The sequence below is a fragment of the Kitasatospora sp. RG8 genome (assembly GCF_017813315.1).
Lineage (GTDB): Bacteria > Actinomycetota > Actinomycetes > Streptomycetales > Streptomycetaceae > Kitasatospora.
Map to the genome: position 1 here is coordinate 1 of NZ_JAGIYX010000031.1, position 114,135 is coordinate 114,135.

General features: G+C 74.5%; 98 protein-coding genes and 1 rRNA gene (1 of these 99 only partly in view). 50 read left to right on the forward strand and 49 right to left on the reverse strand.

Features of this window, described 5'->3' with window-relative positions; all coding sequences use genetic code 11:
• Positions 1-102, forward strand: a 5S ribosomal RNA gene (gene rrf, locus J5Y04_RS33340); the annotation flags it as partial.
• 108 nt (positions 103-210) lie between these two features.
• Complete coding sequence (locus J5Y04_RS33345) at positions 211-927, forward strand: hypothetical protein (RefSeq protein ID WP_209416149.1); 717 nt, start codon at positions 211-213, stop codon at positions 925-927.
• Positions 928-943: 16 nt separating this feature from the next.
• Here J5Y04_RS33345 and J5Y04_RS33350 read toward each other — a convergent pair whose 3' ends face one another.
• The 3 genes from J5Y04_RS33350 to J5Y04_RS33360 form a co-directional block, all read right to left on the reverse strand.
• Positions 944-2,119: a PD40 domain-containing protein gene (locus J5Y04_RS33350; protein WP_209416150.1), complete on the reverse strand. Its 1,176-nt coding sequence runs from the start codon at positions 2,117-2,119 to the stop codon at positions 944-946.
• 301 nt (positions 2,120-2,420) lie between these two features.
• Positions 2,421-3,191, reverse strand: a complete 771-nt coding sequence (locus J5Y04_RS33355; protein WP_209416151.1) for a 1-acyl-sn-glycerol-3-phosphate acyltransferase — start codon at positions 3,189-3,191, stop codon at positions 2,421-2,423.
• Between the two features lie 278 nt (positions 3,192-3,469).
• Positions 3,470-3,895 carry a DUF4395 domain-containing protein gene (locus J5Y04_RS33360; RefSeq protein ID WP_209416152.1) on the reverse strand — a complete coding sequence of 142 codons (426 nt, stop codon included), beginning with the start codon at positions 3,893-3,895 and terminating at the stop codon, positions 3,470-3,472.
• A gap of 212 nt (positions 3,896-4,107) precedes the next feature.
• On the opposite strand from J5Y04_RS33360, the gene J5Y04_RS33365 reads away from it, so the two are divergent.
• From J5Y04_RS33365 to J5Y04_RS33395, 7 genes are all read left to right on the forward strand, one after another.
• The gene (locus J5Y04_RS33365; RefSeq protein ID WP_209416153.1) at positions 4,108-4,521 is read left to right on the forward strand and encodes a thioredoxin family protein; all 414 of its coding nucleotides are present in this window, start codon (positions 4,108-4,110) and stop codon (positions 4,519-4,521) included.
• Between the two features lie 460 nt (positions 4,522-4,981).
• Positions 4,982-5,767: an electron transfer flavoprotein subunit beta/FixA family protein gene (locus J5Y04_RS33370; RefSeq protein WP_209414610.1), complete on the forward strand. Its 786-nt coding sequence runs from the start codon at positions 4,982-4,984 to the stop codon at positions 5,765-5,767.
• 45 nt (positions 5,768-5,812) lie between these two features.
• On the forward strand, positions 5,813-6,775 hold the full coding sequence (locus tag J5Y04_RS33375; RefSeq protein ID WP_209416154.1) for an electron transfer flavoprotein subunit alpha/FixB family protein: 963 nt from the start codon (positions 5,813-5,815) through the stop codon (positions 6,773-6,775).
• 196 nt (positions 6,776-6,971) lie between these two features.
• Positions 6,972-8,393 carry an acyl-CoA synthetase gene (locus J5Y04_RS33380; protein ID WP_209416155.1) on the forward strand — a complete coding sequence of 474 codons (1,422 nt, stop codon included), beginning with the start codon at positions 6,972-6,974 and terminating at the stop codon, positions 8,391-8,393.
• Between the two features lie 264 nt (positions 8,394-8,657).
• Entirely contained in the window at positions 8,658-9,545 is an 888-nt protein-coding gene (locus tag J5Y04_RS33385; RefSeq protein WP_209416156.1) for a C40 family peptidase, read from the forward strand.
• A gap of 463 nt (positions 9,546-10,008) precedes the next feature.
• Entirely contained in the window at positions 10,009-11,076 is a 1,068-nt protein-coding gene (locus J5Y04_RS33390) for an NUDIX hydrolase (RefSeq protein WP_209416157.1), read from the forward strand.
• A gap of 152 nt (positions 11,077-11,228) precedes the next feature.
• A complete protein-coding gene (locus tag J5Y04_RS33395; RefSeq protein ID WP_209416158.1) occupies positions 11,229-12,056 on the forward strand; it encodes a DUF4184 family protein in 828 nt (275 codons plus the stop codon).
• A 52-nt stretch (positions 12,057-12,108) separates the two neighbouring features.
• Here J5Y04_RS33395 and J5Y04_RS33400 read toward each other — a convergent pair whose 3' ends face one another.
• Positions 12,109-13,476: a dipeptidase gene (locus J5Y04_RS33400; protein ID WP_209416159.1), complete on the reverse strand. Its 1,368-nt coding sequence runs from the start codon at positions 13,474-13,476 to the stop codon at positions 12,109-12,111.
• 170 nt (positions 13,477-13,646) lie between these two features.
• Between J5Y04_RS33400 and J5Y04_RS33405 the strand changes: the two genes are divergently transcribed.
• Entirely contained in the window at positions 13,647-14,924 is a 1,278-nt protein-coding gene (locus J5Y04_RS33405; protein WP_209416160.1) for a geranylgeranyl reductase family protein, read from the forward strand.
• Positions 14,925-15,081: 157 nt separating this feature from the next.
• Here J5Y04_RS33405 and J5Y04_RS33410 read toward each other — a convergent pair whose 3' ends face one another.
• Together J5Y04_RS33410 and J5Y04_RS43745 are read right to left on the reverse strand one after the other, a co-directional pair.
• Positions 15,082-17,400, reverse strand: a complete 2,319-nt coding sequence (locus tag J5Y04_RS33410; protein WP_209416161.1) for a glycosyl hydrolase family 18 protein — start codon at positions 17,398-17,400, stop codon at positions 15,082-15,084.
• Positions 17,401-17,751: 351 nt separating this feature from the next.
• Positions 17,752-18,744, reverse strand: a complete 993-nt coding sequence (locus tag J5Y04_RS43745) for a helix-turn-helix transcriptional regulator (RefSeq protein WP_209416162.1) — start codon at positions 18,742-18,744, stop codon at positions 17,752-17,754.
• Between the two features lie 84 nt (positions 18,745-18,828).
• Here J5Y04_RS43745 and J5Y04_RS33420 point away from each other — a divergent pair, with 84 nt between their 5' ends.
• Positions 18,829-20,229, forward strand: a complete 1,401-nt coding sequence (locus tag J5Y04_RS33420; protein ID WP_209416163.1) for an MFS transporter — start codon at positions 18,829-18,831, stop codon at positions 20,227-20,229.
• Here the strand turns inward: J5Y04_RS33420 and J5Y04_RS33425 are convergent.
• Together J5Y04_RS33425 and J5Y04_RS33430 are read right to left on the reverse strand one after the other, a co-directional pair.
• The gene (locus J5Y04_RS33425; RefSeq protein WP_209416164.1) at positions 20,226-20,642 is read right to left on the reverse strand and encodes a RidA family protein; all 417 of its coding nucleotides are present in this window, start codon (positions 20,640-20,642) and stop codon (positions 20,226-20,228) included. The genes J5Y04_RS33420 and J5Y04_RS33425 overlap by 4 nt on opposite strands.
• A 60-nt stretch (positions 20,643-20,702) precedes the next feature.
• Entirely contained in the window at positions 20,703-21,500 is a 798-nt protein-coding gene (locus J5Y04_RS33430; protein WP_209416165.1) for an ATP-grasp domain-containing protein, read from the reverse strand.
• A gap of 190 nt (positions 21,501-21,690) precedes the next feature.
• On the opposite strand from J5Y04_RS33430, the gene J5Y04_RS33435 reads away from it, so the two are divergent.
• Positions 21,691-22,464 (forward strand): enoyl-CoA hydratase family protein, encoded by a 774-nt coding sequence (locus J5Y04_RS33435; RefSeq protein WP_209416166.1) that lies wholly within the window; start codon positions 21,691-21,693, stop codon positions 22,462-22,464.
• Between the two features lie 18 nt (positions 22,465-22,482).
• Here J5Y04_RS33435 and J5Y04_RS33440 read toward each other — a convergent pair whose 3' ends face one another.
• Entirely contained in the window at positions 22,483-23,292 is an 810-nt protein-coding gene (locus J5Y04_RS33440; RefSeq protein ID WP_209416167.1) for a maleylpyruvate isomerase family mycothiol-dependent enzyme, read from the reverse strand.
• A gap of 120 nt (positions 23,293-23,412) precedes the next feature.
• Here J5Y04_RS33440 and J5Y04_RS33445 point away from each other — a divergent pair, with 120 nt between their 5' ends.
• Positions 23,413-24,171 (forward strand): DapH/DapD/GlmU-related protein, encoded by a 759-nt coding sequence (locus J5Y04_RS33445; protein WP_209416168.1) that lies wholly within the window; start codon positions 23,413-23,415, stop codon positions 24,169-24,171.
• 98 nt (positions 24,172-24,269) lie between these two features.
• Here J5Y04_RS33445 and J5Y04_RS43750 read toward each other — a convergent pair whose 3' ends face one another.
• Positions 24,270-25,547 (reverse strand): CdaR family transcriptional regulator, encoded by a 1,278-nt coding sequence (locus J5Y04_RS43750; RefSeq protein ID WP_209416169.1) that lies wholly within the window; start codon positions 25,545-25,547, stop codon positions 24,270-24,272.
• A gap of 114 nt (positions 25,548-25,661) precedes the next feature.
• On the opposite strand from J5Y04_RS43750, the gene J5Y04_RS33455 reads away from it, so the two are divergent.
• Positions 25,662-26,654, forward strand: a complete 993-nt coding sequence (locus tag J5Y04_RS33455; RefSeq protein ID WP_245205949.1) for a triacylglycerol lipase — start codon at positions 25,662-25,664, stop codon at positions 26,652-26,654.
• Between the two features lie 156 nt (positions 26,655-26,810).
• Here J5Y04_RS33455 and J5Y04_RS33460 read toward each other — a convergent pair whose 3' ends face one another.
• On the reverse strand, positions 26,811-27,389 hold the full coding sequence (locus tag J5Y04_RS33460; RefSeq protein ID WP_209416170.1) for a HutD family protein: 579 nt from the start codon (positions 27,387-27,389) through the stop codon (positions 26,811-26,813).
• A 183-nt stretch (positions 27,390-27,572) separates the two neighbouring features.
• Between J5Y04_RS33460 and J5Y04_RS33465 the strand changes: the two genes are divergently transcribed.
• The gene (locus J5Y04_RS33465) at positions 27,573-28,796 is read left to right on the forward strand and encodes an RNA-guided endonuclease TnpB family protein (RefSeq protein WP_209416171.1); all 1,224 of its coding nucleotides are present in this window, start codon (positions 27,573-27,575) and stop codon (positions 28,794-28,796) included.
• 67 nt (positions 28,797-28,863) lie between these two features.
• Here J5Y04_RS33465 and J5Y04_RS33470 read toward each other — a convergent pair whose 3' ends face one another.
• Positions 28,864-29,613 (reverse strand): barstar family protein, encoded by a 750-nt coding sequence (locus tag J5Y04_RS33470; RefSeq protein ID WP_209416172.1) that lies wholly within the window; start codon positions 29,611-29,613, stop codon positions 28,864-28,866.
• Positions 29,614-29,689: 76 nt separating this feature from the next.
• Entirely contained in the window at positions 29,690-31,009 is a 1,320-nt protein-coding gene (locus J5Y04_RS33475) for an MFS transporter (RefSeq protein WP_307853427.1), read from the reverse strand.
• Between the two features lie 131 nt (positions 31,010-31,140).
• On the opposite strand from J5Y04_RS33475, the gene J5Y04_RS33480 reads away from it, so the two are divergent.
• The gene (locus J5Y04_RS33480) at positions 31,141-32,322 is read left to right on the forward strand and encodes an ROK family protein (protein ID WP_245205966.1); all 1,182 of its coding nucleotides are present in this window, start codon (positions 31,141-31,143) and stop codon (positions 32,320-32,322) included.
• Between the two features lie 183 nt (positions 32,323-32,505).
• The gene (locus tag J5Y04_RS33485; protein WP_209416174.1) at positions 32,506-33,639 is read left to right on the forward strand and encodes a PLP-dependent cysteine synthase family protein; all 1,134 of its coding nucleotides are present in this window, start codon (positions 32,506-32,508) and stop codon (positions 33,637-33,639) included.
• A 17-nt stretch (positions 33,640-33,656) separates the two neighbouring features.
• On the opposite strand, the gene J5Y04_RS33490 is transcribed toward J5Y04_RS33485, so the two are convergent.
• From J5Y04_RS33490 to J5Y04_RS33525, 8 genes are all read right to left on the reverse strand, one after another.
• On the reverse strand, positions 33,657-34,022 hold the full coding sequence (locus J5Y04_RS33490) for a DUF6191 domain-containing protein (protein WP_209416175.1): 366 nt from the start codon (positions 34,020-34,022) through the stop codon (positions 33,657-33,659).
• A gap of 90 nt (positions 34,023-34,112) precedes the next feature.
• Positions 34,113-36,548: a right-handed parallel beta-helix repeat-containing protein gene (locus tag J5Y04_RS33495; protein ID WP_209416176.1), complete on the reverse strand. Its 2,436-nt coding sequence runs from the start codon at positions 36,546-36,548 to the stop codon at positions 34,113-34,115.
• Between the two features lie 228 nt (positions 36,549-36,776).
• Positions 36,777-37,655: an MOSC domain-containing protein gene (locus J5Y04_RS33500; protein ID WP_209416177.1), complete on the reverse strand. Its 879-nt coding sequence runs from the start codon at positions 37,653-37,655 to the stop codon at positions 36,777-36,779.
• A 222-nt stretch (positions 37,656-37,877) separates the two neighbouring features.
• Positions 37,878-38,708: a DUF6643 family protein gene (locus J5Y04_RS44060; RefSeq protein ID WP_374106166.1), complete on the reverse strand. Its 831-nt coding sequence runs from the start codon at positions 38,706-38,708 to the stop codon at positions 37,878-37,880.
• Positions 38,709-39,078: 370 nt separating this feature from the next.
• Positions 39,079-39,534, reverse strand: coding sequence for a large conductance mechanosensitive channel protein MscL (gene mscL / locus J5Y04_RS33510; protein ID WP_209416178.1), 456 nt, complete (start codon positions 39,532-39,534; stop codon positions 39,079-39,081).
• 129 nt (positions 39,535-39,663) lie between these two features.
• Positions 39,664-40,221, reverse strand: a complete 558-nt coding sequence (locus tag J5Y04_RS33515) for a DegT/DnrJ/EryC1/StrS family aminotransferase (protein WP_307853437.1) — start codon at positions 40,219-40,221, stop codon at positions 39,664-39,666.
• Positions 40,125-41,930: a polysaccharide biosynthesis tyrosine autokinase gene (locus J5Y04_RS43755; protein WP_209416181.1), complete on the reverse strand. Its 1,806-nt coding sequence runs from the start codon at positions 41,928-41,930 to the stop codon at positions 40,125-40,127. Before J5Y04_RS43755 ends, J5Y04_RS33515 begins: the two co-directional genes overlap by 97 nt.
• A 429-nt stretch (positions 41,931-42,359) precedes the next feature.
• Positions 42,360-43,478: a glycosyltransferase family 4 protein gene (locus J5Y04_RS33525; protein ID WP_307853428.1), complete on the reverse strand. Its 1,119-nt coding sequence runs from the start codon at positions 43,476-43,478 to the stop codon at positions 42,360-42,362.
• 322 nt (positions 43,479-43,800) lie between these two features.
• On the opposite strand from J5Y04_RS33525, the gene J5Y04_RS33530 reads away from it, so the two are divergent.
• The 3 genes from J5Y04_RS33530 (at position 43,801) to J5Y04_RS33540 (ending at position 47,015) form a co-directional block, all read left to right on the forward strand.
• Entirely contained in the window at positions 43,801-44,922 is a 1,122-nt protein-coding gene (locus tag J5Y04_RS33530) for a glycosyltransferase family 4 protein (RefSeq protein ID WP_209416183.1), read from the forward strand.
• A 154-nt stretch (positions 44,923-45,076) separates the two neighbouring features.
• The gene (locus J5Y04_RS33535) at positions 45,077-45,994 is read left to right on the forward strand and encodes a slipin family protein (RefSeq protein WP_209416185.1); all 918 of its coding nucleotides are present in this window, start codon (positions 45,077-45,079) and stop codon (positions 45,992-45,994) included.
• 337 nt (positions 45,995-46,331) lie between these two features.
• A complete protein-coding gene (locus J5Y04_RS33540; RefSeq protein ID WP_209416187.1) occupies positions 46,332-47,015 on the forward strand; it encodes a thiol:disulfide interchange protein DsbA/DsbL in 684 nt (227 codons plus the stop codon).
• A gap of 470 nt (positions 47,016-47,485) precedes the next feature.
• On the opposite strand, the gene J5Y04_RS42385 is transcribed toward J5Y04_RS33540, so the two are convergent.
• The gene (locus tag J5Y04_RS42385) at positions 47,486-47,647 is read right to left on the reverse strand and encodes a hypothetical protein (protein ID WP_245205951.1); all 162 of its coding nucleotides are present in this window, start codon (positions 47,645-47,647) and stop codon (positions 47,486-47,488) included.
• Positions 47,648-47,757: 110 nt separating this feature from the next.
• Here J5Y04_RS42385 and J5Y04_RS33550 point away from each other — a divergent pair, with 110 nt between their 5' ends.
• The 3 genes from J5Y04_RS33550 to J5Y04_RS33560 are packed head-to-tail and all read left to right on the forward strand — an operon-like array spanning position 47,758 to position 50,711.
• Positions 47,758-48,582 carry a hypothetical protein gene (locus tag J5Y04_RS33550; RefSeq protein WP_209416189.1) on the forward strand — a complete coding sequence of 275 codons (825 nt, stop codon included), beginning with the start codon at positions 47,758-47,760 and terminating at the stop codon, positions 48,580-48,582.
• Positions 48,583-48,585: 3 nt separating this feature from the next.
• Positions 48,586-49,785, forward strand: coding sequence for a glycosyltransferase family 4 protein (locus J5Y04_RS33555; RefSeq protein WP_209416190.1), 1,200 nt, complete (start codon positions 48,586-48,588; stop codon positions 49,783-49,785).
• Between the two features lie 50 nt (positions 49,786-49,835).
• Positions 49,836-50,711: an alpha/beta fold hydrolase gene (locus J5Y04_RS33560; protein ID WP_245205952.1), complete on the forward strand. Its 876-nt coding sequence runs from the start codon at positions 49,836-49,838 to the stop codon at positions 50,709-50,711.
• A gap of 121 nt (positions 50,712-50,832) precedes the next feature.
• On the opposite strand, the gene J5Y04_RS33565 is transcribed toward J5Y04_RS33560, so the two are convergent.
• Positions 50,833-51,579 carry a cyclopropane-fatty-acyl-phospholipid synthase family protein gene (locus tag J5Y04_RS33565; protein WP_209416193.1) on the reverse strand — a complete coding sequence of 249 codons (747 nt, stop codon included), beginning with the start codon at positions 51,577-51,579 and terminating at the stop codon, positions 50,833-50,835.
• 24 nt (positions 51,580-51,603) lie between these two features.
• Positions 51,604-52,782 (reverse strand): glycosyltransferase, encoded by a 1,179-nt coding sequence (locus J5Y04_RS33570; RefSeq protein WP_209416194.1) that lies wholly within the window; start codon positions 52,780-52,782, stop codon positions 51,604-51,606.
• Between the two features lie 18 nt (positions 52,783-52,800).
• On the opposite strand from J5Y04_RS33570, the gene J5Y04_RS33575 reads away from it, so the two are divergent.
• Entirely contained in the window at positions 52,801-53,577 is a 777-nt protein-coding gene (locus tag J5Y04_RS33575; RefSeq protein ID WP_209416203.1) for a glutamate racemase, read from the forward strand.
• Positions 53,578-53,966: 389 nt separating this feature from the next.
• Here the strand turns inward: J5Y04_RS33575 and J5Y04_RS33580 are convergent, their stop codons facing one another.
• Positions 53,967-54,989: a polysaccharide deacetylase family protein gene (locus J5Y04_RS33580; protein ID WP_307853429.1), complete on the reverse strand. Its 1,023-nt coding sequence runs from the start codon at positions 54,987-54,989 to the stop codon at positions 53,967-53,969.
• A 390-nt stretch (positions 54,990-55,379) separates the two neighbouring features.
• Between J5Y04_RS33580 and J5Y04_RS33585 the strand changes: the two genes are divergently transcribed.
• From J5Y04_RS33585 to J5Y04_RS33615, 7 genes are all read left to right on the forward strand, one after another.
• Positions 55,380-55,652: a hypothetical protein gene (locus tag J5Y04_RS33585; RefSeq protein WP_148641533.1), complete on the forward strand. Its 273-nt coding sequence runs from the start codon at positions 55,380-55,382 to the stop codon at positions 55,650-55,652.
• A 411-nt stretch (positions 55,653-56,063) separates the two neighbouring features.
• Complete coding sequence (locus J5Y04_RS33590; RefSeq protein WP_209416210.1) at positions 56,064-56,918, forward strand: polysaccharide deacetylase family protein; 855 nt, start codon at positions 56,064-56,066, stop codon at positions 56,916-56,918.
• Entirely contained in the window at positions 56,911-58,302 is a 1,392-nt protein-coding gene (locus J5Y04_RS33595; RefSeq protein WP_307853430.1) for a glycosyltransferase, read from the forward strand. The genes J5Y04_RS33590 and J5Y04_RS33595 overlap by 8 nt, the downstream gene beginning before the upstream one ends.
• Positions 58,303-58,409: 107 nt before the next feature.
• Entirely contained in the window at positions 58,410-59,177 is a 768-nt protein-coding gene (locus tag J5Y04_RS33600) for a sugar transferase (RefSeq protein WP_374106167.1), read from the forward strand.
• A gap of 38 nt (positions 59,178-59,215) precedes the next feature.
• Positions 59,216-59,944: a NeuD/PglB/VioB family sugar acetyltransferase gene (locus J5Y04_RS33605; RefSeq protein ID WP_209416215.1), complete on the forward strand. Its 729-nt coding sequence runs from the start codon at positions 59,216-59,218 to the stop codon at positions 59,942-59,944.
• A gap of 131 nt (positions 59,945-60,075) precedes the next feature.
• Positions 60,076-60,564: an NUDIX domain-containing protein gene (locus tag J5Y04_RS33610; protein WP_148641530.1), complete on the forward strand. Its 489-nt coding sequence runs from the start codon at positions 60,076-60,078 to the stop codon at positions 60,562-60,564.
• On the forward strand, positions 60,561-61,730 hold the full coding sequence (locus tag J5Y04_RS33615; RefSeq protein WP_307853431.1) for a GDSL-type esterase/lipase family protein: 1,170 nt from the start codon (positions 60,561-60,563) through the stop codon (positions 61,728-61,730). Before J5Y04_RS33610 ends, J5Y04_RS33615 begins: the two co-directional genes overlap by 4 nt.
• A gap of 78 nt (positions 61,731-61,808) precedes the next feature.
• Here J5Y04_RS33615 and J5Y04_RS33620 read toward each other — a convergent pair whose 3' ends face one another.
• Together J5Y04_RS33620 and J5Y04_RS33625 are read right to left on the reverse strand one after the other, a co-directional pair.
• Positions 61,809-62,738 (reverse strand): NAD-dependent epimerase/dehydratase family protein, encoded by a 930-nt coding sequence (locus tag J5Y04_RS33620; protein ID WP_209416223.1) that lies wholly within the window; start codon positions 62,736-62,738, stop codon positions 61,809-61,811.
• Between the two features lie 126 nt (positions 62,739-62,864).
• A complete protein-coding gene (locus tag J5Y04_RS33625) occupies positions 62,865-63,404 on the reverse strand; it encodes a PTS-dependent dihydroxyacetone kinase phosphotransferase subunit DhaM (protein WP_209416225.1) in 540 nt (179 codons plus the stop codon).
• Positions 63,405-63,841: 437 nt separating this feature from the next.
• Between J5Y04_RS33625 and J5Y04_RS33630 the strand changes: the two genes are divergently transcribed.
• The 3 genes from J5Y04_RS33630 (at position 63,842) to J5Y04_RS33640 (ending at position 67,288) form a co-directional block, all read left to right on the forward strand.
• On the forward strand, positions 63,842-64,081 hold the full coding sequence (locus tag J5Y04_RS33630; RefSeq protein ID WP_148642235.1) for a DUF397 domain-containing protein: 240 nt from the start codon (positions 63,842-63,844) through the stop codon (positions 64,079-64,081).
• Positions 64,082-64,988: 907 nt separating this feature from the next.
• The gene (locus J5Y04_RS33635; protein ID WP_148641527.1) at positions 64,989-65,483 is read left to right on the forward strand and encodes a hypothetical protein; all 495 of its coding nucleotides are present in this window, start codon (positions 64,989-64,991) and stop codon (positions 65,481-65,483) included.
• Between the two features lie 515 nt (positions 65,484-65,998).
• Positions 65,999-67,288, forward strand: a complete 1,290-nt coding sequence (locus tag J5Y04_RS33640) for an acyl-CoA dehydrogenase family protein (RefSeq protein ID WP_209416227.1) — start codon at positions 65,999-66,001, stop codon at positions 67,286-67,288.
• 114 nt (positions 67,289-67,402) lie between these two features.
• Here J5Y04_RS33640 and J5Y04_RS33645 read toward each other — a convergent pair whose 3' ends face one another.
• Positions 67,403-68,617 carry an aminoglycoside phosphotransferase family protein gene (locus J5Y04_RS33645; RefSeq protein WP_245205953.1) on the reverse strand — a complete coding sequence of 405 codons (1,215 nt, stop codon included), beginning with the start codon at positions 68,615-68,617 and terminating at the stop codon, positions 67,403-67,405.
• 473 nt (positions 68,618-69,090) lie between these two features.
• Between J5Y04_RS33645 and J5Y04_RS33650 the strand changes: the two genes are divergently transcribed.
• Positions 69,091-70,575 (forward strand): hypothetical protein, encoded by a 1,485-nt coding sequence (locus tag J5Y04_RS33650; protein ID WP_209416229.1) that lies wholly within the window; start codon positions 69,091-69,093, stop codon positions 70,573-70,575.
• 196 nt (positions 70,576-70,771) lie between these two features.
• Here the strand turns inward: J5Y04_RS33650 and J5Y04_RS33655 are convergent, their stop codons facing one another.
• Positions 70,772-71,317: a hypothetical protein gene (locus J5Y04_RS33655; protein WP_209416231.1), complete on the reverse strand. Its 546-nt coding sequence runs from the start codon at positions 71,315-71,317 to the stop codon at positions 70,772-70,774.
• A gap of 292 nt (positions 71,318-71,609) precedes the next feature.
• On the opposite strand from J5Y04_RS33655, the gene J5Y04_RS33660 reads away from it, so the two are divergent.
• Positions 71,610-73,124 (forward strand): HEAT repeat domain-containing protein, encoded by a 1,515-nt coding sequence (locus J5Y04_RS33660; protein WP_209416233.1) that lies wholly within the window; start codon positions 71,610-71,612, stop codon positions 73,122-73,124.
• A gap of 402 nt (positions 73,125-73,526) precedes the next feature.
• On the opposite strand, the gene J5Y04_RS33665 is transcribed toward J5Y04_RS33660, so the two are convergent.
• From J5Y04_RS33665 to J5Y04_RS42390, 3 genes are all read right to left on the reverse strand, one after another.
• Positions 73,527-74,369, reverse strand: a complete 843-nt coding sequence (locus tag J5Y04_RS33665) for an undecaprenyl-diphosphate phosphatase (RefSeq protein WP_374106168.1) — start codon at positions 74,367-74,369, stop codon at positions 73,527-73,529.
• A 305-nt stretch (positions 74,370-74,674) separates the two neighbouring features.
• Entirely contained in the window at positions 74,675-75,370 is a 696-nt protein-coding gene (locus J5Y04_RS33670; protein WP_209416239.1) for a bifunctional 2-polyprenyl-6-hydroxyphenol methylase/3-demethylubiquinol 3-O-methyltransferase UbiG, read from the reverse strand.
• Positions 75,360-75,683, reverse strand: coding sequence for a hypothetical protein (locus J5Y04_RS42390; protein WP_245205989.1), 324 nt, complete (start codon positions 75,681-75,683; stop codon positions 75,360-75,362). The genes J5Y04_RS33670 and J5Y04_RS42390 overlap by 11 nt, the downstream gene beginning before the upstream one ends.
• A 15-nt stretch (positions 75,684-75,698) precedes the next feature.
• Between J5Y04_RS42390 and J5Y04_RS33675 the strand changes: the two genes are divergently transcribed.
• Complete coding sequence (locus J5Y04_RS33675) at positions 75,699-76,151, forward strand: DUF4396 domain-containing protein (RefSeq protein ID WP_307853433.1); 453 nt, start codon at positions 75,699-75,701, stop codon at positions 76,149-76,151.
• A gap of 143 nt (positions 76,152-76,294) precedes the next feature.
• Here J5Y04_RS33675 and J5Y04_RS33680 read toward each other — a convergent pair whose 3' ends face one another.
• Positions 76,295-76,831, reverse strand: a complete 537-nt coding sequence (locus J5Y04_RS33680) for a PadR family transcriptional regulator (protein WP_209416249.1) — start codon at positions 76,829-76,831, stop codon at positions 76,295-76,297.
• A gap of 220 nt (positions 76,832-77,051) precedes the next feature.
• Here J5Y04_RS33680 and J5Y04_RS33685 point away from each other — a divergent pair, with 220 nt between their 5' ends.
• From J5Y04_RS33685 to J5Y04_RS33695, 3 genes are all read left to right on the forward strand, one after another.
• On the forward strand, positions 77,052-77,831 hold the full coding sequence (locus J5Y04_RS33685; protein ID WP_209416250.1) for an alpha/beta fold hydrolase: 780 nt from the start codon (positions 77,052-77,054) through the stop codon (positions 77,829-77,831).
• Positions 77,832-77,990: 159 nt separating this feature from the next.
• Positions 77,991-78,770 (forward strand): alpha/beta fold hydrolase, encoded by a 780-nt coding sequence (locus J5Y04_RS33690; RefSeq protein WP_209416251.1) that lies wholly within the window; start codon positions 77,991-77,993, stop codon positions 78,768-78,770.
• Positions 78,771-78,994: 224 nt separating this feature from the next.
• Complete coding sequence (locus J5Y04_RS33695) at positions 78,995-79,978, forward strand: aminoglycoside phosphotransferase family protein (protein ID WP_209416253.1); 984 nt, start codon at positions 78,995-78,997, stop codon at positions 79,976-79,978.
• Positions 79,979-80,058: 80 nt separating this feature from the next.
• Here the strand turns inward: J5Y04_RS33695 and J5Y04_RS33700 are convergent, their stop codons facing one another.
• From J5Y04_RS33700 to J5Y04_RS33720, 5 genes are all read right to left on the reverse strand, one after another.
• Positions 80,059-80,958 (reverse strand): biotin-dependent carboxyltransferase family protein, encoded by a 900-nt coding sequence (locus J5Y04_RS33700; protein ID WP_209416255.1) that lies wholly within the window; start codon positions 80,956-80,958, stop codon positions 80,059-80,061.
• Positions 80,951-81,583 carry a 5-oxoprolinase subunit PxpB gene (pxpB, locus tag J5Y04_RS33705; RefSeq protein ID WP_307853434.1) on the reverse strand — a complete coding sequence of 211 codons (633 nt, stop codon included), beginning with the start codon at positions 81,581-81,583 and terminating at the stop codon, positions 80,951-80,953. Before pxpB ends, J5Y04_RS33700 begins: the two co-directional genes overlap by 8 nt.
• A gap of 152 nt (positions 81,584-81,735) precedes the next feature.
• Positions 81,736-82,512 (reverse strand): LamB/YcsF family protein, encoded by a 777-nt coding sequence (locus J5Y04_RS33710; protein ID WP_241002414.1) that lies wholly within the window; start codon positions 82,510-82,512, stop codon positions 81,736-81,738.
• 125 nt (positions 82,513-82,637) lie between these two features.
• Complete coding sequence (locus J5Y04_RS33715) at positions 82,638-83,195, reverse strand: hypothetical protein (protein WP_209416257.1); 558 nt, start codon at positions 83,193-83,195, stop codon at positions 82,638-82,640.
• A gap of 267 nt (positions 83,196-83,462) precedes the next feature.
• On the reverse strand, positions 83,463-84,500 hold the full coding sequence (locus J5Y04_RS33720) for an IPT/TIG domain-containing protein (protein ID WP_209416260.1): 1,038 nt from the start codon (positions 84,498-84,500) through the stop codon (positions 83,463-83,465).
• 153 nt (positions 84,501-84,653) lie between these two features.
• Between J5Y04_RS33720 and J5Y04_RS33725 the strand changes: the two genes are divergently transcribed.
• From J5Y04_RS33725 to J5Y04_RS33740, 4 genes are all read left to right on the forward strand, one after another.
• Positions 84,654-86,189, forward strand: a complete 1,536-nt coding sequence (locus J5Y04_RS33725; protein WP_209416350.1) for a hypothetical protein — start codon at positions 84,654-84,656, stop codon at positions 86,187-86,189.
• A 190-nt stretch (positions 86,190-86,379) separates the two neighbouring features.
• Complete coding sequence (locus tag J5Y04_RS33730; protein ID WP_148641516.1) at positions 86,380-87,255, forward strand: hypothetical protein; 876 nt, start codon at positions 86,380-86,382, stop codon at positions 87,253-87,255.
• 83 nt (positions 87,256-87,338) lie between these two features.
• Entirely contained in the window at positions 87,339-91,898 is a 4,560-nt protein-coding gene (locus J5Y04_RS33735; protein ID WP_209416263.1) for a hypothetical protein, read from the forward strand.
• Positions 91,899-91,945: 47 nt separating this feature from the next.
• Positions 91,946-92,710 carry a phosphodiesterase gene (locus tag J5Y04_RS33740; RefSeq protein WP_209416266.1) on the forward strand — a complete coding sequence of 255 codons (765 nt, stop codon included), beginning with the start codon at positions 91,946-91,948 and terminating at the stop codon, positions 92,708-92,710.
• Positions 92,711-92,788: 78 nt separating this feature from the next.
• On the opposite strand, the gene J5Y04_RS33745 is transcribed toward J5Y04_RS33740, so the two are convergent.
• Positions 92,789-93,190: a hypothetical protein gene (locus tag J5Y04_RS33745; RefSeq protein ID WP_209416269.1), complete on the reverse strand. Its 402-nt coding sequence runs from the start codon at positions 93,188-93,190 to the stop codon at positions 92,789-92,791.
• Between the two features lie 121 nt (positions 93,191-93,311).
• Positions 93,312-94,052 carry a FadR/GntR family transcriptional regulator gene (locus tag J5Y04_RS33750; protein WP_209416273.1) on the reverse strand — a complete coding sequence of 247 codons (741 nt, stop codon included), beginning with the start codon at positions 94,050-94,052 and terminating at the stop codon, positions 93,312-93,314.
• A 266-nt stretch (positions 94,053-94,318) separates the two neighbouring features.
• Between J5Y04_RS33750 and J5Y04_RS33755 the strand changes: the two genes are divergently transcribed.
• Together J5Y04_RS33755 and J5Y04_RS33760 are read left to right on the forward strand one after the other, a co-directional pair.
• Positions 94,319-94,885, forward strand: coding sequence for a gluconokinase (locus J5Y04_RS33755; protein WP_209416275.1), 567 nt, complete (start codon positions 94,319-94,321; stop codon positions 94,883-94,885).
• The gene (locus J5Y04_RS33760; RefSeq protein ID WP_209416278.1) at positions 94,885-96,276 is read left to right on the forward strand and encodes a gluconate:H+ symporter; all 1,392 of its coding nucleotides are present in this window, start codon (positions 94,885-94,887) and stop codon (positions 96,274-96,276) included. Before J5Y04_RS33755 ends, J5Y04_RS33760 begins: the two co-directional genes overlap by 1 nt.
• 136 nt (positions 96,277-96,412) lie before the next feature.
• Here J5Y04_RS33760 and J5Y04_RS33765 read toward each other — a convergent pair whose 3' ends face one another.
• Positions 96,413-97,033 (reverse strand): TetR/AcrR family transcriptional regulator, encoded by a 621-nt coding sequence (locus tag J5Y04_RS33765; protein ID WP_209416282.1) that lies wholly within the window; start codon positions 97,031-97,033, stop codon positions 96,413-96,415.
• 66 nt (positions 97,034-97,099) lie between these two features.
• Between J5Y04_RS33765 and J5Y04_RS33770 the strand changes: the two genes are divergently transcribed.
• Positions 97,100-98,320 carry an amidohydrolase family protein gene (locus J5Y04_RS33770; RefSeq protein WP_209416285.1) on the forward strand — a complete coding sequence of 407 codons (1,221 nt, stop codon included), beginning with the start codon at positions 97,100-97,102 and terminating at the stop codon, positions 98,318-98,320.
• 202 nt (positions 98,321-98,522) lie between these two features.
• Here the strand turns inward: J5Y04_RS33770 and J5Y04_RS33775 are convergent, their stop codons facing one another.
• From J5Y04_RS33775 to mmuM, 7 genes are all read right to left on the reverse strand, one after another.
• Positions 98,523-98,975 (reverse strand): hypothetical protein, encoded by a 453-nt coding sequence (locus J5Y04_RS33775; RefSeq protein ID WP_209416288.1) that lies wholly within the window; start codon positions 98,973-98,975, stop codon positions 98,523-98,525.
• On the reverse strand, positions 98,975-102,982 hold the full coding sequence (locus J5Y04_RS44065) for a DNRLRE domain-containing protein (RefSeq protein WP_209416291.1): 4,008 nt from the start codon (positions 102,980-102,982) through the stop codon (positions 98,975-98,977). Before J5Y04_RS44065 ends, J5Y04_RS33775 begins: the two co-directional genes overlap by 1 nt.
• Positions 102,983-103,269: 287 nt before the next feature.
• On the reverse strand, positions 103,270-104,865 hold the full coding sequence (locus tag J5Y04_RS33785) for a glycerol-3-phosphate dehydrogenase/oxidase (RefSeq protein WP_209416293.1): 1,596 nt from the start codon (positions 104,863-104,865) through the stop codon (positions 103,270-103,272).
• A 152-nt stretch (positions 104,866-105,017) separates the two neighbouring features.
• Positions 105,018-106,544, reverse strand: coding sequence for a glycerol kinase GlpK (gene glpK, locus J5Y04_RS33790; RefSeq protein ID WP_209416302.1), 1,527 nt, complete (start codon positions 106,542-106,544; stop codon positions 105,018-105,020).
• A 106-nt stretch (positions 106,545-106,650) separates the two neighbouring features.
• Complete coding sequence (locus J5Y04_RS33795; RefSeq protein WP_209416305.1) at positions 106,651-107,388, reverse strand: MIP/aquaporin family protein; 738 nt, start codon at positions 107,386-107,388, stop codon at positions 106,651-106,653.
• A 303-nt stretch (positions 107,389-107,691) separates the two neighbouring features.
• A complete protein-coding gene (locus J5Y04_RS33800) occupies positions 107,692-108,456 on the reverse strand; it encodes an IclR family transcriptional regulator (protein WP_209416308.1) in 765 nt (254 codons plus the stop codon).
• Between the two features lie 163 nt (positions 108,457-108,619).
• On the reverse strand, positions 108,620-109,558 hold the full coding sequence (gene mmuM, locus J5Y04_RS33805; protein ID WP_209416311.1) for a homocysteine S-methyltransferase: 939 nt from the start codon (positions 109,556-109,558) through the stop codon (positions 108,620-108,622).
• A 170-nt stretch (positions 109,559-109,728) separates the two neighbouring features.
• Between mmuM and J5Y04_RS33810 the strand changes: the two genes are divergently transcribed.
• The 3 genes from J5Y04_RS33810 (at position 109,729) to J5Y04_RS33820 (ending at position 113,658) form a co-directional block, all read left to right on the forward strand.
• A complete protein-coding gene (locus tag J5Y04_RS33810; protein ID WP_209416313.1) occupies positions 109,729-110,805 on the forward strand; it encodes an NUDIX domain-containing protein in 1,077 nt (358 codons plus the stop codon).
• A gap of 133 nt (positions 110,806-110,938) precedes the next feature.
• Positions 110,939-111,487 carry an NUDIX domain-containing protein gene (locus J5Y04_RS33815; RefSeq protein ID WP_209416316.1) on the forward strand — a complete coding sequence of 183 codons (549 nt, stop codon included), beginning with the start codon at positions 110,939-110,941 and terminating at the stop codon, positions 111,485-111,487.
• A gap of 152 nt (positions 111,488-111,639) precedes the next feature.
• A complete protein-coding gene (locus J5Y04_RS33820; protein WP_209416318.1) occupies positions 111,640-113,658 on the forward strand; it encodes an acetoacetate--CoA ligase in 2,019 nt (672 codons plus the stop codon).
• Between the two features lie 97 nt (positions 113,659-113,755).
• On the opposite strand, the gene ptsP is transcribed toward J5Y04_RS33820, so the two are convergent.
• Positions 113,756-114,135, reverse strand: partial view of a phosphoenolpyruvate--protein phosphotransferase gene (gene ptsP / locus J5Y04_RS33825; RefSeq protein ID WP_209416321.1) — the final stretch only. 1,291 nt of this gene lie beyond the right edge of the window; 380 of the gene's 1,671 nt are visible here — the last part of the coding sequence; its start codon lies off the right edge, out of view — the gene reads right to left on this strand; its stop codon occupies positions 113,756-113,758.

The window sequence follows — 114,135 nt, forward strand, 5'->3', positions numbered from 1 at the left end:
GTGAGGGAAACGCCCGGTTACATTCCGAACCCGGAAGCTAAGCCTCACAGCGCCGATGGTACTGCAGGGGGGACCCTGTGGGAGAGTAGGACGCCGCCGAACAATCATTCACAGAGAACCCCCACCCGGATCCCGGGTGGGGGTTCTCTGCGTTTCCCGGAGTTCTGCATTCCACGGACTTCGAGCGGGGATCGGCTCTAGCCTGGCGCCGTGACGACTCGAAACCGAACCACCCGTACCGGTGCGGCCGCGCTCGTGGCTGCCGGCCTCGTGTTCCTCGCCGCCTGCGGAAGCGACGGCACCGGTAGCGGTGGAAACAGCGCCGACGGCAAGGCGGGCCACGTCGGCTGGTACCGCACGGTCGGCGACCTCTGCGCGACGGTGGGTGACCCCGGCCTGCCGGGGCAGCTGAGGAGCTCCATACCGGTGACGACCGACGGGATCGCGGGCGACCCGTCCAAGACGATCAGCTGCGGCTACACGGGCGGCCCGGCGACGGAGGACTGGCGGGTGAGCATCGACGTGACCGTCTTCGAGGCGGCCCGCGGCTGCCACTGGCTGGAGGTCGAGGCGGAGATCGCCAAGGCCCCGCTGGGCGGGCCCAAGCCGACCGAGACGCGGAAGTTCGAGAAGACCGATGGCAGGGGCCTCGGCCAGGAGGGCTATGAGGTGGCGGTCCGGCACCCGCTCACCGACACCATCCCGGGGCCGGTCGACCAACTGTCGTTCAAGTCGGGTGTCTGCGACGGGAACGTGCGTCTGACGGTCGACGTCGACTACGGCGCGGGCGCGGGGATGTCCGCGGACTACCCGGGCGCGCTCGACAAGGCGGAGGAGGCGTCGCGGAAGAAGGCCGCCGAACTGCTCAAGCGGACGCGGGAGAAGCTCTACGAGCACGCGATGAGCCCGCAGCCGACGGCCTCGTGACCGGCCGGCGCCCCGGCTAGGGGGCCACGGCCGTGCCCCAGGCGGGCCGGGTTTCCCAGCGGTCGGGAGTGCTGGTGACCGGCGTGGCGTTCGAGCCGTCGTTCTTCATCGTGTACAGCTCGGCGGTGCCGTTGAGCGGGGCCTGGGCGTAGGCGATCGAGGCGCCGTCGGGGGAGTAGCTGGCGACCCCGTAGAAGACGTCGGACGGCCCGGGGGTGAGGGCGCCGATGGCCGTGCCGTCGGGGTGGACGGTGTAGATGCCGCCGCCGGGGGTGTTCTCGGGGCCTGCCGGGTAGGTGGTGAAGATGATCTGGCTGCCGTCGGGGGACCAGTTGGCCCGGTCGCCGGCGCGCAGCTCCCAGGGCGTGAGCCGGCGCAGCCCGGTGCCGTCGGCGTTGACGAGGTAGAGGGCGCGGCCGTTGGCGGGCTGGCCGGTGGCGCTGGTCTGGTACGAGAAGACGAGCTGCTTGCCGTCCGGTGACCAGGAGGGGTTGGTGACGAGGCCGGAGTACGGCTTGTCGTTGGTGAGGAAGGTCAGCCGCTGGACGTTGGTGCCGTCGGGGCTCATGACGTAGACGTCGCTGTACTGGATCTGGCCGGCGGTCGGGTCGGTGGCTCCCCAGGCGCGGCTGAAGGCGATCTGCCGGCCGTCGGGGGAGAAGGCCGGGGTGATCTCCTGCTCGTTGGTGCAGTCGGGGGCGCCGGTTTCGCAGAGCGGGCCGACCTGGCGGGCGTCGGCACCGTCCGCGCCGATCGTCCAGATCCGGCCGGCGGACTCGTCGTCCGTGCGGTCGAAGGCGAGCGTGGCGCCGTCCGGGGACCAGTCGGGGTGGTCGTCGCGGGTCCGGGCGGGCGGCTGGGTGAGCTGGTGCTCGCCGGTGCCGTCGGGGGCGACGGTGAAGACGGCGCTGGTCGTGCGGGTGGCGTCGAGGAAGACCCGGCCGGCGATCTGGCCGTTGTGCCGCGTGCTGGCCGCGGCGACGACGGCTCCTGCGGTCGGGGCGGAGAGGCCGGCGGCGGGCTCGGGCGTGGGGGTCGCGGACGGGGTCTCGGCCCGGATCTCGCTGAGCGGGATCTCACCCGGCTCGGCGCCGCAGCCGGTGAGCATGGCGCCGGCGAGCAGAAGACCCGCACCTGCGCGGGCGCGGGTGCGGGTCTTGGGGGTGATTGGCAGCTGCCGTGTGCCGGTCATCGGCGTGTCATCTCCGTCTCTACTGCGGGACAGGGCCCCGAGGGAGCTGTCACTGTGGCAGATCGGGAGTGCGGGAGGGCGGGCGACACGCTACGCTCCGGCATCAGCCGGTCGCACGGAGTATGAAGAGCGGACCGTCCGGTTGACCGATCGGATACGGACAGGTCGGTCGACACGTCGGGGAGCATGGTCCCCGGGCCGAGCCGGGCCGAGCCGGGCCGGGCGGGCCTGGGGCGCGGTCCTGGCTCGGGGCGCGGTCCTGGCTCGGGCTCTGGTCCTGGCCATCGCCCCCGGGCCGGCGTCAGCCCCGGTTCGCGCGGCGTTCGGCCCGGGCGGTGGCCTCCGCCTCGTCCTCGGCCTCGGCGACCTCCAGGGTCGGCGCGGTGCCGCCGAGCTGGGCGGGCAGCCACCAGGTGTCGTCCGGGCCGCTCGGCTTGCCGGGGTACTCGCGCTGGGCGGTGTCGAGCATCTCGCTCATCGCGGCGCGCAGCCGGCGGGTGACCATGACGGGCTTGTCGCCCGGCTCCAGCACGATCGGCTTGCCGATCATGATGGTGACGGGGACGTGCCGCTTGGTGAGGGTCTTGGGGCGGCCCTTGGTCCAGAGCTGCTGGGTGCCCCAGAGGACGACCGGCAGCAGCGGGGCGCCGGAGTCGGAGGCCATCCGGGCGGCGCCGGTCTTGAACTTCTTCAGCATGAACGAGCGGCTGATGGTCGCCTCGGGGAAGACCCCGACGACCTCGCCCGCGCGCAGTGCCCGCACGGCGGCCTCGTAGGCGGGCTGGCCGTCGGTGCGGTCGACCGGGATGTGCTTCATGCCGCGCATCAGCGGGCCGGAGACGCCGTGCCGGAAGACGTCGTCCTTGGCCATGAAGCGGGTCTTGCGCTTGCCCCCGCGGTAGGCGCCGAGGCCGGCGAAGAGGAAGTCCAGGTAGCTGATGTGATTGCTCACCAGGACCGCTCCGCCCTTGGCGGGGATGTTCTCGGCGCCGACGATCTTGATGCGCACGTCGAGCGCGCGGAAGACGGTCAGTGCGGCGCCGATCACCGGCGGGTACACGAACTCAGCCACGGTCAGTCCTGACTTCCCACGGGCCCTGGCGGCCCGGTACGGCGGTACCCGGGCCGCGCGGTGGGGGCCGACCGGAGGCGCGGCACGCCGCGGCGGCCACGGGTGATACACGGAGATGATCCCCCGAACGAGTGCCCGCTGTCACCTGAACCGGGGTGTCGGGCGGGATCGGGGGGTGTGATCTCCGTGATGGGTCGGACGGGAACCTTCCCGCGGTGCCGGGCCACGGGGGGTGCGGGGCGGGGATCCTCCGGTCGGCGGCGGGGCCCGCGGCGGGCTCAGGCGGCGGTGCCCAGCCGTCCCCGGGCCCGGCGTACCAGCGGGTAGACCTCGCAGCCGAGGCAGTAGCCGAAGACGGCGTTGAGGAAGGCCGCGGCGAGTGCGAAGCCGGTGGCGAGCAGGCCGAGCCAGGCCACGCCGGTGAGGAAGCCGAGCGTGCCGACGGCGGCGAAGGCCAGGCCGACCCCCTGGGCGAAGCGCGGCGGGCGCTCGTCCTCGGTCTCGGTGGGCGGCGTCAGCCGGGGGCGGACCAGGGTCCGGTACAGCCGGCCGTACGGGGAGCGGTGCAGGCCGCCGACGGCGCCGAGGGCGAAGACGACGGCCTGGAGGGCGAGCAGCAGACCGCTGCCGGTGAGCAGGACGGTGATCAGGACGAGCGTGGTGATCGCGGCGGCGAAGCGCGGGCCGCGGGGGTCGATCTGCACGGGGACTCCGGAGGTGGGCGCGTGGCTGAGGTGACGGCGGGGCGCGTCAGCGACAGCGCGAGGCCGTGGCCCGGCACAGGTCGACCACGCGGCGGGTGGTCAGCAGAGGCTGTGCGGGGCGGTCGGAGTCCACCCGGCGATCGTACGGGTGCCCGGCCCCGGCGGTCGACCTCCCTGCGGGAGCCGGAGGGCGTCGGCGCAGACTGGGGGGGATGACCGGGTTGGTGGTGTGCGTTGTCGTGCTCGCGGTGGCGAGCGCGTTCGGGCTGCTGCGGGCCAAGCGCGACGGGAGGCTGCGGGTGCGCACGAAGGACGGGGCGGTGCGGTTGTCGGAGGCGGAGCTGGGCGGGCCGCTGGGCGAGCGGGCCACGCTGGTGCAGTTCTCGTCCGCCTTCTGCCAGCCCTGCCGGGCCACCCGCAGGGTGCTCGGCGAGGTTGCGGGCATGGTCGACGGGGTCGCGCACGTCGAGCTGGACGCGGAGGCGCAGCTGGAGCTGGTCCGGCGGCTGGAGATCCTGCGGACGCCGACGGTGCTGGTGCTGGACGCGGGCGGCAGGGTGGTGCGCCGGGCGGCGGGGCTGCCGCGGAAGGCGGACGTGATCGCGGCGCTGGGGGAGGCGGTCTGACGTCGGCCGTCGCGCGTCGGCCGGCGGCGCCGGACGGGCGCGCTTCCGCGGGTTCCGGCCCGGGTTCCGGCCCGGGTTCGGCCCTGCCGGCGGCCCGGGCGGGGGGCCGGGCCGCCGCTGACCCGCCGTTCCGGGGTGCTTCTCCGCGCCCGTGTGCCGCCCCGTCGGGTGGTACCGGGGGCGGGCTGGGGCAGGATGGGCGCTGACGGCAAGTGCAGGCCGTCCCGCCGTCCCTCCGGATCCGGGTCTCCCGGGCCGTTGCGGGTGCCGTGCGGGGCGTCCGGCCGGGGCCTGGCGGCGTAAGCTACTGGCCAGTAGTGACCACTGAGCTACTGGCGAGTATGCTGCCAGGAAGTTCCGGACCGGCACGGGAACACGCTGCCCGGAGCGGGTGCGCTCCGTGTTCGCGCCCGCTTGCACAGCCGCAGCCGCCGGACGAGACCAGTACAGGAGACAGGCCGTGAGCTTGAGGATCGTTGTCTGTGTGAAGTACGTGCCGGACGCGACGGGTGACCGTCGTTTCGCGGACGACCACACCACCGACCGGGAGGGCGTGGACGGCCTTCTGTCGGAGCTGGACGAGTACGGCGTGGAGCAGGCGCTGCGGATCGCGGAGGCGAACGGCGACGCCGAGGTCACGGTGCTGACGGTCGGGCCGGACGACGCGAAGGACGCGCTGCGCAAGGCGCTGTCGATGGGCGCGGACAAGGCCGTGCACGTGAACGACGACGACATCCACGGCTCGGACGTGATCGGGACGTCGGCGGTGCTGGCGAAGGCGCTGGAGAAGACCGGGTTCGACCTGGTGATCGGTGGCATGGCGTCGACGGACGGCACGATGGGTGTGCTGCCGGCGCTGCTGGCGGAGCGCCTGGGCGTGCCGCAGGTGACGCTGCTGTCCGAGGTGTCGGTCGAGGGCGGCGTGGTGAAGGGCCGCCGGGACGGTGACGCGGCGACGGAGCTGGTGGAGGCCCCGCTGCCGGCGGTGGTGTCGGTGACCGACCAGTCGGGCGAGGCCCGCTACCCCTCGTTCAAGGGGATCATGGCGGCGAAGAAGAAGCCGGTCGAGTCGCTGGACCTGGACGACCTGGGCATCGAGGCCGACGAGGTCGGTCTGGGCGGGTCGTGGACGGCGGTCGAGTCGGTGGCGGCGCGTCCGGCGCGGACCGCGGGCACGGTCGTCAAGGACGAGGGCGAGGGCGGCAGGCAGCTCGCCGCCTTCCTCGCCGACCAGAAGTTCATCTAATCCCACGCGTTCGCGTTTCCAACGATCGATCAGGAGCAACGAATCATGGCTGAGATCCTGGTTCTCGTGGACCACGCCGACGGTGTGGTCCGCAAGCCGGCCCTGGAACTGCTGACCCTGGCCCGCCGGATCGGCGAGCCGTCGGCCGTCGTCCTCGGTGCCGGTGCGGCCGCCGCCGACATCGCCGCCAAGGCCGGCGAGTTCGGCGCGGCGAAGGTGTACGTCGCCGACGGCGCCGAGTTCGCCGACCAGCTGGTCGTCCCCAAGGTGGACGCGCTGGCGCAGATCGCCACGGCCGCCGGGGCCGGTGCCGTCCTGGTCACCTCCTCCGGCGAGGGCAAGGAGGTCGCCGCCCGCGTCGCGCTGCGGATCGGCTCCGGCATCATCACCGACGCCGTCGACCTGGAGGCCGGCGCGGACGGCCCGGTCGCCACCCAGTCGGTGTTCGCCGCGTCCTTCCAGGTGAAGTCCAAGGTGTCGCACGGCGCCCCGGTCATCACCGTCAAGCCGAACGCCGTCGCCCCCGAGGCCGCCCCGGCCGCCGGCGCGGTCGAGAACGTCACCGTCGCGTTCACCGGCAACGCCGCCAAGGTCGTCTCGCGCACCCCGCGCGTCTCCACCGGCCGCCCCGAGCTGACCGAGGCCGCCATCGTGGTCTCCGGCGGCCGCGGCGTCGGTGCCGCCGAGGGCTTCGGCGTGGTCGAGGAGCTCGCGGACGCGCTCGGCGCGGCCGTCGGTGCCTCGCGCGCCGCCGTCGACGCCGGCTGGTACCCGCACAGCAACCAGGTCGGCCAGACCGGCAAGCAGGTCTCCCCGCAGCTCTACATCGCGGCGGGCATCTCCGGCGCCATCCAGCACCGGGCCGGCATGCAGACCTCGAAGACCATCGTGGCCGTCAACAAGGACGCCGAGGCCCCGATCTTCGAGCTGGCCGACTACGGCGTCGTGGGCGACCTCTTCGAGGTGCTGCCGCAGCTCACCGGCGAGGTGAAGGCCCGCAAGGGCTGATCCGCCGCGCACGTCGAAGCCGCAGGGCGCGCCCCGGGACCTCCCGGGCGCGCCCTGCGGCCTTTCCGGGGCCCGCCGTCCGGCCCGTAGAGTCGGCCCCACGACCGGTAGGGACAGGACCGGCGGTGACACGCCGGCGAGGGTTCGGCCGGCGGTGGCACGGCCGTACACCGCGAGCAAGGGCGAGGGCAGAGGCATGACACTCCTGACGGCACTTCAGGGCGACTTCGGCGATTCCGGCGACGCGCTGCGGATCGACGGCCACACGCTCTCCCGCGAGCAGCTGCTCGGCGCGGCGGCCGCGGTGGCCGACCGGGTGGCCGGCGCCCCCGCCCTGGCGGTGCTGGCCCGGCCCACCGCCGAGACCGTCGCCGCGGTCGTCGGCGGCCTGATGGCCGGCGTGCCCGTGGTGCCGCTGCCGCCCGACTCCGGTCCCAAGGAGCGCGCGCACATCCTCCGGGACTCGGGCGCGGCCCTGCTCGCCCACGCGGCCGCCGACGCGGCGCCGCAGGACGCCGGGGTGGCCGGGCTGCCGGTCGATCTGACGGAGCGTTCCGCCACCACCCACGCCGAGCCCGACCCGGACGCCACCGCGTTCGTGCTCTACACCTCGGGCACCACCGGCGCGCCCAAGGGGGCGATGATCCGCCGTTCGGCCGTCGCCGCCGACCTGGACGCGCTCGCCGGGGCCTGGGCGTGGACCGCCGACGACACCCTGGTCCACGGCCTGCCGCTCTTCCACGTGCACGGCCTGGTGCTCGGCGTGCTCGGCGCCCTGCGCACCGGCAGCCGGCTGGTGCACACCGGACGGCCCACCCCGGCGGGGTACGCGGCCGCCGGCGGCAGCCTGTACTTCGGCGTGCCGACCGTCTGGTCCCGGCTGGCCGCCGACCCGGAGGCCGCCGGGCAGCTGGCCTCCGCCCGCCTGCTGGTCTCCGGCAGCGCCCCGCTGCCGGTGCCGGTGTTCGAGCGGCTGGCCGCCCTGACCGGCCACGCCCCGATCGAGCGGTACGGCATGACGGAGTCGCTGATCACCGTCTCCACCAGGGCGGACGGCGAGCGCCGTCCCGGCAGCGTCGGCCTGCCCGTGACCGGGGTGCGGACCCGGCTGGTCGGCGAGGACGGCGGGCCCGTCCCGTCCGACGGCGAGAGCGTCGGGGAACTCCAGGTCGCCGGGCCGACCCTGTTCACCGGCTACCTCGACCGGCCCGACGCCAACGCCGAGTCCTGGACGGCGGACGGCTGGTTCCGCACCGGGGACGTCGCGGTGATCGGCGAGGACGGCTTCCACCGGATCGTCGGCCGCGCCTCCGTCGACCTGATCAAGAGCGGCGGCTACCGGATCGGTGCCGGTGAGGTGGAGGCGGCCCTGCGCGACCACCCCGCGGTCGCCGATGCGGCCGTGGTGGGCGCGCCCGACGAGGACCTCGGCCAGGCGGTCGTCGCCTACGTCATCGCGGACGGCGCCGTGACGGGGGAACAGCTGACGGCCTTCGTGGCGGAACGGCTCTCGGTGCACAAGCGGCCCCGCAAGGTGGTGCTGGTGCCCGAACTTCCCAGGAACGCCATGGGAAAGGTGCTCAAGAAGCAGCTGCTGGCGGAGTCGGCACACGGGTGACGGAAAGTCATCCGGGCGGTCGCCCGGGCGGCAGCCCGGTGACGGGCGCTCACCTGATCGACCGTCTGGTCGCTCACCAACCGTGAACCCTTCCTTTGGCGCACTCCACTGCGCGCCGTGAGCGGACGCGTGCCTACCGTGACTGGCAGGCAGAACCGAATCGCTGGACCACATGCCGCGGCTTCCGGTCGCAGGACCGGAAGTCGCGGCAGGTCGGCCGGAGGACGGTTCCGCAGTTCCCGCTCAGCAAAGGAAGACAGCAGGATGACGACCGTCAACACCGGCGCACCGGGTGCCGCCGACGACGAGACCGGGCAGCACACCACCACCTCCGACGGACGGACCCGTGCCGCCCGTCCCTCCCGGGCGGCGCGGGTCCGTCGGGGGATAGCGATGGTGGCCGTGATCGCGGCCGGATCGGGCGTGATCGGCCTCGGCACCAGCGTGGGCAGCGCGGCCGCCGAGCCCGCGCCGGCCCACGCCGGCTGGGACGGCTCGCGCTACTGGTTCAAGAACAGCCAGGGCCAGTGGCGCTGGACCTCGCACTACGACATTTACAAGGCCCGGACCGGGGGATCCTCGACCTCGGCGGCCAAGTCGTCGTCCTCGTCCTCCGGCGGGATCAAGCAGGGGTGGGACGGCTCGCGCTACTGGTTCAGGAACAGCAAGGGCGAGTGGCGCTGGACCTCGCACTACGACATCTACCTGGACCGGACCGGCGGGTCCTCCTCGGGCTCGTCCGGCTCCTCGTCCGGGGCGTCCGCCGACTCCGCGGAGCCCGCGGAGGACGGGGACGTCGAGACCGCCGTGCAGTTCGCGCTGGCCCAGCTCGGCAAGCCGTTCGTCACGGCCGGCAACGGGCCGAACGGATACGACTGCTCCGGCCTGGTCCAGCAGGCCTTCCGGCGCGGCGGGATCGACCTGCCGCGGGTGGCCAACGACCAGTACGCGGCGACCACTCCGGTCCGTGCCGGCCAGCTGCGCCGTGGCGACCTGCTCTTCTGGTCGCCCGACGGTACGGCCCGGGGCATCCAGCACGTGGCGATCTACCTGGGCAACAACCAGTACGTGGAGGCCGCCCGGCCGGGTACCACCATCCGCATCTCCAGCATGAGCAGCGGCTACTACCCCGCCTTCATGGGCCGGCCCTGAGTCCCAGGGGCACGGGTGCAACGACGCCCGGGCCGTCCGGGAGACACACCGTCTCCCGGACGGCCCGGGCGTCGGGCGTGCGGGGTGTGCGGGGGCGTCCGGCGCGTCGGGGTTCGCGGGGCGTGCGGCCGCACGAGAAGTCGGGCGGGCCGACCTCCTGTGCGGAGGGGTCGGGTACGGAGGGGGCGCGTGGGGCGTGGAGGGGGCGCGTACGGAGTGGACAGACAGGGCGATCGAGGGCGTGCGCACCGGCGGTCGCGCGGGCGTGCGGCGGGTAGGGTAGGCCGCCTGGCCTGGGCACATGCCCCTGTCACGGGGCGGGTCACGCTTCGCTGGGAGGGCCCGGTCCGGAGGCATGGGGACCGGCGCGGCAGGGGTACCACCTCGGGTGGCGCTGGTTCGACTGACGGGGGCGCCGCCCGGTGCGAACGGCACCGGGGGAAGTCGAGGGGCAGGGGACGTTGTGATCGTCTGGGTCAATGGCACGTTCGGCGCGGGCAAGACGAGTGCCTGCCGTGAGTTGGTGGAGCTGCTGCCCGGCAGCATGCTCTTCGACCCGGAGCTGATCGGGTTCGGGCTACGCGGGATGCTCCCGGCCGACCGGCTGGCGACGGTGTCGGACTTCCAGGACCTGCCGGCCTGGCGCCGGCTCGTCCCCGAGACGGCGGCCGCGCTGCTCGGCGAGGTGCCGGGCCCGCTGGTCGTCCCGATGACGCTGCTCCGGGAGGACTACCGGGACGAGATCTTCGGTGCGCTCGCCTCGAACGGGATCACCGTGCACCACCTCGTGCTGGATCCTGAAGAAACGATCCTGCGTGCGCGCATCGCCCAACGCGAGGAGGTCCCCGACGACCCCGAACGCAGCGCGCGGATCCGGCAGTGGTGCCTGGAACACGTGCCCCGCTACCTGGCCGCCCGCCGCTGGCTCGGCCGCGACGCCAGACTGGTCGACAACAGCACCCTGACCCCGCGCGAGACCGCCGCCCGGCTCGCCCGGCTCGTCCGGGACGGCTCCGCCCGCTGCCCGATCGTCCAGACCCCCGACACGAGCGGCGACACCGTGGCCTCCGCCGTCCTGTTCTTCGACGAGCAGGACCGGGTGCTGCTCGTCGACCCGGTCTACAAGCCGGACTGGGAGTTCCCCGGAGGCGTCGTCGAGTGCGGGGAGGCCCCCACCGACGCCGCCCTGCGGGAGACCGCGGAGGAACTGGGGCTGCGCCTCGACCCGGCCGCGCTGCGCCTGCTCGCGGTCGACTGGGAGCCGCGCACCGGCCCGCGCCGCGGCGGCCTGCGGCTGGTCTACGACGGCGGCCTGCTGGACGCCGCCGCCCGCCAGCGCCTGCTGCTCCCGCAGGAGGAGCTGCGGGGCTGGCGCTTCGTCAGCCTGGAGGAGGCGGCCGGCCTGCTGCCGCCGGGCCGCTACCGCCGGCTCGCCGCCGCGTTGGACGCCCGCCGCAGCGGCGAGCTGCGGTACCTGGAGGCCGGCCGGCGGGCGGCGCTCGGCCTGGCCCGGGCGGCCGACGCGGCGTAGCGGACGGGGCAAGGCAGCGGACCGGGCGGGGACGCCCGCGGGGTGCGGCGGCCGGGCCGTCCGCGCCGGCAGTAGGAGCCCGGCCCCGGGCCGACCCGTCGGCGTCGGCCCGGGCCGGGGCGGCGGCCGGCCGGGGACGGCAGGATGGGGGCATGCCGTTCACACTCAGCCATCCGGCCGCCGTCCTGCCCCTGCTACGTGCGGCGGGGGCGCGCGGGCCGCTGGTCGCCTCCGCGCTCGTCGCCGGGTCGATGGCGCCCGACGTGCCGTTCTTCGCCGAGTCGCTGCTGCCGGGGGCTTACGGTCTGGGCGGGCCGACCCACAGTTGGTGGGGGGTGGCGACGGTGGACGTGGCGATCGCGGGCGTCCTGGTGGCCGGGTGGCACACGCTGCTGCGCGGGCCCCTGGTGGGGCTGCTGCCCGACCGCCTGGCACCCGCGGCCGAGGCGCTGACCGCCCGGCGGCGTGGAACGGCGGCGGCGCGCGGGGCGGTGGACGCGGCCTGGTTCGCGGGTTCGGCGGCGCTCGGCGCGGCCACCCACGTCGGCTGGGACGCCTTCACCCACGGGGGCCGTCTGGGCGTCACCCTGCTGCCGGTGCTGGACCGCACGGTCGCCGGGCTCCCGCTGTACACCGTGCTGCAGTACGGCAGCTCGGCGCTGGCGCTGGCCGCACTGGCCGGGTACCTGGTGAAGGCGGTCCGGGCGGTGGAGCCGGTCCGGCCGGCGGTGGCGTTGCCGGCCGGGGTGCGGCGGGCCGCCGTCGCGGTGCTGGGCGCGGCGACGGCGGCCGGGGTGGTGCACCGGCTGACGCCGCTGCGGCGGAACCTGATCCCCGAGTTCTGCTTCGGGGCGGGCGCCGGCCTCGCGGTCGGCGCCGTCGGGTACGCGCTGCTGCACGCGGCGGTGGCACGCCCGGGGAGGCGCGGCGGCACCCGCCCGGGGGGCCGGGAGCGGCCGGCCGAGCGGGTGCCGGTGTGACGGGGGCGCGTGACGGGGCGGCGGGTCCGCGACCGGCGGCCGCCCGGCGGCCTCAGGCCTTGCGCAGCTCGGCGTAGCGGCGCAGGAAGAGCGCCTCGGTCAGCGCCATCCGCTCCAGCTCCAGCGGGTCGACGCTCTCGTTGACCGCGTGGATCTGGGTGGTCGGCTCCTCGACGCCGATCAGCACGATCTCGGCCTCCGGGTAGAGCGTGCGCAGCGTGTTGCAGAGCGGGATCGAGCCGCCCTCGCCGGAGGCCACCATCGGGGTGCCGAAGGCCTCCGCCATCGCCTCGCCCATCGCCTCGTAGGCCGGGCCGGAGGTGTCCGCGCTGAACGGCGCGCCGTTGCCGTGCCGCTCGATCCGGAGCTGCGCGCCGAACGGCACCTGGGCCTCCAGGTGGGCGACCAGCGCGTCCTGGGCGGCGGCGGTGTCGGTGCCCGGCGGCACCCGCAGGCTGACCAGGGCCTTGGCCGAGGCCTGGACGGAGGAGGTCGCGCCGATCACCGGCGGGGCGTCGATGCCGAGGACGGTGACCGCCGGGCGGGCCCAGAGCCGGTCGGCGACGGTGCCGGTGCCGGTCAGCGTGACGCCGTCCAGCACCTTGGCGTCGGCCCGGAACTGCTCGTCGGCGTACTGAACCCCGGACCAGGTCTGGTCACTGGTCAGCCCGGCCACCGCGACGTCGCCGTGCTCGTCGTGCAGCGAGGCCAGCACCTTCACCAGGGCCTGGAGGGCGTCCGGGGCGGCGCCGCCGAAGGCACCGGAGTGCAGGTTGCCGGCCAGCGTGGTGATCGCCACCTCGACCACCGTCATGCCGCGCAGCGAGGCGGTGACGGTGGGCAGGCCGGCCGCGAAGTTGCCGGTGTCGCCGATCACGATGGCGTCGGCGGCCAGCAGCTCGGGGTGCGCCTCCGCGTACCGCTCCAGGCCGCCGGTGCCCTGCTCCTCCGAGCCCTCGACGATGATCTTCAGCCCGACCGGGTAGGCGTCCCCGTGGACCTGGCGCAGCGCCCGAAGGGCCGTCAGGTGCATGAGGATGTTGCCCTTGCAGTCGGCTGCGCCGCGCCCGTACCAGCGGCCGTCGCGCTCGGTCAGCTCGAAGGCGGGGCTCAGCCAGCCGGACTCGTCCAGCGGGGGCTGGACGTCGTAGTGGGAGTAGAGCAGCACGGTGGGCGCGCCGGCCGGGCCGGGCAGTTCGGCGTAGACCGACTGGGTGCCGTCGGGGGTGTCCAGCAGCTGCACGTTCGTCAGGCCCTCGGCGGCGAAGGCGTCGGCGACCCAGCGGGCGGCCTTCTCGCACTCCTCGACCGGGAACTGGCGCGGGTCGGCGACCGACGGGAAGGCGACCAGTTCGGCGAGGTCGGTGCGGGCACGGTCCATCAGGGACCGGACGGCGTCGGCCAGGGGCTGCTGTGGCATGCGGGTGCTCCGGGAGGGCTGGTCCGTCCGGGGGGTGCTCCGGGCGGATGGTTGCTGACGGGGGTACCGCCGATCATAGGCGGAGTCGAACGGGCGCCCGCGGGGTTCGTGCGGACGTTCGGGGTGCCGCAGCGGACGATGGCTCACCCGGCCGCATAGGATTGCTCGACGTGACTGACTCCGGAAGCTCCGATCCCCGTAGCCCGCTCGACGCCGCGGCGTCCGGACAGCCGTCCGAGCCGCAGCCTGACCGGGCGGCGCCCGGACCCGACGGCCTCGACGGCGTCTGGGACGTCGTCGTGGTCGGCGCCGGACCGGCCGGGGCCTCGGCCGCGCACGCCGCCGCTTCGCAGGGCCGCCGCGTCCTGCTGCTCGACAAGGCCGAGCACCCCCGCTACAAGACCTGCGGCGGCGGCATCATCGGCCCGTCCCGGGACAGCCTGCCGCCGGACTTCCGGCTGCCGTTGCAGGACCGGGTGCACGCCGTCACGTTCGCGTACGGCGGCCGGTTCACCCGGACGCGGCGGTCGAAGCGGATGCTGTTCGGGCTGGTCAACCGGGACGAGTTCGACCTGCGCCTGGTGCAGGCGGCCAAGCAGGCGGGCGCGGTGCTGGTCACCGGAGTGACCGTCACCGGCGTGGAGCAGCGCGGCGGCGAGCACCGGACGGCCGTCGTCACCGCCTCCGACGGGCGCAGCTTCGAGGCACGCGCGGTGGTGGGCGCCGACGGCAGCGCCAGCCGGATCGGGCGGCACGTCGGCGTGTCCTTCGACCAGATCGACCTCGGCCTGGAGGCGGAGATCCCCGTCCCGGCCTCGGTCGCGGCCGACTGGGTCGGCCGGATCCACCTGGACTGGGGCCCGCTGCCCGGCAGTTACGGCTGGGTCTTCCCGAAGACCGAGTCCGGCAGCCTCACCGTCGGGGTGATCTCGGCCCGCGGCGACGGCGAGCGGACCAAGCAGTACCTGGCCGACTACATCCGCCGCCTCGGCCTGGCGGGCTTCCCGCCGAGCGTGGAGTCGGGGCACCTGACCCGTTGCCGGGCCGAGGACTCGCCGCTCTCCCGGGGCCGCGTGCTGGTGGCCGGCGACGCGGCCGGCCTGCTGGAGCCGTGGACCCGCGAGGGCATCTCCTACGCGCTGCGCTCGGGCCGGCTGGCCGGCGAGTGGGCGGTGAAGGTGGCCGAGGCGGGCAACGCGGCCGGGGTGCGGCGCGAGGCGCTGAACTACGCGTTCGCGATCAAGGCCGGGCTGGGCGTGGAGATGCGGGCCGGCAAGCTGATGCTGACCGCCTTCGAGCGCCGGCCGTACCTGTTCCACGCGGCGGTCTGCCTGGTCGCCCCGGCCTGGCGGGCGTTCGCCCGGACGACCCAGGGGCACACCACCTTCGCCCAGGTGCTGCGGCAGTACCGGGCGGCGCGGAAGCTGACGTCGCTGGCCTCGCGGTAACGGTAGCGGTGGCGGTGGTGCACGGGGGGGCTCCCGGGGCGGCTGGTACCCGCCCCGGGAGCCCCTGTCCGTCCGGGCCGGCCCGGTGCTCGCCCGGGCTCGGCGGTCACGTGAGTGCGGTGCTCACGTGAGTCCGGCGGTCACGTGAGTCCGGCGGTCACTTGAGTCCGGTGTCGAGGGCCGTGATGAGGGTGCCGCCCGGGGTGTCGCCGGTCATCTCCCAGATCATCGCGCCGAGCAGGTTCCTCGACTTCAGGTAGGCCGTCTTCCGGCTGATCGACCAGGCGTCGTCGAAGGTCCACCACTGCCCGCCCGCGCCGGTGTAGCCGTACGTGGAGACGGACTGCTGGTCGTGGTAGACGGTGAGGTTGGGGAAGGTGGTGATGAGGTTGTTGTACCCGCGGGTTCCGGCCTCCTCGGCGAACTGGCCCGGGGCCGCGCCGGTCGAGCTCTGCCACTCGCCCGCCGCGCCGCCGTCCGCCACGCCCTGCCAGCCGCGCCCGTAGAACGGGAAGCCGATGGTCAGCTTGCGCGGGTTGACCCCGGCGTCGAGGTAGGTCCGGACGGCCGCGTCCACGCTGAACTGGACGTTGTACGGGTCCTGGGTGTCGGCGTAGAGGTTGGCCTGGTGACCGGTCCGGTCGGGCTCCCACGAGTTGTCGCTGCCGGCGCCGTGGAAGTCGTAGCCCTGGACGTTGGCGATGTCCAGGTAGTCGAAGATCTTCGAGAGGTCCCAGCCCTGGCCGACCTTGGCCGGGTCGGCCGGGGTGAAGGCGGTCAGCAGCTTGTGCGGGCCGCCCAGGGCGTCCAGCTGCTTGCGGAACTCGGCCAGCAGCAGGGTCAGGTTCCCCTTGTCGTTGGCGCTGTAGTGGTTGCCGGCGTGGCCGTCGCCGGAACCGGGCCACTCCCAGTCGAGGTCGATGCCGTCGAAGATGCCGGCCGCCACGCCGTCGCCGCCGGCGCCGTTGTAGAGCGGCAGGTTGCCCTTGATCCAGACGTCGAGGCAGGACCTGACGAACTTCTGGCGGGAGGCGTCGGTGGCGGCCGCGTCGGAGAAGTACTTGGAGTACGTCCAGCCGCCGAGCGACACGACCACCTTCAGGTTCGGGTACTTGACCTTGAGCTTCTTCAACTGGTTGAAGTTGCCGCGCAGTTTGCCCCAGCCGTCGTCGGCGACGCCGTCCACCGACTGGGCGGCGCTCATCGGGCGGGCGTAGTCGGCGTCGGCGTCGCCCGCGCCCGTCCCCTGGTCCGGGTCCTGCGGGTTGGCGGTGGTGCCCTTGGTCACGCCGGCCAGGCAGGTCAGGTTGACCGGATCGATGTTCTCGAAGGCGTAGTTGATGACGTCGAGCTTGGCCGCGCTGCCCGAGGTGTCGAGGTTCTTCACGAAGTACTGGCGGCCGTAGATGCCCCACTGGGTGAAGTAGCCGACCCGGGCGTACTTGCCGGCCCCGACCAGGTCGCCGGTGGTGACGGCGAGCGGGGCGGAGGCGGGCGAGGCGTTGTCGGCGCCGTCGCGGGCCCTGACGGTGAAGGTGTAACCGGTCGAGGGGGAGAGGCCGTCGACGGTCGCGGTCAGGGTGGAGCCGGTGACGGACCGCACCAGGGTGGTGCCCTGGTAGACGTCGTACGCGGCCACCCGCTGGTTGTCGGTGGCGGCGTTCCAGGCGAGCGTGACGTCCGTGGACGTGACCGCCGTGGCCCGGAGGTCGGTGGGGGCGGTGGGCGGCACCGGGTCGGTGGCCGGGTCGAAGGTCGAGGCCGTGACCGGCGCGCTCGGCGGGCCGGCATTGCCCCGGGTGTCCTTGGCACGGACTGCCAGGGTGTACGAGGTGGCCGGGGTGAGGCCGGTGACCACGGTGTCGGTGCCGGCGCTGGTGCCCACCACGGCGCCGCCGTTCAGCACCTCGTAGGAGGCCACCGGGAAGTCCCCGCCGGTGGCGGCCGGCCACTTCAGCGCGAGGCTGTGCGCGGTCGACCCGGTGACCGTCGGGGTGCCGGGCGCGGACGGCAGGACGTCCGAACTCCCGTCGCACTTGTCGCCGTTGATCCGGCAGCCGGCCGGTGTGCCGATCGGGCCGTTGGCCACGAACCAGAAGCTGTACGGCTCGGTGGTGCCGTGGGCGGGGACGCCCGCGTTGTAGAACGCGTTGGTGACGGTGACGTGGCGGCCGTTGACGGTGGCGGCGCCGTTGTAGCTGCTCTGGATCGTCACGCCGGCCGGCAGGTCGAACTCCAGCGTCCAGCCGGAGACCGCGGCGGCGTTGTCGTTGTGGACGATGTAGGTGCCCTTCCACCACGAGCCGTTGTCGGCGGTGGTGAAGGCGGCGGTGAGCTTTCCGGCCGCGTTCGCCGGGGCGGCCAGCGCGGTGAGCGCGGCCAGCGGGAGGAGCAGGGCGCAGAGCAGCGTCAGCAGTCTGCTGCGCGCTCGCGGGCGGCGGGCCCGGGGGCCGGCGGCCCTGGATCGGTCGGACATGGTTCTCCCTGTGACTGTGGGGTTGGACAGGGTGGCGCAGAACCGTACGAGTGGTGCCCGGCCCGCGGTGCGCCGGCCGGTGGTGACGACGTCCGGCCGGTGGTGCGTGGCCGACCGGTGCCCGCGCCGTGGGGGGACGGGGCATGGGAACTGTAGGAGGACTGGACCAATGCGTCAACAGGTCTGTACCACTTGGGAGTTGAGGGTGTGGGGCCGGGCTCCCGGGGGCGGTTCTGGTCCTGGCCCGGTCCTGCGCTGGTCCTGCGTCGGCCCGGCTCCCGGTCCTTCGTCGGTCCGGCCTCGGTCCTGCGTCGGTCCGGTCCCCGGCCCGGTCTGTGGTCCGGTCCCCGGTCAGGAGCGGCGGGGGCCGCCGGTGAGCTCGTCGCCGAGCGGGCTGCGGCTGTAGAGCACCGAGCGGCCGTGCCGGGCCCGGGTCACCAGACCGGTCTGGTGCAGCACCGCCAGGTGCTGGCTGACCGCGCCCGGGGTGACGCCCAGCCGGTAGGCCAGGTCGGTGGTCGAGGCGGGTTCGACCAGGACCGCGAGCAGCCGCGCCTTCGGGGCGCCGAGCAGCTGCTCCAGGGCCCGCGGGGCGACCGGTAGCGGCGGTCCGGCCATGCCGCCCTGGCCGCGGGCCGGGTAACTGATCTGCGGTGCACGGTCGTTGCTGATCATCGTGATGGCGCCGCGGGCGAAGAAGGTTGGCACCAGTACCAGTCCGCGCCCGTCCACGGTGATCTCGCCGTCCTTCGGCGTCCAGCGCCGGTTGATCGAGAGCACCCCGTCCTCCCAGTGCAACCGGTGGTCCAGGTTGGCGAAGAGCGCCGCCGCGCCCTGCTGGGCGAGCACCCGTGCGCGGTACACGAGGTCCGCCTCCAGCACCGCGCGGGCCTGCGGCCACCAGGTGGGGGCGAGGCAGAGCTCCCAGTACTCCTCCAGCGCGTCCGCGATCCGGGCCAGCAGCCGGGCCGGATCGGCCAGCCCGGCCGCCAGCGGGGCCGGCAGCGGCCGGCCGTTCGGCAGGAAGGTCTGCTCCAGCTCGGGGCGGAGCTCCTCGGGCGGCAGGGCGCGGACCACGGCCAGCTCGGTGCGGAAGTCCGGCGCGGGGGAGGCGGGCCGGGGCGTCAGGAAGTCCGGCACCCAGCGGTTGTCGGCGACCAGCGAGAGCAGCAGGGTGGAGTCCAGCCGCTCGAACGCCGGGCGCAGTCGTTCGAAGGCGGGGGACTGCAGGACGTAGTAGCCCGGGTGGGTCCACATCCGCAGACTGAGCGCGGCCTCCTGGATCGGCGAGCAGGCGAAGGAGGTGCTGGCGAGGTCGGCAAGGCCGAGCCTGAATCTGTGCACGTGCTCCGCCCCCGGTGACCGCTGCTTTCAGCCAGAGCCTAAATCAATACTGCGGAGGCGGGGGGACGGGGTGGGATCGTGGGCATGACCACCTCATCGGCGGAGTCCTCCGCACCTTCCTCCGGCCTGTCCGCCGACGAATCGCCCGACCCGGGCCCGACCGAACCCGGCTCCGCCGGCCGGGGGCCCTCCGCCGGCGAGGGATCCTCCGGCGCCGGGCCGTCCGGCGACGCCGGCACCGGGCCGGGCCGCGCCGCCCGACTGCTGCACCCCGACCCGATGGTGCGCCGGCTCGCCGGGATCACGCTCGTCAACACGGTCGGCAGTGGGCTCTCGATGGCCGTCGGCGTGCTCTTCTTCACCCGCGTCCTCGGGCTGAGCGCCGCCCAGCTCGGCCTCGGCCTCACCGTCGCGGGCCTCTGCGGGGTCGCCGCCAGCGTGCCGGCCGGACGGGCCGCCGACCGGTGGGGTGCGCGGCCGGTCCTGGTGACGCTGGTCGCCCTGAACGCGGTCGCCACCGCCGGCTACGCCCTGGTGCACAGCTACCCGGCCTTCCTGGCGCTGGCCTGCGTGGTGTCCGCCGTCGACCGCGGCGCGGCCGCCACGCGCAACGCCCTCTACGCGGAGGTGTTGCCCGCCGACCGCCGGGTGGCGGGCCGGGCCTACCTGCGGGTGGTGACCAACATCGGGATCTGCCTCGGTACCTCGATCGGCGCGATCGCGCTCCAGGTGGACACCCGGCAGGCGTACCTGACGGCGATCCTGGCCGACGCCGTCTCGTACGCCGTCGTCGCCGTGCTCTTCTACCGCCTGGCCGTCCCGGCGGCGGCGCGGAAGGCCGCGGCGGACGGGCAGCAGGCCGGGGGCGGGCGCAAGCGCAACCCCGCACTGCGGGACGGGCCGTTCCTGGTGGTGACGGTGCTGAACGCGCTGCTCTGCCTGCAGTTCGCGATGCTGGAGGTCGGCGTGCCGCTCTGGGTCGTCCAGCACACCGACGCGCCCCGGATCACCGTGGCCGCCACCATGATCGTCAACACCGTGCTGGTGATCGCCCTCCAGGTCCGGGCCACCCGGGGCACCGAGGAACGGGCCGGCGCCGCCCGGGCCTGCGGCCGGGCCGGGGTGATCCTGGCGGCGTCCTGCCTGGTGATCGCCCTGGCCCACGGTCTGCCCGCCACGGTCGCCGCCGTGGTGGTGCTCGCGGGCGTCGCCCTGCAGGCGCTCGGCGAGGTGCTCGGCCAGGCCGGCGGCTGGGCGCTCAGCTACGACCTGGCCGGCGAACGCGACCACGGTGCCTACCAGGGCGTCTACAACGCCGGCTCGGCCGCCGCGCTGATGATCGGTCCGGCGGTGGTCACCACCGCCGTGATCGGGTACGGCCTGATCGGCTGGGCCGCCCTCGGAGCCCTGCTCGCCGCCGCCGGCCTGGCCGTGCGCCCCGCCGTCCAGTGGGCCGGGCGGCGAGGCACGGTCGAGGCGTCCTAGCCCTCCCCGGGAACCAGGGCGAGGGCCTCGATCTCGATCAGCACCTCCGGCAGGAACAGCGCGGCGACCTGCATCGCCGAGCTGGCCGGGAGCGGCGTGGAGCCGAAGTACTCGTCCCGGGCCTCGCGGATGGCGGGCATGAACCCGATGTCGGTGACGAAGTAGGTCAGCTTGACGACGTCGCCGAAGCCGGCCCCGGCGGCGGCCAGGCAGCGGCTCAGGTTCTCGAAGACCTGACGCGCCTGCGCCTTCGGGTCGCCGGCCCCGACCAGGTGCCGCTGCTCGTCGAACGCGACCTGGCCGGAGACGGCCACCAGGCGGCCGGTGCCGGTGACGACCTGGGTGTAGCCGGTGCCGGGAGCGACCCCGGGCGGCTCGGCGATGTGGGTCAGGTGCTGGGAGTGCGAGGTCATGGCGACCATGGTGGCCGACGGACGATCACCGCACCAGCGCCTTTTCGCCGCCCGCCGCGGTCAGTGGACCACCTCGGGCAGCTCCCGGCAGTACGGGCGGTCGGCGGCCGGGAGAACGGCGGCCGGGCCGCCCGCCCGCAGCACCACGTCCAGCACGGCGTCCGGGGCGCAGGCGTAACCACCGCTGGCCCAGGCCGTGTTGGCCTCCACCACGGCCCAGCGGCCGCCGTCCAACGGGCCGACGTCGACCACGACGGCGCTCGGCAGCATCCCGGCCGAGGCGGCCAGCACGTCCGCGGCGAAGGCGGCCACCTCGGCCCGGTACGGGTCCTCGTCGATCGGCGCGATGCTCAGGTCGCCGTCCACCGCGTAGCGCGAGGCGGTGCGCACCTCGCCGTCCAGCACGAACAGCCGGTACTCGCGGTGGAACCGCACCACCTCGCTGGCCAGCACCGGGGTGTCGTCGTCCAGCGCGTCCGGGCCGGGCAGACCGGACCCGTCCGGGTAGACCTTGGCCGGGAAGAGCTTGTCGCCCGGCGGCTTGAGGAACATCGGGCGGCGCAGCCGGCGGGCCTCGGCCAGCGTGGTGAGCGACATCGACCGCCCGGTCAGCTCCTGCGGCAGACGGGCCGGCCAGTCGTCCGGCGGCTGGAGGAGTGCCAGGCCGAACGCGCCGCCGACCGCGTCGCCGAACAGCGGGCCGCCGTAGACGTGCACGGGCGCGCCGAGCAGTTCCGCCGGGGCGCGCCAGGCCGTCGCGGTGTGCGCGCGCAGGCCGCGGCGGCCGGCGGCGGTGCGCAGTTGGAGCCCGGTGTCGTTGATCCGGGGAGCGAGCAGCAGGACGGCGTCGGAGGTCATGGGCACCGATGCTGCCGTGTCCGGCCGCGGGCCGACCACCGGTTTTCGGCACGAAGGGGTGACGGGTCTCGCGGCGGGTGGCTCTGGCCGAGCGGCGGGTGGGCATGTCAGAGTCGTCCGGGCGCCGTCCCGGGAGGACCGGCGCCACGGCAATCCGACCCACCCTCAGCCGGAAAGCAGGCCCGCACCGATGACCCGCGAAGTACCCTTCGTCCGCGTCACCACCGCCGACGCCGTCACCACCCTGACCCTCGACTCGCCGCACAACCGCAACGCGCTCTCCACCCGGCTGATGGCCGAACTCACCGCCGGCCTGGCCGCCGCCGCGGCCGACCCGGAGGTCCGCGCCGTGGTGCTCGCCCACACCGGCAAGGTGTTCTGCGCGGGCGCGGACCTCTCCGAGGCGACCGGCGCGGACCCGACGGTCGGCCCGCGCGGCCTCGTCGACCTCCAGCGGGCCATCGTCGACTGCGCGAAGCCGGTGATCGCCGTGATCGAGGGGCACGTCCGGGCCGGCGGCCTCGGCCTGGTCGGCGCCGCCGACCTGGCGCTGGCCGGACCGGCCGCCACCTTCGCGTTCACCGAGGTCCGCCTCGGCCTCGCGCCGGCCGTCATCTCGCTGCCGCTGCGCCCCAAGCTGGACCCGCGCGCCGCCTCCCGGTACTACCTGACCGGCGAGGTCTTCGACGCCGCCGAGGCCGCCCGGATCGGCCTGATCACCGAGGCCACGGACTCCGCGGAGTCCACCGGCACCGCGCTCAAGGGCCTGCTGGACGCGCTGCGGCTCGGCTCGCCGCAGGGGCTCGCGCAGTCCAAGCGGCTGGCCAACGCCGAGGTGGTGCGCTCCTTCGAGCGGGACGCCGACGAGCTGGTCGAGCTGTCGGCCCGGCTGTTCGGCTCCGACGAGGCGCAGCAGGGCATGCGGGCCTTCCTGGAGAAGCGCCCGGCGCCCTGGGCCCGCTGAGGGTGCGGCGCGGCGCGCTCAGCTCCAGTTGACGGCGGCCGTCTCGCGCCAGAGGCCCAGCAGGGACCGGTCGCCGGTGAGACGCACCCGCTCGGCCGGCAGCCGGTTCCAGAGCAGCAGGTAGAGCTCGCGGGCCGGGCCGGTGAGCGTGAGGTCCGCGCCGGTGAGCGTGAGGTCCGCGCCGGCTTCCCCACCCGTCCCCCGGTCGGCGGCGGTGCCGCCCGGCACGGTGACGACGAGGGGTTCCTGGCTGATGGTCAGCAGCCAGGAACCCGGTCCGTCGGTGGGCTGCACCAGGAGGGTGCGCGGCTGCTCGCTGCGCACCCGGGCCCGGCTGCGGGCCATGAACCCGCGGAGCAGCTCGTCGATCCCGTCCAGCGCCAGGCCGGCGGCCACCCGTGGACCCTCGGCCCCGGCCGCCGCGTCGGCGTCGAAGCGGTGCACGGCCGTCTCGTGCGCCTGGCGGCGGGCCCAGAACGCCAGCGGGCTCGGGGCGGGGAGGAAGCTCCAGCAGTCCAGTCCGGCCGGTGCCCCGGCGAGCGCCTCGACCAGGGCGGCGTGGCCCCCGCGGAACCAGTCCACCAGGCCGGCGTCCGACGGATCCGGACCCATGACCGCGCGCTCGCCGTCGGCGTCCAGCAGCTCCCGGTGGCCGTCCCGCACGTAGGCGGCGGCCCAGCGGTGGACCCGCCCGGTGTGCAGCACCAGATCGCGCAGGCGCCAGTCCGGGCAGGTGGGAACGGGCGCGTCGAGGTCGGTCCGGGCGGCGGCGTCGGCGAGCAGGGTGCCCTCGCGGCGCAGCGCGTCGATGTGCTCGATGATCTCCATGGCGTACGAGTCTGGCAGTCTCCGGCGGATTTCGGACGTGGTTACGTCCAGCGGGAGGGCCGGATGTGATGTTGGCCGCCTGTCCGGTGACGGCGCCGTACGGGCCGGTAACGTGGCCGCATGTCGATCACCCGTTCCCTGTTCTCCGCCGCCCGGTCCGGCGGTCGCCGCGCCGTCGGGCGGCTCGTCCACCGGGGCTGGCAGTGGGTGCAGCGGGCCGGTGCGGTGTCCAGTGAGAGCCCCGGCCCGTACCGGTTCGGTGAACTGGGGGCCGGGACGAAGCTGAGCTTCCCGCTGGGTGCGGTCTTCAACGAGCAGTGGATCACCATCGGCCCGTTCTCGATCATCGGCGAGCGCGTCACCATCAGCGCCGGCTTCCTGCCCGGGCTCGACCTCGGGCCCGAGCCGATCGTCCGGATCGGCGGCGGCTGTGTGATCGGCCGCGACAGCCACATCGTCGGCCACCAGTCGATCGTCCTCGGTGACGACGTCTGGACCGGCCCCGGCGTCTACATATCGGACCAGGCACACGAGTACCGGGCCACCGACCTGCCGATCGGCAAGCAGTGGCCGCGCAACGAGCCCGTCGAGATCGGCTCCGGCAGCTGGATCGGGACCGGCGCGGTGATCCTGCCCGGCGCCCGGCTCGGCCGCAACGTGGTGGTCGCGGCCGGCTCGGTGGTCCGCGGCGAGGTGCCCGACCACAGTGTCGTCGCGGGCGCGCCCGCGAAGATCGTCCGCCGCTGGACCGAGGAGGAGGGCTGGCAGCCCCCCTTCCGTAACGACCCGCCCAGCCCGCTCCCCGGTGACATCACCGCGGAGCAGTTGCGGGCCCTGGCGGGCTGGGACTTGCGGCTGCCCGGCGAGTCGGGGGCGTGAGGGGGCGCGCGGCGGCGGGCCGGGCGGTGTGGCCCTGACGGTGGGCGGGCCGGGTGGTCTGCGGCTCTGGCGGGGCGGCAGGCGCCCGCTGTCCGGTGTCAGGCCGGCTCCTGGGTGCGTTCGGCGTCGTGGGCGGCGATGGCGGCGGCGATGCGCAGGAGGTCGGCGGGCCGGGTGGGGTCGAGGCCGGTGAGGACGGCGACGCGACGCAGCCGGTAGTCGACGGTGTTCGGATGCAGGTGGAGGGTGCGGGCGGTGTGACGGCGGTTGAGGCCGCCGGCCAGGTGGGTGCGGAGGGTCGCGAGCAGGTCGCCGGAGTCCGCCAGCGGCTCGATCAGGGAGGCGAGCCGGGAGCGCGCGTGGCTGGGCCGGCTGAGCTGGTACTCCAGCAGCACGTCGTCGAGCCGGTGCAGGCCGGGCGGGCGGCCGAAGGCCCGTGCGACCTCCAGCACCTCGTGGGCGAGCACGGCCGCGCCCGGCACCCCGGCGGGGGTGGCCGCCGCCGCGCCGGCCTGGACGGCCGCGCCCGTGGCGCGGGCCGTCCGGTGGACGGTGTCGGCGAGCATCAGCCAGGTGGCGGCGGGGACGGCGTCCGGTCCGCGGTCCAGCGGGACGAGTGCCACGCCGCCGGTGGCGGTGAGCGAGGTGAGCGCCGACTGCCGGGTGCGGTGGTCGAGTTCGGCCCGGAGCCGGCGCAGCTTGCGCCGGGCGGCCACCGCACGGTCGACGCCGGGCGCCTGCTCGTCGGGGTGGTCGGCGACGGCGAGGCAGAGCACGGCGTACGCGGGTGGGAGCCGGAGGCCGGCGCGTTCGGCGGCCTCGTCGGCGGGGGCGCCGTCGAGCAGTGCCGTGAGCAGGGCGTGCCGGGCGGCGTGCCGCTCGTCGGCGAGGCCGCGGCGGTCCTCGACGTAGCCGGCGCCGGCGGCGGAGGTGGCCTGGCGGAGCTGGTCGAGCAGGAGCCGGTTGAGGACGAGCAGGTCGGCGGCGTCGCCGTCGCGGGCATGCCGGGTGACCAGTTCCCAGCAGACCTCCATGCCGAGGTGGTGGGCGAGCAGGACGGCGTCGAGCGGCAGCCCCTCCTCGGCCCGGCGGGCGGCGGCCTCCCGGACGGCGGCGAACTCGGCCGCGGGGGCGGGCAGTCCGGTGCGGACGGCCTGGGCGAGGGCGCGGATCCGCCGTTCGGTGACCTGGGCGAGCTCGCCGGCGACCTGCTCGCGCGGCAGGCGGCGGTAGGTCGGTACGCGTTCCACCAGGGTGGCGATGAGGGTCTCGACCAACTCCGGTACGGAGCCGAGCAGCCGCTGGTCGGCGGGCACTCCGCCGATCACCGGGATCCGCCAACCGGGGGCGCAAGCGGGTGAATTGTGACCGGTCACAGAAAACACCGTCCAGGTCTGGGGGACACCCAAGGGCCGGGCCGGAGGGGCGACCGCATGATGGAGGCACTCGGGTTACCTGTTGGTAACAAACTTCCGCTGTGGAGGCAACAGTTGGGAACCCCACTTTCCCGCTTCCCCGCAAGACCGGTGCGCCGCAGGCTGCTCGGCACCCTCGGCTCGGCCCTGCTGGCCGGTGCGCTGCTCGCCGGCGGCCCGGCCGGTGCCGCGTATGCGGCCTCCGGGGCGGACGCGACCCCCACCGCGTCCGCCCCGGCGGCCTCGCCGGAACAGCTCGCGGGAGCCCAACTCCCGCCGGACGGTGACTCGGTGGCCTCGCCGCCGGGCGCCAACGACTGGAGCTGCCGGCCGACGGCCGCGCACCCCGACCCGGTGGTCCTGGTGCACGGCACCTTCGCCAACCGGTACGAGAACTGGCTCGCCCTCTCGCCGCTGCTCAAGAACAAGGGCTACTGCGTCTTCGCCCTGGACTACGGCATGGTGCCGGGCATCACCTCCTCCGGCAGCGGCCTGCTGCTGCCGGTCGGCGGGCTCGGCCCGATCGACGAGTCGGCCGCCCAACTGGGCCGGTTCGTGGACCTGGTGCGCGCGGCGACCGGTGCGGCCAAGGTCGACATCGTCGGCCACTCGCAGGGCGGCATGCTCCCGAACTACTACCTGAAGTTCCTCGGGGGCGCGGCCAAGGTCGACAAGGTCGTCGGCCTGGCTCCGTCCAACCACGGCACCACGCTCGACGGCATCACCAACCTGGCGCCGTACTTCCCCGGGGTCGCCGACCTGATCTACACCGCCTGCAACGCCTGCCGGGACCAGGCGGTGGGCTCCGCGTTCAACCGGAAGATGGCCACGCTGCCGGACACCGTGCCGGGCGTCCGCTACACGGTGATCTCGACCGTGTACGACGAGGTGGTCACGCCGTACCGGACGCAGTTCCTCAGCGGCCCGGCCGTGGGCAACGTCGTCCTCCAGGACCGCTGCCCGGTCTCACTCGCCGAGCACGTCGCGATCGCGTTCTCGCCGACCGCCCTGCACCTGGTCACCAACGCGCTCGACCCGGCGCACGCGACGCCGGCCTACTGCGGCTGACCGTCCCCGCCCACGCATGAACGCTGCACAGGAAGTCGGATCGGCCGACTTCCTGTGCAGCGGCATGCGGTGGAGGGCGGTGGCATGCCGCGGTGGCCAGTGGAGAACGGTGGCGCGCGGTGGCGCGCGGTGGCGCGCGGTGGCGTCCGGCCGGGCTCAGTGACCGGTGCGGAAGGTGACGACCGCGGTCACGCCGTCGGGCCGCAGCTCGTGCGGGCCGCCGGGACCGTCCAGCAGGGCGGCGTCGAAGCGGTCGAGGGTGGTGTCCGTGCCGAGCGCGGCGGTGCCGGCGAGGCAGAGCAGGAGGACGGTGGCGCCGGCCGGGACGTCCACGGTCCGGGGCGCGGTGGCGAGGTCGAGGCCGGCGGTGGTGCGGCCGCGCCGCGTCATGACGTTGAAGTCGACCACCGGGCCGCCGAGCAGCCGGCAGCCGGTGGACGCGTCACCGGAGAACGCGAACGGGCGGAACGGCTCGTCGACACGGTGCTCGGCCTCGTCGACGGTCAGCGCCATGCCGTCGCCCTCCACCAGGGTGATCACCCGGTCGATCCCGGCGAACACCGAGAACGGCCCCTCGGAGGCCACGTCCGCGAGGCTGACCCGCCAGTCGAAGGAGTCGAGCCCGGCCCCGGCCGGGAAGCCCGCGACCTCCCTGGTCACCCCGCCCCCGTTGAGCCACGCCGTCGCCGGGCGCTCGGCCGCCCGCAGTACCTGGATCCGCCCGCTGGTCGTCATCAGGGTCCTTTCGTGGATACCCCCGGCTTCAGCCGGGGGTGGGGGTACCTCCCGCTTGCGGGGGAGAGACGAAACTCCCGCGTAGCGGGACAGGGAGCGGCAGACCGCCGCCAAGGCGGCGTGCCGACACGTAAGGTGATGATTCGTCACATGGCTACAATCCGAGGCGATACGGTGTGAGCTGTGCCGACCAGCCACGTGAAGCGGGCATACAAGTTCCGCTTCTACCCGACCGCCGAGCAGGCCGAAATGCTTGCCCGGACGTTCGGATGCGTGCGGAAGGTGTACAACCTCGCTCTCGCCGCCCGTACCGAGGCGTGGGCGCTTCGCCAGGAGCGCATCACCTATAACCAGACGTCCGCAATGCTGACGGCCTGGAAGAGGACGGAGGATCTGGCGTTTCTCAACGAGGTGTCCAGCGTTCCGATGCAGCAGGCGTTGCGGCATCTGCAGGGGGCGTTCACCAACTTCTTCGCCAAGCGGACGAAGCACCCGCGTTTCAAGTCCAAGCACAAGTCCCGGGCGTCCGCGGAGTACACCAGCTCCGCGTTCCGTTATCGGGACGGTGAGCTGACCTTGGCGAAGATGGAGCAGCCGCTGGCCCTCGTGTGGTCGCGTCCGCTTCCCGATGGGGCGGTTCCGTCCACGGTGACCGTCAGCCGCGATGCCTCGGGACGCTGGTTTGTCTCCCTGCTGTGCGAGGACCCCGGCGTGGGGCCGCTGCCTGTGCTGGACACGGCGGTCGGCATCGACGCCGGGCTCGACTCGCTGGTGACGCTCTCCACCGGGGAGAGGATCATCAACCCGAGGCAGGAGCGCAAGGACCGGGAGCGCTTGGCCAGGGCGCAGCGGGGCCTTGCCCGCAAGGCCAAGGGCTCCAAGAATCGGGCCAAGGCCCGGGTCAGGGCCGCCAGGATCCACGCCAGGATCGCCGACCGTCGCAGGGACTTCCTGCACAAGCTCACCACTCGGCTCGTGCGCGAAAACCAAACGCTCGTGATCGAGGACCTGGCCGTCCGCAAGATGATCAAGAACCACACGCTCGCCCGGGCCATCTCGGATGCGAGCTGGACCGAGATGCGGTCCATGCTGGAGTACAAGTGCGACTGGTATGGCAGGGACCTGGTGGTCGTGGACCGCTTCTTCCCCTCCTCCAAGCTGTGCTCCGCCTGCGGCAGCCTCGCCGGGAGGATGCCGCTGAACGTTCGTACCTGGACGTGCGGATGCGGCACGACCCACGACCGGGATGTGAACGCCGCGAAGAACCTTCTGGCCGCCGGACTGGCGGTGTCGGCCTGTGGAGACGGTGTAAGACCTCAACGGAGCACTCCGGGCGGGCGGTCGTCGGTGAAGCAGGAAGTAGTCCCACCGCAGCGCCAACGCGCAGCGACTCAGCCGCGAGGCTGAGGGGAATCCCCTCCATCAGGAGGGGATGATGTCAAGGCGGCATCCTGCCACGGGGCCGGGGGAGCCGTCAGAGCAGGACGACCTCGACCCCGTGCCGGCGCAGGATCTCCAGCACGGTGGGGAACCGGGCGAGGCGGGCGCGGGCGACGTCGGAGTGGTGCCAGCGGAGCATGAACGGGGCGGTGGCGCCCCAGCGGCCCCCCAGGCAGTCGTCCAACGCGTCGAGGTTCCAGCCGAAGTACCCGCCGGGGCCGTTCACGGCCTCGCCGACGGCGCAGTAGAAGCTGTCCTCGTCGACGAGCTGCCGGCCGTCGAGCTCGTACACCGCGCCGGGCGGGGCGTCGGACAGCCCGCCGCGGCCGTGGTGCCGCATGGCCACGGAGAGCCAGGCGTGACGCCCGGCCGGGCCCAGTGAGCGCCAGAGGCCGGGACGGTCCAGCCGGCCGGTGCGTCGGAGCTCCCAGGGCCACTCGGAGTGCGGCAGCAGGTCGTCGCACCACAGGTCGAGCGTCAGGTCGACCAGCTCCGGGCCGAGGGCGGACGGACGGACCTCCCGGGCGGTGACCCAGTTGACGAAGTACGTGCCCAGCTCCGCGCCGGAGTGGTCCAGCAGGTCGAGGTGGGCGTTGCCGGCGTCGGCGCGCCTGCCGCCGAGGTGCCGCAGGGCGCGTTCCAGGCCGCCCTGCGGCGCGCAGCCGAGCAGCCGGACCCGGCGCCGGCCGCCGGGCAGCGGACGGAACAGGCCGGTGGCGTCCCGGGCGTACGCCCAGAGGTCCTCGTCTTCTTCGCCGGTCAGGCGGTACAGGGCTCGGTGCACCGCGCCAGCGTACGGGTGGGGCCTGACAACCGGCGCTGAGGGGACGTCAGTGGCGGGTGCGGACGGTGAGGGGGCGTCAGTGGCGGGTGCGGACGGTGAGGGGGAGGAGGGCCGCCAGCGTGGCGGTCAGGGCGACGGTGGTGAGGGCGAGCGGGAGGCCGACGGCGTCGGCGAGGAACCCGATCACCGGCGGGCCGATCAACATGCCGCCGTAGCCGAGGGTGGAGGCGAGGGCGACGCCCTGCGGGCCGCCGGCGGCGCCGGCCCGGGCGATGGCGAGCGGGAACAGGTTGGCCAGGCCGAGGCCGACCAGCACGAAGCCGGTGACGGCGAGCGGCACCGAGGGGGCGAGCGCGGCGAGCAGCATGCCGGCCGCGGCGGTGAGGCCGCCGAGGAGCATCAGCCGGGTCTGGCCGAACCGGATGGAGAGCCAGGTGCCGGCGATCCGGCCGCTGGTCATCGCGAAGGCGTACGCGGCGTACCCGGCGGCGGCCGCGCCGGCCGTGGCGTGGACGTCGTCGGTGAGGTGCAGGGTCGTCCAGTCGGCAACGGCGCCCTCGCCGTACGCGGTGCAGCAGGCGGTGAGGCCGAGCAGCAGGACGAGCAGCCGGGCCTGCGGCAGCCGGGCCGCTCCCGGGGACGAGGCGGCGGTGGCTCGTTCCGGCGCGCCCCCCGGGGACGAGGTGGTGGCGGCCCGCTCCGGCGCGACCACCGGTGCGGCGGGACCGCGGAGCAGGACGACGCCCGCGGCCACTGTCACGGCGAGCCCGAGCAGCCCGCCGAGGGCGAGCGCCCACGCGGTGGTGAGGGCGGTCGCGAGCAGCCCGCCGACGCCGGCGCCGAGCAGGCCGCCGAGGCTGTACCCGGCGTGGAAGCTCGGCATCACCGGGCGCCGCAGCTGCGCCACCAGGTCGACGGCGGCACTGTTCATGGCGACGTTGGCACCGCCGTAGCCCGCGCCGAAGAGCAGCAGGACACCGCCGAGCGCCGCCACCGAGTGGGCGTGCGCGGGCAGCGGGACGGCGAGGCTGAGCAGGGCGAGCGAGCCGACGGTGACCGGCCGCGAGCCGTACCGGAGGCAGAGCCGGCCGACCACCGGCATGGTGGCGACGGCGCCGGCCGAGACGCAGAGCAGGGCGAGCCCGAGTGCGCTGTGCGAGGCGCTGACCTGGCTGCGGATGTCCGGGATGCGGACGACCCAGGCGGCGAAGAGGAAGCCGTCGACGGCGAAGAAGGCGGTCAGCGCGAGGCGCGCGGCACTCCAGGAGGCGCCGGCCGGGCCCCGCTGGGGGCCGTCGGGACGGCGGAGGGTGTCGGAGACGGCGGATGTGCTGCGAGACTGGGAGGACGGCCGGTCGGTGCGGACATGGTCACGGATTTTGTTTCGGAGCGGCACAAAGTCACAATAGGGGCGTGCAGCTCACTCCTTCAAGTCCGAGGCCCTCCGGCTCGCCCCCCGGCACCGAGGCCGACCGCGACGCGCAGCGCGACGCCCACCGTCGTGCGGCCCCCGACCGCGGCCGGACGCTGCTCGGCCCCGCGCTCTCGCTCATCCACACCGGACAGACCCCGACCCGCTCGGCGCTCACCCGCGCGCTGGACGTCACCCGGGCCACCGCCGGCGCGGTCACCGCGGAGCTGGAGGCGCTCGGCCTCATCACCGTCGACTCCCGCCCGGCCGGCGGCGGCCGCGGCCGCCCCTCGCACCGGCTGGCCATCGACCCCGAGGGCCCGGTCGTCATCGCGGGACAGATCCACGCCGACGGGCTGAGCGTCACCCTCGCCGGACTCGGCGGACTGCTCGAACCGCCCGTCCACCGGCCACTGCCCGCCGCCACCGACCCGGTCCGGATGCTGCGCGCCGTCGCCGAGGCGGGCGCCGAACTCGCCCGCAACAGCAACCGCCGCTGCCTCGGCGCCGCACTCGCCCTGCCCAACCCGGTCACCGAACCGGACGGCACCGCGCTGGCCGCCCTGCACTTCGCCTGGCCCAGCGGCACGCCGGTCGCCGACCTGTACGACGTCGAGGTCGGCCGCGCCGACAACGGGCCGCGCGCGCTCGACCCGCTGCCCACCGCCATCGCCAACGACGCCAACCTGGGCGCCCTCGCCGAGTACCGGCACGGCGCCGGCCGCGGCGCCCGCCACCTGCTGCTGGTCACCTCCGGCCACCGCGGCGTCGGCGGCGCGCTGGTCATCGACGGCCGGCTGCACACCGGCAGCGCCGGACTCGCCCTGGAGGTCGGGCACCTCACCGTCGACCCGCAGGGCCGCCCCTGCCAGTGCGGCAACCGCGGCTGCCTCAACTCGGAGACCGACCCGGACGCCCTCTTCGCCGCGGCCGGACTCACCCCCGACCCGGACCGCCCCCTGCTCGACCAGGCCCGCGAGCTCTGCCGGGCCGCCGCCACCGACGAGCGCGCGCGGGCCGCGGTCGAGCACGTCATCGACCGGCTCGGCCTCGGCCTGGCCGGTGTCGCCAACATCCTCAACCCGGACCGGGTGGTGCTCAGCGGGCTCCACCTCGACCTGCTGGAGGCCGCGCCCGAGCGGCTGCGCGCGGTGGTCGCCGAGCGCTGCCTGTGGGGGCGCAGCGGGCGGGTGCCGATCGTCGGCGCGGAGCTGGCGCACGGCGCGCTGGCCGGCGCGGCGGAGCTGGCCTGGCGGCCGTACCTGGCGGACCCGCAGTCGGTGGTGGCGGTGGGCTGAGGCGGCGGTGCGTTGAGGCGGCGGTGCGTTGAGGCGGCGGGGATGGTGGGGGCAGGCCGGGTGTGGCCGGACGGCCCGGCGGGCGCGATAAGCGGAAGCTGGGGCACCGTAAACGGTCACTTATCGTGACTCTCGTACACTCGTAGTGAGCAAACCGGGGGGTTCGAGCGAGGAGAGTGACCGATGGGCACCCAGCTGAGTGCCGAGCGCGCGGGCGCCGGGCGGACCGACGACGTGGACCGCACCGACGCGGCCTACCGCAGCTGGCTCAAGGAGGCGGTCCGCAAGGTCCAGGCGGACGCCAACCGCTCCGCCGACACCCACCTGCTCCGCTTCCCGCTCCCCGCGGACTGGGGCATCGACCTCTACCTCAAGGACGAGTCCACCCACCCCACCGGCTCGCTGAAGCACCGGCTGGCCCGCTCGCTCTTCCTGTACGGGCTCTGCAACGGCTGGATCCGTCCCGGCAAGCCGGTGATCGAGGCGTCCAGCGGCTCCACGGCCGTCTCCGAGGCGTACTTCGCGCAGCTCGTCGGCGTCCCGTTCATCGCCGTGATGGCCAAGTCCACCAGCCAGGCCAAGATCGACCTGATCCAGTTCCACGGCGGCGAGTGCCACCTGGTCGACCGCTCGGACGAGGTGTACGAGGCCTCCGCCCGCCTCGCCGCGGAGACCGGCGGGCACTACATGGACCAGTTCACCTACGCCGAGCGGGCCACCGACTGGCGCGGCAACAACAACATCGCCGAGTCGGTCTTCGCCCAGCTGCGCCTGGAACCGCACCCCGAACCGGCCTGGATCGTCGCCACCGCCGGTACGGGCGGCACCTCGGCGACCATCGCCCGGTACGTCCACTACATGCAGTACGACACCCGGATCTGCGTCGCCGACCCGGAGAACTCCTGCTTCTTCGACGGCTGGGTCCGGCACGACCCGGAGGCGGTCTGCGACAGCGGCTCGCGGATCGAGGGGATCGGACGGCCCCGGATGGAGCCGAGCTTCGTGCCCGGGGCGATCGACCGGATGATGAAGGTCCCGGACGCCGCCTCGATCGCCGCCGTGCGGGTGCTGGAGGACGTGCTCGGCAAGAAGGCCGGCGCCTCCACCGGGACGGGCCTGTGGAGCGCCCTGAAGATCGTCGCGCAGATGCGGGAGACGGGGGAGCGCGGCAGCGTGGTCACCCTGATCTGCGACCCGGGCGACCGCTACCTCGACAAGTACTACTCGGACGACTGGCTGGCCGGCGAGCGGATCGACATCGCGCCGTACCGGGCCCGCCTGGAGTCCTTCCTGGCCGGCGGCGCCTGGTCGGGCTGACGCCGGGACCGCCCACGCTACTCGCGCTGCCCGGGCTGCTCGGGTTGCTCGGGCACCAGGGGGAGGACTGCCGTGCCGCCCGCGAGGTCGATGCCGGTCCGCTTCGGTCCGCCGTCGTGTTCGTCGTCCCGCAGCACCAGCTCGATCCGGCGCTGTTCCAGCTGGTCACGCTTGCCCGGGTAGAGCAGCGCGTGCAGTTCCTCGGTGGCGGTGGCCCCCGCGCGGCCCCCGCCGGCCCGCGGGCCCATGTGTGAGCCCGGGCGCACGCCACCCGCCTGCGGGTGCGCGAGCAGCCGGCGGGCGACCGCGCCGAGGAAGAACACGACGACCAGGGCGGCGGGCAGCAGCAGCCCGCCGGCCGCGCCGGTGAGAAGCACGTCCATGTCAGCCCAACGCCCTTCCGGCGGGGGTGAGTTCCCGACGCAGCCCCGCCCCGCCGGTCGGGGCTGGTCGGGGCCGGGGTACAGGTCGGGTCAGGGCAGCCGGGCGGCCGGGAGGTCGGCGGGGACGAGCAGCTGGAGCTCCTCGGTGGACGGGTCCTCCAGGTGGGCGACGCGCATCGCGTGCCGCTCGACCATCGTCTCGAAGACCTGCCGGGCCGTGCGCCCGTTGCCGAAGTTGGGGCCGCGCTCCAGGGTGGCGAAGTGGTCGAGCAGTGCGCCCTCGGTGGCCTCGGCCAGCGCGTACTCGTGTTCGGCGCACTGGGCGCGGGCGATCTCCAGCAACTCGTCCGCGCTGTAGTCGGAGAAGGTGATGGTCCGTGAGAAGCGGGACGAGACACCGGGGTTGGCGGAGAGGAAGCGTTCCATCTCGGCGGTGTAGCCGGCCACGATGACGACCACTTCGTCCCGGTGGTCCTCCATCAGCTTGACCAGGGTGTCGATCGCCTCCCGGCCGAAGTCGCGGGCGCCGTCCTCGGGTGCCAGTGCGTACGCCTCGTCGATGAAGAGCACCCCGCCGCGGGCCCGGTCGAAGGCGGCGGCGGTGCGGATCGCGGTGGAGCCGATGTGTTCGCCGACCAGGTCCACGCGGGCCACCTCGACCAGGTGGCCGCGCTGCAACACCCCGAGCGAGGCCAGGATTTCGCCGTAGAGCCGGGCCACCGTGGTCTTGCCGGTGCCGGGGGCGCCGGTGAAGACCAGGTGCCGCCGGAGCGAGGGGGCCTTGAGCCCGGCCTGGCGGCGGCGCCGGCCGACCGAGATCAGGTCGATCAGCGTCCGGACCTCCTGCTTGACGGTGGCCAGGCCCACCAGCGCGTCGAGTTCGGCCAGTGCCTCGTCGGCGGGCCGGCAGTCGGGGATCGGCCCGATCGCCGCCGAGGCCTGCCCGGGGGCCGGGGCCGGGGCCGGGGCGGCCAGGGGGGCGGCCAACGGCGGTGCGGCAGGGGCGAGTTGGGCCGCCCTCGGGGCGGGAAGTTCGGGCGCGGGTGCGGCCGGGCCGACATCGTCCGAGGTGCAGGCCTCCACCACGGGACCGGGCTCGGAGAACTCGAAGCCGGCCCGCTCGTTCTGCTCGGCCCGGCAGCGGGTCAACACGGTGCGGCAGCCGTCGATGATGTGGAAGCCGAAGCCCTTGCCGTGCGAGACCCGGCAGTCCTCGAAGGTGCCGCGGCCCTGCGCCGAGACGTACACGCCGGCGTCCGAGCTGGCCCGGACGGTGCAGTCGCGCACCACCGGGTCGGCGCCCTTGGTGACGATCACGCCGGTGGCCACGTCGGAGATCTCGCAGTCGGTGAGCAGCCCGCCGCTGCCGTGGTCGCGGAACCAGAGCCCGGTGCCGGCCTCCTGGACGCGGCAGCGGGAGAGCGTCACCCCGGCGCCGCCGCTGACGGACACGGCGGAGCTGCGGATCCGGCTGAACGAGCAGCCCTCGGCGGTGGCGGCGGAGTCGCGGTCCAGGACGAAGAGCGCGTCCGGCAGGTCGTGCAGCGAGCAGTCGGTGAGGGTGAGCCGGGCGCCGTCGCTGACCCAGAGCGCCGGGTACTCGCCGGACGAGCCGTGGATCTCGCAGGACTCGGCGGTGGCCTCCGTGCCCTGGTCCCAGACCGAGAGCGCGCCGCGCCCGAAGTCCCGCACGGTGCTGTTGACCAGGCCGAGCCGGGCCCGGCCGCGCAGGTCGGCGCCGTTCTCCGGCAGGTCGTGCACCCGGCAGCCGGTCAGCACCAGCTCGGCCTCGCCGTCCAGGGTCAGGCCGTTGCCGGTGACCCGGTGGATGTCGCAGTCGACCAGCCGCCCGCCGGCCTGGGCCTCGGCCTGCACGCCGCTGCCGCGGATCTCGTAGATCTCGCAGCCGGTCAGCTCGGCGGCGCTGCCCGGGTCGGTGAGCAGCACGCCGGCGCCGGTCGCGTGGTGGATGCGGCAGCGCTGGAGCGCGGCGGTGGCGCCGCCGAGCACGGCGATCCCGGCCTGCCCGGCGGCGGCGACCTCGCAGTCGTCGAAGGCGGCGGCGGTTCCCCCGCCGCGCAGCCGCAGGCCGAGACCGGCCGGGTTGGTGACCACGCAGCCGCGCAGGGTGGGCCGGGCGCCGTCGGTGACCTCCACACCGCTGGCCGAGCGGGTCTCCACCCGGCAGCCGCTGAGCGCCGGCGTCGCCTCCGGGCCGGTGACCAGCACGGCCGGGAGGGAACTGTCACTGCCCTCGATCACCAGGTCGCGGACGGTGGCGGCGGCCGTGACGGTCAGCGGGACACCGCTCGGCGGATCGATCCGGACGGTGCCGGGGCCCTGCGCCGGGACGACGGTGACCGCCTTGTCCAGCACCAGGTTCTCCCGGAAGGTGCCCGGCCGGACGGTCACCGTGTCGCCCGGTTCGGCGGCCGCGAGGGCCTCCGCGAGCGTGTCGTACTCGCCGGCGCGGCGCCGCCAGCGGGATGCGCTGTCCTGGGTGACCCGGACCCTGTGCTCAGCCATGACGGTCTGTCGTCCCCACCTTCGTCGAGCCGGCGATCAACGGGCCGTACGCGCGGGGGCGCGCGGGCCGTCCGCCCACCGTAGCGCGCCCGCGCGCGTGGTCCGCCCGCGCGGCGCGGAGAGGTGCCGGGGGCCGTTTCGTCTTCACCACATGCTTCAACGAGCGCGCACAGTTCGGGTTCCGGACGTCACGCCGGCGGGCGGGGGCGGGCGGCGTGAGCCCGTGGCTCAGACCGGTTCGCCGGCCGGCCAGTGCGCGCCGTCCTCCAGCACCTCGACCTCGTCGCCGATCCGCAGCGTGCCGAGTACGTCGCCCTCGGTGCCGGCCGGGCGCTCCGGGATCAGGTTCTGCCCGAACGCGGCCTTCTTCAGCAGCTTGTGGTGCCGCGCCAGGCTGCGCAGCGGCTCGGGGCCGTGCCGCTCGCCGCTCTCCTGGTCGGTCGTGGTGATCACGCACCGGCCGCAGGGCTTGACCACCTTGAAGGTGAGCGCGCCGATCCGGATCCGGCGCCAGCCGTCCTCGGCCCACGGCACGGCGCCGTCGACCACCACGTTCGGCCGGAACCGCTCCATCGGCAGCACCTCGTGGTCCTCGGGGTGGTCCTTGGCGATCAGCGCGTTGAGCTCGTCGAGCGAAGCCGTGCTGGTGAGCAGCAGCGGGAACCCGTCGGCCATCGAGACGGTGTCGCCGGGCGAGGAGAAGTCCGGGTCGGCCGGGCGGGAGCGCGGGTCGTCCAGGTGCACCAGGCGGTAGTCGCCGAGGTGCTCGGCGATCCAGAGGTGGGCCTCCTTGGCGGCCTCGGCGGCGCTGAAGCGGTCGCCCCAGACCTCGACCTCGGCGAGCGGGTCGCCCGCCGCGACGGCCGGCGCCGGGACCTCGATCCGGGAGCCGTCGGGGGCGGTGAGGGTGAGCGTGCCGTCGTCGGCGAGCGCGGTGCGGATCTGGCCGAGGGCGGTGTTCTCGCGCTGGCTGACGAAGCGTCCGGTGGGGTCGGCCAGCATCCAGCGGCGGTCGCCGAGCAGGCCCCAGGGTTCGACCCGGGCGCTCTCGGGGCTCAGGCGGTACATCGACTTGACGGGGTAGACGTGAAGTCCGGTGAGCTGCATTCCCCCATCCTGCCAGGAGCCGTCACGCCGTCGGCATCCGGTTCCCGGGACGCTGCCGGGCCCCGTACGCGCACGGACCGCCCGGACGCCAGGTGAGGTGGCGGTCCGGACGGTCCGTGGATGACCCGTTTCTCCGTACGCCCGGAGCGCGGTGGCTCCGGGTGGTGCTCAGGTGGTGCGGGTTCGGGCCGGGTGGGGCCGGCCCGGGGTGGCGGGCTCGACCTAGTAGCCCTGGCCCTGCGGCTGGTAGCCCTGCTGGAACTGGCCGGGCTCGGCGTACTGGCCCGGGCGCTGCGGCTGCATCGGGCGGACCGGCGCGACCGGGGAGGCCGGGCGCAGCTGGGCGCCGCCGAAGGACTGGTCGCCGCCCTGGCCCTGGAAGCCGGGGCCGGCCGGACCGGACCCGCCGAAGGGCTGCTGGCCGCCGAACGACTGCTGGCCGCCGAAGCTCTGCGGCCCGCCGGGCTGCTGGCCGGCGGACTGCTGCGGGCCGCCGAAGGAGCCCGGGCCGCCCAGCGGCTGCGCGCCGAAGGACTGCGGGCCGCCCTGGCCGGCACCCACGAAGGTGTTCTGTCCGCCGAAGCTCTGGCCGCCGGACGGCTGGTAGGCGCCGCCGCCGGTGGCCTGCGAGAACCCGGGGGCGGGGGCCTGCGGGCGCTGGCCGGACAGGTACGCCTGGGGGCCGCCGTAACCGGGGACGGGCGGCTGGGGCGCGGAGGCGTACGCCGGCGCGGGCTGCGCCGGGATGTACGTCGTGGCGGGGCCGGCGGAGGGGCCGCTGCTCGGGCCGGGGCCCAGGGCGAGGCGGGCGGGGGGCAGCGCGGGGAGGTTGCTGCCGGGGGTGTCGTACCCACTGCCGTACCGGTTCTCATAGGACGGGCCGAGGCCGGATCCGTAACCGGAGGACAGTGCCGGCGGCAGGGCGGCCGGCACGTTGATGGGCGCGATCTGCGGGACACCGCGTTCTGCGACGAGGGAGTCGTAGATGGGCGTGCCGGAGGAGAAGGACGGAGAGGGGTAGCCGACTCCGTCGTAGGAGCGGGGCGAGGTCATGGGGCATACGGTAAGCCCACAATGCGCCTGCTGAGGAGAGTGGGAGGCCGAGCAGTTCGAGTGTTTACACAGTCTTCGCTCGCACAAAGGTTTCGAAAGTAGTAAGAACGGACATTCCGGCGTCGAGTTCAGGCCAGCTTCGGGCCGGGGTGCGGCCTCGAACGGGGCTCGGACGGGGCCCGCGAAGGCCGTTGCGGTGTCGGGGCGGTGGACGGTTCGGGGACCGACGAAGAAACTTTTGCGGGCAGGGCGTGCGCTGGCGCATTCGAGCCCCCGTCGGCGGACCGGCGAGGGCTCGTGAATGTTTCGGGAATAAAGTCCCCGTGAGAGTCTTCGGGGCCGCGAAGCCCGAGGTCAGCGGGCCTTCGGGTCAGCGGACCGGCGCCGGCCGGGGGGAGGCCTGGGCGGGGAAGCCCGGGCGGCCCGCCACCTCGGAGGTGCAGAACGAGCAGCGCACCGCCGCGGCCGGGATAGTGCTCAGGCACTCCGGGCAGTCGGCCTTGGCCACCGGTGCCGGCTTGGCGCCCTCCAGCTTCGCCTGGAGCCTGCCGACCGGCACCACCACGATGAAGTAGATCACCGCGGCCACCAGCACGAAGCTGATCAGCGCGTTCACGAACACGCCGTACGGGAAGCTGGTGCCCGCGACCGCGAAGGTCTTCTGGGTGAAGTCGCCGACGGCGCCGGTCGCGACGCCGATCAGCGGGGTGAGGAAGGCCGTGACGAACCCGGTGACGACGGCGGTGAAGGCCGCGCCGATGACGATGCCGACCGCGAGGTCGACGACGTTTCCGCGCAGCAGGAAGCTGCGGAATCCCTTGAGCACCGGGTGACTCCAAATCCGTACGGGGGAGGGTGGGACGGGACCGCGGGCCCCGGCCGGACATCCTGCCGACCGGGGGTGCCCGCGGTCCAACCGCGTTCACCCGAACCGCGTAACGCGGCGGCGCGCGGGTCAGGCTGCGCGCAGGCGTTCCGCGTACGGCTGGATCCGGGCCACCGCCGCGGCGATCCGGCGGACGACGGGTGCGTCCATGTGCGACCATAGCGGCACGGTGAGGACCGAGTCGGCCAGCCGGTCGGTCAGTGGCAGCGTCTCGGCCTGCCCGAGGTGGGCGTAGGCGCGCTGGCGCTGCACCGGCGGGTGGAAGTAACGGTGCGAGTCGATGCCCTCCGCCCGTAGTGCGTCGGCGAGTTGGCGCGCGGTGAGCCCGAACGCGCCGGCGTCCAGGATGAGGGTGAGGTCCTTGAAGGTGGAGACGTCGCCCTCCTCCGGCAGGGCGAGCCGCAGTCCGGGCAGGCCGGCCGTCCCCGCGGCGAACTCGGCCACGAGTGTGCCCCGGTGGACCACCCTTTCGGGCAGCCCGGCCAGCCAGTTGAGGCCGACGGCGGCGTGCAGCTCGCTCATCCGGGCGTTCAGGCCGGGGAAGAGCGTGTCGTAGTCGCCCGGGTTCCCGTAGTCGCGGGCGGTGCGCAGCCGGCGGGCGAGGTCGGCGTCCCGGGTGGCGACCAGGCCGCCCTCGCCGGGCCGTTGGTGCCGCGGGTGCCGTACGTGCCGTGCGTGCCGTTCGCGCTGCGGCCGTCGGTGCCGCCGCCGGTGGCGCCGCGCCGTGCCCAGCTGGGCGCCGTCCGCTCCGCCGGTCGTTCGGCCGGCCGGCCGGACCCCCGCTCCGCCGCCCGTTGGCCTCCGTGCTCCGGCGCGGGCGCCCCCGGACGCGGCAGGGCGGTCTGCGCCGAGCGGCCGCCGAGCGCCGTCGTACCGCCGCCACCCGCCGCGCTGCGCCGCCGCCGCCCGGTCGGGCCGTACGTGCCGAGCAGAACCACACCGGCCACCGGCACCCCGGTCCGGGAGAGCAACTCCGAGACCCGGTCGGCCTGTTCCGGCGTCGCATTGCCGCTCCGCACGGTCACCAGCACCGCGTCCGCATGCTGCACCAGGTCGTACGCGTCGTTGGCGTGCAGCAGCGGCGAGGTGTCGACCAGGATGACGTCCGCGTACCGGCGTGCCCGGCGCAGTGCCTCGGCGGCCCGCAGCACCAGCGCGGCCGGATAGGCGGTGGTGTTGCCGCCGGTGATCAGCGAGACCCCCTCGACATTGGTCGGCCGGATCAACTCGTCCAGCTCGCCCAGCTGTTCGCCACTGAGCAGCTCGGCCATGCCGGGGCCGCCCCCCACACCGAGGTGGGCGTGCAGCTGCGGGTGGCGGAAGTCGCAGTCCAGGACGAGGACCTCGCGACCGGTCTCGGCGAGCGCGGCGGCCAGGTTGGCGACCGTGGTGCTCCGCCCGTCGCCGCTGCTGCCGGAGGCGACCAGCACCACCGGCGCGGGCCGGGTGAGCCGGCGCGCGACGGCCCCGGCGGGCTCCCGCTCACCCTGCCCGTGGACCGGCAGCGCCAGCGCGTCCGGGCCGGTGAGCAGCAGGGTCGAGCGCAGCGACCGGTAGGCCTCGGCGGCCGGGTCGGACGGTCGGGCGCGCACCAGCGGATCGCGCAACCGCCGCAGACGGCACGAGAGTTGGGGCCCCTCGCCGATCACCGGCAGGTTGAACGCCTCCTCGACCGCGTTGCGGGTGCGCAGCCGGGTGTCCATCCGGCTGAGCATCAGCGCCGCGACCACACCGAGGGCGAGCCCGAGGGCCACCGCCAGGCCCAGCCGGACGCTGCGGGTGGGGGAGGAGAGCAGGTTGGTGGTGCCCTGGCGGGCGTCGATGCTGCCCCACTGCTGGATGGCGTCGGTCTGGGCGCCGTTCTGCAGCTTGCTGATCGCGGTGAGCGTCGCGGTCAGCGAGGTGGACGCGGCGGTCAGCTTGGGCTGGAGCTTGGGCTGGTCCCCGGCCGACGAGCGGTTGAACTGCTGCTGGATGTCGTCCAGCGCCTGCTGCTGCGCGTCGGCCTGGGCCTGGAGCTTCTTGACGGTCTCGGCGGCGCTCTTCGCGGACTCGTCGCTGAAGCCCTTGATGATCGCGGCCGAGTACGCGGCCGCCAGGTCGGAACAGGACTGCTGGGTCGGCCCGGTGGTCGCTATCGACAGCATCTGCGCGCTGTCGGCCGTGACCGTGCGGCGGGCGATCACCGCGGCGGCGTCGGTGCCGGGCTGCTCGGCCGCCGCCGTCGCGACGTCCGAGCCCTGCGCGTACGAGAGCACCTGGTCGGCCCGCACGGTGTCACCGGCCCCCGCGACCGGCGTGATGGCGACCTTGCACTTCCATTTGGCGTTGTCCACCGTGCCACCGGCCGGGGTCAGGAGCCAGCCGACGACGAGTGCGGCGAGCGTGCAGCCGACGAGAAGCCGCCAGTACCGCCGCAGGACGGTGAAGTGGTTTGCCGGTTCCGCCGGTTGGATCCCCTCGCGTTCGTCGTGCGGCGGTGCTGTGGAACTCCCGCCCGGGGGCGGCCCGTTCGGGAGCGAGGCGGTCCGGGTGCTGCCAACTGTGCAGGGAGTCCGGCACGGTGGAATCCCGCGGCTGATGTCGCAACCCGCCCCCTGACGATGCGCCCCCCGTGGCGGAGCGGGGCGCACCTGCCCCCGGCCCGCCGCCCCCGCCGGTCCCCTGCTGCGATGCTTGCCGAGCCGCGACGTGCGGCGCAACCGCTTTGGCGATACTGGGGCCCGGCGAACCGGGGCGGACGGGACCGCGGTGGCCGGATCCCGTCAGACCTGGCGCAGCCGCAACGAGCGCTCGTAGAACCCGACCATCTGGGCCGACACGTGGTGCAGTGTGAACGCGGTCAGGAACCGCGCCCGGGCCGCCTTCGCCCGCACCCGGGCCGACGCCCGGTCCTCCAGCGTGTCGGTGAGCGCCGCCGCCAGTTCGGCCGGCCGCTCCGGTGCCACCAGCCGGGCGTAGTCCTCCGAACCGACCGTCTCGCGCAGCGCGGGCACGTCCGCACAGACCAGCGGCACGCCGACGCCCATCGCCTCCATGGCCGCGCTGCCCAGCCCCTCCCACCGGGAGGGCACGGCGAACGCGTCGGAGGCGGCCATCAGGTCGAAGACGTCGTCGCGCGGCCCGAGGAAGCGCACGCTGCCGGCCGTCTCGGCGAGCGCCGTCAGCCGCGCCGTCTCGGTGCCCTCGCTGCCGGCCAGCAGCAGCACCGCGTCCGGCTCGGCCCGCAGCACCGCGGGCCAGGCCTCCAACAGCACGTCCAGGCCCTTCTGGTACTGCTGGCGCGCCGCCGCGAGCACCACCGGGACGTCCTGCGGCAGGTCCAGCGCGGACCGCACGGCGGCTCGCCGCTCCGGGGTGACGGTGCCCAGCAGCTCCGGGTCGCGCCCGCGCGGGACGACGTCGATCCGCTCCCGCGACACCCGCAGCCGCTGCGCCATCGCCCCGGCCACGTACCGGGTCAGCGCGTGGAAGCGCCGGGTGCCCTGGGCGGTCGCGGCGTCGACCGCCTGCGCCGCCCGCACCTTCCACGGGCTGAGCCCGCGCGCACCGAGGTGCTCCGGGCCGTACGCCGAGTTCACCAGGCTGGAGACCACCGGAGTACGGGCCGACAGCGCGGCGGCCCGGCCGAGCACGTCCGACTCGTAGAGCGTGGTGTGGACGAGGTCCGGCCGGCGCTCCCGGACCAGCCGGTGCAACGCGGCGGCCGTCCGCCCCCGGGTGGGCCGGCCCACCCCGAACACGTCGGCGCCGGCCGCGGTCAGCTCCGGCTGGAAACCGCCGGGCGAGTCCTTGAGGTACGCCACGTCCAGCTTCACGCCGGCCCGCACCAGTTGGGGGGCCATCGCCACCAGACCCTGCTCGGCCCCGCCGACCCTGCTCACGCTGTCGATCACATAGAGCACATGCACAGGCCAACCCCCGCCCTCGTGGGCGCGCCCGGTCTCCCATGCCGGCCGGCGCCCTGATTGCGGATCAGCATCGCAGGTGGCGACCGCGGCCCGCCAGGGAATCGGCCAGGACGGTCCCCGGCCCCGGGGGCGGCGGGGGGCGGCCGAGGGCGTGCGGCAGGGCGCACAGCCGGCGCGGTCAGCGTGCGACGGCATCGAACGGCGCCCACCGGGAGTACCCACGCGGGCGCGCAGGCCACCACCGGGTTGCGCGAAGGGGCTGTACCGCGCCGGGCCCTGTGCCAAGGTCGATCCCATGCCCGACGCGACGCCGGCGAAGACGGCCGGAACCCGCCCCCGCATCCTCCACCTGATCACCGACCCGCGCCGACGCGGCGCCCAGAACCTCGCCCGGGACCTCCACAGGGAACTGCGCCGCCGCGGCCAGGCCTCCGCACTGCGCGCCCTCGCCCCGCACCCCGACGCCCACCCGGACGCACCCGACACCCGGGCCACCACCGTGCTCGGCCCCGGCCGGCTGCACCCCGCCACCCTGCGCGCCCTGCGCGCCGCCGCCCGCACCGCCGACCTCGTCGTCGCGCACGGCTCCGCCACCCTCCCGGCCTGCGCCCTCGCCCTGGCCGGCACCCGCACCCCGTTCGTCTACGTCTCCATCGGCGACCCCCGGCACTGGACGGCGAGCCCGCTGCGCCGCCTGCGCACCGGCGTCCTGCTGCACCGGGCCGCCGCCGTCACCGCGCTCGCCGACGAGGCCCGCGCCGTCCTCCAGGACCGGTTCCGGCTGCCCGCGGGGAAGGTCCGCACCATCCCCAACGCCCGCGCCGCCGACCGCTACCCGCCCGCCGACGGCCCCGCCGACCGACGGGCCGCCCGGCACGCCCTCGGCCTGCCCGCCGACGGCCTGCTGGTCGCCTGGATCGGCGCGATCGCCCCAGAGAAGCGGCTCGACCTCGCCCTCGACGCCCTCGACCGGCTTCCCGACGTCCGGCTCGCGGTGGCCGGCGACGGCCCGCTGCGCACCGCCCTCGAACAGCACCCGGCCGCCGCCCGGGCCCACTTCCTGGGGATCCTCGCCGACCCGGCACCGCTCTACCGCGCCGCCGACGCACTGCTGCTCACCAGCGACAGCGAGGGAGTGCCCGGCGTCCTGATCGAGGCCGCACTGGCCGGCCTGCCCGCCGTCGCCACCGACGTCGGCTGGGTCCGCTCGGTGGTCCAGGACGGCCGCACCGGCGCACTGACCGCCCCCGGCGACCCGCTCGCGCTCGCCGAGGCCCTGGCCAAGGTGCTGGCCGGCGACCGCGCCGCGCTCGGCGCCGCCGCCCGCGAGCACGCGCTGGCGCACTCCGAGCTCGGCGTGGTCGCCGACCGGTGGCAGGCGCTGTTCACGGCGGTCACCGGCCGGGAACGGGCGTGACGGTGCCGACCGCGGTGCCGACCGTGCATCAAGACCCGCACCCGCCGTAGGCAACCGGCCGGAGCGGGCGGATACTTCCTCCGCGGCGCGCTCGTACGACGGAGCCATCAGGGACTCGGCCCGGACGCGCCGGCACGGGGAAAGGTCACCGGACATGGTGGTACTCGCGGGCCTCGCGGCCCTGGCAATCCTCTGGCTCGCCACCGGAGTGCGGGTGGTCCAGCAGTACGAGCGGGGAGTGGTGTTCCGGCTGGGCCGGGTGAGCGGACGGGTCCGCCAGCCCGGCCCGACCCTGCTGGTGCCGGTCGTCGACCGGATGCGCAAGGTGAACGTCCAGGTGATCACCATGCCGGTGCCCGCGCAGGAGGGCATCACCCGGGACAACGTGTCCGTCCGGGTCGACGCGGTGGTCTACTTCCGGGTGGTCGACCCGGTGCTGGCCACCGTCGACGTCCAGAACTACGCCTTCGCCATGTCACAGGTCGCGCAGACCTCGCTGCGCTCGATCATCGGCAAGAGCGAGCTGGACGACCTGCTCTCCGGCCGGGAGAACCTGCACCGCGGCCTGGAGCTGATGCTGGAGAGCCCGGCCGTCGGCTGGGGCGTCCACATCGACCGGGTCGAGATCAAGGACGTCGCGCTGCCCGACTCGATGAAGCGCTCGATGGCCCGCCAGGCCGAGGCCGACCGCGAGCGCAGGGCCCGCATCATCACGGCCGACGGCGAGTTCCAGGCGGCCGAGAAGCTCTCCCAGGCGGCGGAGATGATGGACAGGACGCCGTCCGCGCTGCAGCTGCGCCTGCTCCAGACCGTGGTCGAGGTGGCGGCGGAGAAGAACTCCACCCTCGTCCTGCCGTTCCCGGTCGAGCTGCTGCGCTTCTTCGAAGGCGCCACTCCCAAGCCCGGTGCGGCCCCGCAGCAGGAGGCGGCGCCCGCCGCCGAGGCGCCCGCGCCCGCGGCAGCCGCGGGGGCCGCAGTGTCCGCGGCGACCGCAGCGCCCGCGCTCGCGAAGGCGGAGCCCGCGCCCGCCGTGGTACCCCCGCGCCCGGAGCACGCCCCGCGCCCGGAGTGAGGAGCCTGCGCCCGGAGTGAGGAGCCTGCGCGTCCGTCCGGCCCGGGACCGGGCCACCACCGGGCCCGGTCCCGTCATCGGCCGCGGTCCCGTCACCGGGCCTGGTCCCGTCGCCGGCCGCCGTCCCGGGGTCGGGCCTGGTCCTGTCGCCGGCCGCCGTCCCGGGGTCGGGCCTGGTCCTGTCGCCGGCCGCGGCCCCGGGGGCGGCGACAGGACGGTGACGGACCGGTGACGGACCAGGCGGTCCCGGGCCGGGCTGCGCCGAACGGGCGAATCCCGGCCCGGCCTCCCCGGGCCGACTCGTCGATGACGATCCGTCACCGTCAGACTGCCCGGTGTGAAGACGCTGCTGAGGTCCACCGTCCTGCTCGCCGTCGCCGCCGGGATCGCCGCATCCCCCGTCCAGGCCGGCGCAGCCACGAGCCAACCCGCCACCGAGGGTTCCCGGTTCACCCGGATCGACCAGTCCCAGGCGGCGCGCGCGAGCGCCCGCACCGAGGCCGTCGAGTTCTTCTGGTACGACTGCGGCCACTCCCAGCAGCTGGAGAAGCCGCTCCAGGCCTGGACCGAGAAGCACCGCGAGGACGTCGACCTGCGCCGGGTGCCCGCGATCTGGCCGCGCAGCCGCGAGGAGGCCGCGCAGCGCGGCCACGCACGCCTCTACTACACGCTGGAGCGCCTCGACCTGGTCGAGCGCCTGCAGACCGGCGCCTTCCGTGCGATCCACTCCGACAAGCAGGACCTCACCACCGAGGACACCGCCACCGACTGGGCGCTGCGCCAGGGCGTCGACCCGCAGCAGTTCCGGGACGCCTACCGCTCCGCCGACGTGCAGCAGGCCGTCGACGAGGCCGCCGCGATGTTCGTCCGGTACGGGATCAACGAGCTGCCGACCGTCGTCGTCCAGGGCGAGCAGCGCACCTCGCCCACCCAGGCCGGCGGCGTCGAGGCGATGCCCGACGTCCTCGACCGGCTGGTCCAGCAGGACCAGCAGCGCAACCCCCGCCACGAGCAGCACTGACCCCGACCCGATCACCTTCACCGAACCGAGCTCCGGCGACCACCCTCTGTGCCGGAGTGGACGCCGGGTCGCACCGCCGAGGCCGGTAACTGCCGTGGTGGCGGGCCCACTTCTCGATACCGGCGGTACCGGAGAGGGCGGGGGTCCGTGGGGGGACAACGCGCGCAGGTCGTCGACGAGCGCGACAGCCGGACAACGGCCGCTCCGAGGCGGCCCGCCGCCGACGGGCCGCCACCGGAGCTGGTCTTCAAGCGTCGGCTGAGCCCCGCGCAGGTGGCCCGGGAGCTCTGGGGCGCACGAGAGTTGGTGCGCGCGCTGGCCGAGCGCGCCCTGCGCGCCCGGTACAAGCAGGCGGTGCTCGGCTTCGCCTGGGCGGTGCTGACCCCGCTCGCGCTCTGTTCCGTCTTCACGCTGGTCTTCCACCGCGCGGTGAAGATCGACACCGGTACGGCCGCCTACCCGCTCTTCGCCTACGTCGGCCTGATCGTCTGGCAGTTCTTCAGCAACACCATGAACCAGGGCGCGCTGAGCCTGGCCAACAACCTCAGCCTGCTCAACAAGGTGTACTGCCCGCGCGAGGTCTTCGCGCTGGCCACCATGCTGGTCGCCGGCGTGGACATGGTGATCGGCATCGGCGTCCTCGGACTGCTCTTCCTGATCTTCTGGACCGCCCCCGCCGCGGATCCGGGCCGGCATCCACCCGGATCTGACGGGCCGGGAGAACATCTACCTGTTCGGCGCGTTGCTCGGCCTGCGACGGCGCGAGGTGGCGACCCGCTTCGACGACATCGTGGAGTTCGCCCGGCTCGGCGGTGCCATCGACCGGCAGGTCAAGTTCTACTCCTCCGGCATGCAGATGCGCCTGGGCTTCGCCGTCGCGGCCTACCTGGAGCCCCACGTCCTGCTGGTGGACGAGGTGCTGGCGGTCGGCGACGCCGTCTTCCAGCAGCGCTGCCTGGACCGGAGGCGCGAGGTCGCCGAGCAGGGCACCACGATCGTCTTCGTCTCCCACGACCTGCCGGCCGTCGAGTCCATCTGCCGCCGCGGCATCTGGCTGGAGCAGGGCTCGGTGCGGGTGGACGCGGGCATCAAGGAGGCGATGGCGGGCTACCGGGACTCCATCGAGGCGCAGTCCGAGGCCGGCGGCCGTACCGGCGAGCCGCTGCAACTGGTCAAGCACGCCGTCCGGGGCGAGGACCGCGAAAGCCTCACCACCGACGAGCCGATGACGATCGAGCTGACCCTCGCCGGCGACTACCGCGGTGACGCGACCCTGCACCTGGGTGTCAGTGAGGGCACCTCCAGCCCGATCTTCCAGATCAGCCTCGAGGTCCGGCTCACCGGCGACGACCACCAGATCGCCTGCGTGATACCCCGGTTGCCGCTGCCGCGCGGCCGGTACACGCTCTGGGCCGGCGTCTACAGCATCGGGCGGACCGACGGCGGGACGCTGATGAGCTGGCACTCGGTCGGCCAGTTCGACGTGTTCGGCCCGATGCTGGACACGCCGCCGCGGGCGGTCGTGCTGGCCGCGCCGGTCTTCGTCCCGCACCACTGGGAGGAGTGACCCTTGAGACCCGTCCGGGTGCTGGTCCATCTCAACAACCTTGCCCTGGGCGGCGCCCAGCTCAACGCGGTCGACATCGCCCGCACCCTGCGCGACCGCGGCCACGCCCCGGTGCTGTTCGCCCTGGGAGTGGACGGCCCCGCCCCGCTGGTCGACCTCGCCGCCGGGCACGGGCTGGAGGTGGTGGTCGCGGGCGGTCCGGACACCCCGCACGCCGAGATCCGCCGCCGCCTCGGCGTCCTCGCCGCGAAGCACGGCAGCCAGCTGCTGCACGCCTGGGAGGTCCGTGCCGCCCGCAACTCCTACTTCGGGCCGGGGCGTTACGGCCGGCTGCCGGTGGTCACCACCTTCTACGGCATCCGGATGCTGCGCGGCCTGCCCCGGCACCAGCCGCTGGTGCTCGGCCTCGGCGCGCTGATGGGGGACGGCCGGGCCTTCGGGCACCGGGACGTCAGCCTGATCGAACCGCCGGTCAACACCGCCGGCGACGCGCCCGGCCAGGTCGACGGAACCGCGTTCCGCCGTGAACACGGAATCGGCGAGGACGAGTTGCTGCTCGCCATCGTCACCCGGCTGGTCCCCGCGCTGGAGAAGGACGCCGGTGTGGAGCTGACCGTCGACGCCGTCCGGCGGTTGGACGACCCGAAGGTCCGGCTGGTGATCGTCGGTGCCGGGCCCAGCCTGGAGCGGATTCGCGCCCGGGCGGCTGCCGTCAATGCCGAGCTGGGCCGTCAAGCCGTGCTGGTACCGGGCCAGTTGGCCGATCCGCGGCCCGCATACCAGGCCGCCGACGTCGTTCTCGGCATGGGGGGCTCGGCCCTGCGGGGCCTGGCCTTCGGCAAACCGGTGGTGGTCCACGGGGCGGCCGGGTACACGGCCGTGCACGAGCCGGGTCCGCTGGTCGAGCCGCACGCCTCGCGCTGCATGTACGGCTTCGGCGACGGCTCGCGTGCGCCGGAGGCGTTGGCCGGCCAGCTCCGCGGACTGCTGCACGACCCCGGTCACCGGGCCCGGCTGGGCTCCTGGGGGCGGGAGTGGGTCGTCGGCCGGTTCTCACTGGAGACCGTCACCTCCGCCTTCGAGGAGCTGTACGGCCGGGTGCTGGCCCGCCCGGCCCGGGTGACGGGCTGGCTGAAGGACCTCGAACAGATGACCCGGTACGAGTTCACCAAGCCGGCCGCGCTGCGGCTGCTGGGCCGGTGATCGCCGGAGGGCATTGCATCTAACCAGTACGTGGGAGTTTAATGGTTAGCATGAGCGAGCTGACGATCCCGCACATCCGGCACCGCCACGTCGACGTGGACGGCCTGCGCGTCTTCTACCGGGAGACCGGTCCGAGCGACGCGCCGGTCCTCCTGCTGCTGCACGGATTCCCCTCCGCCTCCCACCAGTTCCGCCGGCTCCTCGACGCGCTCGGCACCCGCTACCGCCTGATCGCCCCCGACTACCCGGGCTTCGGCCACAGCGACAGCCCCGCGCCCGGTGAATTCACCTACCGCTTCGACACCCTCGCCGACGTCGTCGAGGGCTTCTGCCTGGCCCTCGGGCTGGACCGGTTCGCCCTCTACGTCTTCGACTTCGGCGCCCCCGTCGGCCTGCGGCTGGCCACCCGCCACCCGGAGTGGATCACCGGCCTGGTGGTCCAGAACGGCAACGCCTACGAGGAGGGACTCTCCGACCTGGCGCGGGAGTTCATCGCCAACCAGCACGGTGTCGACGGCGCCGCCGAACGGGCGCGCTCCATCCTCACCCTGGAGGTCACCCGTAGCCAGTACGAGGGCGGCACCGGCGACCCGGAACTCGTCGCACCCGACGGCTGGACCCTCGACCAGCACTTCCTCGACCAGCCCGGCCGCAAGGACATCCAGGTCGAGCTCGCCCTCGACTACCACTCCAACGTGGCGCTCTACCCCGTCTGGCAGGAGTGGCTGCGCGCGAACCGGCCGCCCACGCTGATCCTCTGGGGCGCGGGCGACCCGTTCTTCACCGAGCCCGGCGCCCGGGCCTACCTGCGCGACCTGCCCGACGCCGAGCTGCACGTGTTCGACACCGGGCACTTCGCGCTGGAGGAGAAGCTGCCGGAGATCGCCCCGCTGATCGACGACTTCCTCGCCCGCACGCAGAAGTAGGCCCGCGCCCCGGCCGCCGGTCAGGGGTGGGGTGGGGATGGGGTGCGGCGGGCTTGCCGAGGCCGGGTGTGCGGGAGCGGGTGTGCGGGGCCGGGCCGGCGTGCCTCGGCCCGGCCTCGGCTCAGTCGCGGCGCAGCAGGTACGTGACGAAGCCCAGGGTGCCCCGGTAGCCGTGCAGCCACTCCGTGCGGTGCCGGTCCGCGGCCTCGCGGGCGGCCGCCGCGTCCGGGTGGTCCGGGTGGTCCAGTGCCCAGGCCGACAGCGACCCCGTCCAGGAGAACTCGTAGTCGTCCCACTCCTGCAGGCTGCTGACGTACCCGTACACCGGCGTCCAGCCGTCGGCCATCACCCGGTCGGTGGTGGTCGCCAGATCGGCGTAGTCGTCCCGGGCCGCGCCCAGGCCGTCCAGCACTGCCTGGGCGGGCTCGCGCTCCCAGAAACCCTCGCCGACCAGCACCAGACCGCCGGGGGCCAGCAACTCGCGGGCGGCCGCCAGGGTCGGCAGCAGGCCGCCGAAGGCGTGCGTCGCGCCGACGTTCAGCACCAGGTCGAAGGGCTCCTTGGCCTTGAACTCGCGGGCGTCCAGGTGGTGCAGGCCGATCCGCCGCTCCACCCCGAGCGCCGTGGCCGTCTCCCGGGCCCGGGTCAGCGCCGCCGCGTCCAGGTCGACGCCGACCGCCTGCCAGTGCGGCCGCGCCGCCAACGCGCGGACCAGCCAGGCACCCTCGCCGCAGCCGAGGTCCAGGGCCCGGCCGGTCTCGGTGCGCCCGGTCGCCCTGGCCAGCAGCCGGGCCACCGACTCGTCGGTGATCGGCGCGGCGATCGGGTGGTGGGCGTGGGCGAGGCGGGAGATCATCTGACGGTCCATTCGAACAGTGTGGCCCACTCGGGCTCAGTACGTCCGGCCTTTCCAGGCGGCCCCGCGCCCGCGCCAGTGCTGTACCGCCGAGTCCACCGTCATCAGCAGGTAGAGCAACGCGGTGAAGGGCAGCAGCAGCGCGGCCGGCGCCGGCCGGCGGTAGTAGCGCAGCATCGGCACGAACGTCCCCGCCATCAGCGCCCACGCCGCCCCGCCGGCCGCCGCCACCGCCCAGTGCGCGGTGACCACCCCCGTGACGGCCGCCACCGGCGGCACCAGGTACACCAGCGCCAGGCCGGCCACCGTCCCGACCAGCAGCAGCGGGGAGTGCCGCAGCTGCGCGTACGCGCTGCGCGAGACCATCCGCCAGAGCTGGGCCAGCCGCGGGTACGGGCGGACGCTGTCCACCTGCTCCGCCAGGCCCAGCCAGGTCCGGCCGCCCGCCGCCTTCACCGCGCGGGCCAGCGACACGTCGTCGATCACCGCCCCCCGGATCGCCGCCACCCCGCCCACCCGCTCCAGGGCCTCCCGCCGCACCAGCGAGCAGCCGCCCGCCGCCGCGGCCGTCCGGGCCCCGGGCCGGTTGCTGCGGCGGAACGGGTACAGCTGGGCGAAGAAGTAGACGAACGCGGGCACGATCAACCGCTCCCACCCCGTCTCCACCCGGAGCCGGGCCATCTGCGACACCAGGTCCAGCCGGCCGGTCTCGGCGGCGGCCACCAGCTCGGCCAGCGAGTCCGGTCCGTGCGCGATGTCCGCATCGGTGAGCAGCAGGTACTCGGCGTCCGGACCGGCCAGCTCCACCCCGTGCCGCAGCGCCCACAGCTTTCCCGTCCAGCCGGCGGGCAGCGGGGGAGGGGTGGTCACGGTCAGCTCCAGCCCGCCGGGCGTGGCGAGTGAACGCGCCAGCGTTCCGGTCCCGTCCGAGCTGTGGTCGTCCACCAGCACCACCCGGGCCCGGCCCGGATACTTCTGCGCCAGCAGGCCGGGCAGGCTGAGCGGCAGCACCTCCGCCTCGTCCCGGGCCGGCACCACCACCACGACCTGCGGCCAACGGGCGGGCGGACGGCGCGGCGGAAGCCGCACGTCGGTACGCCAGAACAACCCGTGGCAGCACGCGAGCCAGAGCCAGACCAGCAGGGAGAGCACGGCGATCCACAGCAGGACGGTCACTCGGGCAGTCTGCCGCACCCGGGGCCCGCAGCGGGGCATCGACTAAAGTCTTGCCCTGTGAAGATCGCACTGATGGACTCGGGAATCGGCCTGCTGGCCGCGGCTGCCGCCCTGCGGAGGCTCCGCCCCGACGCCGACCTGGTGCTCTCCTCCAACCCCGCCTCGATGCCCTGGGGCCCGCGGACACCCGAGGAGGTCACCGCGCTCGCCCTCGGCTGCGCGCGGGCGGCCGCCGCCCTCGGGCCGGACGCCCTGGTGATCGCCTGCAACACCGCCTCCGTCCACGCGCTCGCCACCCTGCGCGCCGAACTGGAGCCCGCGCTGCCCGTCATCGGCACCGTCCCGGCCATCAAGCCGGCCGCCGCGCTCGGCGGCCCGGTCGCCATCTGGGCCACCCCGGCCACCACGGGCAGTGCCTACCAGCGCGGCCTCATCCGTGACTTCGCCGGGACGGCCGCCGTCACCGAGGTCGCCTGCCCTGGCCTGGCGGACGCCGTCGAACACGGCGACGACGCCGCCATCGACGCGGCCATCGCCGACGCGGCCGCCCGCACGCCGGCGGGCACGGCGGCCATCGTGCTCGGCTGCACCCACTACGAACTGGTGGCCGACCGCATCCGCGCCGCGGTCGCTCCCGTCGCGGCGCCGGACCTCATCCTGCACGGCTCCGCCGACGCCGTCGCCGCCCAGGCACTCCGCCGCATCGCCGACCCGGCCCGCACCGGCAACGGCACGCTGACCGTCCTCCACGCCGGCGCCCCCGCCGCGCTGCCCCCGGCCGCGCTCCTCTACCCGCAGGGCCACAGCCTCGCCGCCACGACCCCGGCGGTCTGACGGTCGGGGCTCCCGTTTCGCTGCTGCCGGCGGCGCCCCTCCCGCCTTCCGGCCGCTTTGGCAGCCTGCGGTCGGCTCCCCGCCTCTCCGGGCCTTCCCATCCGACCAGTCGGCCGACCCGTGTGCCCTCGATGGCCCGGGCCCGGGACCGAGGCTGCGGGGTGTCCTCCGGTAGCCTTCCGCGCACCCCGAGCCTCGGAGGAGGCTTCGAGCCGCTTGAGAAGTCGGACGGGCCGGCTTCTGGTGCGCGGGTGTCGCCGGGCGTGGCCACACTTTGCAAACAGTTGTCGCCGCGCTGGTGCAGCGCGCGCGGGCCGCTGCCGCCGCCGCTGCGCAGGAAGTCGGGTGGGCCGACTTCCTGCGCAAGCGATCCGCTTAGCCCTTCGCCGTCAGGCCACGGCCTGGCCGCGCCAGCGGCGGTAGGCGGGTTCGAGGCCGGAGAGGATGGTGTCGAACCGGCGGGTGCTGGTGGTCGAGTCGACCTGGAGGCGGCTGATCTGGAGGGGGTGGTTGGGGAGGCGGGGGCCGAGGCGGTGGTCGGAGAGGAAGCCGAGGCGGTAGCCCAGCTCCTGCAGGACGCTTTCCGCGCGCGGGTCGTGGCCGCCGTCGGGGTAGGCGAAGGCGGCCGGTGGTTCGCCGAGCCAGCGGGTGAGGGCCTCGTGGGCGCCGGTGATCTCGGCACGGACGGTGGCGTCGTCGCAGCGGCCGAGACAGGGGTGCCCCTGGGTGTGGTTGCCGATCGCCACTCCGCCCTCGCGCAGGGCGAGCAGGTCGGCGGGGGTGAGCTGTTCCTGCCGGGGAGGGCGACGGTCGGCGCTGACCCGCAGCTCCTGGAGGCTGCGCCGCCGGTCAGGGTCGGCCATGGCCTTGAGCCGGGGGAGCAGCTGCGAGGGGTGTCCGCAGTCGAGTGAGCGGGCGCGTCCCCCGTGCCGGGCGAGGAAGTCGGCCTCGTGCCACCAGAACGGTTTCTCGGTGCCGATCAGCTCGGAGATGACGAACGCGGCGGCCGGGATTCCCCGGTCGTTGAGGGCGGGCAGGGCGTGGGTGAGGACGCTGCGGTCGGCGTCGTCGAAGGTGACGAGGACGCTGCGGGCCGGCAGGGGCCGCCGTTCGGTGACGGCTCGCTGGACGGCGGAGAGCGAGACGGGTGTGGCGAGTCTTCGCAGGCGGTCGAGCTGGGCGCCGAAGGATCGTGGGTCGGTGACGCCGTGGTACGCGAGCACGGCGAGCCGCTGCGCGGCCCGGGCCCGGAACAGCGGCTGGACGGGGGCGAAGCGCAGCCAGTCACCGCGCCCGGCGGCCGACTGGTGTGCCGCTGCTACCGGACGGACGACGGGTTGCCGGGCGGCCGGCTGCCCGGCGGCCGCCTGCGACAGCGGGTGCACGTTCACGCCCGGAAGGGCGCGGACCACGGAGCTGCTCCGGGGCCTGGAGATCGATGTCGTGGACTGGGACTGCGGCACGGTTCCCCCTCGGTCGCCGGTGCGGCGTGGCGGTACCGCCGGAGGACGGAGCCCGGCCTCCGACTCCAGGGCACGGCGGCTCCGCCCCCTGGGTTTTTCCGGTCCTCGGCGGGGACTCCCAACCCGCACCGCGGACGGCTCCTGGATCGCTCAATGTAGTGGAGACCCCTACACGCCGTAGATGGTTGTACCGGACGGGCGAGGATTTTTCGCGGGTCCGAAACAAACCCCCCAGGGGGTGCGCCGGAGTGTCGCCGAGGCCATTTCGGTTGCGCAGAGTGCCGGGAATACCACTCCTTGCGGGCTGCCTCCCGGGCGGCCTCGCGGTACCTTGGGCTCATGGCAGATGCGGAACGTGATCACTTCCACCTGCACGGTGCGACCCGGATGGCCCGAGCATGGAGTGGCGGTGCGCTGGTCACCCACCAGATCCCGCTGGCGATGGTCGGCCTGGCCTGTCTGGCGATCGGGATCGTGGTCGCGGTGGTCGTTCCGGACAGTGACGGTCCGGCGTGGGCGATGGCGGTGGCCGGCTGTCTTGCGGCCGGGGTGCTCCTGCTCGGCAGGATCGCGTTCGCCCTGCTGAGGTACCGGCGCGGCGCGACCCTCTGAGGCAGCGACCGGCGCGACCCGCTGAGACAGCGACCGGCGCGACCCGCTGGGACGGCGACCGGCGCGACCCGCTGGGACGGCGACCGGCGCGACCCGCTGGGACGGCGACCGGCCGGGATCGCAGCCCCATCGGCGGGCGGGCGGGCGGACCGGGCCGGGCCGGGCCGGGCGCGGCCGGGAGGCCGGAAAGCCAGGATGTCGACTGAACGGCTGATCGATTCCAACCGGTCAGATCGGCCGGTTTTCAGCCCATGCGCCAACTCCTTCTCGCTTCTTTCACAATTCCGGGTCATCAGCCCCACAGTTCCCCCTACTGTGATTTCACCCGGTCGCCAACTGCGCCGGATGAAAGGCCACTTGGCGGCGCCGGGGAGGGCGCCGCCAAGGGCGAAAAAAGGCGGAGGGGGATCGATGAGCGGCACAGCCGGGCCCGCGGCGTCCGGGGCGGCGGCCGCTGCGTCCGGGGGCATCCGCGCGCAGGTGAAACGTCAGCTGGCCCGTGCGGTCGGCGGCAGGCCGGGCGAAGGTGCCACCGTCCTGATCTATCACCGCGTCGGCGGCGGCAGCCCGGACGAACTGGACGTCGCCACCTCGGACTTCACCGCCCAGGCGGACCTGCTCGCCGAACTCCCGCCCGGCCGGGTGGTCCCGCTGGACGAGGCCGTGGACCGGATCGAGGCCGGCCGCCGCACCCCCAGTACGGTGCTCACCTTCGACGACGGCTTCGCGGACGTCTACGAGAACGCCTGGCCGCTGCTGCGCGAGCGCGGCCTCCCGTTCACGGTCTACCTCGCCAGCGGCCACGTCGGCGGCGAGATGCGCTGGGAGGGCTCGACCGCGAAGGCCTCGGGCGCCCCGGGGCTCAGTTGGGAGCAGCTGCGCGAGATGTCCGCCTCCGGCCTGTGCACGGTCGCCAACCACACCCGGAGCCACGCGCGGCCCGAGCTGCTCACCACCGCCGAACTGGACGCCTGCAACGACGACGTCGAGCAGCACCTCGGGGCCCGCCCCCGGCACTACGCCTACACCTGGGGCGTTCCCGTCCCGCACATGGAGCCGGCGCTGCATGCCCGGTTCCGGACCGCCGCCACCGGTGAGGTCGGGCGCAACACCCCTGGCGGGAACCCGGTCCGGCTGTGCCGGGTGCCGGTCCGCCGCACCGACCCGATCGACTTCTTCCGCGCGAAGCTCTACGGCCGGCTGACACCCGAGCGGGCCTACGCCCGGATCGTCGCGACCGCGAAGGCGGTGGGTGCGCGTGCCTGAGTCCACCGCCCCGCTACCCGAGCCCACCGCTCCCGAGCCAGGTGCCTCCGAGTCCGGCGCTCCAGGGCTCGTCGGCGCCGAGCCCACCGCTTCCGGCCGCCCCGCAGCGCCGCGGCCCGCCGCGCCCCGTCCGCGCGCACCACGGCCCATCGCACCTAGGCCCACCACGCCGCGCCCCACCGCGCCCGACCCCACCGCATCCGGGCCGCGCGCGCTGATGCCCCGGCTGCGCGGCCCCGGCGGCCGCCCGCTGCGCGTCGCCCACCTCACCACCGTCGACATGAGCCTCCACCTCCTCCTGGCCACCGAGCTCAAGGTGGACCTGGAGGCCGGCTTCGAGACCTACGGCATCAGCGCGCCCGGCCCGTACGTGCCCGCCCTGGAGGCGATCGGCGTCCGGCACGAGCCGCTGCACGCGCTCACCCGGGCCTGGCAGCCCCGCGCCGACGCCGCGGCCGCCCGCGAGCTGCTCGCCGTGCTGAACCGGCTCCGTCCGGACGTGCTGCACACCCACAACCCCAAGACCGGCGTGCTCGGCCGCGTGCTGGGACGGCTCGCCCGGGTGCCCGTGGTGGTGAACACCTGCCACGGTCTCTGGGCGCAGGCCCACGACCCCTTCGCCAAGCGGGCGTTCGTGCTCGGCGCCGAAGCCTTCGCGGGCCGCTTCTCGCACGCCGAGCTGTACCAGAACGGCGAGGACCGCCGCACCCTGTCCCGTGCCGTGCCGGCCCGCCGTTCGCGCGTGGTCGGCAACGGCGTGGACCTGACCCGCTTCGCCACCGACCCGGGCGACCGGGCTCGCGCCCGCGCCCGGTTCCGTGCCGAACTCGGCGTCGGGCCGGACGAGCTGCTGGTCGGCGGGGTCGGCCGGCGGGTGGCCGAGAAGGGCATCCGCGAGTACGCGGAGGCGGCCCGGGCGCTGGCGGGAAAGGCCCGCTTCGTCTGGATCGGCCCGGACGACCCGGAGAAGCCGGACGCCCACGGCGCCGAGTCCGGCGTCGAGTTCCCCGGCCCGCGCAGCGACATGCCGGCGGTGTACGCGGCCCTCGACGTCTTCGTGCTCCCCTCCTACCGCGAGGGGTTCTCGCGCTCCGCCATGGAGGCCGCCGCCGGCGGCCTCCCGATGGTGCTCAGCGACATCCGCGGCTGCCGCGAGATCGGCACCCACGACGAGCACCTGCTCCTCGCCCCGCCCGGGGACGCTCCGGCCCTCACCACTGCGCTGGACCGGCTTCTCACCGAGCCCGGCCTGCGCGACCGGCTCGGCGCCGCAGCCCGGCGCCGTGCCGCGGCGCACTTCGACCAGCGCGCCGTCGCCAGGGTCTCGCTGGAGACCTACGCGGCCGTCGCCCGCGCCAAGGCCCTGCCCTGGACGGTCGGCTGAGCCCGCGCACACCACCACACCGCATCAGGGGGAAGGACCGTCATGAAGCGAGGGGGGACCTCGCGGTCACCGTCCTGGCCGGGATCGTCGCGATTCCGCTCGGCCTGGTGATCGCCCTGCTGATCCGCTGCACGACGGGCGGACCGGTGTTCTTCCGTCAGACCAGGACCGGGTGGCGAGGCCAGGAGTTCGAGATCCTCAAGTTCCGCACCATGCGGGACAGACGCTTTCCGGAGGACCCGGACGCGCCCCGTATCACCTGGCTCGGCGAGATGCTCCGCAAGACCAGCCTCGACGAGCTGCCGCAGCTCTGGAACGTCGTCCGCGGCGAGATGGGCGTGATCGGGCCCCGGCCCACGCTGCCCGAGCAGGTCGTCCACTACTCCCGCCGCCAGCGGGGCCGGCTCGACGTCCGGCCCGGCCTCACCGGCTGGGCACAGGTCAGGGGCCGGCTGGCCGGAACGGATCAGCTGGACCTCTGGTACGTCCAGCACCGCTCGCTGCTGCTGGACCTGCGCATCCTCGCCCTCACCGTCGGGGTGCTGCTGAACCCCAGCGGCATCACCGCCGCCGACGGGGTCAACCCCGGATTCCCGGCGCCCACCGAGCCCACCGAGCCCACCGAGAGGCCCGAGACGCCCGCGGCGCCCGCCGAGACGCCTGCCTCGTTCGCACCTGTCACCCCTGTCACCCCTGTCACCCCTGTCCCCCCGGCCGCCCCGGTCGCGTATGCCGCGCCGATGACCGCACCGGCGCCGATGACCGCACCCGCGGCGGTCGCCCCGTTCCCGACCAAGACCATCAGCCTGTCCCGGCAGGCCACCGGCCCCCGGCTGGCGCAGCCCGTCCGCACCGTCGTCGAGGAGGCGTCCTGAACCCGGAAGCCGGGGCGGGGAGCGGGCAGGATGACGTCATGACTGCCACGGCCGCCACCAGCGGGCAAACCCACGAGCCCCACCAGGCCCATGAGCCCCATGAGCCCCACCAGGCCTGCCAGGACTACCAGGCTTACCAGCCCCACCAGGCCCAGCCGGAACTCTGGATCGCCGGCGCCGGAGGTGTCGGCCGCGAGGCGCTGGGCACCGCGCTCGCGGCCGGCGTCCCGGTGGCGGGCTTCCTGGACGATCGGCAGCACGGCGCCACCGTCCGCGGCCTGCCCGTCCGCAGGCCCGCCGACATCCCGCCCGGCGCCCGCTACCTGGTGGGCATCGCCGACCCGGCCGTCCGGCAGCGGCTCGCCGACGTGCTGGACGCCCGGGGGGCGGCGCCCGCCACCCTGGTCCACCCCAAGGCGCTGATCGCCTCGGACACCGTGCTGGAGCCGGGCTGTCTGGTCATGGGGGGCGCGTACGTGTCCAGCAGCGTGCGCCTTGGCGCGCACAGCCAGGTCCACTACAACGCGACCGTCGGCCACGACACCGTCTTCGGCGAGCGGGTGACGGTCTACCCGGGCGGCAACGTGTCCGGGGCGGTGCTGCTGGCGGACGACACCACCGTCGGCAGCAACGCCGTCGTCCTCCAGGGCCGCAAGATCGGCGCGGGTGCCTTCGTCGGCGCGGCCGCCGTGGTGACCAGGGACGTCCCGCCCGGCGAGGTGGTGGTCGGCTCGCCCGCCCGTCCGCTCCGGGCGGCCCGCCCCTGACACCAGGTCCCGGCCGCGGACGCCAGGCCCCGGCTCGCCGGCGGCGGACACTCCGCCTCGCGGACGCCAGGCTCCCGTCCCCGGCTTACGGTCCCCGGCTCCGCTTCCTGACGCCGGATAGGGTGCGAGGCATGGCCATTCCCACCTTCCTCGCCGACCTCCGCGCCCTCGTCGGCACCCGCAAGCTCTGGCTGAGTGCCGCCGCCGCCGTCGTCTTCGACGACCGGGGCCGGGTGCTGCTCGCCCAGCGGGCCGACGACGGCCGCTGGGCGCTGCCCGGCGGCATCCTCGAACCGGGGGAGCAGCCCGCCGACGGGGTGGTGCGCGAGTGCCTGGAGGAGACCGGCGTCGAGGTCGTCCCCGAGGTGCTCGCCGCCGTGCGCGTCACGGGCGACGTCACCTACCCCAACGGCGATGTGACGCAGTACCTGGTGCTCGTCTTCCGCTGCCGCCCGGTCGGCGGCGAGGCCCGGGTGAACGACGACGAGTCGCTCGCCGTCGGCTGGTTCGACCTGGACGACCTGCCGCCGATGATCGACCAGGAGCACGAGTGCCTGCGCCAGGCCCGGGACTCCCAGGGGGCGACCCTCTTCGAGTGGGACGGCAAGGAGCGCCCGTGACCGGCGACCCGGCCGCAGAAGCCGCACGGCCGGCAGAACCCGGACGACCCGCCCCGCCCGGACTGACCGAAGTCCCGCTGTCCGACGGGCCGGTGGAGTTCCGAGGCGCGCTGCACCTGGAGCGCACCGCGGTCGGCCTGCGCCCCTGGCGGCTGCCCGCCTGGACGGCCGCGCAGGCCCCGGGCGACTCGCTGCGCCGCGTGGCGATGATGCCGTCCGGCGTGCGGCTGGCCTTCCGGACGGCGGCGACGGTGCTCGAACTCGCCCTGCACGCGCCGCCGGAGTCCCCGTACCCGGGCGCCGTCGAGCTGATGCTGGACGGTGTCCGGGTCGGCCGGGCCGCGCTGCCGGCGGCGGGCGGCCCGGCCAACCTGCGGTTCGACCCGGGGGCCACGGACGGCGGGCGCGAGGTGGAGCTGTGGCTCCCGCAGTGGACCTCCGTCGAGCTGGTCGCGCTGCGCGCGGACGCCCCGGTCCACCCGCCCCGGCCGACCGGGCGGCTCCGCTGGCTGCACCACGGCAGTTCGATCAGCCAGGCCCCGGAGGCGGACTCGGCCGCCGACGTCTGGCCGTGGATCGCCGCCGGGCGGGCCGGCGTCGACCTGCTCAACCTCTCGCTGGCCGGCAACGCCCATCTGGACCCGTTCACCGCCCGCACCGTCCGGGACCAGCCGGCCGACCTGATCAGCCTCAAGATCGGGATCAACGTCATCACGGCGGCGTCGTTCCGCCGGCGCACCTTCGTCCCGGCCGTGCACGGCTTCCTGGACACCGTCCGCGAGGGGCACCCGGACACCCCGCTGCTGGTCGTCTCCCCGCTGTTCTGCCCGCCGTTCGAACGGACTCCGGGGCCGGCGGGGTACGAGGCGACGGCGGACGGGCGCCGGTTCACGGCGCTCGGCGACCCCGCCGACACCGCTGCGGGTGCGCTCACCCTGGAGGTGGTCCGCGCCGAGCTGGCCGCGATCACCGCCGCCCGGGCGGCCACCGACCCGCACCTGCACCACCTGGACGGGCTCGCGCTCCTGGGCCCGGAGGACGCCGACGGACTGGGCGACCTGCTGCACCCGAACCCGGCCGGGCACCGGCGGATCGGCGAGCGGTTCGCCGCACTCGCCTTCGGCCCGGGCGGGCCCTTCGCTGCCGCCGCCGCGGCCACGCCCTGAAGGGGTGCCTCGGAGCACGGCCGCCGTGCTCCGTGGCCACCGTCCTCCGAGCACGGCCGCCGTGCTCCGAGGGATGCCTCAGAGTGTCCGGAACCACTCCGCCGTGCGCTCCAGCCCCTCGCGCAGCGGCACCGGCCGGATGTCCGGAAAGAGCGCACGCAGCCGGGAGTTGTCGGCCTGGGAGTCCCGGACGTCGCCGGGCCGGGGCTCGGTGTGGGCGACCTCGACGGGGTGGCCGAGCACCGACTCCAGCTCGCCGACCAGCTCCAGCAGCGAGGTGCGGGTGCCGAAGGCGAGGTTGACCGGGTCGGCGTGCACCACCCGTCGGACCACCGCCTCGGCGATCACCTGGGTGACGGTACCGACGTAGGTGAAGTCCCGGCTCTGGCCGCCGTCCCCGTGCACGGTCAGCGGACGCCCGGCCAGTGCCGCGTCCAGGAAGGCGGGCACCACCGCGGCGTAGGCGTGACCGGCCGGCTGGAGCGGGCCGAAGACGTTGAAGAACCGCAGCGGCAGCACGCCGAGCCCGTAGCAGTGGTGGTAGGCCGCCAGGTAGGCCTCGGTGGCCAGCTTGCTCACGGCGTACGGGCTCATCGGCGCGGTGCGCATGGTCTCCCGCTTGGGCAGTTCGCGGTTGGCGCCGTAGACCGAGGACGAGGAGGCGGCGGCCACGTACAGACCGCCGGCCCGGCGGGCCGCTTCCAGGACCTCCAGGGTGCCGGTGGCGTTGGCGTGGTGGCTGGCCAGCGGGTCGGCCACCGAGCGCGGGACGGAGGGCAGCGCGGCCAGGTGTACCACCGCGTCGGCGCCCGTGAACGCCTCGTCCAGCAGGGCGGGTTCGAGGATGCTGCCCTCCAGGAGGACGGCGCCGGTGCCCGCGAGGTTGGCCTTGCTGCCCGTGGACAGGTTGTCCACCACCCGGACCTGGTCCACCTCGGCGCGGGTCAGCAGGGCCCGGACCAGGTTGGCTCCGATGAATCCGGCCCCGCCGGTGACGACCACGCGCATGGCTGAGGTTTCCCCTCCGACCGCCCGGCCCGCCCGGCCGGTCCTGCCCGATGGTAGCCGGGTGGTCACCCGCCGTGGGGTGGAACGCCGAGAAGCACCCTGCGGGGAAAGGGCGGTGACGTGGGCTCAGTCCTTGTGCTGGCGGTACGCCTCCTCGGCGGCGTCCAGCACCGCGGCGAGGTCGCCGCCCGCGGTGGCGGTGGCGACGGCCGCGACCGCGCCCTCCACGAACGGGGCGTCGGCGAAGCGGACCGGGAACGGCAGGCCGTGCTCGTCGGCGTCGGCGAGCAGCGCGCGGACGGTCGACACCGCGCCGCCCAGGTCGGCGAGGATCACCACGCCGTGGCCCTGGTCGACCCGGCGGGTGGCAGCGGCCACCAGGACGGCACTGATGCCGGGGCCGGAGACCAGGTCGCCCCCGGTCCCGGCGACCGGGGCGGGGGCGTCGGAGCCGGCGAGTGCGAGCGCCAGGGCCCGGACGGCTGCGGCAAGCTCCTGGCTGTGCGAGACCAGCACGATTCCGACCCGCCCGTGTGTGGGCGGCCGGCCGGGTGTCGGACGTGGCAGCGGGGTGCGCGAGGGCGGTGTGCGGGGCGCCGGGGGGTGGGCCGAGGGGGCTTCGGAGATGGGGATGACATCGGCGCGGGTGCCGTCCCGGCGGCTCATCGGCTGCTCCTGTGGGCGCGGGGTGGGGGATGCGGGGTGCGGGTGGTGTCTCTTCGGTGCGGGCTCGCGGTACGGGGCGGGGGTACGGGGTGGCGGTGCGGGCTCGCGGTACGGGGTGGGGGTACGGGGTGGCGGCGCGGGCTCGTGGTGCGGGCTCGCGGTTGGGGCTTCCCTCACTCTGGCAGCTCCCGTGCCGCCCGCCCGCGCGGGACACGCTCCGCGGGGCTCGCGCCGGGGGGTGGGCGTGCAGCACACGGGTGATGCCCGGGGCGGGGGCCGGGCCTCCGCCCCGGTCGGGGGAGTCCTCGGCAACCCGCTGACCGGCGCGGCGGCGGTGGCTAGGCTGGCCCCGGAAGACCGTCGGGAGGAGACCAGTAGTGGCAGCCAACATCGGGACTGACGTGGAATCGGCCGCAGGGGTGGCCGGGGTGGGTGGAGTGCCGGCGCCCGGCGCGGCACCGGAGCTCGCACCGAACGGGAAGCCGAAGGTCGACTTCAGCGGGGCCACCTGGCTGTGCAGCAGCCAGGGCGTCGGGGACGTCCAGATCGCCTTCGTCGACGGGTACATCGGTATGCGGGACGGTCGCCAGGAGGACGGCCCGGTCCTGGTCTTCACGCCGGGGGAGTGGCGGGCCTTCGTGCTCGGCGCCCGGGACGGGGAGTTCGACCTCACCTGAGGTCCCGCGCCAGGACCTGTCCGGGGCCTCGCCCGAGGCCCGAGGCCCGAGGCCCGAGTCGTCAGCCGAGTCCCCGGACCTCTCCCGAGACCCGGGCCTCTCCCAGGGCCGCATGCGGGCCTGTTCCCGGGTTCTCGCGCGTGCCCGTTCCCAAGGCCTCGCCTTGGCCGGTTCCCGAGGGCGCCGGACACCGGATACCGGACGGGCCCCGGTCAGGGGCCCGCCCCGGCGCACGCTCGTGCATCGGGGGTGCATCGGTCCGATCTCGTTTGAGCGTACCCCGTCATTATTTCTGTTGACTGTTAGACAAACGCAGCTCAGAGTATGAGCACAGGCAGACGCCGTGCCCACCGCCCCCACGCGGCCAGACACGGCGCCTGCTGTGCAGCCCGGCAGTGCTGCCAGGCCTGCCTCCCAGTCATCCCCTGCGCACCGGGGGTGCGTCGGCCGTTCCCGACCCCACGAGGGGGCCGGCAGTCGCCGGGAGGCTGGCACCGACGCCGAGAGCGACTCGGAGTCGGTACCGGGTGCTCGGGACCCGCACGCCCCCACGCGGCGGCGTCCCGAGCAGATCCGCGGGAGCGACGGGCCGGGGCCCCGCGGACCTTGCTTGTGTGGCATGGAACTGTTGGCTTGTGTGTTGTGCTCGCTGTGCTGTGCGGTGTGCGACGACGAAGCTGGGTGCTCGGCGGATCGGCACGACGATGTGCACAGTGAGGGATACGCGTGTAGGGCCGCGTTGCGACATGCCGTCCCCCCGGAGGGTGAAACCCAGAACGGCCGTCGTGCTGAACCGAACGTAGCCCGGACGGTTGCTCAGAGTCAACATTGGTCTCTGAGCGTGGATCTCCGTCCGGTGCCCCACCCACCCCGTGAGAGCGGTGTGCCGGGCACGTACGATGTTCCCATGTCTTTTCTCCGCCGTCGCTCCGGACAGCCCGCCGGCCCGGACTTCGACGTGCTCGCGATGGACCCGGGCGACTGGCCCGGCGACTTCGGTGCGGCCATGATGACCGGTCCGGACGGCTCCTGCCAGGGGATTTTCCTGCGCTACGACCTGTTCGGCGGTAGAGGCCCGGCGATGTTCATCGGCAATCTCCCCGAGGGCTCGCCGGCCCGCGACACCGGGGACGACGTGCCCTTCGAGGTCCGGCAGCTGCTCGCGGCACTGGAGAACGAGGAACCGGTCGAGTTCGTCTCGGCCGAGGACTTCCCGGTGATGCTCGGGGACGACCTGCTGATCGTGAAGAAGGTCAAGGTCAGCGAGGGTCGGGTGTTCTGCTCCCAGTTCGGGCGCAGCGACGGCGTCCAGGTCACCATCGCCTCCTGGGACCGACCGATTTCGGACGACCTCTACCAGCTGCTCAAGCCGCTCCCGGCGGACATGTTCCAGCAGGGCTGACCGGCGCCGCCCCCCGGCGTCCGTTTTGCTCCCTGGTGCCCGCTTCGCTCCCTCGTGTCCACTTCCGTGTCCACTTCGCCTGCGGTACCCGCTTCGGCCCGTCCTGCCGGCTGTCGTTCCCGGCCGGATTCCCGATCGGGTGGGGCCGGGGACGTTGGGGACCTCGGAGGCGCCGGGAATCGGGGGGACGGGCGGGAGCGGCGGGGCCGTCCCGCGCCCCGGGCGCTGCTTGACGGTTTCGATCACCGCTTCGTACAGTCGCGAACATGTCGTGCCGTCTCCCGCTGCTGACCCGCCGCAGCTATCTGGACCTGCGGCGCACCGCCAGCGCGGCGTGTCCGGGCCACTGAGGGGGACTCGTCCCCGAGGCGGCGGGCGGCCGGCCGAGCGGTCGGCGCCGATCCGGGGGCGGGCTTTCCGCTGACCTCCGGTGCCGCCAACCCGGTACCGCGCGCCCGTCCGGCGTGCCGCCCGCAGTTGCCGAGCCCACGCTGCCGCCCGGAGGCACCAGCACCATGACCAGTACCGCGACCGCCGTCGCCGCCGACCAGTCGCCCGTCGCCACCGCCCTTGCCGGGCTGCCCCGGGTCGTCGACCTGCTGGCCGCCCGGGCCGAGGAGCACGACCGCGACGCCACGTTCCCGTACCAGGGCATCGAGGCGGTGCACGAGGCCGGACTGCTCACCCTCACCGTCGCCCAGCGGTACGGCGGGCCGGGCGGCACGCTCGCCGACACCGTCCGGGTGCTTGCCCAACTCGGGCGCGGAGACGCCTCGGTGGCCGTGGTCACCGCGTTCACCCTGCTCCGGCACGCCGAACAGGCCCGGGTCGCGAGCTGGCCGACGGCCGGCTACCGGCGGCTGCTCACGGAGTCCCGGCGCGGGCCCGCGCTGGTCAGCACCCTGCATGCGGAGCCCGGCGGCCAGGGCGGCGCTCACGGGGGTGCGGTTCCGGCCACGGTGGCCCGGTGGGACGGCGACGGGTGGCTGCTCTCCGGCCGGAAGACGTACTGCGCCGGCGCCGAGGCGCTGACCTGGATGGCGATCACCGCACGGACCGACGAGCCGGTGCCGCGGGTCGGGACCTTCCTGGTCCGTGGTGAGAGCGAGGGCGTCGAGGTCGACCCGACCTGGGACCAACTCGGCCTGCGGGCCAGTGCCAGCCACGACGTGGTGCTGGACTCCGTCCGGGTGCCGGCCGAGCTCGCCCTCGGGCTCGCGGTGCCGAATTCCGCCGCCGGAACGGCCCCTTCGGGAACCGGAACCGGCCCTTCGGGAACCGCCTCCGCGGTGGCCGGAACCACCCTTTCGGGAAGCGGAGTTGTCGGTTCCACCGTGTCGGCCGCCGAACTCACCCGGGCCTGGCACGACCTGGCCCTCTCCGCGATCGCGCTCGGGGTGGCCCGCTCCGCCGAGGACTGGCTGGTGCGCTTCCTGCACCAGCGCACGCCGGCCAACCTGACGGAGCCGCTCGGCAGCCTGCCCCGGTACCGCTGCGCGCTCGGCGAGATCGAGGCCCAGCTGATCGGCGCGGAGGAGTTGGTCAACGGCCTTGCCCCGCGCGTCGACAGGGGCGAGCCGGACGCCGTCGCCCGGACCGGGCCCGCCCATCTGCTGGTCACCCGGGCCGCGACGGCCGCCGTCCAGCAGGCCGTCGCGCTCACCGGTAACCCCGGCCTCAGCCGGCGCCACCCGCTCGAACGCTACCTGCGCGACGTGCTCAGCAGCCGGGTGCACTTCGCCCCGGACGAGGCCGTCCTGGACACCGTCGGCCGGGCGGCCCTCGACCGCGGGGCCCGGCCCTGAGGACCGGGCCCCGTCAGCAGGCCTGACGGGCGCTCAGCGCACCCTCGGTGCAGCCGGCACACCCTCGGTGCAGCGCACCCCTCGACAGCGCACGCTCGGTGGTGGACGCCTGCCTCAGCGCGTGCCGACCGCGGCGCGGACCGCACGGCGGGCCAGTGCGGCGTCGTCGTACAGCCGGCGGATCATGATCCGCTGCTCCTCGCCCGCCCCCGGCACGTCGTAGAGCCGGATCTCCCGCATCAGCACCAGCACCAGGTTGACCAGGAACGCGTCCCGGGCCAGCGTGCCGCCGCTCTGGGCGAGTTGGCTGATCTGGCGGCGGGCCGCGGTGTCCCCGGAGAGGACGCTCCACAGCACCGCCAGGTCGTAGCCGGGCAGGTACCAGCCGGCCTGCTCCCAGTCGACCAGCACCGGCCCGGAGGGCGCCAGCAGCATGTTGCTGAGCAGCGCGTCGCCGTGGCAGAGCTGGAGCGGGGTGTGGCCCAGACCGTGCAGCAGGCCGCGGAGGTCGCCGGCGTCCCGGTCGGTGAGCTGGCCCACCGAGTGGTACCGGGCGATCTCCAACTGGTAGTCCAGTCGCGGCTGGAAGACGTCGGTCGGCGGCCGCCACAGGTTGAGCGTCCGGACGGCGGTGAGCAGCGCCCGGACCTCGCCCGGGGTGGGCGCGTTGACCGGGTGGCGCTCCCGGGCGGCCGGACGGCCGGGGACGCGTTCCACGACGAGCACGCAGCGGTCGTGGTCGGCCGCGACCAGCCGGGGCAGCCGCACCGGCGGACGGTGCCGGACGAACGCCCGGTACACCGCGACCTCGTGGTGGAAGTCGGCCACCAGCTGCTCGAAGTACTCACTCCGCACCGCCTGCGGCGCCAGGCACTTGGCGACCACCGGCGCCCGCCCGATGGTGCCCGCCACCAGGATGTGGCGGCTGCCCTCGCGCAGGACCTGGCGCGGGGTGAAGGCGGGGCATATCCGCGCGACGCCGGCCAGCGCGGCCCGCACCGCCGGGGTCTGCAGCGCCGACGGGTCGATCCGCTCGGGGCCGCCGGCCTGCCCGGGCCGCATCGGCTGACGCAGCATCCGGCCGTCGCCCGGCCGGGCGGCCGGGATCCGTGCGCCTCCCGGCAGGACGGAGTCGGGGGCGCGCAACCCCAGTGCCGTACGGGCGGCCTGGCCCCGCGCGTCCGCGGACCGGCCGTCGGTGCCGCGCGGGGCCGCAGGGCGGCTCGGCGGCGGGACCTGCTTGGGGCCGGGACGGCCGGTGGCTGCGGTGGGGGGGCGCAGCGCGGTGCGGGTCGCGGTCGGCGAGGGGGAGGTCGCTGAGGGGTACATGGGGTGAGGGAGGTCCCTTCCTGTCCGTCGGCGGGTGCGCCCCGCGGTGCGGGGAGGGCCGGTGCCGCGTGCTTCCTGGCGTGACGGCGGCCCTGTCTTCGGTGCGGTGGGTGGAGCGCGGGCGCCGGGCACGGACGCGGGGCCGAAGCCCCTTGCTGCGGCGGTGTTCCGACCGTCCGCACCCTGGGGAATGCGGTCGGCCGGACTGCCGTGGCCGTGCCCGGCGCCCCCGCGCCACCCGGCCGCGCCACCCCCTCGGGTGAGGACCGGGGACGCCCCCTGACACGGGCGGGGGAGCCCCGCCGTGGCCTGGGGCGCCGCCCGACCCGAGGGGCGAGGTGGCGCACCTCTACATCACACCCGGACGGCACTGGTTGGTAATGTGGCGGACCCTGGCGAAGCCTGGCGAATGCTCGCCTGGCACATGACGGAGCCTCTAGCCTCGAACCAGCCGAGGAACCTGGGGGCTTCACGTGAGCAGGGAACCCAACACCCGACTCGCCGACCTGTTCGTCCTGACCGGATGGTCGAAGGGCGAGCTCGCGCGGCTGGTCAACAGGCGTGGCGCCGCGATCGGACAGCAGCAGCTGTCCACCGACACCTCGCGGGTCCGGCGGTGGATCGAGCAGGGGGAGATCCCGCGCGATCCGGTGCCGAGGGTGCTGGCAGCCGTGTTCACGGAGCGGCTCGGCCGTGTCGTCACCACTGAGGACCTCGGTCTGGAACGACACCGGCCCACCAGGACCGGAGCGGCGCAGCCCGCAGCACATCCATGGGAGCCGGATCGTACGGCCGCGGTCCTCACCGAGTTCACGGGAATGGACCTCATGCTGAACCGACGTGGATTGGTGGGCGCGGGTGCCGCGCTCACGGCCGGGGCGGTCGTCGCCGACTCCCTGAAGGGCTGGCTGGGCGGGGACGCGGTCGCGTACGCGGCCTCCGTGCCCGGGCCGCGACCGGTGGTCACCGGGCAGGGCGCCGCCCGCCCGGTGGTGGACGTGTACGACGCGGGCCCGGTCGGGCTCGACGAGGTGGAGGCGCTGGAGCGTTCGGTGCAGGTGTTCCGCGCCTGGGACGCCGCGCGCGGCGGCGGCCTCCAGCGCAAGGCGGTGGTGGGCCAGCTCAACGAGGTGGGCGGTCTCCTGACGCACCGCCACAGTCCGGCGGTGGAGCAGCGGTTGTGGCTGGTCGCCGCCAACCTCGCGGTGCTGGCCGGCTGGATGTCGCACGACGTCGGCCTGGAGCCCACCGCGCAGCGGTACTTCGTGATCGCCGCCGAGTCGGCCAAGGAGGCCGGCGACCGTCCGCGGGCCGGCGAGGCGATCTCGCGCGCGGCCCGGCAGATGGTCCACCTCGGCAGGGCCGACGACGCGCTCGACCTGATGTCGGCGGCGAAGGCCGGCGGCGGCCAGGTGCTGCCCAGAACCCGGGCGATGCTCAACACCGTGGAGGCCTGGGCGCACGCCTCGATCGGGCACTCCCAGGACACCTGGCGGCTGCTCGGCGAGGCCGAGGACCTCTTCGCCGAGGACGTCCCCGAGCCGCCGCCGTCCTGGATGCAGGTCTTCGACGAGGCGGAGCTGCGCGGCATGCAGGCGCTGGTGCTGCGCACCCTGGCCGAGCACGACCCGTCGGCGGCCGTGCAGGCCCGGAGCCAGGCCGAGCGGGTGATCAAGCTGCGCGAGGGCACCGGCCAGCTGCGCTCGGCGCTGTTCGACCGGATCACCCTGGCCTCGGTCCACTGGCTCACCGGGGAGCCGGACGCGGCGGAGTTCCAGGCCAAGATGGTGATGAACCTGATCGGCCAGAACTCCTCGCACCGCACCTGGGACCGGCTGCGCGAGATGTACCGGCTGACCGCCCGCTACCGGGGGATGCCGGTGGTGGACGAGCTCCGCGCGGAGCTGGGGCGGGAGTTGCGGCAGGCGGACGCCAAGAACCGGCCGAAGCTCGCCTGAGCCGGCAGGCCGGTGGTCCGGTCGTCCAGGGAAACGGCGGCTCGGGCGTACGGCGGTGTCAGCGGCCTGCTCGTACGGCGGTTCGGTGGTCCGGCGGTCCGTGGATCCGGGCCGGGGGCGGGCCGGGACGGGCCTGTGTCGGCCTGCGTGGGCCGTTGGCCGAGGCGTGGCCGGCGGTTCGGGTGCCGCCGGTGGTTCAGCGGTGGTCGACGACGGGGCGCAGCAGCAGGCGCAGTGCGGTGACGGTGCCGTCGGTGCCGAGCACGGGCTCGCCCGCGCACTCGATCGCGCCGCGACCGCCGCAGGGGTGGCGGACCTGGAGGGTGCCGTAGGCGTGCCGTCCGTGGACCAGTGCGTCGGTCATCATCCGGCGCAGTTGCGGCCGGTCCGGCTCGTCGACGCGGTCGGGCAGCCGGTCGAGGCTGAGCGGGCCGCGTCCCGGGTCGCACCCGAGCAGCCGGAACACCTCGTCGGACCACCGGATGTCGTCGGTGAGGAGGTCCCACTCGGCCGAGCCGACTCCGGGGCCGGACGGCGCCTGTGTCGTGCCGTGCGCTCTGTCGTCCACTCTGCCGTCCACCGCGTCGTCGGCCGCCCCGGTCTCCGGTCCCGTGCCCGCCCCGCCGTCGGCCGGGCGGCCCGTCGGGGTGCCCGGTGCGGTCCGGGCGCCGCCGGCCGTCCGGCTGTCCGCCGGCCCGTCCGCCACGGCGGTGCCCGGCGGGCGGCCGGTGGTGCTGGGCATGTCCATGACGTTTCCGATGATCGAGTGACGGTGGCGTTACAGCCTGTCCGGGTGGTGAGAAGACTGTCGCACAGCGGCCTCACCCCTGCGGGGGATTTGGGCAGATCTCTGGCAAAATTCCTCCGGCATATGCCAAACGGACAGAAGGGTCCATTGCCCTGTGTGCGGCGGGGTGTCCGAGGCGGTAACCTTCGGTGATTCCGGCGCCCGGGCGCCCACCGCAGTACCGACCAGTGACCCCGGCGACGGAAATCCCGTTGCCACTACGACCGCCGCAACGGATGCTGACCTCATGTTCGAGCCAGTGATAGCACCCAGTGCCAGCCTCCTCGGCCTCCTTCAGCGAGGCCGCGGTGACGGGCAGCTCCATGCGCTGGCCGCCGACCGCACCGAGGCCATCGCCGCGCTGGAGGAGTGCGTCACCAGGGACCCGAGGGCCGACTGGCAGGTCGAGAACCGCTCCCTCTACTACGCACGCCTCTACATGGAGTTGGAGGCGCCGCTCGGCGGCATCGAGGACCACCTCCACGACCCGGAGGACCTCCTCGACGACGACGAGACCCGCACGGGCCTCGCCCTCTCCGTCCTCGGCCACCTCGCCGCCTACGGCCGGCGCGACGCGCTGCTGATGCTGCGCGAGTACGCCGCCACCGGCACCAACTGGGCCTGGGCCCTGGACGAGCTCGCGCTGCGGGACGACGACCGCGGCCTGCTGCTGCTCGGCACCGCCGTGCTGGACCGCTTCCCGCCGGGCCCCGAGGGCGACGCCGAGCTGCGCGAGTTCATCCGCGGCGCGTACGAGCCGCGGCCGTGGCGGCTCTGGGCGGCCTACCACCCGCGGGTCGCCGCGGCGAGCGAGCAGTCCCCCTTCGACCTCTGGCAGCGCCAGCTCAACCGCAGCGGTGTCACCCCCGGCTGGTCCACCGCCGACGTGCTCGCCTGGGCCGACCAGGGCGAGCTGGGCGGCCTGAGCGCCGGCGCCTTCGCCCGACAGCCCGACCGCCCCGAACCGGCCCGCGAGGCCGGCGACCGCACCGGCCCCGACGCCGTGGACCGCCGCGCCGCCGCTGCCGCGCGCTGCCTGGCCGCCGTGGTCCGCCCCGAGGACCGTCCGGCCGTGCTGGAGGCCGCCCGCAGCGGCCTGCCGGGCGCCCGCCGGGCAGCGCTGCGCTACCTGGTCGACCAGCGCGACCCGGCCGCCGCCGGCCTGATCGAGGCCGCCGCCGCCGACGTGGACGACCGGATGGTGCGCGCCGCCCTGGAGCTGCTCGGCCGGATGCGCGGACCCGAGGTGCTGGCCCACGCCCGCCGCTGGGCCGATCCGACCACCGGCGGCGCGGACAGCGCCCTCGGCGAGGCCGCCGTCCAGCTGCTCGCCGACGCCGGCGAGCCCTGCGACGCGCCCCTCGTGGTGGCCGGGCTGCGCCGCTGGATCTCGGTGCGCGGGGTGACGGGCACCGGTTCCGGGCTCGGGGCGCTGGTCGACGGTGCGGGGCGGCTTGCCGCCGCCGAAGCCGTCCCCGTCCTGCGCCACATCTACGGCGAGGCCGCCTCGTCCGAACTGCGGGGGCGCGCCGCCCAGGCGCTCGCCGCGACCGACGTGCACTTCCCCGAGGGCCCGGCCGTCGAGTGCCTCTGGGACTGCGAGGAGTCCACCCGCGAGCTCGCCGCGAGACACGTCGCCACCACCGGCGACGCCCGTGTGCTGGAGCGCCTGCGCCGGCTCGCCGCCGATCCGGCCGAGGAGGCCGAGGTCCACGCCGCCGTACGGGGCCGGCTGACCGCCGCCCGCGAGCGCAGCCGGTAGCCACCCGGCGGGGGCGCCACGGGCGCCCCGGGGCCAATCCCGAGCCGCCCACGGGCAGGGGCGGGGGCCGGGGCCACGTTCCCGAGCCGCCCGTGTGCCTGGCCCACCTGTGACTCTGAGCCGCCTGCGGTCCTGAGCCGGCTGTGTGCCGCCTCTGTGCCGCGGCCGAGCTGCGGCCGCGCGCCGCCGGCCTGCTACCGCGTCGTTCGGGGGCCGGATTGCTTCCTGGACGACGAAACGGGCCGGGGCACCTCTTCAGGTGCCCCGGCCCGCTGCTGTCGGTACGAGGGGGCCGGTGGGGTGGAACCGCTGGACGGAGCTGCCGGGCGGGACCACCGGACGGCGCTGCCGGGCTTAATCGCCGGGGGTTGGACTGCTGGGTGGAAGCGCTGGAACCGCGTTCTACTTCACGACCCCGGCGTCGGGCGCCAGAGTGCCGATGCTCACCAGCACGATGATCAGAATGCCGAGCGCCACGCGGTACACCACGAACGGCATGAAGCTGTTGTTCGAGATGTACTTCAGGAACCAGGCGATCGCCGCGTAGCCGACCACGAAGGCGATCAGGGTGGCCAGGACGGTCGGTCCCCAGGCCGGGGCGGGGCCCTCGCCGATCTTGAACAGCTCCAGCAGGCCGGAGGCGAGCACCGCCGGGATCGCCAGCAGGAACGAGTACCGGGCCGCCGCCTCGCGGCTGTAGCCGAGCAGGAGGCCGGCGCTGATGGTGCCGCCCGAGCGGGAGACGCCGGGGATGAGTGCCAGCGCCTGTGCGAAGCCGTACCCGGCGGCGTGCGGCAGGGTGAGGTCGGTGATCGGCTTGGCGTTCCGGACCGCCCGGGTCCGGTCGGCCACCGCCAGGACCAGGCCGAACACGATCAGCGTGGTGCCGATGATCCGCAGGTCACGGAGGTTGGTCTCGATGGTGTCCTGGAACAGCTTGCCCAGGATGCCGATCGGCAGGGTGCCGATGATCACGAACCAGCCCATCCGGGCGTCCTGGTGCGAGCGGAGCGCCGGCCGGAACAGCGAGAGCGTCCACGTCTTCACGATCGAGGCGATGTCGCGGCGGAAGTAGATCAGCACCGCGGATTCGGTGCCGAGCTGGGTCACGGCGGTGAAGGCCGCGCCCGGGTCGTCCCAGCCCAACAGGGCCGAGAAGACCCGGAGGTGGGCGCTGGAGGAGATCGGCAGGAATTCGGTGAGCCCCTGGATCAGGCCGAGGACGGCCCCGTGGAACCATTCGATCACCGGACACCCGCCCGGGGTATCCGTCGGTCGATGCGCATCAGCGGTCCTTGTGTGGTGGTCGGTGCGGGAGCATGCCATCGGCATGCACGGGGCACATGCCGATGGCATGCGAACCGCCGGTCCCGCCCGACGCACGGGTCGCGCGAGGGCCCGGCGCGCGCCTGATGGTACGCGGTGAAGGTGACGGGTTGTCGTTCACCCCCGCTCCGGGCCGACCGCACCGCCCGGACCGTTCTCCGGACGGTGCTCGTGCGGTGCTCGTGTGCTGCTCGTGTGCTGCTCGTGTGCTGCTCGTCCCCTGCTCAGACGGTGTCCGGCCGTGCCCGCACCCAGACCCGGTCCTCGGTCAGATAGGCGTCCACGGTCAGGCCCGCCTCGGCCAGCGCCCGCTCGAACTCGGCGGTGCTGAGGGGCCGGGAGAGGAAGGTCTGGGTCCAGCGCGCGTCCGGGAACTCGTACTCGACGTGCACCGAGTTCACCCCGTCGCCGACCGGTGTGGACGAGGCGATCCGGACCAGTCCGTCCGGAGGGATCGGGCGCTCGCGCGGTACGTCCAGGTGCCACTCCTCGCCCTCGCGCTGGAGCAGGACGCAGCCGTCCGCCGCGACATGGCGCCGGCAGGTCTCCAGCAGCCGACGCCGGACCACCGGGTCGCCGGCGTGCACCAGGAACGAGGCCAGCAGGACGACGTCGAACTGCACGCCGAGGTCCAGCTCCTCGATCGGGCTCCGGACGGTCCTGGCCCCGCGCACCCGGGCCAGCATCTCGGCGGACTCGTCCACGGCCGTCACCGCGAAGCCCCGGTCGAGCAGCGGGTGCGTCATCCGGCCCACGCCGCAGCCCAGTTCGAGGATGCTCGCGCCGGCCGGGACCGCCTTCTCGATCACCTCCGGCTCACCCCTGGCCGGCAGTCGGCTGTACATCTCGACGGCGCACCCGTCCGGTGTGATCGCGCCCGGTCCCGTGCCGTCGTAACCCCTGCGTCGCTCATCGGTCATGCGTCCCATCGGAACACGGGTCGACGGCAGGGGGAAGAGGGCGTCGGAACGAGGGTTGCGGCATACCCCATGGGGGTATACATTCATCGTCGACGGAGCGAGGAACGAAGCGCCAGAGCAAGCGGAGGACGACATGGCACACCCCGCACAGCACGAACACGGGCAGCACGCGGGCCACCAGCACCACGAGCACCACGGCCACCCGGCCGGTCACGAAGGTCACGCCGGCCATGTCGGACACGACGTGCATGCGGGACACGACTTGCATGCGGGCCATGTCGGCCACGCCGGCCGTGCGGACCACGCCGGACATGCCGGCCACGGTGCGGTGCACGGCGGCGGGGCAAGCTGGCGGACCGCCGCGCAGGCCACCCTGCACTGCCTCACCGGCTGCGCCATCGGCGAGATCCTCGGGATGGTGCTCGGTACCGCGTTCGGCCTGCACAACGGTGCGACCGTGGTGCTCTCGGTGCTGCTGGCCTTCGTCTTCGGCTACGCGCTCACCATGCGCGGCGTGCTGAAGGCCGGCCTGGACGTCGGGGCCGCGGTGAAGGTCGCGCTGGCCGCCGACACCGTGTCGATCCTCGTGATGGAGCTGATCGACAACACCGTGATGGTCACCGTCCCGGGGGCGATGGACGCCGGGCTCGGCGACCTGCTGTTCTGGATCGCGCTGGCGGGCTCGCTCGTCCTCGCCTTCAGCCTGACCGTGCCGGTCAACAAGTGGATGATCGGGCGCGGCCGCGGCCACGCGGTCGTCCACGCCCACCACCAGCACTGACCCCGTACCCCGAGGCGCCGGGGAACTCGCCTGCGGCCCGCACCGACCGTTCGACGGTCGGTGCGGGCCGCGGCGTTTCGTGGGTGGGGGGTGGGGGGGTGGTGCGGATCGGGGTGGGCGGCGGAGGTGCGGTCCGCGGAGCCCTACTGCTCGTTGCGCTCAAGCTCCGTCAGGGTGGCTCGCAGCCAGGCGAGTTCGGTCTCGGTGGTGGCCCGCGCGATGAGCAGCATGCCGTGGCGGAACGGGTCCGCCACCTCCTCGGCGCCGAGCGGGCGCGCCCCGTCGTAGAAGAAGCTGGCCGGCTCGCTCAGGAAGGCGAGGCGGCGGCGGAGCACGACGGCCTGGGCGGCCGGCTCGCCGTCGAGATGGCGGAGGAAGGCCAGCACGGTGAACCAGCGGTTCTCGTCGCTGATGTCGAGCTCGTCGGGTGCGCGGAGCCGGTCGAGCAGCGCGGCCCGCCCCGCGTCCGTGAGGTGGAGGGTGTGACGGGGGGCGGCCGTCGTCCCCGGCTCGGTCTCGCGCACCAGCAGGCCGTCGGACTCCAGGCGCTTGATCGCCGGGTAGAGCGTGCCGTCGCTGATCGGTCGGACGTGCCCGGTGAGCGCCGCGAGGTGGCGGCGCAGCTCGTAGCCGTGCAGGGGCCGGTCATGGAGGAACCCGAGGATCGCGAGCTTCAGCATGGGGGTCACTCTCTCAAGGGGTCGTTCTCGGGCGTCCGCCAACTATATCGCTACCGCTATACCTCGGGTCCGAGGTATCGTTCCCGGCATGCCGCCGCGCTGGTGCCGCGCTGCCGCTGTGCCGGCGTTTTGCCGCGCTGAGTGCGGTGCCGCGTGCGGTGCCTGTGCCGCGTCCCCCTGCATTTCGCTGCAGTGCCCCGAATCGATGAGGAGTACGACCGTGCGTCAAGCCACCGTGACCCCGAACGGCGACCGGATTCGTTGGGTGGAGTTGCCGGGTGTCGAGCCGGCCCGGTTGTTCCTGCACGGTCTGGGTGCGAGTTCGCCGGTCTACTTCGCGGCGGCGGCCGCTCATCCGTTGCTCGCCGGGCGTCGTTCGCTCCTGCTCGATCTGCTGGGGTTCGGCATCAGTGACCGGCCTGCGGACTTCCCGTACACGTTGGAGGCCCACGCCGACGCGGTCGCCGCGGCGGTGGAGGAGGCCGGACTGGCCGAGGTCGAGGTGGTCGGGCACAGCATGGGGGGCGCGGTCGCGATCGTCCTGGCCCACCGGCATCCGCGGCTCGTCGCCAAACTCCTCCTGGTCGACGCCAACCTCGACCCGATCGCGCCCGCCCGCCGTCCGGGCAGCAGCGGGATCGCCACCTTCACCGAGAAGGAGTTCCTGGCCGGCGGCCGGGAGAGGGTCGGCCGGTGGGTCGGCCCGTTCTGGTGGTCCACCATGCGGCTCGCCGGCCCCGAGGCCCTCTACCGCAGCGCGGTCAACCTCGCCCACGGCACCGTCCCGACCATGCGCGAACTCCTCCTCGGCCTGGAGGTCCCGCGGACGTTCCTCCACCCGGCGGCGGACGGTGAGCCGGCGGGTGCGGACCGGCTGCGGGAGGCGGGGGTGGAGCTGGTGGCGGTCCCGGACTGCGGGCACAACATCATGTTCGACAATCCGGAGGGCTTCGCCGAGGCCGCCGCTGCCGCCCTGGCACGTCGCGCCGCTGTGGCGTGACGCGTCGGCCGCCCCGACCGTGCTTCGGCTGCCGGCCATCGCCGGTCAACGCCAGCCATCGCCGGTCATCGTCGGCCAACGCCGGCCAACGCCGGCCAACGCCGGCGTCCCGCGCAGGAGCGCGGGACGTCACCCCGTGAATCGATGAGGAGTACGACCGTGCGTCAAGCCACCGTGACCCCGAGCGGCGACCGGATTCGTTGGGTGGAGTTGCCGGGTGTCGAGCCGGCTCGGTTGTTCCTGCATGGTCTGGGTGCGAGTTCGCCGGTCTACTTCGCGGCGGCGGCCGCTCATCCGTTGCTGGCCGGGCGTCGTTCGCTCCTGCTCGATCTGCTGGGGTTCGGCATCAGTGACCGGCCTGCGGACTTCCCGTACACGTTGGAGGCCCACGCCGACGCGGTCGCCGCTGCGATCCGGGGGGCGGGCCTGGAGCAGGTCGAGGTGGTCGGGCACAGCATGGGCGGTGCGGTCGCGATCGTGCTGGCGCACCGGCATCCCGGGCTGGTCGCCAACCTCGTCCTGGTGGATGCCGGCCTCGACCCGGTCACCCCGGCTCGCGGGCCGGGCGTCGGCGGACTGGCCTCCTTCACCGAGGAGGAGTTCCTGGCCGGCGGCCGGGAGCAGACGGAGGAGTGGGCCGGTCCGCTCTGGTGGTCCACCATGCGGTTGGCCGGCCCCGAAGCGCTCCATCGCAGCGCCGTTCACCGTGCCGGGGGCACCGTGCCGCCCCTGCGTGAACTCCTTCTCGGCCTGGAGGTCCCGCGGACGTTCCTCCACCCGGCGGCGGACGGTGAGCCGGTGGGTGCGGACCGGTTGCGGGAGGCGGGGGTGGAGCTGGTGGCGGTCCCGGACTGCGGGCACAACATCATGTTCGACAATCCGGAGGGCTTCGCGGAGGCCGCCGCTACCGGGCTGGCACGCCAGGCTGCGGGTGCGTGACGCGCTGATGTGACGTCTCGCTTCCCCCACGGCGCGTCATATCCCCACCGCACGGCACGGCAGGGCACGTCTGCACGGCATGCCGCGCCCCACGGCGCGTCGTGCCCTCATGACGCGACACGCCACCCGATACGTCGCGCCGCCCCGACACGTCACGCCACAGTGGCACGACCCGCCACTGTGGCACGACCCGTGCACGTTCCCGTCGCCGAGGAGCCGCCCACATGCCGACGACCCCCGAGTCGTGGTTCCGCGTCCCCGCCGCGCTCACCGCCTCCCTCGCCGACTTCTTCGGGGAGCCGGGCCGCGACTGGGCTGCCGGCCTCCCGGCACTCGCCGCCGGGCTGCTGGAACGCTGGTCGCTGCGCCCCGACGGCCGGCCCGCCCACGGCATGGTCGGGCTGGTCCTCCCGGTGCTGCGCGCGGACGGCACGCCGGCCGCGCTCAAGCTCCAGCCGCTGGACGAGGAGACGGCCGGCGAGCCCGTCGCGCTGCGCGCCTGGGACGGCCGGGGCGCCGTCCGGCTGCTCGCCCACGACCCGGCGACCGGATCGATGCTGCTGGAGCGCCTGGACCCGGACCGCTCCCTGCTCACCGTCCCGGACGACCTCGCCGCCCTGCGCGTCCTCGCCGAGTTGCTGGCCGGCCTGACGGAGCAGCAGGCCCCGTCCGGTCTGCGGAGCTTGGCCGAGGTCGCCGACGCGATGCTGGCCCGGGTGCCGGAGGCGCTCGCGGCACTGGCCGACCCGGCCGACCGCCGTCTGCTCGCCGACTGCGCCGCCGCCCTCCGCGAGGTCCGGCACGAACCGGGCGACCGCCTGCTCCACTGGGACCTGCACTACGCCAATGTGCTTGCCCCGGCGGGCGTGGACGGCCGGGCGCCCTGGCTCGCCATCGACCCCAAGCCGTTGGCGGGCGATCCGGGGTTCGAGCTCCTCCCCGCCTTGCGGAACCGCTGGGACGATCTCACCGCGACCGGCGACGTCCCGCGCGCGCTCCGTCGCCGGTTCGACCTGCTGACCGACACCCTCGCCCTCGACCCGGCCCGCGCCACCTGCTGGACGCTGGCCCGCGTCCTGCAGAACACCCTCTGGGACATCGAGGACACCGAGGACCGCGAGGACATCGAGGCCGGCGGGGCCGGCGGAGCGATCGTCAGCCCGGACCAACGCGCCATTGCCGAGACCCTGTTGGGCCGTTCCCGCTGACCGGTCCGGCTTGACCGTTCCCGCAGACCGTTCCGGTGTGACCCGACGACCCGCGCGTCCTGCTCCCCGCAGCGTCGCGGCTACCGGCCCCGCAGCAGCACGAACCGGAGCGGCGTCCCGGGGCGGGCCTGTGCGGCGGCGGCGAGGTCGGCAGGCGGGACGACGCCGAGGACGGGGTAGCCACCGGTGGTCGGGTGGTCGGCGAGGAAGACGACGGGCAGGCCGTCCGGGGGGATCTGGACGGCTCCCAGCACCATGCCCTCGCTCGGCAGTTCGCCGCCGCGCGACCGGGTGACCGCCGGGCCCTCCGTCCGCAGGGCGATCCGGTTGCTGGCCGGGGCGACCCGGTAGTGGTCGCGGGCCAGCCAGGCCACCGCCCGGGGTTCGAACCAGTCGGCGCGCGGCCCGAGGTGCAGTCTCAGCACCAGCTCGGCCGGGGGCGCGGGAAGCGGCACCAGGTCCGGGGTCGGCCGTGGCTGCGGGGGAGGGCCGACCGGCAGCCGGTCGCCGGTGGCCAGCGGAGCGGGGCCGAGGCCGGAGAGCAGGTCGGCCGAGCGGCTGCCGAGCACGGGAGGGACGGCGATCCCGCCCGCCACCGCCAGGTAGCCGCGGACGCCGTGGGTGGCGGCGCCGACCTCGACCAGCGCACCCGCCGGCACGGAGACCGGCGCGCCCCAGGCGGCGGCCCGCCCGTCCACGCGTACCGCCGACGGCGCGCCGGTGACGGCCACGGTCACCGGCCGGCTCGCGCGCAGGGCGACCCCGCCGAGGGTGGTCTCCAGCGCGGCCGCGTCCGGCTCGTTGCCGACCAGCCGGTTGGCGGCGCGCAGCGCGGGCTCGTCCAGCGCACCGGCCCGGGGCACACCGAGGTGGGCGACGCCGCGTCGCCCGAGGTCCTGCACGGTGGTCAGTGGGCCGGGCCGGACGACCTCCAGCTCGGCCACGTCTCCCGGCTCGGCCACGTCTCCCGGCTCAGCCATGGTCGCCCCGTACCGCCGTGAACCGGACCCGTACGCCCGGTGCGAGCAGCGCCGCTGGTTCGCGGGCGGCGTCCCAGAGCGGCAGGCCGGTACGGCCCAGGAGCTGCCAGCCGCCGGGGGAGGACCGCGGGTAGACGCCGGTGTAGGGGCCGGCCAGGGCGACCGAGCCGGCCGGGACGGAACTGCGCGGGGTGGCGCGCCGCGGCACCGCGTACTGCTCCGGCAGACCGGTCAGGTACCCGAAGCCGGGGGCGAAGCCGCAGAAGGCGACCACGTACTCGGGCGCGGTGTGGATCCGGACGGCTGCCTCGGGGGAGACCCCCCAGAGCCCGGCCACCTCGGCGAGGTCGGCGCCGTCGTACACGGTCGGCACCTCCACCAGCGGGCCCGGTGTCGTGGTCGCCGCGGTCGGGCGGGCCGCCCCGAGCAGGGTGGCCAGTGCGGGGACGTCGGTCACGCCGTCCAGCAGGACCGTCCGGGCGGCGGGGACGATCTCCTCGACGGCGGGCAGCTCGCCGGCCGCCTGCCGCTCGCGGAGCCAGGCGTACAGGGCGCCCACCTCGGCCGCCCCGGCGACCTCGACCAGCAGCGCCCGCTCCCCGACGGTTCGGATCTCCGGAGGCACCGGGTGTTCCGCCGCAGGGCCCGCGCCCTCCGCGCGTCGGACGCCCCGGACGCCCGCTGCGCCTCCGGCCCGCTCCGTGTCCTCGACGCCCGCTGCGCCTCCGGCCCGCTCCCCCGCGCCGGCGTCCCCCGCGCCGGCGTCCCCCGCCTCCGTCACGCGAACGCCTCCACCCGTACCCCGGCCGAGGCGAGCGCGCCGCGGATCCGCCAGGCGAGCTGCGCGGCGCCGGGGGTGTCCCCGTGGACGCAGAGCGAGCGCGCCTCGACGGCGATCGGCTCGCCGCCGACGGCCTCCACCGTGCCGTCCCGGGCGATGCCGACCGCGCGGGTGATCACCGTCTCGGGGTCGTGCACCACGGCGTCCGGTTCGCGGCGCGGCACCAGGGTGCCGGCCCAGGTGTACGCGCGGTCCGCGAAGGCCTCGGTGACCACCGGGAGCCCGACGCCTTCGGCGACCGCCAGGAACCGGGAGCCGGGCAGGCCGAGCACGGGCAGCGGGCCGTCGCAGACCGCCCCGGCCCGCAGCACGCCCGCGACCACCGCCTCGGCCTGCTCGGAGTCGCCGACCACCCGGTTGTAGAGGGCACCGTGCGGTTTGACGTACGAGACCCGGGAACCGGCCGCGCGGGCGAAGACCTGGAGGGCGCCGATCTGGTAGGCGATCTCGTCGGCGAGCTCGTCCGGGGGGACGTCCATCGCACGCCGGCCGAAGCCGGCCAGGTCACGGTAGGAGACCTGGGCGCCGATCCGGACGCCGCGTTCGGCGGCCAGCGCGCAGACCCGGCGCATGGTCGACGGATCCCCGGCGTGGAAGCCGCAGGCGACGTTGGCGCTGGTCACCACGGAGAGCAGCGCCTCGTCGTCGGTCAGCGTCCACCGTCCGAACCCCTCACCGAGGTCCGCATTGAGATCGATCACCGCATCGGCCACGCCGGTCCGCCTCCCACAGCTGTTGAGCCAGATCGTAGGGCCTGCGCGTGACGGCCGGTGCCGCCCGTGCGGGCCCCGCCCGTGTGCGGGGGCCGGGCGGGCGGCGGGCCGTTCCCCCGGACGGATCAGCCGGTGGCGGAGGCCGGGGCGGTGGCCCGGGCGGCGGCGCGGGTTTCGGCGTCGGCGAGCCGCTCCAGCGGACGCAGCGCGCGCAGCACGATCAGCAGCGGGACGACGCCGACGACGCCGAACGACATGTCGATGAATCGCCAGTACAGCGGGATGCCCCGGAGCGGGCCGCAGATCAGCGCCAGCGGGATGATGCCGGCGCAGGCGAGGACGGCCCAGCGGATGACCCAGACGTTGCGCACCGGGTCCTTGAGCGGGCCCCAGAAGGCGGCGGCGATCACCAGGTGGGCGAAGGCCAGCCAGTCGGTGCCGTAGGCGAGGAAGGGGTAGCGGGCGTTGGTCTCGGCGATGCCGTCGCGGACCTGTTCGAGCCGGCCGACCAGGGCCGGCAGGTGGTCGGTGACGGGGGCGGCCGGCCCGGTCGCGAAGTCGGCCAGCCACCTGGTCTCGGCCTCCAGCGGGAAGGCCGTCAGACCGCTCAGCACCAGGCAGACCACGAAGATCCCCAGCCACCGGCGTACCCGCCGCAGCGCCGCCTCGGATTCAGTGCTCATCGCGCAAACCTCCATGCCGACATGCCGAAGAGCAGGTGAGATCTTGTCCCACCCGCGCAGGACGACTCTAGACCGCAGAATTGAACGTGTTCAACTCTGCCTCGGGGGTGCCCGGACGCTGCGAGGGAATGCCCGGACGCCCCGCGGGAGTGCCTGGGCTCCCGGGCCGCCGACGGCCTCCGGAAGCGGCCACGTCCGGACAGTCGGCCTCCGGAAAGGCCGGTGGCCGGACGCGAACCGCGCCCGGCCACCCTTCGTGAACCTCCGCTACGCGGTGTACGTGTACCGGTCCGCCGTGCCGACCGCGCTGGTCCCGCCCGCCGTGGTGACGGTCACGTCGACCGTGCCCGTCCCGGCCGGAGCGGTGGCCGAGCAGAACGTCGGCCCGCAGGAGACGTGGCCGGCCGGCACGCCGCCGAAGGCCACCGTCCCCGAGGTCAGGTTCGAGCCCTGGACGTACAGCTGGGTGCCGCCGGCGGCCGGGCCGCTCCTGGTGGTCAGGTTGGTGACCACCGGTGCGGCCGGCGGTGCGGGCGGTGCGCCGGTGTAGTCGAACGCGGCCGGTGCGGTGGCCGAGCCGCCCGGCGTCACCACGGTGACCGGGGCGCTCCCCGAGCCGCCGGGCGCCGTCACGGTGCACGCCGTGTCGGTGCAGGAGCCGTTCGCCGGGGTGCCGCCGAACAGCACGAAGCCGTTGGACAGGTGGCTGCCGCTCACCGTGACGGCGGTGCCGCCGGTCCCCGGGCCGGTGGTGGTGCCGATCCCGGTGACGGCCGGCGCGGGCGCGGTCGCCCGCGGCTGGAGGCCGCTGCCGAGCAGGTAGGTGGAGACGTTGTCGGAGGGGTCGGAGTCGCCCGCGTTGGCGACCGTGACCGTGATCGCCCCGGACGGCTTGGTGCCGTGCGAGGCCACGTAGACCTTCATGAACTCGCTACGCCCCGGGGCCCGGGTGCCGGTGAAGACGGCCTCCAGGCGGCGGCCGTCGGGGGAGACGGTCTCGGTGAAGGTGTAGTCGGCCGGGGCGGCGGTGAAGGCGGCGCCGCTGGTCGTCAGACCCGGCGGCAGGTCCACCGTCAGCCGGGTGGGCCCGGTGAGGTCGGCGGTGCCGTTGGACGTCCACGTCACCGCGAAGTTGGTGTTGTCGACCGGGAAGATCGGGTAGTTCCCGGCCTGGGTCACGCTGACGTTCGGGCCGGTGACCGCAGTCCGGGCGGTGGTCGCGGCGACGGAGACGGCGGCGCCCGCGGCGAGGGTGGTCGCGGCCAGTGCGGCGGCGAGGCCGCCTCGTACCAGTCTGGTGATCATAGGACGCATGATGGCGGGGCCGGGCGCGCCACGAGATGGTTTTCTCGAAATCCAGTTCTAGTGGACCGCCTTCGACCCCTGCTCCCGCCCGCCCGTAAGGTCCGTTTCGGTCGATGTCGGCGACTACCTCTAATCTTGTCCTCCGTGACCGCCATCGCTGACCCGCCCACCGAGCACGGGCTCCGGCCGCCCGCCGGGCCCGCCACCGCCGCCGCGCGGCCCGCGCCCGGCCCCGCAGCCGACGAGGGCCTCGCCCGCCGGCTCAAGGCGCTGGCCTGCACCGCCCCGCTGCACGACCTGGACAACCGCAAGGGCATGCTGGCCGGCGAGTACGGCGGCTACGCGATGGCCGAGGTCGGCCTCGCCGCGATCGACCTGGTCACCCTGCACATGGACTTCGACACCGGGGCCGACCGCGACATAGTGCTGGCCCGGCTGCTGCCCCGCGTCGCCGCCCAGGCCGCCGGCCGGCCCACCGCCGAGCACGAGCGGGTGGCCCGCTGGGTGCTGGAGTCGCTGATCAACGTCGGCAGTGTCGACCGCGGCTTCCGGGCCGTCTACGGCACCTTCGGCGCGGACGGCGCGTACGTGCGCCGCGACTACGACTTCAAGCTGATCGAGGAGGTGCCCGGCCCCGACGGCGGCGTCTACCTGCGCACCACCGACGAGGCGGTCAACGTCCTGGTCGGCGCGCTCGACACCGACGTCACCTCGGCCCAGATCGCCGCCGAGGTGAAGCTGGAGGTGCTGATCCGCCGGGGCCGCCTGGCCGACGCCCAGCTCGCCGCCGAGCAGGCCCGCTACCGCACCGTCCAGTACGCCGAGACGCTGCGCCGCGCCCTCGACGCCACCCGGCGCAACGTCCGCGCCGTCGACTGGATGCAGGCCATCCCGGACCTCATCGACGAGGCGCTCGACCACATCGCCGACCGTTACCGGCACGAGAACGCGATTCTCACCAACATCCGTAAGGCCCGCGACGAGGCCGTGGAGCCCGAGCACAAGCGCCGGGCCGCCGAGCTGGTCGACATCGTCAAGGACTGCATCCGCCGCCACACCCAGCTGCAGACCCGCCTGCTGGAGGCCGGCCCGCTGTTCCGCGCCGAGCAGGACCGCCAGGCCTTCGCCGCCCCCGGCGCCCGCAGCGGCATCGACCTCTACGGCCAGCTGCTCGCGCCCGTGCTGCGCCTGCCGCTGGAGCAGGCCGTCCGGCCCACCGGCGCCTTCTTCGCCCGCGGCACCGGCCTGCGCACGCCCGTCTCCGTCCGCGTCACCGACCTGGTCGACCTGCTGCTGACCCCGCCGGTCGAGCGCGAGCACCTGGGCGCCGAGCTGCCCGACCCGGACCTCGTCGCCACCCCCGACGACAGCCGGTTCTCCGAGGCACAGCTGGAGTCGGCGCTGGAGCTGCTCGACCTGCCGGCCGACGCCCCCCGCCGGCTCTCCGGCCTGCTCGCCGACGCCCGCAAGCAGGACCCGGAGCTGCCCTACCTGGTCGCCCTGCTGGCCGTGCACGCGGCCAGCCCGCCGGTCGGCACCGCCTACCGGCAGGGCGAGGAGCGGCTGCTCTTCGCGGTCGACGACGGCACCCCGCTGCGCGACCCGGAGTTCGGCGGCGCCGACCTCATCGTCGGCAGCGCCCTGCTCGACGCGGCCGGCATGGCGGCCGACCGCAAGGACGCCAGTTGACGACCGGTCACCACCCCCGTACCGGGCGGCCCCGTGCCGGTGACCCCGGTACCGGCCGGCCCCGTACCGGCCACCCCCGTACGCACCGCGACGGCGCCGGCCTCCCCGGCACCCGTCGCACCTGCGCCCGCAGACCTCACCAGCCCCACCGGCCCCGCACGCACCGCAACAGCACCGAGGAGCACCGCCCGTGACGACCCACCACGACACGTCCTGGGCACCCGAGACCGAGCCGGCCGCGCCCGCCGCGATCACCCCGGCCGACGTCGCCGACGCGGCCCGGCTGGTCTCCTTCGGCCTCCAGGCCAAGCTCCTCCCGGCTCGTGACGCCGAGTACGCCGAGCTGGTCCGCCGCCACCGGGAGGACCCTCCGTTCGCCCGCCTCGCCGACGCCGTCGCAACCGGCATGGGCCTGGTCGTCCTGGAGGTCTCGCCGCGCGCCGGCATGGCCGTGGCCGCCGCCGAGGACTCCGTCTTCGCCGTCCGGATGGGCGACTACTCGCGGCGCGCCGCCTCCGAGTCCACCGACCGGTTCCTGCACGGCCTCGCCCACCTCGCCGTCGCCGCGATGGCCTTCCCCCGCCCCGAGGACCTCGCCGACGACGGCTACCTCGGCCGGATCACCGTCAACGGCGTCGACTCCTTCGTCCGCCAGGCCTGCCGCCGGCTGGAGGAGCAGGCCGAGGTGGACGGCGCCAACACTGACCCGCAGAGCGACGCCCCCGGCCTGGAGGCCGCCTGGCGGGTCTGGGCCCGGCGTACCGCCACCGGCGCCACCAAGGACGCCCGCCGGCTCTCCGGCTCGACCATCGGCATCGTCGCCAAGGCGGTGATGTTCCTGGTCGACTCCGGCTTCCTGCAGAAGACCTCGGACGACGCCGGCGGCACCTACCGCACCACCGCCCGCTACCAGCTCCAGGTCCGCGACCTGGCCGGCAGCGCCGCCATGGCCGAGCTGCTCGACCTCGGCGTCGTCCCGGTGTCCGACGGGACCGCCAGCCTGCTGCCGCCGGACACCGGCGACGAGCTGGTCGCCGACGCCGGCCTGCCGTTCCACTCGCTCTGAGCCCACCCGGGCCCCCGGGGCCTCCGACCGCCCAGAGCCCCACCCGAGCCTTCTGACCCACCCGCACTGGAGAACCGCCGCACATGTACGAGCTCAACCGGGTCCGCCTCTACTCGATCGGACCGGCCGGCGCGCGCTACGCCGACACGGTGCTCGACCTGCGCGGTGTCGGCGAGCCCGTCGCCGACCCGGCCCCGCAGCAGATCGGCCTCTTCGGCGAGGACACCGACGGCCCGGTCCGCCGCCCCGCCCCGGCCGGCGTGCTCTTCCTGGAGAACGGCGGCGGCAAGTCCGTCCTGCTCAAGCTGATCTTCTCGGTGATGCTCCCCGGTCACCGCAACACCCTCGGCGGCGCCAGCTCCGGCGTGCTGCGCAAGTTCCTGCTCGCCGACGACTGCGGCCACGTCGCGCTGGAGTGGCAGCACACCGTCACCGGCGAGCTGATCGTGGTCGGCAAGGTCAGCGAGTGGCGCGGCCGGCAGGTCTCCTCCGACCCGCGCAAGTTCGCCGAGACCTGGTACTCGTTCCGCCCCGGTCCCGGCCTCACCCTGGACTCGCTGCCGGTCGCCGAGCGGGTCAGCCTGGCCGGCGACCAGAAGGCACGCGGCCGGCGCCGCACCATGAAGGGCTTCCGCGACGCCCTCACCGAGGCCGGCAAGGCCCACCCCCACCTGGACCTGGTCTTCGAGGACGGCCACGACCGCTGGACGGAACACCTCGGCGACCTCGGCCTCGACCCCGAACTCTTCCGCTACCAGCGCGAGATGAACGCCGACGAGGGCGAGGCGGCCGGACTCTTCGCGGTGAAGCACGACAGCGACTTCACCGACCTCCTGCTGCGCGCCGTCACCGACACCCGCGACACCGACGGCCTCGCCGACCTCGTCCACGGCTTCGCCGCCAAGCTCGGCCGCCGATCCGAGCTCACCGCCGAACGCGACTTCACCGCCGGCTCGCTCGACCTGCTGGAGCGGATCGCCGAGGCCACCGCCGCCCGCGAGACCGTCCGCGACGCCCACCGCACCGCCGAGCGCCGCACCCGCCGGCTCGCCCACGCCCTCACCTCCCGCGCCGCCGCCGAACGCGACCGCGCGCAGGACCTCGCCATCGAGGTCGCCGCCGCCGCGGGCGCCGTCACCGCCGCCGAGGCCGACCGCACCCGGCACACCCTGATCACCGCCGAACTCACCCACCGGCACGCCGCCCTGGGCCTGGCCGCCGCCACCGCCGAGGCCGCCGCGCTGCGCCGCGAGCTGACCGACGCCCGCACCCTGCACTCCGCCTGGCAGGCCGCCGAGGCCGTGCTCCGCCAGCGCGTCGCCGCCGACCGGGTGGCCCGGGTCGCCGCCGCCATCCGCGAGGCCGAGCTGGACGCCGCCCCCGCCCTGGCCGCCCGCGCCCTCGCCGCCACCGCCCTGGCCCGCGCCCTCGAAGCCGCCGCCGCGGCCGCCGAGGGCCGCGCCGACACCGAGGAGGAACGCGCGGGCGAGCTCCAGGCCGACGGCGCCAAGGCCCAGAGCGACGCCACCGAGGCCGCCACCGCCGCCCAGAAGGCCCGCAGCGAGGCCGACCACCTGCGTCAGCGCCTCGCCGAGGTCGAGCAGGAGACCGAGGCCGCCGTCGCCGCCGGCTTCATCGACGCCGACGGCGGTGTCGACCCGGCCCGGGCCGCCCTGCACGCCGCGGACGTCGAGAAGACGGCCAGCGCCGCACTCGCCCAGGCCCGGACCGCCGCGGAGTCCGCCGCCGCCCGGCTGCGCGAGGCCGCCGCCGCCACCGGCCGCGCCGAACTCGCCGCCGCCCGCGCCAACGACGGCCGCAAGGCCGCCGCCCAGGCCCTCGCCACCGAGCAGCGCACCGCCGCCCTGCTCGCCACCGAGCCCCGGCTGGCCGACCTGCTCTCCCTCACGCCTTACCAGGACGGCTCCGAGGAGGAGGCCGGCTTCCTCACCCCCGCCGTCCTCGACCGCAACGCCGAGTACCTGCGCGAGCTGCTCGACGAGGCCATCGCCACCGCCGAGCGCACCCTGTTCGACCTGCGCACCGCCGCCGCCGACGACTCCCGCATCCTCGCCGCCCTCGGCGACGGCGGCCTGCTGCCGCCCGGCCCGGACGTCCTCGCCACCGTCGAGTACCTCGCCGAGCACGGCATCCCCGCCCTTCCCGGCTGGCGCTACCTCGCCCAGTCCGTGGACCCGGCGGACCACGAGGCGATCCTCGCCGCCCGCCCCGAACTCGTCGACGGCGTGGTCATCACCGACCCCAACTCGCTGGACCGGGCCCGCGAGACCCTCCAGGCCGCCGCCCTGCTGCCGCGCTCCACCGTCGCCGTCGGAGCCGCCGCCTCGCTCGTCGCCCCGATCACCGGCGAGCCCGCGTTCTTCCTCGTCCCGCCGAACCCGGCCATGCACGACGAGTCCGCCGCCGACGGCGAGCGCCGCGAACTGCGCGCCCGCGCCACCGCCCGCGAGGAGCACATCCGCGAACTCGCCGCCCGCCTCGGCGGCGACCGCGCCCTCGCCGCCCGCCTCGCCTCCTGGCACGCCAGCTGCCCGCCCGGCACCCTCGCCGAGCTCGCCGCCGCCGCCGAGGCGGCCCGCGAGCACGCCGAGCAGGCCGGCGCCGCCCTGGGCACCCTGCGCGCCGACCACGACGAGGCGGAGACCGACCACGCCGCCGCCGCCTCCGCCCACGAGGAGCACCGCGAGGCCGCCCAGCGCGCCCGCCGCCGCGCCGACGCCCTCTCCGGCCTCGCCTTCCGGCTGCGCGAACGCGCCGGCTGGACGCGCTCGCTGCGGGAGCTCGCCGACGACGCCACCGAGTGCGACCGCCGCCAGGCCCAGTGCGCCGAACGCGCCCGCACCTGCGACGAGGACCGCCGCGCCGCCCAGCGCGCCGCCGACGACGCCCGCCGCACCGCCCGCGCGCTGCGCGCCGAGCGTGCCGAGATCCCCGCCGCCGAGCAGGCCGACGGGCCGTCCGACACGGCGCCCGCCGCGCTGCCCGCCCTGCGCGAGGCCTACCGCGCGGCCTCCCAGCTCTACGAGAAGGTCGGCGTCGGTGCCGACCTGCGCGCCGAACAGGCCCGCGCCGAGGGCGACGAGGCCGCCGCCGCGACCGAACTCGACCGCCTCACCAACAAGGTCCGCACCCGTGCCGAGGAACTGCTCGGCAGCCCCGACGGCGCCGACGGCCCGGCGCGGCAGGCCGCCGCAGCCCGCGCCGAGGAGCTGGTCGCCACCATCGAGGCCCGTGCCGCAGCCGCCAGCGAGCAGCTCGGCCGCCTGCGCGGCGAGGCCGAGCGCTCCGCCCCCGCCGACGGCGAGGCCCACACCGAGCTGCCCGAGGACCTCGTCCCCACCGACCCCGAGCACGCCCAGGCCCTGTTGCGCACCGCCACCAGCCGCCTCGCCGAGCGCCGCGAGACGGTGGACAACGCCCGCACCGCCCACGCCGACCTGCAGCGCACCTTCGACGCCGCCCAGGCCGCCGCCGCCGACTTCGACGAGCACGCCGGCCAGCTCAGGGACGGCCTGCGCGAACACCAGGACGACGACGGCCAGCCGGCCGAGCCCTACCTCGGCGCGCTCGCCGACGCCCGGACGGCCGCCGCCGACGCCCGCCGCGCGCTGCGCACCGCCGCCGGCGAGCTGTCCTCCGCCGAACTCGCCGTCCGCGACGCCTCCGACGCGCTCGTCCGGCACGCCAACGCGGCCCGCTACGAGGCCGTCCGCACCCCGGCCCGGCAGCAGATCCGCGAACTGCCCGCCTCCGCCCTGCCCGACCACGCCGCCGCCTGGGCCACCGCCTTCGCCCCCCGGCTGCGCGTGCTCACCGACGAACTCGCCCAGCTGGAGCGCAACCGCGGCTCGATCGTCGACCGCCTGCGCGGCCTGGTCGAGTCCTCCCTCACCACGCTGCGCGCCGCCCAGCGGCTCTCCCGCCTGCCGGAGGGCCTCGGGGAGTGGTCCGGCCAGGAGTTCCTCCGGATCCGCTTCGAGGACCCGGACCACGCCACCCTGGTCGAGCGCCTCGGCGAGGTGATCGACGAGGCCACCCGCGCCGCCGTCAAGAAGAACAGCGACCTGCGCCGCGACGGCATGTCCCTGCTGCTGCGCGGCGTCGCCGCCGCGATCGGCCCGCGCGGCGTCTCCGTCGAGATCCTCAAGCCCGACGCCGTGCTGCGCGCCGAACGGGTCGGCGTCGGCCAGATGTCCGACGTCTTCTCCGGCGGCCAGCTGCTCACCGCGGCCATCGCGCTGTACTGCACCATGGCCGCGCTGCGCGCCAACGACCGCGGCCAGTCGCAGTTGCGGCACGCCGGGACGCTTTTCCTGGACAACCCGATCGGCCGCGCCAACGCCACCTACCTGCTGGAGCTCCAGCGGGCCGTGGCCGACGCGCTCGGCGTCCAGCTGATCTACACCACCGGTCTCTTCGACACCACTGCACTGGCCGAGTTCCCGCTGGTCATCCGGCTGCGCAACGACGCCGACCTGCGGGCGGGCCTCAAGTACATCTCGGTGGAGGAGCACCTGCGGCCGGGCCTGCCGGCCGCCCCGGACCCGGACGGCCCGGCCATCCACGGCGAGATCACCGCGACCCGGATGTTCAAGCGCCCCGCGGAGGCCCCCGCTTCGTGACGCTCTGTCGGGTGACGGCCGTCCGGTGATCGTATTAGCGTGTCCGCATGGTGACGATCGCTCAGTTCAGTGACATCCACATCGGCCAGGACCACGAAGGCGACTCCGGCATCCGCGCGTACCGGCGGGCCGAGCAGGTGATGGCGTACCTCAACGCCCTGCCCGGCTCGCTGGACGCCGTGCTGGTCACCGGCGACCTCGCCGACCACGGCCTGCCGGCGGAGTACGAGCAGGTCGCCAAGGTGCTGGCCTCCCGTCACCCGGTGCTCACCTGTCCCGGCAACCACGACCGGCGCGAGGCCTACCGGGAGGTGCTGCTCGGCGAGGCGCCCACCGCGGGACCGGTCAACCGGCGGCACGAACTGCCGGGCGCCGACCTCCTGATGCTCGACTCCTCGATCCCCGGCCGCGACGACGGCCTGCTTGACGACGAGACGCTGGCCTGGCTGGACGCCCGCCTCGCCGACGGCCGCCAGGAGCTGCCCGCGCTGGTGGCCTTCCACCACCCGCCCGCCGAGCTGCACCTGCCGTACGTCGACCCGATCCGCCAGTTCGGCGAGGAGCGCCTCACCGAGGTGCTGGCCCGCCACCCCCGGGTCGCCGCCCTGCTCTGCGGCCACGCCCACACGGGCGCGGCCACCACGCTCGCCGGGCTGCCGGTGCTGGTGGCCCCCGGCGTGGTCTCCACCGTCTCGCTGGCCTGCGAGGGCAGCGCCGACGTGACCTTCGACCAGCCGCCGATGCTCGTCCTCCACGTCCTGGACGACGCGGGCCGGCTCACCAGTCACTTCCGGGCCGTCGTCCCGGCCTGACTCGGCCGCCGGTCAGCGGCCAGCGGTCAGCGGCCGCCGGTCACCGCCCGCCGCCCACGAGCGGCCCGAGCCGTACGGCTACGCGGTCGGCACCCGCGGCTGACGCGGCGGACCTCCCGCCACCGGGCCGCGCGGTGCCGGGCCGCCGGGGGGCGTGCCTCCGGGCGGCCCGGCCGGGCGGGGGAGCGGCCGCGGCCCGGAGGGCGCCCGGCTGCCCGCCATCGGCGACGCCGAGTTCGGTCCGCGCATCCGCTGGGCGGCGACCTGGCGCGAGATCATGATCTCCAGCAGGCACCACGCCGAGCCGAACACCCCGAGCCCCATCGCCATCAGCGCGGGTGTCAGCAGCCAGCTGCCCGCGAACGAGGCCAGCGTCGCGACCAGCAGGCCGACCAGGGTGAAGGCCAGGCAGAGCACCGCCCGGACGGCGGCGGTCCGCACCTCGTCGGGCAGACGGCGGCGACGGCGTGCGACGGACATCGGGCGACCCCCAGCGCGGTCGACGGTGGCAGGCGTGCGGGACGGGCGCACGAAACGCGCCCCCGGAGAACACTCTGCCCTGCCGCACCCGGACTATGCGCCCGAATTCACCGAACTGCCGTCAAATCGTCTGATCTGTACCGGAAAGCCCCGTCGGGGCCTCGGGCCGGCCCAGCTGCTGGTCGAGCTCCTCCAGCGCCCCGGCCACGATCGTCCGCATCGCCCGCTCGGCGTGTGCGGCGTCCCCCGCGCAGATCGCCTCCGCGACCTCGCGGTGCAGCCGGACCGCGTACGGCTCCGGCTGATGAGGCATCAGATCGTACTCGGTGCGGCCGGTCAGCACCGCCCCGACGGTGTCCCCGAGGTGGGCGAACATCTCGTTGCCGGAGGCCCGCAGCACGGTGGCGTGGAAGGCGATGTCGTGCTGGAGGAAGGTCTCCAGGTCGGCGGCGCGTGCTGTCATCGTCAACTCGACCGCCAGTGCGCTGAGTTGACGCCGCTCGTCGTCGCTGGCGTGCCGTGCGGCCAGGCCGGCCGCGGCCGGCTCGACGGCGACCCGCAGTGAGCCGAGCGAACGCAGCTGCGCCGGCCGGTCGCTGCCCGCCAGCCGCCAGCGGATGACCAGCGGGTCGAAGACGTCCCAGTCGGACTTCGGCTGGACGGTGATGCCGACGCGGCGGCGGGGCGCCACCATGCGCATCCCCTCCAGGATCCGCACCGCCTCGCGGACCACCGTCCGCGACACCCCGAACCGCTCCTCCAGTTCCTCGGTGCGCAGCACCGCACCCACGGGAACCTCCCCGGACGCGATGGCCGGTCCGAGCTCGGCGAGCAGGCGGCCGGGCAGTCCCTGGATCTCCATCCGCCCAGCCTAGACGTCACCCGCCGCCCCGCGCCGCGCGGCCCTCGCCCCGCCGCCCCGCGCCGCGCGGCCCTCGCCCCGCGACCCGGGGCCGGCCGTCCGGCCGCAGGGTTCCGGCGGGCCGACTGCCACGCTCCCGTGGGCCGCCCGCCAGGCTCCGGCCCTGCCGCCCCCAGGATCAAAAGTATGACGATTTGGTTTCCGACACTTGAATACGTCATATCTTTGGGGTGATAGTGGCGGCCTGCAACGAAGGAGCACCACCCATGGCTCTCAGCGTCGAGAACCACGACACCCCCGGACCCACCACTCCCGGCCCCCTCACGGTCGTGGTGATGGGCGTCTCCGGTGTCGGCAAGACCACCGTCGCCCGTCTCCTGGCCGACCGCCTCGACCTGCCCTACGGCGAGGCGGACGACTTCCATCCGCCGGCCAACATCGCCAAGATGTCGGCCGGCATCCCGCTGGACGACGAGGACCGCGCCCCCTGGCTGCGCGCCCTCGGCGGCTGGCTCAAGGAGCGGACCGAGGCCGGCACCGGCGGCGTGGTCACCTGCTCGGCGCTGAAGCGCCGCTACCGCGACACCCTGCGCGAGGCCTGCCCGGGCGCCTTCTTCCTGCACCTCAGCGGTGGTCACGGGCTGGTCGAGGACCGGCTCGCCCACCGCGCCGGCCACTTCATGCCGCCGTCGCTGCTCGCCTCGCAGTACGCCGCCCTGGAACCCCTCGCAGCGGACGAGCGCGGCGCCGTCCTGGACGTCGGCCCGTCCCCCGACCAACTCGTCGAGATGGCCGTGGCACTGCTGCGGCCCGTCAATGGAGACCTCGCTTGATGTCCCCCACCCTCGTGCTCGCGGCCGCCCCACCGGCCCTGCCGCACACCGGCAGCGATTCCCGGCTGCTGTTCGCGGTGCTGCTCAGCATCGGCGCCATCGTGCTGCTGATCACCAGACTGAAGCTGCACCCGTTCCTCGCCCTGACCATAGGTTCGGGCCTGCTGGCCGCCGTCGCGGGAGCCCCGTTCGACAAGCTGCTCTCCAGCTTCTCGACGGGCTTCGGCGCCACGGTCGCCGGCGTCGGCCTGCTGATCGGCCTGGGCGCGATGCTCGGCAAGCTGCTCGCCGACTCCGGCGGGGCGAACATCATCGCGGACACCGTGCTGTCCCGCTCCGGTCCCCGGGCGCTGCCGTGGGCGATGGCCCTGATCGCGGCCGTCCTCGGTCTGCCGCTGTTCTTCGAGGTCGGCGTCGTCCTGCTGATACCGATCGTGCTGCTGGTCGCCCGCCGCGGCAACGTCCCGCTGATGCGGATCGGCATCCCCGCGCTGGCCGGCCTCTCGGTGCTGCACGGGCTCGTCCCGCCGCACCCGGGCCCGCTGGTGGCCGTCGACGCGCTGAAGGCCGACCTCGGCGTCACCCTGGCGCTCGGCCTGCTGATCGCGGTGCCGACCCTGATCATCGCCGGCCCGCTGTTCTCCCGGGTCGCCGAGCGCTGGGTCGGTCCGCTGGCGATCCCGGCGACCACCACCCCGGTGGAGACCGAGAAGCCCGAGCGGACCCCGTCCTTCGGTGCCGTGCTGGCGACCATCCTGCTGCCGGTCGTGCTGATGCTCGGCAAGGCGCTGGCCGACGTCGTGATCGACGACCCGAAGGCGATGCCGCAGCGGGTGTTCGACTTCATCGGCTCGCCGCTGATCGCCCTGCTCGCCGCGACGCTGCTGGGCATGCTGACGCTCGGCCGGGCGGCCGGCTTCTCGAAGGACCGGATCGCCGACACCGTGGGCAGGTCGCTCGGCCCGATCGCGGGCATCGTCTTCATCGTCGGTGCGGGCGGCGGCTTCAAGCAGACCCTGATCGACGTCGGCGTGGGCAACGCGGTCAGCGAGTGGGCGGGCAAGTGGCACGTCTCGGCGCTGCTGCTCGGCTGGCTGATCGCCGTCCTGATCCGGCTGGCCACCGGCTCGGCCACCGTCGCCACCATCACCGCCGCGGGCATCGTGGCCCCGCTGGCCGCCGACATGTCGTCGACCCACGCGGCCCTGCTGGTGCTGGCGATCGGCGCGGGCTCGCTCTTCTTCTCGCACGTCAACGACGCCGGCTTCTGGCTGGTGAAGGAGTACTTCGGGATGAGCGTCGGCCAGACCGTGAAGTCCTGGTCGGTGATGGAGACGGTGATCTCGGTGGTCGCCATCGCCCTGATCATGCCGCTCAGCCTGATCATCTGACCTCGGCACCGCCCGTTCGCGGCCCCGGCCCGCCGCCACGTCGGCCGGCTACGGCGCCGCCACCGCCCCGGAGGGCGGCACCCGTGCGCAACGGGTGCCGCCCTCCGCCGCGTTCGCCTCCGGTGGGGCGCGGGGCTCAGCCCAGCAGCCCGCCCAGGACCGCCGTGGTCGCCGCCAGCAGTTCCTCCGCCGCCGGACCGCCAGCCGCGGTCCGGGCCAGCAGGCCCTCCCGGGCGGCCAGGATCACCGCGGCGGCCTGCCCGGCCCCCGCGCCCGGCGGAACCAGCCCGGGCAGGGCCCGCTCCAGGACGGCCGCCAGCGCCGCGGACACCTCCCGGTCGTGCTCCGCGACGCGTTCGGCCAGGCCCGGTGTCCGGGCGGCCAGCAGCCGGAACTCCAGGAAGAGCAGGATCCAGCCGGTCTCGGCCGGCTCCACCCGCAGCAGCGCCTCGACCAGCCGCCGGGCGCGTTCCTGCGGTGCCAGTGCCGCAGCGGCCACCGCCAGCCGGTCCAGCTCGTCGATCCGGCCCGCCGCCTGCTCGTCGAAGAGCGCCAGCAGCAGGTCCTCCTTGGTGGCGAAGTTCGAGTAGAACGCGCCGCGGGTGTAGCCGGCGGCGCCGCAGATGTCCTCGATGCTGGTCCGCCCGTAGCCGGCGGTCAGGAACAGGTCGCTCGCGGCCGCGAGGATCCGCGCCCGGGTGTGGACGCGTCGGCGCGGGGGTCTGGGGGAGCCGTCTGCGGCCGGGGGTGGATTCACAACATCACGATACATGGTGTATTCAATACAGGTCGTATTGAACTCTGCTTCCGGGGGAACCTCGTCATGAGCCGATTGCTGATCACCCATGCCCACCTGCTCCACCCCGAGACCGGCACCCGTACCGACGCCGGGTGGATCGAGGTCGCCGACGGCCGCATCGCCGCCACCGGCACCGGCCGCCCGCCCGCGCCCGGCGAGGGCGTCCGGGTGATCGACGCCCGGGGGGCCACCGTGCTGCCCGGCCTGATCGACGCCCACGTCCACCTGCTGGTGACCACCCTCGACCTCCAGGCCGTGGCGAGCATGACCCCGGGCTACCTCACCGTGCGGGCCCTCGCCGAGGCCGGCCGGATGCTGCGCCGCGGCTTCACCACCGTCCGGGACGTCGGCGGCGCCGACCACGGCATGGCCCGCGCCCTCGACGAGGGCCTGGTGCCCGGCCCCCGGCTGATCCACGGCGGCAAGGCGCTCTCCCAGACCGGCGGTCACGGCGACCTGCGCCCGCTCGGCGAGGACGCGCCGCCCTGCTGCGACTCCCGCCCGAACTTCGCCCGGATCGCCGACGGCGTGGACGCCGTCCGTGCCGCCGCCCGCGACGAGTTCCGCAAGGGCGCCGCCCACCTCAAGGTGCTGCTCTCCGGCGGTGTCGCCTCACCGCACGACGAGATCGCCGCCGTCCAGTACAGCGAGGAGGAGATCCGGGCCGCCGTCGAGGAGGCGGAGAACCACAACCGCTACGTCACCGTGCACGCCTACCACCCGCGTGCCGTCGCCCGGGCGCTGCGGGCCGGCGTGCGCTGCGTCGAGCACGGCAACCTGATCGACGACGAGACGCTCGCGCTGCTGGTGGAGAAGGACGCCTTCCTGGTGCCGACCCTGGTCGCGTACGAGCAGACGGCGAAGCTCGGCGCCCGTTCCGGCCTGCCCGAGTCCTCCCGGCGCAAGCTGGCCGAGGTCCGCGACGCCGGGCTGTCGGCACTGGAACGCGCCCACCGCGCGGGCGCCAACCTGGTCTACGGCAGCGACCTGCTCGGGCCGCTGCACCCGGCGCAGCTGGAGGAGTTCCGGCTCCGCGCGGAGGTGCAACCGGCCGCCGACGTGATCCGCTCGGCGACCAGCACCGCGGCACGGCTGCTCGGGATGGAGGGGCGGCTCGGCACCCTCGCGCCCGGCGCCCACGCCGACCTGCTGCTCGTGGACGGCGATCCGCTGGCCGACCTCGGGGTGCTGACGGCCCCGGAGCGCCACCTGAAGTACGTGGTCAAGGCCGGCGCCGTGGTCTGACCGGAGCGGTGGTCCGGCCGGCGCGGTCCCGGCCGGCGCCGCCCGGGACAAGCGCCGCTCGGGACGGGCGCCCGTCCCGGCGGCCTCGACGGGGCGGCCGGACGCGAACGGGCCGGCGGATGCGGACGGGCGGCCCGAACGCGAACGGGCGGGCGTTCCCGGAGGAACGCCCGCCCGTCGCCAGGGGGTGTCAAGCAGCGGACTACTTCAGCAGGACCCGCCAGCCGGCGTCGCCCGCCCGCCCGTCCAGGCGGAGCGTGAGCTCCTTCACCTGGCCGGTGTCGTGGAAGCCGAGCCGCACGGTCTGCCGGTCGGCCGGGTCGTCACCGAAGTCTGCGGTGACCGATCCCCTGGCACCCTGCTGGTACTCGCCGACCCAGGCGGCCGCGGCGGCCCGGTGCTCGGCGGCCGAGCCGTCCGAGGAGGCCAGCTTCTCCAGCCGCCCCCCGGCGCCGTCGGCGAGCCGCCAGACGACCTGCTGGACGACGTCCAGCGTCCCGGGCACCGGGTACCCCGTCACCCGCAGGTGAGGATGGGCGGCGTAGTCGCCGGCGTGCGCGAGCTCGGCGTCCGGGGCACCGCTGGAGCACACCGCCGCCAGGGCGGCCGAGAGCACGGCCGCCAGTGAGGCCGCGACCGGCCGCCCCGCCGCCATCAGTTGGACCCGAGCGGGCGGACGACGACGAACCACTCGATCGGGTCGCCCTTCTGCCGGTAGTACGACAGGACCTCGTTCAGGGTGGTGACACCCGTCCGGCCGTGCTGACGGAGCTCCATCGAGGCGCCCCAGCTGACCACCACCGCGGCGTGGTTGATCCGGGACTCCTTCTTCCACTTGAAGAACACGATGTCACCGGGCCGGGCCTCGGAGGTCCACCGCAGCCAGGTCGAGTACCGGTGGTTGAGCAGGTGCCGGTGCAGGTTGGCCGCGCCGGCCCAGGTGTAGCTCCGGTTGATGTGCCAGCCGAACATCCAGTAGTCGTTGGTCCACCAGGCGCTGTCGAAGGTCTTGAAACCGTACCGGACCTTCATGCCGCCGCCGTAGTACAGCGCCTTGGACACGAAGTTGGTGCAGTCCTGCGGGAACTCCTTGGGAATGTTGACGTTGTTCCGGGCCCAGTTCGCCGTGCCGTTGTAGTTGTACCCGGCCTGGACGGCGCCGGCGGCCTGCTGCTCCGGCTGGACCGGGAAGCCGTTGGCGTCCAGCGGGATCGCCTTCTGGCCGTCCGCCGGGTCGGGCTGGGCGGCGTCCGCGACCTCGACCTGGGCCTGCGCGGCGGCGGAGGAGGAGAGCTTCTGCTGCGCCGCGACGTCGTCGGCCTCGGACGCGAGCACCACCGTCGGGCCGACGGTGAACTCGAACCGCGCCGGGCCGGAGCTCTCGCTCGGGGAGTCCACGCCGTTGGACCGGATCATCACCGAGTCCTTGACGGTGGCCCGCACCACGACCCTGCCGGCCGTCTGCTGGTCGACGACGACGTCCGTCAGCGTGACGGCGGCCGCGGTGTACAGCTGGTTCTGGGTGGCGAGCGCCTCGCGGTTGGCGACCAGCGAGGCCTCCTGGGTGGCCAGCAGGTCGACGAAGACGGTGCCGTGCGCGGCCTCGGCGGCGGCGTCCGGCGCGGTGAAGCCGGCCTTCATCTTCACCTTGTTGCGGGCCTCCAGGTACTCCTGGACGAAGCCGCGGTACTGGTCCGGTCCGCCGGCGGCGGGGGTGCCCTGGACCAGTGCCGAGGCGACCGGGGCGGCGCTGCCGTAGCTGTTCCGGGCGGTGACCACCGCGCGGTACGAGCGGGCGTTGTCCAGGCCGGTGAAGACGGCCCGGACGTCGGCCGTGGCGAGCTCCTTGACGAGCGTGCCGTCGGAGGTCTCGACCCGGACGCCGTAGCCGATCTCGCCGACCGAGCCGCGGTCGGTCGGGGCGTTCCAGCCGACGACCAGCCCGGCGTCGCCGCCGGTCACGGTGACCAGCTCGGCCGCGCCCGGCGCGGTCGGCGCCAGGTAGTCCAGGGTCAGCCTCGGCCGCTGCGCGGGGTCGGCGGCGGTGGCGGACCGGTAGCGGGCGGCGCCGGTCCAGCCGGCCGGCGGGCGCAGGGCCAGCCCGTAGGCCTCGCCCTTCTCGATCCAGGAGCCGGCCAGGGCGGCCAGGTCGGTCTCGGAGAGCCTGGCGGCGGAGGCGAAGCTCTCCGGGCCGGCGGCCGTGTTCAGCGCGGCGCCGCCGTCGGCGGGTGCCCAGGCCGAGCCGAGCTGGAAGACGTCCACGGCGGCCTCGTCACAACCGGGGCTGCCGGGCGTGCAGTCGGAGCGGGTCAGCTCCAGCCTTGCGCCGATCACGCGGGAGCCGGCCGGGACGGCCGTCAGGTCCGGCTTGAGCCAGCTGCTCCAGCTGCTGCCGTCGACCGTGCCGATCCGCAGCTCGGCCGGGTCCGCGGCCGGGCAGGCGCCGGTGTCGCAGCCGCCGCCGGCGGTGGCCGTCGAGGCGTCGGTGAGGGCGGGGCCGGTGAGGACCACGGTGGTCGGCGCCGGCGGGACCGGCGGCGCCTGCACCTGGACGGTCAGCGGCTGGTCGGCGCTCCAGGCGGAGCAGCCGACGGCGGCGCAGGCGCGTGCCGCCCAGGTGTAGCTGCCGCCGTCGGCCAGCGCGCCGGAGGGCACCTGGACGGAGGCCCGGCTGCCGCTGTCCACCCAGGCGGGCGCGAGCACGGTCGGCAGCGGCTGGCCGTTCTGGGCCTTGAGCGCGAACTCGGTGCGCACGCGCCCCTGGTTGGGGTTGGTCACCAGGGCCGACAGGACGGGGGTGAGCGTCTGCTGGGCGCCGCTCTGCAGGGCGGTCGGTACGTCCGGCAGCGGGCTGACGCTGAAGGTGGACCAGGCGGACCAGCCCAGGTTGTAGTGCAGCCCGTCGTAGGGGGACGTCCGGAACCGGTAGGTGTGCCCGTACTGGAGCAGGCCCGCCGGGACGGTGACCTCGGCCGGGGTGCCGCTGGCCACGTAGCCGGAGACGTTGACGTTGCCGACCTGGGCGCCGGAGATGGCGTCCACCAGCTGGAAGGTGCCGGTCACCCGGTCCCCGTCGGGGTCGACGAAGGTGTCCCGGAGCACCGGGGTGGTGGTGTCCACCCGCCAGGTGCCGGTGCCGTCCTGCAGGAACGGCGGGCCGGCCTGCTGCTTGGTGCCGGTGCGCGGCCGGTAGTTGTAGTTCACCGTCAGCTTCGGCACGTTGGTGGCCGCGTTGGCGGAGTTCACCTCCTTCCAGAACTTCGTGCTGGTCTCGTCGGGGGCGCGCAGGCCCATGCCCGAGGTGCTGTTCTTCGCCGAGGCCCAGCCCTGCACCATGGTGGTGACGTCGGCGTTGATCCACCCGTCGCCGCCGCAGGCGTCCCGGCCCCTGGTCTCGGTGGACGTGGCCCGCTTGGTGCCCCAGGCCGGCTGGGCGGTCCACCGGGAGGCGGTGGAGGCCAGGCCGGTGTCGTAGACGTCCCAGGCGTAGTTCAGGCAGTCGCTGTTGCCGGAGTGGAAGTTGTACAGCGACAGGGTGGCGCCGGAGACCAGCGCGTCGGCGATCGAGGCGGTGTTCCAGTTGATGAAGGAACGGGCCTCGCGGGAGCTGCCGTCGGCGTTCTTGGTGCCGGGGTTGCCCCAGTAGATCTCGGTGTCGGCCGACCAGTCGACCGTCTCGCCCTTCTGGACGCGGGTGTCGAAGGCGTTGCCGAGCCCGGCGGTGGCCGGGTCGACGGTCACCGGGTACGTGGTGGCCGGGTCGGCGAGGAACGCGGCGTCCGGGGTGAAGACCAGGTCGACGTCGTCGCCGCGCTGGACGACCCTGAGGTCGACCTTGGCCTGCCGCGGGTGCTCGCTGGAGCCGGGCGCCGTGGTGGCGTCCCAGGCGACCGGGGCCGGCAGGACGGCGCGCTTGCGGCCGTTCTTGCGGTCGGTGAACAGGACGCTGCCGTCGGCCTGGGGGACCGCCTTCAGGCCCTTGGCCTTGAACGGCATGGTGTACGAGTAGCCGGCCTGGCCGGGGCGCCGGTTGAGCGTCACGTACTGCTCGAAGCCGGTGCGGGTGGCCTCGACGACCAGGTCGCCGGCGCCGTCGCCGATGGCGTCGCGGTAGGTGGCGCGCGGGCCGTTCAGCTCGGGCGCGGGCAGGCCGCCCTTCCACTGGAGGGCCAGCTCGTCGTCACCGGAGCCGAGCGAGACCAGCGTGCGGGCCGCGTCCGTGCCGGCCTGCGACTCCTGGAGCGAGCGGGGGCGCTTGCCGCCGGCGCCCGCCAGCTTCATGGCGTTGGGGTGCCCGGCCGGGGCGACCGAGCCGTCGGCGGCGGCCTTCAGGGTGAGGTCGACGTCGGCCCAGTGGCCGTCGCGCAGGAACCGCACCGGGCCGGCCGAGAGCTCCGTGGTGAGGGTGCCGTCCGGGTTGACCCAGGTGGTCGACACCTCGCTGCGTTCGGACACCGCCTCGACGCGCTTGCCGGTCGTGCGGGCGGCCACCTTGGCGGCGGCGATGCTGCCGGTCGGGTCGGTGGCGGCCACCGTCGGGGGCTTGCCGGGGGAGGGCTTGGGCTGTGGCTTGGCCGCGAAGGCGACCTGTGACCCGCCCGCCAGCGTCAGCGCCAGCGTGAGGGCCAGCGGGCCCGAAAGGGCCCGTCTTGAGACGTGCATTGCTGCTCCTTGACTCACTGTTGGTCAACAGTGATGGCCGGAGCATAGGGAAAACACCCAGTCAGATGATCATGGTAATTCGGGACAAAAATACCCAAGGGCTAAAGATCTCCTTGGGAACTTGATGTGATCGTGACGCGCGGTATGCAAACGATCGCGGTGGTTCCGTCCGGGAATGCCGGAGGGCGGGCACCCCCAGCCCTGGGGTGCCCGCCCTCCGAGTCCTGCGCGCCGGCGGCTACCTGCGCCGGCGCTTAGCCGGGCCGCGCCTGCCTGGTCCCGCGCTTCTACTTGGTCCCGCGCTTCGCGAGGAAGGCGTCGACCTCGTCGCGGATCTCCGGGGTGTCCAGGCCGCGCACGGTCATCGTGGTGCGGCGCCGCAGCACGTCGTCCGTGGTGTACGCCCACTCGTTGTCGGCGGCGTAGGCGACCTGCGCCCAGACGTCCGGCCCGTCCGCGTGGATCGGCCGGCCCAGCTCCGGGTTCTCGTCGATCATGCGGGCGATCTCGAAGGAGAGCGTGCCGTAGTGGCTGGCCAGGTGCCTGGCGACCAGCGGCTCCATCCGGGAGCCGGGCTCACGGTCGATCAGCAGGCGGTGCGCGACGGCGTTCGGAGCGCCGACGCCGGGCAGCGGCACGGTCGGGGCGATCGGCGACATGTCCTCGCCGAGGCTGGTGCCGGGCACGTGGGCGAGCTTCTCCAGCACGGTGCGGCCGATGTGCCGGTAGGTGGTCCACTTGCCGCCGGCGACCGACAGCATGCCGCCCCGGCCCTCGGTGACGACGGTCTCGCGCTTGGCGGCGGCGGTGTCCCCGGGGCCGCCGGGCAGCACCCGCAGGCCGGCGAAGGCGTAGGTGATCAGGTCGCGGTCGAGGTGCTCGTCGCGGATGGCGTGCGCGGCCTCGCCCATGATCTGGTCGATGTCCGCGTCGGTGGCCCGGACGTCCTGCGGGTCGCCGGTGTACTCCTCGTCGGTGGTGCCGAGCAGGACGTGGTCCTCCCACGGGATGGCGAAGGAGACGCGGTACTTGTCGATCGGGATGGTCAGCGCGGCGCGCCACGGGGAGCGGCGCTTGACCACGACGTGCGCGCCCTTGGAGAGGCGGATCGACGGCGCGGCGCCGGCGTCCTCCATCCGGCGCAGGTGGTCGACCCAGGGGCCGGTGGCGTTGAGCACCAGGCGGGCGTCGACGCCGAACTCGGTGCCGTCCAGGCGGTCCTTCAGGTCGGCGCCGGTGACCCGGCCGCCGGTGAAGCGCAGGCCGGTCACCTCGGCGTGGTTGAGCACCACGGCGCCCGCGTCGACGGCGGCGCGCACCGTCATCACGGCGACGCGCGAGTCGTTCATCTGGTGGTCGCCGTAGACGGCCACCGAGCGCAGGCCCTCGGTGCGCAGCGCGGGCACCTGCTGGGCGGCGTGCGCGGCGGTGGAGACCCGGCCCATGCCGTCGCGGAAGGCGGAGAGCGCCGAGTAGAGGAAGACGCCGGCGCCGAGCTTGGGGGCGCTGTGCGGGCCGCCCTTGTAGACCGGCACGAAGAAGGTCAGCGGGTTGACCAGGTGCGGGGCGACGTCGGTGGCGAGCGCGCGGCGCTCCTTGTGGTTCTCGGCGACCAGCTTGACCGCGCCGGTCTGCAGGTAGCGCAGACCGCCGTGGACCAGCTTGGAGGAGGCGCTGGAGGTGGCACCGGCGAAGTCGCCGGCGTCGACCATGGCGACCTTGAGGCCCGCCTGGGAGGCGGTCCAGGCGACGGCCGTGCCGAGGATGCCGCCCCCGATCACCAGCAGGTCGTAGGTGGCCTTGCCCAGCAGCTCGCGGGTCTCGGCGCGGGAGGCGGTGCGGCCGGCGGTGCGCTCGGCACCCAGGGTCGGGATGGTTGCCATGGTGTGTGTACGGCGACGCGGGTCGGGCGGCGCCGTTACTCCTCTCGGTGTGCGGTGCGGCCCCTGCTGAGAGGCCGGTCGGCCCGGTGCGGCGGGCCGGTGAAACGTGGGCAAGCCGGCCGGGGCCACAGGGGCCCCGACCGGCTTCGCGGTCAGCTCTGCTCTTCCTCCTCCACCCAGCCCATGGTGCGCTCCACGGCCTTGAGCCACTTCTTGTACTCGCGGTCCCGGGTGGCCTCGTCCATGCGCGGGGTCCACTCGGCGGCGCGGTGCCAGTTGGCCCGCAGGGTGTCCAGGTCGCTCCAGAAGCCGACGGCCAGGCCGGCCGCGTAAGCGGCGCCGAGCGCGGTGGTCTCGGCCACGTACGGGCGCTCGACCGGGGCGTCCAGCACGTCGGCGATGTTCTGCATGAGCAGGTTGTTGCTGGTCATGCCGCCGTCGACCTTGAGCGCGGTGAGCTCGACGCCGGAGTCCTTCTGCATGGCGTCGACGACCTCGCGGGTCTGCCAGGCGGTGGCCTCCAGGACGGCCCGGGCCAGGTGGCCCTTGGTGACGTACCGGGTCAGGCCGGCGATCACACCGCGGGCGTCGGAGCGCCAGTACGGGGCGAACAGGCCGGAGAAGGCCGGGACGAAGTAGGCGCCGCCGTTGTCCTCGACGGTGTTGGCGAGGGTCTCGATCTCGGCGGCGGTGGAGATGATGCCGAGCTGGTCGCGCAGCCACTGGACCAGCGAACCGGTGACGGCGATCGAGCCCTCCAGGGCGTAGACCGGCTTCTGGTCGCCGATCCGGTAGCCGACGGTGGTCAGCAGCCCGTGGTACGAGTTGACGACGTCCTCGCCGGTGTTCAGCAGGAGGAAGGTGCCGGTGCCGTACGTCGACTTGGCCTCGCCCTTGTCGAAGCAGGTCTGGCCGAACAGCGCGGCCTGCTGGTCGCCGAGGGCGGAGGCGACCGGGACGCCGGCGAGGTCGCCGACGGCCTCGCCGTAGACCTCGGCGGAGGAGCGGATCTCCGGCAGGACGGACATCGGGACGCCCATCGACTCGGCGATCTTCTCGTCCCACTGCAGGGTGTGCAGGTTCATCAGCATGGTGCGGCTGGCGTTGGTGACGTCGGTGACGTGCTTGCCGCCGTCGACACCACCGGTGAGGTTCCAGATCACCCAGGTGTCCATGGTGCCGAACAGGATGTCGCCGGCCTCGGCGCGCTCGCGCAGGCCCTCGACGTTGTCCAGCAGCCAGCGGATCTTCGGGCCGGCGAAGTAGCTGGCCAGCGGGAGGCCGGTCTCGCGGCGGAAGCGGTCCTGGCCGACGTTGCGGCCCAGCTCGCGGCAGAGCGCCTCGGTGCGGGTGTCCTGCCAGACCAGTGCGTTGTGCACCGGCTCGCCGGTGTTCCGGTCCCACAGGACGGTGGTCTCGCGCTGGTTGGTGATGCCGATGGCGCGGATGTCGTCCCTGGTCAGTCCGGCCTTCTCCAGCGCACCGCGGACGACCGACTGCACGCGGGTCCAGATCTCCGCGGCGTCGTGCTCGACGTAGCCGGGCTGGGGGAAGATCTGCCGGTGCTCCTGCTGGTCGACGGCGACGATCCGCCCGTCCGCACCGAAGATGATGCAGCGGCTGGAGGTCGTGCCCTGGTCGATCGCGGCGATGTAGTTGCCCGTGCCAGTGGAGGTCATGAGGGTCCTCGGCTCAAGATGGGGGTTCGGGTGGGTGGGTCTGGCCCGTGGGGTCAGTCCCCGTGCTCGGGTGGGGCGAAGCCTGGCTCCGGAAAGATGGCCGGCTTTAGAAGATCGCGTTGTACAGGCCGCCGGCCAGCAGACCGCCGATGACCGGGCCGGCCACCGGGATCCAGGCGTAGGACCAGTCGGAGCCGCCCTTGTTCGGGATCGGCAGCAGCGAGTGCACGATGCGCGGGCCCAGGTCGCGGACGGGGTTGATGGCGTAGCCGGTCGGGCCGCCGAGCGAGAGGCCGATGCCGACGACGGTGAACGCGACGATCAGGATGCCGAGGCCGGACTTGCCCAGGCCCTCGTTGGTGCCCTGGGTGAGGATCGCGAAGCAGAGCACGAAGGTGCCGATGATCTCGGTGAGCATGTTCTGGACCGGGTTCCGGATCTCGGGACCGGTCGAGAAGATGCCCAGGGTCGGCTCCTTGTTCTCCTGGAACTGGCCGAGGTAGGTGGCCCAGACGAGGACGGCGCCGATCATCGCGCCGAGCAGCTGGGAGCCGAGGTAGACGGGGACGTTGCCCCATTCGCCGCTCTTGACGGCGAGGGCCAGGGTCACGGCCGGGTTCAGGTGCGCGCCGGACTTGGGGGCCGACATGTAGGCGGCGATCATCACCGCGAAGCCCCAGCCGAAGGTGATCGCCAGCCAGCCGGCGTTGATGGCCTTCGACTTCTTGAGCGTCACGGCGGCGCAGACGCCGCCGCCGAGAAGTATCAGGGCGGCGGTGCCGAGGGTTTCGCCGACGAAGATGTCGCCGGTGGAGAACGCGGACACAAAGACTCCCTTGTCCATATGGCCCGGAGGTGCGGGTGGGGGCAGGTGGCCGAGCGATCACTGTGCGGGTGAGCGCTTTGCGGGAGGGATCCGCTCGGCCATCGTTCGACAATGTCGACCGTCATGCGGAAGCTTCCTCCCCGGGCCGCCTTCACGTCAAGGCCGGGTTACGCAGCTGTGACCCTTCACTCGAAGTCACCAAACGGATCATTGCAAATACGGACAAAACGCTAAGGCGCGGACAGGCATCGCGCCTGTCCGCGCCTCAGCGTGAACGTCGGACTTCCCGGCGCCGACCCGCCGTACAGCCGCCCCGCGGCGTCAGAACCGCCCGGCTCCCAGGTCCCGCGAGATCGCGCGGGCGGCGCTGCGCACCGAGGCGACGAGCGAGGGCTTCACGAAGCCGTCCTCGCAGACCCGCTCCACCGCGCCGCTGATGCAGACCGCGCCCACCGGGTTGCGCCGCCGGTCCTGGATCAGCGCGCCGATCGAGGCCACGCCCTCCCAGGTCTCCTCGATCGAGTCGGCCCAGCCGCGCTCGCGGGTCAGTGCCGCCTCGGCGTCCACGTCCGCCGGCTCGGTCAGCGTCCGGGCGGTGTACGCCTCGTACGGCCCCTCGCCCAGCTCGCCGCGGGCCACCGGGTCGTAGGCCAGCAGCACCTTGCCCAGCGCGGTGGAGTGCAGCGGCTGCATCGAGCCGACCTCCAGCACTTGCCGGGTGTCGTCCGGGCGGAAGACGTGATGCACGATCAGCACGCCCTGCTGGTGCAGCACGCCCAGGTAGACGGTCTCGCCGGACGCCCTGGCCAGGTCGTCCGCCCAGACCAGGGCCCGGGCGCGCAGCTCGTGGACGTCCAGGTAGCTCTGGCCCAGCCGCAGCAGCTCGGCGCCCAGCTGGTACTTGCCGCTCTCCGGGTCCTGCTCCACGAACCCCTCCATCTGGAGGGTGCGCAGGATGCCGTGCGCGGTGCCCTTGGCCAGGTCCAGCGCCGTCGCGACCTCGGACAGGCCCAGGCGGCGCTCACCGCCGGCCAGCAGGCGCATGATCGCGGCGGCCCGGGAGAGCGACTGGATCGGGCCGGGCATTCGGTACCTCCGGGCTGACAGGTGGTCGACAATGTCGACCACAGTGGTAACGGGATGAGTCTGCCAGGCCGCCCCCGGTCCGTGCACCTTCCCCCTCGGAAAGACCGGTACCGGCCGAACCGTGGGACCGGTACCGGCCGAGGGCCCGGGGCCGGTCGGCGGCTCAGCGCCGGCCGCGCGTCACCTCGGCGGCCAGCGCGGCGATCTCCCGCGGGCCCACCCGGCAGCAGCCGCCCACCAGCCGGGCGCCGCCCGCCAGCCAGCCGCCCACCCGGTCCGGACGGAACGTCGGCTCGCCGCGCCAGTCCCGCACCCCGGCGTCCCACTCCTCCCCGCTGTTCGGGTACACCACCACCGGCTTGCCGGTCACCCGCGCCGCCAGGGCCACCGCCGCGTCCGCGTCCTGCGGCGTGCAGCAGTTCACCCCCACCGCCACCACCTCGTCCGCCTCCGCGGCCAGGGCCAGCGCCTCCGCGAGCGGCTGCCCGGCCCTGGTCCGCCCGCCCGCCACGCTGTACGACAGCCAGGCCGGCACCCCCAGCCCGCGCACCGCCCGCAGCAGCGCCCGGGCCTCGTCCGCGTCCGGGACGGTCTCCAGCGCCAGCACGTCCGGCCCGGCCGCCGCCAGCACCTCCAGCCGCGGACGGTGGAACGCCTCCAGCTCGTCCACCGTCAGCCCGTACCGCCCCCGGTACTCCGACCCGTCCGCCAGCACCGCCCCGTACGGGCCCACCGACGCCGCCACCCAGAGCGGCCGGCCCGGCCGTTCCCGCTCCGCCGCCGACCGCCGCGCCGCCTCCCGGGCCAGCTCCACGCTGCGCGCCAGCAGCGCGGCCGCCTCCGCCCGGCCCACCCCGCGCCGTGCGAACCCCTCGAAGCTCGCCTGGTAGCTCGTTGTGATCGCGACCTCCGCCCCGGCGTCGAAGTACGCCCGGTGCGCGGCGACGACCGCCTCCGGCGCGTCCGCCAGCAGCCGCGCCGACCACAGCGCGTCGCCGAGGTCGTGCCCGGCCGCCGCCAGCTGGTTCGACATCCCGCCGTCCAGCACCAGCGGGCCGGCGGCCACCGCGGCGGCGAAGTCCGGCGGGGGAGTGGCGGGCATGGCGGCCTCCAAGACCTGCTCCTCGGGCAAAGCTCCTGGCCACAGCCTAGAAGACGGGCGAGAGCGCCTCCCCGGAAATCCATTTGCCGCAGAGTCAACGGGTCGCTACGTTGTGCTCATCCCGAGAACGACGACGCCGAGCCGGGCGCCACACCGGAGAGGAGCCGGCCATGGCCGTGGAGCAGCACCCCGTCGGCACCGAGACGGACGAGCAGGCCTGGCTCGCGGCCTACGACCCGCGCGCCTACACCCCCGTGGCCGTCACCGTCGACATCGTCGCCCTGACACTGCGCCACGGCGGCCTCCACGTCCTGCTGGTCGAGCGGGCCGGTCCGCCCTACCAGGGCTCCTGGGCGCTGCCCGGCGGCTTCCTCAAGGCCGGCGAGGAGGGCCTCGACGAGGCCGCCGCCCGCGAGCTCGCCGAGGAGACGGGCCTGCAGGGCAGCTCCGGCGCCGAAGCCGCCCTCAGCCGCATACACCTCGAACAGCTCGGTACCTACGGGGCCCCCGACCGCGACCCGCGCATGCACGTCGTCTCGGTCGCCTACCTGGCCTTCGCACCCGACCTGCCGGACCCAGAAGCCGGCTCGGACGCGGCGCGGGCGGCCTGGCACCCCGTCACCGGCCTCGACCTCCGGCCGTCCATCGGCCGGTCACCAGCCGCCGGCAGGCCCGTCGACACCCACGGGGGTGGCGTCGACGGGCCTGCCGGCCCCTCTTCCGAAGCCGAGCCGTCCGACGCCGAGACGCACCGATCCGAGCTGTCCGAAACCGAGACGTCTCGATCCGAGCCGTCCGACGCTGAGACGCCCCGATCCCAGACGCCCCGAGCGGAAGGGACCGCGGCCGCCGGGACCACGAGCGAGGAGTCCGTGGGCGAGGGGCCGGAGGCGGACCGACCCGCCCCCATCACCCTGGCCTTCGACCACGCCCGCATCCTCGCCGACGGCCTCGACCGCGCCCGCGCCAAGATCGAGTACAGCCCGCTGGCCACCGCCTTCCTCCGGCACGACTTCACCATCCCCGAACTGCGGGCCGTCTACGAGGCCGTCTGGGACGAGAAGCTCCACGCCGGCAACTTCCACCGCAAGGTCCTCTCCGTCCCCGGCTTCGTCGAGAGCACCGGCACCACCACCGAGCGCGGCGGTGCCCGCGGCGGCCCCCGCGCCCGCAACTACTGCGCCGGCGACGCCCAACTGCTCCACCCCGCCCTGCTGCGCCCCACCCGCGAGGACGAGATCCGCTGACCCCCGTGCCGCGGCCCGTCCCGGCGCCCGCCGTCCCGGTCGCCGCCGTCGCGGCGCCCGCCGGTTCACCGCCGGCCGACCGGGATCAGCAGACCGCTGCCGTCCTGCACCCCGACGGCACTACCATCCGGCCATGACCACTCAAGAGGTGAGCAGGACGACCAACCGGCCCAACTCCCACTGCCACTGGTGCGGCACGCCCTACCCCGCCGGCACCAGGACCTGGCCGCGCACCTGCCCCGGCTGCTCCGAGATCAGCTACCGCAACCCGCTGCCCGTCGTCGTCACCCTCCTCCCGGTCACCCAGGACAGCGGCGAGCCCAGCCTCGTCGTCATCCGCCGCACCATCGAGCCCGGCTACGGCGAACTGGCCCTGCCCGGCGGCTACGTCGACTACGGCGAGAGCTGGCAGCAGGCCTGCGCCCGCGAACTCCGCGAGGAGACCGGCATCCTCGCCGACGCCTCCGAGATCACCCTGGTCGCCACCGACTCCGACACCCGCGGCGGCTTCCTCTGCCTCTTCGGCCTGCTCCCCGCGCGCCCGCTCGCCGAGCTCCCGCCCTCCAAGCCCACCGACGAGACCGACGGCTGGCAGCTCTCCACCCCGCAGACCCCACTCGCCTTCGCCTTCCACACCCGGGTCTCCCAGGCCTGGTTCAACGGCGAGTTCACCCCTCGCTGACCGGCAGCGGCACCGGGCTGACCAGGCCCGCACCCCCGGGGCAGACCCTGGCGCACCGGGCGATCACATGGCAGGGTCTGCACCGACAGCCCCAACCGGACGGGCCCTGCCACAAGCATCCCGTCCCATCCACCGGCCGGGAGACCACCACCGTGAGCACCCCACCCCAGGACCAGCCGCTCTGGCGCCCCACCCCCGCTCGCGCCGCCGCCACCGCGATCGTGGCCTTCCAGGCCTGGGCCGCCGAACACCACGGCGCCCCGGCCGCACCGCTCGCCCCCACCACCGACGACCAGCAGGCCGCCGAGCGCTACGCCGACCTGCACGCCTGGTCCACCGAGGACCTCGACCGCTTCTGGACCGCCGTCACCCAGTGGTTCGACGTCCGCTTCACCCAGGCCCCGGACGCCGTCCTCGCCGACGCGACCATGCCCGGCGCCGACTGGTTCCCCGGAGCCCGCCTCAACTACGCCGAGCACGCCCTGCGCGCCGCCGAGACCCCGGCCAACGCCGACAGGCCGGCCGTCCTGCACCTCGACGAGACCACCGAGCACCCGGTCGTCCTCACCTGGGCCGAGCTGCGCCGCCAGGTCGGGTCCCTCGCCGCCGCCCTGCGCGCCCGCGGCATCGGCCCGGGCGACCGCGTCAGCGCCTACCTGCCCAACATCCCGCAGGCCGCCGTCGCCCTCCTCGCCACCGCCGCCGTCGGCGCCGTCTGGACCAGCTGCGCCCCCGACTTCGGCGCCCGCAGCGTCCTCGACCGCCTCCAGCAGATCGAACCCGCCGTCCTCTTCGCCGTCGACGGCTACCACTACGGCGGCAAGGACCACGACCGCACCGAGGTCGTCGCCGAACTCCGCCGAGAGCTCCCCACCCTGCACACCGTCGTCCACGTCCCCCTGCTCGGCGGCCCCACCCCCGAGGGCGCCCTGCACTGGGAGGACCTGGTCGCCGACGACGTGGAGCCGGTCTTCGAGGCCGTCCCGTTCGACCACCCGCTCTGGGTCCTCTACTCCTCCGGCACCACCGGCCTGCCGAAGGCCATCGTCCAGAGCCAGGGCGGCATCCTGCTCGAACACCTCAAGCAGGCCGGCCTCCACCTCGACCTCGGCCCCGAGGACCGCTTCCTCTGGTACACCTCCACCGGCTGGATGATGTGGAACTTCCTCCTCGCCGGCCTCCTCACCGGGTCCACGATCGTCACCTACGACGGCAGCCCGGGCCACCCCGACACCGGCGCCCTCTGGTCGGTGGCCGCCCGCACCGGAGCCACCGTCCTCGGCACCTCCGCCGCCTACGTCATCGCCAGCCGCAAGGCCGGCCTGCACCCCGGCCGGGACCTCGACCTCTCCGCCGTCCGCTGCATCGGGACCACCGGCTCCCCGCTCCCGCCCGACGGCTTCCGCTGGATCTACGACGAGGTGAAGGAGGACGTCTGGCTCGCCTCCGTCAGCGGCGGCACCGACGTCTGCTCCTGCTTCGTCGGCGGCGTCCCCACCCTTCCCGTCCACCTCGGCGAGATCCAGGCCCCCTGCCTCGGCGCCGCCGTCGAGTCCTGGGACGTCCAGGGCCGCCCGCTCACCGACGCCGTCGGCGAACTCGTCGTCACCAAGCCGATCCCGTCCATGCCCACCGGCTTCTGGAACGACCCCGACGGCACCCGGTACCACGACAGCTACTTCGACATGTACCCCGGCATCTGGCGCCACGGCGACTGGATCACCGTCACCTCGCGCGGCACCGTGGTCATCCACGGCCGCTCGGACTCCACCCTCAACCGCCAGGGCGTCCGGATGGGCTCCTCCGACATCTACGAGGTCGTCGAGCGCCTCCCCGAGATCGCCGAGTCCCTGGTCATCGGCCTGGAGGAGCCCGACGGCGGCTACTGGATGCCGCTCTTCGTCGTCCTCGCCCCCGGCGCCACGCTCGACGACGACCTGATCGGCCGGATCCGCAGCTCGCTGCGCACGGAGCTCTCCCCGCGCCACGTCCCCGACGAGGTCATCGCCGTCCGAGGGCTCCCGCACACCCTCACCGGCAAGCGCATCGAGGTCCCGGTCAAGCGCCTGCTCTCCGGCACCCCGCTGGAGCAGGCCGTCAACCCCGGCTCCGTCGACAACCTCGACCACCTGCGCTTCTTCGAGCAGCTCCGCCTCGACCGCCAGGCCTGACCCCGCACACGACGAAGGGGCGCCCCCATGACGGGGGCGCCCCTTCGTCGTGTCCGTGTGCGCTGCCACGCGTGCGGGCGCGGCAGCCACGCGTCCGCTACTCGCCGGACAGCACCTGCTGCGCCGCGGCCCGTGCGCCGTCGGCGCTGTCCGCGGCCCGGGCCGCCTCGGCCGCCCGACGGCACTGCGCCAGCGTGTACTTGGCCAGCGTGGACCGCACGTAGGGGATCGACGCCGCACCCATGGAGAGGCTGGTGACCCCGAGACCGGTCAGCACCACGGCCAGCAGCGGGTCGGAGGCCGCCTCGCCGCAGACGCCGCAGCTCTTGCCGGTAGCCTGTGCGGCCTCGGCCGAGAACGCCACCAGGTCGAGCAGCGCCGGCTGCCACGGGTCCTGGAGCCGGGCCAGCGCGCCCACCTGGCGGTCGGCGGCGAAGGTGTACTGGGCGAGGTCGTTGGTCCCCAGGGAGAGGAACT

Excerpts from the sequence above, each read along its gene's own strand:
- J5Y04_RS33715 (WP_209416257.1), bottom strand. The coding sequence starts at position 83,195 with ATGAGCACTGAATCCGAGGCGGCGCTGCGGCGGGTACGCCGGTGGCTG.
- J5Y04_RS33460 (WP_209416170.1), bottom strand. The coding sequence starts at position 27,389 with ATGACGACCAGCGGGCGGATCCAGGTACTGCGGGCGGCCGAGCGCCCG.
- J5Y04_RS33445 (WP_209416168.1), top strand. The coding sequence starts at position 23,413 with ATGTCGATCACCCGTTCCCTGTTCTCCGCCGCCCGGTCCGGCGGTCGC.
- mmuM (WP_209416311.1), bottom strand. The coding sequence starts at position 109,558 with ATGCCCGCCACTCCCCCGCCGGACTTCGCCGCCGCGGTGGCCGCCGGC.
- J5Y04_RS42390 (WP_245205989.1), bottom strand. The coding sequence starts at position 75,683 with ATGTCCGGCGTGGTCCGCACGGCCGGCGTGGCCGACATGGCCCGCATG.
- J5Y04_RS33380 (WP_209416155.1), top strand. The coding sequence starts at position 6,972 with ATGACACTCCTGACGGCACTTCAGGGCGACTTCGGCGATTCCGGCGAC.
- J5Y04_RS33635 (WP_148641527.1), top strand. The coding sequence starts at position 64,989 with ATGTCTTTTCTCCGCCGTCGCTCCGGACAGCCCGCCGGCCCGGACTTC.
- J5Y04_RS42385 (WP_245205951.1), bottom strand. The coding sequence starts at position 47,647 with ATGCCGATCACCATGTCCACGCCGGCGACCAGCATGGTGGCCAGCGCG.
- J5Y04_RS44065 (WP_209416291.1), bottom strand. The coding sequence starts at position 102,982 with ATGCACGTCTCAAGACGGGCCCTTTCGGGCCCGCTGGCCCTCACGCTG.
- J5Y04_RS33670 (WP_209416239.1), bottom strand. The coding sequence starts at position 75,370 with ATGACCGATGAGCGACGCAGGGGTTACGACGGCACGGGACCGGGCGCG.
- J5Y04_RS33490 (WP_209416175.1), bottom strand. The coding sequence starts at position 34,022 with ATGGACGTGCTTCTCACCGGCGCGGCCGGCGGGCTGCTGCTGCCCGCC.
- J5Y04_RS33770 (WP_209416285.1), top strand. The coding sequence starts at position 97,100 with ATGAGCCGATTGCTGATCACCCATGCCCACCTGCTCCACCCCGAGACC.
- J5Y04_RS33420 (WP_209416163.1), top strand. The coding sequence starts at position 18,829 with ATGACCACCTCATCGGCGGAGTCCTCCGCACCTTCCTCCGGCCTGTCC.
- J5Y04_RS33645 (WP_245205953.1), bottom strand. The coding sequence starts at position 68,617 with ATGTACCCCTCAGCGACCTCCCCCTCGCCGACCGCGACCCGCACCGCG.
- J5Y04_RS33810 (WP_209416313.1), top strand. The coding sequence starts at position 109,729 with ATGGCCGTGGAGCAGCACCCCGTCGGCACCGAGACGGACGAGCAGGCC.
- J5Y04_RS33400 (WP_209416159.1), bottom strand. The coding sequence starts at position 13,476 with ATGCCACAGCAGCCCCTGGCCGACGCCGTCCGGTCCCTGATGGACCGT.
- J5Y04_RS33660 (WP_209416233.1), top strand. The coding sequence starts at position 71,610 with ATGTTCGAGCCAGTGATAGCACCCAGTGCCAGCCTCCTCGGCCTCCTT.
- J5Y04_RS33800 (WP_209416308.1), bottom strand. The coding sequence starts at position 108,456 with ATGCCCGGCCCGATCCAGTCGCTCTCCCGGGCCGCCGCGATCATGCGC.
- J5Y04_RS33610 (WP_148641530.1), top strand. The coding sequence starts at position 60,076 with ATGGCCATTCCCACCTTCCTCGCCGACCTCCGCGCCCTCGTCGGCACC.
- J5Y04_RS33385 (WP_209416156.1), top strand. The coding sequence starts at position 8,658 with ATGACGACCGTCAACACCGGCGCACCGGGTGCCGCCGACGACGAGACC.
- J5Y04_RS33815 (WP_209416316.1), top strand. The coding sequence starts at position 110,939 with ATGACCACTCAAGAGGTGAGCAGGACGACCAACCGGCCCAACTCCCAC.
- J5Y04_RS33775 (WP_209416288.1), bottom strand. The coding sequence starts at position 98,975 with ATGGCGGCGGGGCGGCCGGTCGCGGCCTCACTGGCGGCCGTGCTCTCG.
- J5Y04_RS33410 (WP_209416161.1), bottom strand. The coding sequence starts at position 17,400 with ATGTCCGACCGATCCAGGGCCGCCGGCCCCCGGGCCCGCCGCCCGCGA.
- J5Y04_RS33565 (WP_209416193.1), bottom strand. The coding sequence starts at position 51,579 with ATGGACCGTCAGATGATCTCCCGCCTCGCCCACGCCCACCACCCGATC.
- J5Y04_RS33700 (WP_209416255.1), bottom strand. The coding sequence starts at position 80,958 with ATGGCTGAGCCGGGAGACGTGGCCGAGCCGGGAGACGTGGCCGAGCTG.
- J5Y04_RS33695 (WP_209416253.1), top strand. The coding sequence starts at position 78,995 with ATGCCGACGACCCCCGAGTCGTGGTTCCGCGTCCCCGCCGCGCTCACC.
- J5Y04_RS33365 (WP_209416153.1), top strand. The coding sequence starts at position 4,108 with ATGACCGGGTTGGTGGTGTGCGTTGTCGTGCTCGCGGTGGCGAGCGCG.
- J5Y04_RS33560 (WP_245205952.1), top strand. The coding sequence starts at position 49,836 with ATGAGCGAGCTGACGATCCCGCACATCCGGCACCGCCACGTCGACGTG.
- J5Y04_RS33430 (WP_209416165.1), bottom strand. The coding sequence starts at position 21,500 with ATGACCTCCGACGCCGTCCTGCTGCTCGCTCCCCGGATCAACGACACC.
- J5Y04_RS44060 (WP_374106166.1), bottom strand. The coding sequence starts at position 38,708 with ATGACCTCGCCCCGCTCCTACGACGGAGTCGGCTACCCCTCTCCGTCC.
- J5Y04_RS33640 (WP_209416227.1), top strand. The coding sequence starts at position 65,999 with ATGACCAGTACCGCGACCGCCGTCGCCGCCGACCAGTCGCCCGTCGCC.
- glpK (WP_209416302.1), bottom strand. The coding sequence starts at position 106,544 with ATGACCTCCACTGGCACGGGCAACTACATCGCCGCGATCGACCAGGGC.
- J5Y04_RS33585 (WP_148641533.1), top strand. The coding sequence starts at position 55,380 with ATGGCAGATGCGGAACGTGATCACTTCCACCTGCACGGTGCGACCCGG.
- J5Y04_RS33620 (WP_209416223.1), bottom strand. The coding sequence starts at position 62,738 with ATGCGCGTGGTCGTCACCGGCGGGGCCGGATTCATCGGAGCCAACCTG.
- J5Y04_RS33745 (WP_209416269.1), bottom strand. The coding sequence starts at position 93,190 with ATGTCCGTCGCACGCCGTCGCCGCCGTCTGCCCGACGAGGTGCGGACC.
- J5Y04_RS33350 (WP_209416150.1), bottom strand. The coding sequence starts at position 2,119 with ATGACCGGCACACGGCAGCTGCCAATCACCCCCAAGACCCGCACCCGC.
- J5Y04_RS33440 (WP_209416167.1), bottom strand. The coding sequence starts at position 23,292 with ATGGAGATCATCGAGCACATCGACGCGCTGCGCCGCGAGGGCACCCTG.
- J5Y04_RS33785 (WP_209416293.1), bottom strand. The coding sequence starts at position 104,865 with ATGGCAACCATCCCGACCCTGGGTGCCGAGCGCACCGCCGGCCGCACC.
- J5Y04_RS33500 (WP_209416177.1), bottom strand. The coding sequence starts at position 37,655 with ATGCAGCTCACCGGACTTCACGTCTACCCCGTCAAGTCGATGTACCGC.
- J5Y04_RS33655 (WP_209416231.1), bottom strand. The coding sequence starts at position 71,317 with ATGCCCAGCACCACCGGCCGCCCGCCGGGCACCGCCGTGGCGGACGGG.
- J5Y04_RS33435 (WP_209416166.1), top strand. The coding sequence starts at position 21,691 with ATGACCCGCGAAGTACCCTTCGTCCGCGTCACCACCGCCGACGCCGTC.
- J5Y04_RS33570 (WP_209416194.1), bottom strand. The coding sequence starts at position 52,782 with ATGCCCCGCTGCGGGCCCCGGGTGCGGCAGACTGCCCGAGTGACCGTC.
- J5Y04_RS33680 (WP_209416249.1), bottom strand. The coding sequence starts at position 76,831 with ATGCTGAAGCTCGCGATCCTCGGGTTCCTCCATGACCGGCCCCTGCAC.
- J5Y04_RS33375 (WP_209416154.1), top strand. The coding sequence starts at position 5,813 with ATGGCTGAGATCCTGGTTCTCGTGGACCACGCCGACGGTGTGGTCCGC.
- J5Y04_RS33535 (WP_209416185.1), top strand. The coding sequence starts at position 45,077 with ATGGTGGTACTCGCGGGCCTCGCGGCCCTGGCAATCCTCTGGCTCGCC.
- J5Y04_RS33485 (WP_209416174.1), top strand. The coding sequence starts at position 32,506 with ATGGGCACCCAGCTGAGTGCCGAGCGCGCGGGCGCCGGGCGGACCGAC.
- J5Y04_RS33735 (WP_209416263.1), top strand. The coding sequence starts at position 87,339 with ATGTACGAGCTCAACCGGGTCCGCCTCTACTCGATCGGACCGGCCGGC.
- J5Y04_RS33530 (WP_209416183.1), top strand. The coding sequence starts at position 43,801 with ATGCCCGACGCGACGCCGGCGAAGACGGCCGGAACCCGCCCCCGCATC.
- J5Y04_RS33590 (WP_209416210.1), top strand. The coding sequence starts at position 56,064 with ATGAGCGGCACAGCCGGGCCCGCGGCGTCCGGGGCGGCGGCCGCTGCG.
- J5Y04_RS33495 (WP_209416176.1), bottom strand. The coding sequence starts at position 36,548 with ATGGCTGAGCACAGGGTCCGGGTCACCCAGGACAGCGCATCCCGCTGG.
- J5Y04_RS33750 (WP_209416273.1), bottom strand. The coding sequence starts at position 94,052 with ATGGAGATCCAGGGACTGCCCGGCCGCCTGCTCGCCGAGCTCGGACCG.
- J5Y04_RS33625 (WP_209416225.1), bottom strand. The coding sequence starts at position 63,404 with ATGAGCCGCCGGGACGGCACCCGCGCCGATGTCATCCCCATCTCCGAA.
- J5Y04_RS33425 (WP_209416164.1), bottom strand. The coding sequence starts at position 20,642 with ATGACCTCGCACTCCCAGCACCTGACCCACATCGCCGAGCCGCCCGGG.
- J5Y04_RS33395 (WP_209416158.1), top strand. The coding sequence starts at position 11,229 with ATGCCGTTCACACTCAGCCATCCGGCCGCCGTCCTGCCCCTGCTACGT.
- J5Y04_RS33740 (WP_209416266.1), top strand. The coding sequence starts at position 91,946 with ATGGTGACGATCGCTCAGTTCAGTGACATCCACATCGGCCAGGACCAC.
- J5Y04_RS33795 (WP_209416305.1), bottom strand. The coding sequence starts at position 107,388 with ATGGACAAGGGAGTCTTTGTGTCCGCGTTCTCCACCGGCGACATCTTC.
- J5Y04_RS33605 (WP_209416215.1), top strand. The coding sequence starts at position 59,216 with ATGACTGCCACGGCCGCCACCAGCGGGCAAACCCACGAGCCCCACCAG.
- J5Y04_RS33720 (WP_209416260.1), bottom strand. The coding sequence starts at position 84,500 with ATGATCACCAGACTGGTACGAGGCGGCCTCGCCGCCGCACTGGCCGCG.
- J5Y04_RS33760 (WP_209416278.1), top strand. The coding sequence starts at position 94,885 with ATGTCCCCCACCCTCGTGCTCGCGGCCGCCCCACCGGCCCTGCCGCAC.
- J5Y04_RS33755 (WP_209416275.1), top strand. The coding sequence starts at position 94,319 with ATGGCTCTCAGCGTCGAGAACCACGACACCCCCGGACCCACCACTCCC.